At 62.9% G+C, this 114,143-nt stretch carries 104 protein-coding genes and 2 tRNA genes (1 of these 106 only partly in view); 51 read left to right on the plus strand and 55 right to left on the minus strand.

Features of this window, described 5'->3' with window-relative positions; genetic code table 11:
- Positions 1-377 carry the 5' portion of a glutathione S-transferase N-terminal domain-containing protein gene (locus JQ600_RS13370; RefSeq protein WP_212386895.1) on the minus strand. Its footprint begins 325 nt before the window's first position, so 377 of the gene's 702 nt are visible here — the first part of the coding sequence; its start codon is at positions 375-377; the stop codon falls past the left edge of the window.
- Between the two features lie 120 nt (positions 378-497).
- Between JQ600_RS13370 and JQ600_RS13375 the strand changes: the two genes are divergently transcribed.
- Positions 498-1,520: a methionine synthase gene (locus tag JQ600_RS13375; RefSeq protein WP_212386897.1), complete on the plus strand. Its 1,023-nt coding sequence runs from the start codon at positions 498-500 to the stop codon at positions 1,518-1,520.
- Positions 1,521-1,642: 122 nt separating this feature from the next.
- On the opposite strand, the gene JQ600_RS13380 is transcribed toward JQ600_RS13375, so the two are convergent.
- The 4 genes from JQ600_RS13380 to JQ600_RS13395 form a co-directional block, all read right to left on the minus strand.
- Positions 1,643-2,269: a hypothetical protein gene (locus JQ600_RS13380; RefSeq protein ID WP_212386899.1), complete on the minus strand. Its 627-nt coding sequence runs from the start codon at positions 2,267-2,269 to the stop codon at positions 1,643-1,645.
- Positions 2,270-2,399: 130 nt separating this feature from the next.
- Positions 2,400-2,912, minus strand: a complete 513-nt coding sequence (gpt, locus tag JQ600_RS13385) for a xanthine phosphoribosyltransferase (protein WP_212265872.1) — start codon at positions 2,910-2,912, stop codon at positions 2,400-2,402.
- Between the two features lie 41 nt (positions 2,913-2,953).
- Complete coding sequence (locus JQ600_RS13390; RefSeq protein WP_212489945.1) at positions 2,954-3,418, minus strand: GNAT family N-acetyltransferase; 465 nt, start codon at positions 3,416-3,418, stop codon at positions 2,954-2,956.
- Positions 3,419-3,423: 5 nt separating this feature from the next.
- A complete protein-coding gene (locus tag JQ600_RS13395) occupies positions 3,424-4,161 on the minus strand; it encodes a molybdopterin-binding protein (RefSeq protein ID WP_212386903.1) in 738 nt (245 codons plus the stop codon).
- A gap of 222 nt (positions 4,162-4,383) precedes the next feature.
- Here JQ600_RS13395 and JQ600_RS13400 point away from each other — a divergent pair, with 222 nt between their 5' ends.
- The 3 genes from JQ600_RS13400 to JQ600_RS13410 all read left to right on the plus strand — a co-directional run bounded on the left by JQ600_RS13400 (position 4,384) and on the right by JQ600_RS13410 (position 7,746).
- Positions 4,384-5,802, plus strand: a complete 1,419-nt coding sequence (locus JQ600_RS13400; protein ID WP_192734058.1) for a circularly permuted type 2 ATP-grasp protein — start codon at positions 4,384-4,386, stop codon at positions 5,800-5,802.
- A gap of 2 nt (positions 5,803-5,804) precedes the next feature.
- The gene (locus tag JQ600_RS13405; RefSeq protein ID WP_212265874.1) at positions 5,805-6,749 is read left to right on the plus strand and encodes an alpha-E domain-containing protein; all 945 of its coding nucleotides are present in this window, start codon (positions 5,805-5,807) and stop codon (positions 6,747-6,749) included.
- Positions 6,750-6,906: 157 nt separating this feature from the next.
- On the plus strand, positions 6,907-7,746 hold the full coding sequence (locus tag JQ600_RS13410; RefSeq protein ID WP_212386905.1) for a transglutaminase family protein: 840 nt from the start codon (positions 6,907-6,909) through the stop codon (positions 7,744-7,746).
- Between the two features lie 192 nt (positions 7,747-7,938).
- Here JQ600_RS13410 and JQ600_RS13415 read toward each other — a convergent pair whose 3' ends face one another.
- The gene (locus JQ600_RS13415) at positions 7,939-9,552 is read right to left on the minus strand and encodes an ABC transporter substrate-binding protein (RefSeq protein ID WP_312010910.1); all 1,614 of its coding nucleotides are present in this window, start codon (positions 9,550-9,552) and stop codon (positions 7,939-7,941) included.
- A 98-nt stretch (positions 9,553-9,650) separates the two neighbouring features.
- Here JQ600_RS13415 and JQ600_RS13420 point away from each other — a divergent pair, with 98 nt between their 5' ends.
- Complete coding sequence (locus JQ600_RS13420; RefSeq protein ID WP_212265876.1) at positions 9,651-10,655, plus strand: AI-2E family transporter; 1,005 nt, start codon at positions 9,651-9,653, stop codon at positions 10,653-10,655.
- A gap of 13 nt (positions 10,656-10,668) precedes the next feature.
- Here the strand turns inward: JQ600_RS13420 and JQ600_RS13425 are convergent, their stop codons facing one another.
- Positions 10,669-12,447 carry a metallophosphoesterase gene (locus JQ600_RS13425; RefSeq protein ID WP_212386910.1) on the minus strand — a complete coding sequence of 593 codons (1,779 nt, stop codon included), beginning with the start codon at positions 12,445-12,447 and terminating at the stop codon, positions 10,669-10,671.
- Positions 12,448-13,198: 751 nt separating this feature from the next.
- Between JQ600_RS13425 and JQ600_RS13430 the strand changes: the two genes are divergently transcribed.
- The 9 genes from JQ600_RS13430 (at position 13,199) to JQ600_RS13470 (ending at position 22,554) form a co-directional block, all read left to right on the plus strand.
- Complete coding sequence (locus JQ600_RS13430; protein WP_212386912.1) at positions 13,199-14,101, plus strand: transglutaminase family protein; 903 nt, start codon at positions 13,199-13,201, stop codon at positions 14,099-14,101.
- 256 nt (positions 14,102-14,357) lie between these two features.
- Positions 14,358-15,359, plus strand: a complete 1,002-nt coding sequence (gene glsA, locus JQ600_RS13435) for a glutaminase A (RefSeq protein WP_212265879.1) — start codon at positions 14,358-14,360, stop codon at positions 15,357-15,359.
- A gap of 72 nt (positions 15,360-15,431) precedes the next feature.
- On the plus strand, positions 15,432-17,084 hold the full coding sequence (locus tag JQ600_RS13440) for an MFS transporter (RefSeq protein WP_249135857.1): 1,653 nt from the start codon (positions 15,432-15,434) through the stop codon (positions 17,082-17,084).
- Between the two features lie 474 nt (positions 17,085-17,558).
- Complete coding sequence (locus tag JQ600_RS13445; protein WP_212265880.1) at positions 17,559-18,122, plus strand: HdeD family acid-resistance protein; 564 nt, start codon at positions 17,559-17,561, stop codon at positions 18,120-18,122.
- Between the two features lie 13 nt (positions 18,123-18,135).
- A complete protein-coding gene (locus tag JQ600_RS13450) occupies positions 18,136-18,345 on the plus strand; it encodes a hypothetical protein (RefSeq protein WP_212386915.1) in 210 nt (69 codons plus the stop codon).
- Between the two features lie 95 nt (positions 18,346-18,440).
- Positions 18,441-19,742: an amidohydrolase family protein gene (locus tag JQ600_RS13455; RefSeq protein WP_249135858.1), complete on the plus strand. Its 1,302-nt coding sequence runs from the start codon at positions 18,441-18,443 to the stop codon at positions 19,740-19,742.
- Positions 19,743-20,070: 328 nt separating this feature from the next.
- Positions 20,071-20,883 carry a class I SAM-dependent methyltransferase gene (locus JQ600_RS13460; protein WP_212386920.1) on the plus strand — a complete coding sequence of 271 codons (813 nt, stop codon included), beginning with the start codon at positions 20,071-20,073 and terminating at the stop codon, positions 20,881-20,883.
- Positions 20,884-21,017: 134 nt separating this feature from the next.
- On the plus strand, positions 21,018-21,776 hold the full coding sequence (locus JQ600_RS13465) for a proteasome-type protease (protein WP_212265884.1): 759 nt from the start codon (positions 21,018-21,020) through the stop codon (positions 21,774-21,776).
- Between the two features lie 13 nt (positions 21,777-21,789).
- Complete coding sequence (locus JQ600_RS13470) at positions 21,790-22,554, plus strand: SDR family oxidoreductase (protein WP_212265885.1); 765 nt, start codon at positions 21,790-21,792, stop codon at positions 22,552-22,554.
- Between the two features lie 177 nt (positions 22,555-22,731).
- Here the strand turns inward: JQ600_RS13470 and JQ600_RS13475 are convergent, their stop codons facing one another.
- The gene (locus JQ600_RS13475; protein WP_212465890.1) at positions 22,732-23,955 is read right to left on the minus strand and encodes an MFS transporter; all 1,224 of its coding nucleotides are present in this window, start codon (positions 23,953-23,955) and stop codon (positions 22,732-22,734) included.
- Between the two features lie 169 nt (positions 23,956-24,124).
- Between JQ600_RS13475 and JQ600_RS13480 the strand changes: the two genes are divergently transcribed.
- Together JQ600_RS13480 and JQ600_RS13485 are read left to right on the plus strand one after the other, a co-directional pair.
- Entirely contained in the window at positions 24,125-25,375 is a 1,251-nt protein-coding gene (locus tag JQ600_RS13480; RefSeq protein ID WP_212265887.1) for a NupC/NupG family nucleoside CNT transporter, read from the plus strand.
- Between the two features lie 587 nt (positions 25,376-25,962).
- The gene (locus JQ600_RS13485) at positions 25,963-26,781 is read left to right on the plus strand and encodes a phosphatase PAP2-related protein (RefSeq protein WP_212386922.1); all 819 of its coding nucleotides are present in this window, start codon (positions 25,963-25,965) and stop codon (positions 26,779-26,781) included.
- A 31-nt stretch (positions 26,782-26,812) separates the two neighbouring features.
- Here the strand turns inward: JQ600_RS13485 and JQ600_RS13490 are convergent, their stop codons facing one another.
- The gene (locus JQ600_RS13490) at positions 26,813-27,880 is read right to left on the minus strand and encodes a glycosyltransferase family 4 protein (RefSeq protein ID WP_212386924.1); all 1,068 of its coding nucleotides are present in this window, start codon (positions 27,878-27,880) and stop codon (positions 26,813-26,815) included.
- 300 nt (positions 27,881-28,180) lie between these two features.
- On the opposite strand from JQ600_RS13490, the gene JQ600_RS13495 reads away from it, so the two are divergent.
- The 4 genes from JQ600_RS13495 to JQ600_RS13510 all read left to right on the plus strand — a co-directional run bounded on the left by JQ600_RS13495 (position 28,181) and on the right by JQ600_RS13510 (position 34,281).
- Positions 28,181-29,944, plus strand: coding sequence for an ABC transporter ATP-binding protein (locus JQ600_RS13495; RefSeq protein ID WP_212386926.1), 1,764 nt, complete (start codon positions 28,181-28,183; stop codon positions 29,942-29,944).
- Between the two features lie 184 nt (positions 29,945-30,128).
- A complete protein-coding gene (locus JQ600_RS13500) occupies positions 30,129-32,330 on the plus strand; it encodes an amylo-alpha-1,6-glucosidase (RefSeq protein ID WP_212386928.1) in 2,202 nt (733 codons plus the stop codon).
- Positions 32,331-32,418: 88 nt separating this feature from the next.
- Positions 32,419-32,931, plus strand: coding sequence for a PRC-barrel domain-containing protein (locus tag JQ600_RS13505; RefSeq protein ID WP_212265893.1), 513 nt, complete (start codon positions 32,419-32,421; stop codon positions 32,929-32,931).
- Between the two features lie 12 nt (positions 32,932-32,943).
- Positions 32,944-34,281, plus strand: coding sequence for an MFS transporter (locus JQ600_RS13510; protein ID WP_212387305.1), 1,338 nt, complete (start codon positions 32,944-32,946; stop codon positions 34,279-34,281).
- A 139-nt stretch (positions 34,282-34,420) separates the two neighbouring features.
- On the opposite strand, the gene JQ600_RS13515 is transcribed toward JQ600_RS13510, so the two are convergent.
- Entirely contained in the window at positions 34,421-34,996 is a 576-nt protein-coding gene (locus JQ600_RS13515) for a cupin domain-containing protein (protein WP_212386931.1), read from the minus strand.
- Between the two features lie 147 nt (positions 34,997-35,143).
- Positions 35,144-35,431 carry an usg protein gene (locus tag JQ600_RS13520; protein WP_192734078.1) on the minus strand — a complete coding sequence of 96 codons (288 nt, stop codon included), beginning with the start codon at positions 35,429-35,431 and terminating at the stop codon, positions 35,144-35,146.
- 378 nt (positions 35,432-35,809) lie between these two features.
- On the opposite strand from JQ600_RS13520, the gene JQ600_RS13525 reads away from it, so the two are divergent.
- Both JQ600_RS13525 and groL read left to right on the plus strand, forming a co-directional pair.
- Positions 35,810-36,127, plus strand: a complete 318-nt coding sequence (locus JQ600_RS13525; RefSeq protein WP_027539690.1) for a co-chaperone GroES — start codon at positions 35,810-35,812, stop codon at positions 36,125-36,127.
- A 91-nt stretch (positions 36,128-36,218) separates the two neighbouring features.
- Positions 36,219-37,862: a chaperonin GroEL gene (groL, locus tag JQ600_RS13530; RefSeq protein ID WP_212386934.1), complete on the plus strand. Its 1,644-nt coding sequence runs from the start codon at positions 36,219-36,221 to the stop codon at positions 37,860-37,862.
- Between the two features lie 261 nt (positions 37,863-38,123).
- On the opposite strand, the gene JQ600_RS13535 is transcribed toward groL, so the two are convergent.
- Together JQ600_RS13535 and JQ600_RS13540 are read right to left on the minus strand one after the other, a co-directional pair.
- Entirely contained in the window at positions 38,124-38,675 is a 552-nt protein-coding gene (locus JQ600_RS13535; RefSeq protein WP_212386938.1) for a MarR family winged helix-turn-helix transcriptional regulator, read from the minus strand.
- Positions 38,676-38,684: 9 nt separating this feature from the next.
- The gene (locus JQ600_RS13540; RefSeq protein ID WP_212386941.1) at positions 38,685-39,644 is read right to left on the minus strand and encodes an alpha/beta hydrolase; all 960 of its coding nucleotides are present in this window, start codon (positions 39,642-39,644) and stop codon (positions 38,685-38,687) included.
- A 162-nt stretch (positions 39,645-39,806) separates the two neighbouring features.
- Between JQ600_RS13540 and JQ600_RS13545 the strand changes: the two genes are divergently transcribed.
- On the plus strand, positions 39,807-41,081 hold the full coding sequence (locus JQ600_RS13545; RefSeq protein ID WP_212265898.1) for a serine hydrolase: 1,275 nt from the start codon (positions 39,807-39,809) through the stop codon (positions 41,079-41,081).
- A 70-nt stretch (positions 41,082-41,151) separates the two neighbouring features.
- Here the strand turns inward: JQ600_RS13545 and JQ600_RS13550 are convergent, their stop codons facing one another.
- From JQ600_RS13550 to JQ600_RS13560, 3 genes are all read right to left on the minus strand, one after another.
- A complete protein-coding gene (locus tag JQ600_RS13550) occupies positions 41,152-42,303 on the minus strand; it encodes a slipin family protein (RefSeq protein ID WP_212386944.1) in 1,152 nt (383 codons plus the stop codon).
- A 335-nt stretch (positions 42,304-42,638) separates the two neighbouring features.
- Positions 42,639-42,702: transfer RNA gene (locus tag JQ600_RS13555), tRNA-His, on the minus strand.
- Between the two features lie 8 nt (positions 42,703-42,710).
- Positions 42,711-42,779: transfer RNA gene (locus tag JQ600_RS13560), tRNA-Ser, on the minus strand.
- A 716-nt stretch (positions 42,780-43,495) separates the two neighbouring features.
- Here JQ600_RS13560 and JQ600_RS13565 point away from each other — a divergent pair.
- Positions 43,496-43,687: a hypothetical protein gene (locus tag JQ600_RS13565; protein WP_212265901.1), complete on the plus strand. Its 192-nt coding sequence runs from the start codon at positions 43,496-43,498 to the stop codon at positions 43,685-43,687.
- Between the two features lie 113 nt (positions 43,688-43,800).
- Here the strand turns inward: JQ600_RS13565 and JQ600_RS13570 are convergent, their stop codons facing one another.
- The 14 genes from JQ600_RS13570 to JQ600_RS13635 form a co-directional block, all read right to left on the minus strand.
- Positions 43,801-43,962, minus strand: a complete 162-nt coding sequence (locus JQ600_RS13570; protein ID WP_212265902.1) for a hypothetical protein — start codon at positions 43,960-43,962, stop codon at positions 43,801-43,803.
- Between the two features lie 239 nt (positions 43,963-44,201).
- The gene (locus JQ600_RS13575; protein ID WP_212265903.1) at positions 44,202-45,350 is read right to left on the minus strand and encodes a DUF2778 domain-containing protein; all 1,149 of its coding nucleotides are present in this window, start codon (positions 45,348-45,350) and stop codon (positions 44,202-44,204) included.
- A 246-nt stretch (positions 45,351-45,596) separates the two neighbouring features.
- Positions 45,597-46,898, minus strand: a complete 1,302-nt coding sequence (locus JQ600_RS13580; protein ID WP_212489955.1) for an RtcB family protein — start codon at positions 46,896-46,898, stop codon at positions 45,597-45,599.
- A gap of 160 nt (positions 46,899-47,058) precedes the next feature.
- Positions 47,059-48,597: a glycosyltransferase family 39 protein gene (locus tag JQ600_RS13585; RefSeq protein WP_212386947.1), complete on the minus strand. Its 1,539-nt coding sequence runs from the start codon at positions 48,595-48,597 to the stop codon at positions 47,059-47,061.
- A gap of 109 nt (positions 48,598-48,706) precedes the next feature.
- Positions 48,707-49,840, minus strand: a complete 1,134-nt coding sequence (locus JQ600_RS13590; protein ID WP_212386950.1) for a glycosyltransferase family 2 protein — start codon at positions 49,838-49,840, stop codon at positions 48,707-48,709.
- Between the two features lie 338 nt (positions 49,841-50,178).
- A complete protein-coding gene (locus tag JQ600_RS13595) occupies positions 50,179-50,373 on the minus strand; it encodes a hypothetical protein (RefSeq protein ID WP_192734088.1) in 195 nt (64 codons plus the stop codon).
- An 81-nt stretch (positions 50,374-50,454) separates the two neighbouring features.
- Entirely contained in the window at positions 50,455-50,811 is a 357-nt protein-coding gene (locus JQ600_RS13600) for a hypothetical protein (RefSeq protein ID WP_212386952.1), read from the minus strand.
- A 324-nt stretch (positions 50,812-51,135) separates the two neighbouring features.
- Entirely contained in the window at positions 51,136-52,647 is a 1,512-nt protein-coding gene (locus JQ600_RS13605; protein ID WP_212265908.1) for a SulP family inorganic anion transporter, read from the minus strand.
- A 63-nt stretch (positions 52,648-52,710) separates the two neighbouring features.
- Positions 52,711-53,589 carry a formylglycine-generating enzyme family protein gene (locus JQ600_RS13610; protein ID WP_212387308.1) on the minus strand — a complete coding sequence of 293 codons (879 nt, stop codon included), beginning with the start codon at positions 53,587-53,589 and terminating at the stop codon, positions 52,711-52,713.
- 134 nt (positions 53,590-53,723) lie between these two features.
- Entirely contained in the window at positions 53,724-55,091 is a 1,368-nt protein-coding gene (locus JQ600_RS13615; RefSeq protein WP_249133195.1) for an arylsulfatase, read from the minus strand.
- Between the two features lie 128 nt (positions 55,092-55,219).
- Positions 55,220-56,092 (minus strand): ABC transporter ATP-binding protein, encoded by an 873-nt coding sequence (locus JQ600_RS13620; protein WP_409363275.1) that lies wholly within the window; start codon positions 56,090-56,092, stop codon positions 55,220-55,222.
- A gap of 2 nt (positions 56,093-56,094) precedes the next feature.
- Entirely contained in the window at positions 56,095-57,066 is a 972-nt protein-coding gene (locus JQ600_RS13625; RefSeq protein ID WP_249133196.1) for an ABC transporter permease, read from the minus strand.
- A 9-nt stretch (positions 57,067-57,075) separates the two neighbouring features.
- Positions 57,076-58,512, minus strand: coding sequence for an ABC transporter substrate-binding protein (locus JQ600_RS13630; protein WP_212386955.1), 1,437 nt, complete (start codon positions 58,510-58,512; stop codon positions 57,076-57,078).
- Between the two features lie 525 nt (positions 58,513-59,037).
- Positions 59,038-59,760: a Crp/Fnr family transcriptional regulator gene (locus JQ600_RS13635; RefSeq protein WP_249133207.1), complete on the minus strand. Its 723-nt coding sequence runs from the start codon at positions 59,758-59,760 to the stop codon at positions 59,038-59,040.
- A 344-nt stretch (positions 59,761-60,104) separates the two neighbouring features.
- Here JQ600_RS13635 and JQ600_RS13640 point away from each other — a divergent pair, with 344 nt between their 5' ends.
- Positions 60,105-60,929, plus strand: coding sequence for a DUF72 domain-containing protein (locus JQ600_RS13640; RefSeq protein ID WP_212265912.1), 825 nt, complete (start codon positions 60,105-60,107; stop codon positions 60,927-60,929).
- A gap of 94 nt (positions 60,930-61,023) precedes the next feature.
- On the opposite strand, the gene JQ600_RS13645 is transcribed toward JQ600_RS13640, so the two are convergent.
- A complete protein-coding gene (locus JQ600_RS13645; RefSeq protein ID WP_212265913.1) occupies positions 61,024-61,998 on the minus strand; it encodes a tripartite tricarboxylate transporter substrate binding protein in 975 nt (324 codons plus the stop codon).
- Between the two features lie 179 nt (positions 61,999-62,177).
- On the opposite strand from JQ600_RS13645, the gene JQ600_RS13650 reads away from it, so the two are divergent.
- Positions 62,178-62,639 (plus strand): DUF488 family protein, encoded by a 462-nt coding sequence (locus JQ600_RS13650; protein WP_212386960.1) that lies wholly within the window; start codon positions 62,178-62,180, stop codon positions 62,637-62,639.
- A 119-nt stretch (positions 62,640-62,758) separates the two neighbouring features.
- Here JQ600_RS13650 and JQ600_RS13655 read toward each other — a convergent pair whose 3' ends face one another.
- From JQ600_RS13655 to JQ600_RS13680, 6 genes are all read right to left on the minus strand, one after another.
- Positions 62,759-63,673 (minus strand): PhzF family phenazine biosynthesis protein, encoded by a 915-nt coding sequence (locus JQ600_RS13655; RefSeq protein ID WP_212386963.1) that lies wholly within the window; start codon positions 63,671-63,673, stop codon positions 62,759-62,761.
- A 10-nt stretch (positions 63,674-63,683) separates the two neighbouring features.
- Positions 63,684-64,994: an adenylate/guanylate cyclase domain-containing protein gene (locus JQ600_RS13660; RefSeq protein ID WP_212386966.1), complete on the minus strand. Its 1,311-nt coding sequence runs from the start codon at positions 64,992-64,994 to the stop codon at positions 63,684-63,686.
- 118 nt (positions 64,995-65,112) lie between these two features.
- Positions 65,113-66,279 (minus strand): ABC transporter permease, encoded by a 1,167-nt coding sequence (locus tag JQ600_RS13665; protein WP_212386970.1) that lies wholly within the window; start codon positions 66,277-66,279, stop codon positions 65,113-65,115.
- Complete coding sequence (locus JQ600_RS13670; protein WP_212386972.1) at positions 66,276-67,220, minus strand: ABC transporter ATP-binding protein; 945 nt, start codon at positions 67,218-67,220, stop codon at positions 66,276-66,278. The genes JQ600_RS13665 and JQ600_RS13670 overlap by 4 nt, the downstream gene beginning before the upstream one ends.
- Positions 67,217-68,017 (minus strand): HlyD family secretion protein, encoded by an 801-nt coding sequence (locus tag JQ600_RS13675; protein WP_212386975.1) that lies wholly within the window; start codon positions 68,015-68,017, stop codon positions 67,217-67,219. The genes JQ600_RS13670 and JQ600_RS13675 overlap by 4 nt, the downstream gene beginning before the upstream one ends.
- Positions 68,014-68,748, minus strand: a complete 735-nt coding sequence (locus JQ600_RS13680; protein WP_212386978.1) for a TetR/AcrR family transcriptional regulator — start codon at positions 68,746-68,748, stop codon at positions 68,014-68,016. Before JQ600_RS13680 ends, JQ600_RS13675 begins: the two co-directional genes overlap by 4 nt.
- A gap of 394 nt (positions 68,749-69,142) precedes the next feature.
- On the opposite strand from JQ600_RS13680, the gene JQ600_RS13685 reads away from it, so the two are divergent.
- Positions 69,143-70,132: a tripartite tricarboxylate transporter substrate binding protein gene (locus tag JQ600_RS13685; RefSeq protein ID WP_212386980.1), complete on the plus strand. Its 990-nt coding sequence runs from the start codon at positions 69,143-69,145 to the stop codon at positions 70,130-70,132.
- Between the two features lie 115 nt (positions 70,133-70,247).
- Positions 70,248-70,448 carry a hypothetical protein gene (locus tag JQ600_RS13690; RefSeq protein WP_212386982.1) on the plus strand — a complete coding sequence of 67 codons (201 nt, stop codon included), beginning with the start codon at positions 70,248-70,250 and terminating at the stop codon, positions 70,446-70,448.
- Between the two features lie 26 nt (positions 70,449-70,474).
- On the opposite strand, the gene JQ600_RS13695 is transcribed toward JQ600_RS13690, so the two are convergent.
- From JQ600_RS13695 to JQ600_RS13740, 10 genes are all read right to left on the minus strand, one after another.
- Entirely contained in the window at positions 70,475-70,885 is a 411-nt protein-coding gene (locus tag JQ600_RS13695) for a DUF2000 family protein (protein ID WP_212386984.1), read from the minus strand.
- 102 nt (positions 70,886-70,987) lie between these two features.
- Positions 70,988-71,377, minus strand: a complete 390-nt coding sequence (locus JQ600_RS13700) for a DUF4189 domain-containing protein (protein ID WP_409410657.1) — start codon at positions 71,375-71,377, stop codon at positions 70,988-70,990.
- A gap of 210 nt (positions 71,378-71,587) precedes the next feature.
- Positions 71,588-73,192 (minus strand): NTP transferase domain-containing protein, encoded by a 1,605-nt coding sequence (locus tag JQ600_RS13705; protein ID WP_212386996.1) that lies wholly within the window; start codon positions 73,190-73,192, stop codon positions 71,588-71,590.
- Positions 73,189-73,893, minus strand: a complete 705-nt coding sequence (locus JQ600_RS13710; RefSeq protein ID WP_212386998.1) for an XdhC family protein — start codon at positions 73,891-73,893, stop codon at positions 73,189-73,191. The genes JQ600_RS13705 and JQ600_RS13710 overlap by 4 nt, the downstream gene beginning before the upstream one ends.
- A complete protein-coding gene (locus tag JQ600_RS13715; RefSeq protein ID WP_212387000.1) occupies positions 73,890-74,219 on the minus strand; it encodes an XdhC family protein in 330 nt (109 codons plus the stop codon). Before JQ600_RS13715 ends, JQ600_RS13710 begins: the two co-directional genes overlap by 4 nt.
- 13 nt (positions 74,220-74,232) lie before the next feature.
- Positions 74,233-75,435 carry a VWA domain-containing protein gene (locus JQ600_RS13720; RefSeq protein ID WP_212265926.1) on the minus strand — a complete coding sequence of 401 codons (1,203 nt, stop codon included), beginning with the start codon at positions 75,433-75,435 and terminating at the stop codon, positions 74,233-74,235.
- A gap of 205 nt (positions 75,436-75,640) precedes the next feature.
- A complete protein-coding gene (locus JQ600_RS13725; protein WP_192734113.1) occupies positions 75,641-76,546 on the minus strand; it encodes a MoxR family ATPase in 906 nt (301 codons plus the stop codon).
- A gap of 37 nt (positions 76,547-76,583) precedes the next feature.
- The gene (locus JQ600_RS13730; RefSeq protein WP_211996304.1) at positions 76,584-77,387 is read right to left on the minus strand and encodes a xanthine dehydrogenase family protein subunit M; all 804 of its coding nucleotides are present in this window, start codon (positions 77,385-77,387) and stop codon (positions 76,584-76,586) included.
- A 65-nt stretch (positions 77,388-77,452) separates the two neighbouring features.
- Positions 77,453-77,938 (minus strand): (2Fe-2S)-binding protein, encoded by a 486-nt coding sequence (locus tag JQ600_RS13735; protein ID WP_212036960.1) that lies wholly within the window; start codon positions 77,936-77,938, stop codon positions 77,453-77,455.
- A 221-nt stretch (positions 77,939-78,159) separates the two neighbouring features.
- A complete protein-coding gene (locus JQ600_RS13740; protein ID WP_192734116.1) occupies positions 78,160-78,606 on the minus strand; it encodes a carbon monoxide dehydrogenase subunit G in 447 nt (148 codons plus the stop codon).
- A 258-nt stretch (positions 78,607-78,864) separates the two neighbouring features.
- Between JQ600_RS13740 and JQ600_RS13745 the strand changes: the two genes are divergently transcribed.
- The 3 genes from JQ600_RS13745 to JQ600_RS13755 all read left to right on the plus strand — a co-directional run bounded on the left by JQ600_RS13745 (position 78,865) and on the right by JQ600_RS13755 (position 81,546).
- The gene (locus tag JQ600_RS13745) at positions 78,865-80,217 is read left to right on the plus strand and encodes a 3-carboxy-cis,cis-muconate cycloisomerase (RefSeq protein ID WP_212265929.1); all 1,353 of its coding nucleotides are present in this window, start codon (positions 78,865-78,867) and stop codon (positions 80,215-80,217) included.
- Positions 80,218-80,234: 17 nt separating this feature from the next.
- Entirely contained in the window at positions 80,235-81,017 is a 783-nt protein-coding gene (pcaD, locus tag JQ600_RS13750) for a 3-oxoadipate enol-lactonase (RefSeq protein ID WP_212265930.1), read from the plus strand.
- Positions 81,018-81,153: 136 nt separating this feature from the next.
- Positions 81,154-81,546 carry a carboxymuconolactone decarboxylase family protein gene (locus tag JQ600_RS13755; RefSeq protein WP_212387002.1) on the plus strand — a complete coding sequence of 131 codons (393 nt, stop codon included), beginning with the start codon at positions 81,154-81,156 and terminating at the stop codon, positions 81,544-81,546.
- Here the strand turns inward: JQ600_RS13755 and JQ600_RS13760 are convergent.
- Both JQ600_RS13760 and JQ600_RS13765 read right to left on the minus strand, forming a co-directional pair.
- Positions 81,526-82,035 carry a hypothetical protein gene (locus tag JQ600_RS13760; protein ID WP_212387004.1) on the minus strand — a complete coding sequence of 170 codons (510 nt, stop codon included), beginning with the start codon at positions 82,033-82,035 and terminating at the stop codon, positions 81,526-81,528. The two genes, JQ600_RS13755 and JQ600_RS13760, sit on opposite strands and share 21 nt — an antisense overlap.
- A 199-nt stretch (positions 82,036-82,234) precedes the next feature.
- Positions 82,235-82,396 carry a hypothetical protein gene (locus tag JQ600_RS13765; RefSeq protein WP_192734121.1) on the minus strand — a complete coding sequence of 54 codons (162 nt, stop codon included), beginning with the start codon at positions 82,394-82,396 and terminating at the stop codon, positions 82,235-82,237.
- A 284-nt stretch (positions 82,397-82,680) separates the two neighbouring features.
- Here JQ600_RS13765 and JQ600_RS13770 point away from each other — a divergent pair, with 284 nt between their 5' ends.
- The 7 genes from JQ600_RS13770 to JQ600_RS13800 all read left to right on the plus strand — a co-directional run bounded on the left by JQ600_RS13770 (position 82,681) and on the right by JQ600_RS13800 (position 95,927).
- Positions 82,681-83,598 (plus strand): ABC transporter permease subunit, encoded by a 918-nt coding sequence (locus tag JQ600_RS13770; RefSeq protein WP_212265933.1) that lies wholly within the window; start codon positions 82,681-82,683, stop codon positions 83,596-83,598.
- Between the two features lie 32 nt (positions 83,599-83,630).
- Entirely contained in the window at positions 83,631-84,932 is a 1,302-nt protein-coding gene (livM, locus tag JQ600_RS13775) for a high-affinity branched-chain amino acid ABC transporter permease LivM (protein ID WP_212265966.1), read from the plus strand.
- Positions 84,929-85,774: an ABC transporter ATP-binding protein gene (locus JQ600_RS13780; protein WP_212265934.1), complete on the plus strand. Its 846-nt coding sequence runs from the start codon at positions 84,929-84,931 to the stop codon at positions 85,772-85,774. The genes livM and JQ600_RS13780 overlap by 4 nt, the downstream gene beginning before the upstream one ends.
- Positions 85,771-86,520, plus strand: coding sequence for an ABC transporter ATP-binding protein (locus JQ600_RS13785; RefSeq protein WP_212265935.1), 750 nt, complete (start codon positions 85,771-85,773; stop codon positions 86,518-86,520). The genes JQ600_RS13780 and JQ600_RS13785 overlap by 4 nt, the downstream gene beginning before the upstream one ends.
- Before the next feature lie 176 nt (positions 86,521-86,696).
- Positions 86,697-87,815 (plus strand): branched-chain amino acid ABC transporter substrate-binding protein, encoded by a 1,119-nt coding sequence (locus JQ600_RS13790; protein WP_212265936.1) that lies wholly within the window; start codon positions 86,697-86,699, stop codon positions 87,813-87,815.
- Positions 87,816-88,206: 391 nt separating this feature from the next.
- Positions 88,207-94,410, plus strand: a complete 6,204-nt coding sequence (locus JQ600_RS13795) for a HAMP domain-containing protein (RefSeq protein WP_249135889.1) — start codon at positions 88,207-88,209, stop codon at positions 94,408-94,410.
- A gap of 14 nt (positions 94,411-94,424) precedes the next feature.
- On the plus strand, positions 94,425-95,927 hold the full coding sequence (locus JQ600_RS13800) for an HWE histidine kinase domain-containing protein (protein WP_212387009.1): 1,503 nt from the start codon (positions 94,425-94,427) through the stop codon (positions 95,925-95,927).
- A 15-nt stretch (positions 95,928-95,942) separates the two neighbouring features.
- On the opposite strand, the gene JQ600_RS13805 is transcribed toward JQ600_RS13800, so the two are convergent.
- A complete protein-coding gene (locus JQ600_RS13805; RefSeq protein WP_212265939.1) occupies positions 95,943-96,344 on the minus strand; it encodes a response regulator in 402 nt (133 codons plus the stop codon).
- 362 nt (positions 96,345-96,706) lie between these two features.
- Between JQ600_RS13805 and JQ600_RS13810 the strand changes: the two genes are divergently transcribed.
- Both JQ600_RS13810 and JQ600_RS13815 read left to right on the plus strand, forming a co-directional pair.
- A complete protein-coding gene (locus JQ600_RS13810; protein WP_212387021.1) occupies positions 96,707-99,487 on the plus strand; it encodes a PAS domain S-box protein in 2,781 nt (926 codons plus the stop codon).
- A gap of 83 nt (positions 99,488-99,570) precedes the next feature.
- Positions 99,571-100,566 (plus strand): P1 family peptidase, encoded by a 996-nt coding sequence (locus JQ600_RS13815; RefSeq protein ID WP_212387023.1) that lies wholly within the window; start codon positions 99,571-99,573, stop codon positions 100,564-100,566.
- A 34-nt stretch (positions 100,567-100,600) separates the two neighbouring features.
- Here the strand turns inward: JQ600_RS13815 and JQ600_RS13820 are convergent, their stop codons facing one another.
- Positions 100,601-101,353, minus strand: a complete 753-nt coding sequence (locus tag JQ600_RS13820) for an EF-hand domain-containing protein (RefSeq protein ID WP_212387024.1) — start codon at positions 101,351-101,353, stop codon at positions 100,601-100,603.
- 263 nt (positions 101,354-101,616) lie between these two features.
- Here JQ600_RS13820 and rpe point away from each other — a divergent pair, with 263 nt between their 5' ends.
- From rpe to JQ600_RS13835, 3 genes are all read left to right on the plus strand, one after another.
- Positions 101,617-102,318: a ribulose-phosphate 3-epimerase gene (gene rpe / locus JQ600_RS13825; RefSeq protein WP_212387026.1), complete on the plus strand. Its 702-nt coding sequence runs from the start codon at positions 101,617-101,619 to the stop codon at positions 102,316-102,318.
- Positions 102,319-102,625: 307 nt separating this feature from the next.
- Positions 102,626-103,042, plus strand: a complete 417-nt coding sequence (locus tag JQ600_RS37385) for a hypothetical protein (protein WP_212489947.1) — start codon at positions 102,626-102,628, stop codon at positions 103,040-103,042.
- On the plus strand, positions 102,937-104,328 hold the full coding sequence (locus tag JQ600_RS13835) for a peptidase domain-containing ABC transporter (protein ID WP_212489948.1): 1,392 nt from the start codon (positions 102,937-102,939) through the stop codon (positions 104,326-104,328). Before JQ600_RS37385 ends, JQ600_RS13835 begins: the two co-directional genes overlap by 106 nt.
- An 86-nt stretch (positions 104,329-104,414) precedes the next feature.
- On the opposite strand, the gene JQ600_RS13840 is transcribed toward JQ600_RS13835, so the two are convergent.
- Complete coding sequence (locus JQ600_RS13840; RefSeq protein ID WP_192734137.1) at positions 104,415-104,708, minus strand: antibiotic biosynthesis monooxygenase; 294 nt, start codon at positions 104,706-104,708, stop codon at positions 104,415-104,417.
- A 123-nt stretch (positions 104,709-104,831) separates the two neighbouring features.
- Between JQ600_RS13840 and JQ600_RS13845 the strand changes: the two genes are divergently transcribed.
- The 5 genes from JQ600_RS13845 to JQ600_RS13865 all read left to right on the plus strand — a co-directional run bounded on the left by JQ600_RS13845 (position 104,832) and on the right by JQ600_RS13865 (position 107,465).
- Positions 104,832-105,425, plus strand: coding sequence for a hypothetical protein (locus JQ600_RS13845; RefSeq protein ID WP_212387037.1), 594 nt, complete (start codon positions 104,832-104,834; stop codon positions 105,423-105,425).
- A gap of 81 nt (positions 105,426-105,506) precedes the next feature.
- Positions 105,507-106,097 (plus strand): hypothetical protein, encoded by a 591-nt coding sequence (locus tag JQ600_RS13850; RefSeq protein ID WP_249135861.1) that lies wholly within the window; start codon positions 105,507-105,509, stop codon positions 106,095-106,097.
- 116 nt (positions 106,098-106,213) lie between these two features.
- On the plus strand, positions 106,214-106,666 hold the full coding sequence (locus JQ600_RS13855) for a hypothetical protein (protein ID WP_212387039.1): 453 nt from the start codon (positions 106,214-106,216) through the stop codon (positions 106,664-106,666).
- 332 nt (positions 106,667-106,998) lie between these two features.
- Positions 106,999-107,184, plus strand: a complete 186-nt coding sequence (locus JQ600_RS13860) for a hypothetical protein (RefSeq protein ID WP_212387041.1) — start codon at positions 106,999-107,001, stop codon at positions 107,182-107,184.
- Between the two features lie 104 nt (positions 107,185-107,288).
- Positions 107,289-107,465 carry a hypothetical protein gene (locus JQ600_RS13865; protein WP_212387356.1) on the plus strand — a complete coding sequence of 59 codons (177 nt, stop codon included), beginning with the start codon at positions 107,289-107,291 and terminating at the stop codon, positions 107,463-107,465.
- Here JQ600_RS13865 and JQ600_RS13870 read toward each other — a convergent pair.
- The 3 genes from JQ600_RS13870 to JQ600_RS13880 form a co-directional block, all read right to left on the minus strand.
- The gene (locus tag JQ600_RS13870) at positions 107,462-108,913 is read right to left on the minus strand and encodes a bifunctional serine/threonine-protein kinase/universal stress protein (protein WP_212387043.1); all 1,452 of its coding nucleotides are present in this window, start codon (positions 108,911-108,913) and stop codon (positions 107,462-107,464) included. The genes JQ600_RS13865 and JQ600_RS13870 overlap by 4 nt on opposite strands.
- 3 nt (positions 108,914-108,916) lie before the next feature.
- Positions 108,917-109,669, minus strand: a complete 753-nt coding sequence (locus JQ600_RS13875; protein WP_212387315.1) for a metallophosphoesterase — start codon at positions 109,667-109,669, stop codon at positions 108,917-108,919.
- Positions 109,670-109,790: 121 nt separating this feature from the next.
- Positions 109,791-110,387 carry a TetR family transcriptional regulator gene (locus tag JQ600_RS13880; protein WP_212387045.1) on the minus strand — a complete coding sequence of 199 codons (597 nt, stop codon included), beginning with the start codon at positions 110,385-110,387 and terminating at the stop codon, positions 109,791-109,793.
- A gap of 515 nt (positions 110,388-110,902) precedes the next feature.
- Here JQ600_RS13880 and purB point away from each other — a divergent pair.
- From purB to JQ600_RS13895, 3 genes are all read left to right on the plus strand, one after another.
- A complete protein-coding gene (gene purB / locus JQ600_RS13885) occupies positions 110,903-112,210 on the plus strand; it encodes an adenylosuccinate lyase (RefSeq protein ID WP_212387047.1) in 1,308 nt (435 codons plus the stop codon).
- Positions 112,211-112,301: 91 nt separating this feature from the next.
- Complete coding sequence (locus JQ600_RS13890) at positions 112,302-113,474, plus strand: M20 aminoacylase family protein (protein WP_212265951.1); 1,173 nt, start codon at positions 112,302-112,304, stop codon at positions 113,472-113,474.
- 127 nt (positions 113,475-113,601) lie between these two features.
- The gene (locus JQ600_RS13895; RefSeq protein WP_212387051.1) at positions 113,602-114,141 is read left to right on the plus strand and encodes an MOSC domain-containing protein; all 540 of its coding nucleotides are present in this window, start codon (positions 113,602-113,604) and stop codon (positions 114,139-114,141) included.
- Positions 114,142-114,143: the final 2 nt, after the last annotated feature.

A 114,143-nucleotide genomic window follows, 5' to 3' on the forward strand; every position in this document is an offset into this window, starting at 1 on the left:
ATCTTTTCCTGCGCATAGAGCGCGAAATGGCCGTGCTGGCCGAGCATCGGCCCGAGCCCACTCATTTGCCACATCACCCACTGCACCGCGTGGGAGCGGCCGCGCGCGTCTGTGGGCAAGAAGCGACCGGTCTTTTCCGCCAGATAGATCAGGATCGCGCCGGTCTCGAACACCGAGAACGGCGCGCCGCCGTCGGCCGGCGCATGGTCGACGATGGCCGGAATGCGGTTGTTGGGACTGATCGCGAGGAATTCCGGCTTGAATTGCTCGCCGGCGCGGATGTTGACCGGGATCACGGTATAGGGGAGCCCGAGTTCCTCCAGCATGATCGAGATTTTCCAGCCATTGGGCGTCGGCGCGTAATGCAGGTCGATCATGGTTTCCCCGGCTGCCGCACCTGCCGGATTATTCCCGGCGAGAACGACTTTTGTTGTTCTGTACTGACATCATAAGACATGGCAGACAGGCGCTCAATCAGAACCACCCGGGAGGCTCCCATGCTGTTTCCAACGACGATCGCAGGCTCACTTCCGAAGCCGGAATGGCTGGCCGAGCCGAACACGCTATGGGCGCCCTGGAAATCCAAGGGCGATGAACTCGCCCGCGCCAAGCGCGACGCCACCATGCTGGCCGTAAAACTGCAGGAGGATTCCGGCATCGATATCGTCACCGAGGGCGAGCAGGCCCGTCAGCATTTCGTCCACGGCTTTCTGGAAAAGGTCGACGGCATCGATTTCGCCCACAAGGTCGAAATGGGCATCCGCAAAGACCGCTACAAGGCGATGGTGCCGCAGGTGGTGGCGCCGCTGACGCTAAGGGGCCGCGTCCACGCCGATGAGGCCCGCGTCGCCCGCGCCCACACCAAACACAAGCTGAAATTCACTTTGCCTGGCCCGATGACCATCATCGACACCGTAGCCGACGGCCATTATGGCGACCGCGTCAAGATGGCGTTCGCATTTGCCGAACTGTTGAACGAGGAAGCCAAGGCCTTGCAGGCCGACGGCGTCGACATCATCCAGTTCGACGAGCCCGCCTTCAACGTGTTCATGGACGAGGTTTCGGACTGGGGGATCAAGGCGCTGGAGCGCGCCGCGCAGGGGCTGACCTGCGCCACCGCCGTGCACATCTGCTACGGCTACGGCATCAAGGCCAACACCGACTGGAAGGAAACCCTTGGCAAGGAGTGGCGGCAGTACGAGGAGATTTTCCCGGCGATCGCCAAAAGCTCGATCCAGCAGGTCGCGATCGAGTGCCGCAATTCCAAGGTGCCGCTGGACTTGCTGGCGCTGTTGACCGGCAAGATCGTCCAGGCCGGCGTGATCGACGTCGCCAGCGACACGGTCGAGACCGCAGAAGACGTCGTCAAGGTGATCGACGCGGTGTCGAAATTCGTGCCGAAGGCCAACATCGTCGCCACCACCAATTGCGGCATGGCGCCGATGCGCCGGGATATTGCCGAGGCGAAGCTTGCGGCGCTGGGGGCCGGCGCGAAACTGGCGCGGCAGCAGTTGGGGTGAGCAGCGCTCCCAACCACCGTCATGGCCGGGCTTGACCCGGCCATCCACGTCTTTCTTCGATGAGCACAGAAAGACGTGGATGCCCGGCACAAGGCCGGGCATGACGAAGGATAGAGTCCGGCTCAATCCGTCAATTCACCCGCACTCGGATGCAACACCGGCCGATACCCCGCGCCCAATGCACGCAGCGTCGACGGCGGCGTCAGCAGCATCGCATCCGCGATCGCATGGCCCGCCTGTCGATAGCCTGCCATCAACCATTGCAGCCCCCTGCCCTGCATGATCAGAAAACTCTCCGCCCCCGCCTGCACCATCGCGCCATCGGGCAGCTTCTCGACCGGCATCGGCAATGGATGCAGCCGCTTCTTGCCTTTCTCCAGCCGCTCCCGATGCAGCACAGCGTCAATATCTCGCGCGAGGACATCGGCGACGCCATTGCCCTCTTCCCACGCCGCGCGAAAACGGTTGGCGTCGTCGCGGCGGCAGAAGAAACAGGGGCGATGGCCGGCCGCGAACGCGGTCGCTTCATCGAGGAAGAACAGTTCGGTCCAGCTGCGCGTGCCCATCACCTGGCGCCGCCATCCCCTGAACTCGCAGACACAGGTGATCCACGCCGGGCTCGCCCAGCGCTTTTTCAGCAGCGTCTTCGTTGCGGGATCATGGATGATGCCGCGATTGCCGGTGAACAGGCCGCGGTTCGGATCGGCGACGATGTCGCCTGAGGGCGTGACGCGGTTTTGCAGCGGCATGGACGGCTCGATCGTTGGCCGCACCCCAAGCCGTGGGGCTCGTCATTCCGGGATGGTGCGCAGCACCAGACCCGGAATCTCGAGATTCCGGGTTCGCGCTTACGCACGCCCCGGAATGACGGCGAGAGTGTTACCCCGCGCCGTCGCGGATCGGCGGCTGGAACGACAGCGCGGTGTCCCAGGGAAAGTGAATCCAGGTGTCCTGCGACACTTCGGTAATGAAGGTATCCACCAGCGGCTTGCCCTGCGGCTTGGCGTAAACAGCCGCGAAATGCGCCTCCGGCATCATCGATCGCACCAGCCGCCCGGTCTTGCCGGTATCGACGAGGTCGTCGACGATCAACAGCCCCTTGCCGGTACCGCCGCCGAGTTTTGCCACGTCCGCCGAAACGCCCTTGAGAGCCTTCAGGTCGCCCTGTCTGGTGTGGTCATAGCTGGCAATGCAGACGGTATCGATGATACGAATGCCGAGTTCGCGCGCAACGATGGCGGCCGGCACCAGCCCACCACGGGTAATCGCAATGATGGCATGAAACGGCCCGACCTCGTTGAGTCGCCAGGTCAGCGCCCGGCAATCCCGGTGAAACTGATCCCACGACACGGGAAAGGCCTTCTCCGGCGGAGTGACTTTTTCACTGGTCATGACTTCGCTCCAAAACGATTGGCCACCTTTGATCTCCTCAACTATAGCGACTTTGCCATCTCGCTGGTCGCCGACCAGCCCAGTTGCGCGTACAGCGGCCGTCCCACCTTGGTGGCATGCAGTATCGCGAAAGCCACGCCTCGCCTGGCGAATTCCTGGTCCGCCCGGTCCATCAGCGCTTTGGCAATTCCCTGTTTGCGATGCGACGGCTCGACAAACACGTTGAGCACGTAGCCGCGCCTGTCCTGCGTCGGATGCGCCGGGCCCGGCGGCCACTCGATGGTCATCAGCCCGATTCCCGCGATGGGCTTGCCGTGCTCCTCGACGATATAGCCGAAATACGATCCGTCGCCGAGGTGCTTGGCCAGCCAGGGCCGAAAATGCGCGGTCTGACTCGCCAAAATCGCTTCGGTCCTGCCCGGCGCGTCGGATTCGCGGAACATCTGTTCGCGGTGCCGGCACACCAGTTCGAGATCGTCGGCGCGGATTGGCCTGGTCGAAATCATCGGTGCTATCGTGGCGTGTTCAAACCCGCCAGCATCTCCTTCACCGCAGCCATCGCGGCGGCGAGCTTGTCGGGATCGCGCGAGCGGACCACAAGATTGGTGTTCGGCTTCTTGTCTTCGTCCTGGAACGGATAGCTGCCGATGATGGTGTCGGGATGGGCACTCGCGATCACGCGCAAGGGGCCGCCGATGTCGCCTTCCCGCGCATTCGCCCGGACCGAATCCGACAGCATCCGCACGCCCGATTTCAGCTTCGGCGCGACGATATCCATCATCGCTTGCATGATGGTGGGAATACCGGCCATCACGATGACGTTGCCGAGCTTGAAGCCGGGGGCCAGGATGGTGGCGCTCTGGATCAGTTCGGCGCCATCGGGGACACGGGCCATGCGCAAGCGCGCCTCGTTCAGATCCTGTTCGGTCCAGCGCTCGCGGAATCGGGCCACCACTTCGGGGTGATGATCGATGCCGACGCCGAACGCCTTGGCGACGCTGTCGGCAGTGATGTCGTCATGGGTCGGCCCGATGCCACCGGTGGTAAAGACGTAATCGTAGCGCTTTCGCAGTGCATCAAGGGCGGCGATGATGTCGGCCTCCTCGTCGGCAACGACGCGGACTTCCTTGAGGTCGATCCCGATATTGGTCAGGTACTCGGCGATAAAGCCGATGTTCTTGTCCTTGGTCCGGCCGGACAGGATCTCGTCACCAATGACCAGAATACCCGCTGTGACGATCTCACTCATTTCCAATCCTCGTCTTATCCCCTGACCTTGCGCATCCAACGCATTGAAGTCACGGGGCTTTGCTGCCGAAATAAGCACCCGGAAGCCGATTTTTGAGGCAGCACGGGGAAACAACCCCATACCAAATGCTCCAGCCCATGCATATCGCGCTGGCCCGGCCCTTGCTACCATCCCGTGAAGTCATGCACTGTGTCGCATGGCTTCGAAAGATAGTCAGGATTTATGGCAGTCGCGTTTGATGAAATGAATGGCCCCGGCGGGGACCTCCGGCCCGCCTACCAGGAACTCTCCCGCTGGTTGAAGGAGACGCCTCCGGACGCCCTTGAATATCGCCGCCAGGAAGCGGAGCTGCTGTTCCGCCGGATCGGCATCACCTTTGCCGTCTATGGCGACGCCGAAGCCCAGGAACGGCTGATCCCCTTCGACGTGATCCCCCGGATCATGTCGGCCAAGGAATGGACGCTGCTGGAGAAGGGCCTGAAGCAGCGGGTCCGCGCCCTCAACATGTTCCTGCGCGACATCTATCACGGCCGCGACATCCTGCGCGCCAACATCATCCCCGACGACCTGATCTTCCAGAATCCGGTATTCCGTCCCGAAATGAACGGCCAGGACGTCCCCCATGACGTCTACGTCCATATCGCCGGGATCGATATCGTCCGGGTCGACGCCGACAATTTCATCGTACTGGAGGACAATGCGCGGACCCCGTCCGGCGTGTCCTACATGCTGGAAAACCGCGAAATCATGATGCGGCTGTTTCCGGACCTGTTCGCCCGCCACCGCGTCGCACCGGTGGAGAAGTACCCCGACGAACTGCTGTCGGCGCTGCGCTCGGTGGCGCCGCTCTCCGCTTCCGCCGAGCCTGTGGTCGCGCTGATGACGCCCGGCGTCTACAACTCGGCCTATTACGAGCACTCGTTCCTGGCCGACAAGCTCGGCATCGAGCTGGTCGAGGGCCGCGACCTCATCGTCAAGAACGACGAGGTGTTCATGCGCACCACCGAGGGCCTCAAGCGCGTCGACGTGATCTACCGCCGCGTCGACGACGACTTCCTGGATCCCCTGACCTTCCGCCCGGATTCCGCGCTCGGCGTGCCCGGGCTGATGTCGGCCTACGCGGCCGGCAACGTCACACTCGCCAACGCCGTCGGCACCGGCATCGCCGATGACAAGGCGGTCTATTCCTACATGCCGGACATCGTGAAATTCTATCTCGGCGAAGAGCCGATCCTGAAGAACGTGCCGACCTGGCGCTGCCGCGAGCCCAAGGACCTCGCCTACGTGCTCGACAATCTCGGCGATCTCGTGGTCAAGGAAGTGCATGGCTCCGGCGGCTACGGCATGCTGATCGGCCCCGCCGCCACCAAAGCGACGATCGAGGCGTTCCGCGACAAGCTCAAGCGCGAGCCGGAGGGTTTTATCGCGCAGCCGACGCTGGCGTTGTCGACCTGCCCAACCTGCACCGCGTCGGGCCTCGCGCCGCGCCATGTCGACCTCCGGCCGTTCGTGCTGACCGGGCGCGATCACGTCACCATCGTGCCGGGCGGGCTGACCCGCGTGGCGCTGAAGGAAGGCTCCCTGGTGGTCAATTCGAGCCAGGGCGGCGGCACCAAGGACACCTGGATTCTGGACGAATAGAGATGCTGTCGCGCACCGCCGAAAACCTGTACTGGCTGGCCCGCTATGTCGAGCGCGCGGAATATCTCGCGCGCACTATCGACGCGACCTTGCGCGTGACCGCCCTTCCCGCCGCCTATATCGGCAAGACCAATGAATGGGATTCCGCGCTGTTGACCGCCGGCGTCAGCGCCAGCTTCTACGAGGCCTATCAGGAAGCCAACGAACAGAACGTCGTCGAGTACCTGGCGTTCTCGCCGTCCAACCCCTCCTCGATCAAGAATTGCATCGAGGCCGCCCGGCTCAATTCCCGCTCGGTGCGCACGGCACTGACGAGTGAGATGTGGGACACCATCAACTCGGCCTGGATCGAGCTGCAGGAGGTCTGGGGTAAAGGCACGTCGAGCCGGGAAGAGCTGGCGAGATTCCTGCGCTTCGTGCAGGAGACTTCGCTGCGCTTCGACGGTTCCGCTTACCGGACCATGCTGCGCAACGACGCCTACTGGTTCTCGCGCCTCGGGCTGCATCTGGAGCGCGCCGACAACACCGCCCGCATTCTCGACGTGAAGTATCACGTGCTGCTGCCCGAGGAGGAACATGTCGGCGGTCCGCTGGATTATTACCAGTGGACCTCGATCCTGCGCTCGGTGTCTGCGCTGACGGCCTATCACTGGGTCTACCGCGAGACGCTGAAACCCTGGCTGATCGCTGATTTGCTGATCCTCAACGACACGCTGCCGCGCTCGCTGGCGAGCTGCTACAGCAATCTGGTGCGGAACCTCGACCAGATCGGCGTCGCCTATGGCCGCCAGGGCGCCTCCCAGCGCCACGCCCGCGGCGTCCGCAACCGGCTTGAACACAGCCATATGGACGATATCTTCCAGCATGGCGTCCATGAATTCATCCAGGAATTCATTGCGGACAACGCTCGGCTGGGTGAGATCATCACCAAGCAGTATCTGATTTGATACATTCAGCGTCATGGCCGGGCTTGACCCGGCCATCCACGTCTTGCTTTGGAGAGTGAGAAGGAAGAAAGACGTGGATGCCCGGGACGTCTAGCGCGAAGACGCGCTTCGCGCTAATGCCCGGGCATGACGATCTCAACCTCATCCCGGTCTACCCATGCGCCTGCGAATTGCCCATACCACCAGCTATCGTTATGAGCCCCCCGCCTCGGGCGTGATCCAGATCCTGCGGATGACGCCCGGCAGCCATGACGGGCAGTATGTCGCCGAGTGGCAGATCGACGTCTCTACCGATTCCCGGCTCGACATGCACCAGGACGCGTTCGGCAATGTCACGCATGTTCTGACTCACGGGCCGCTCGCCGACCTCACCATCAATGTCGAGGGCCTGATCGAGACCCACGACACCGGCGGCGTGCTGCGCGGCACCGACGAGCGTTTCCCGCCGAGCCTGTTCCTGCGCTCCACCGCGCTCACCGAAGTCAATCCGGCGATGGCGACTTTTGCCCGCGAGATGCGCTCCGAATCGGGCGACGACGTGCTCGGCTTCCTGCATGCGCTGATGGTGCAGATCAACGAGCACATGACGTTCGACGAGGATCCGACCAACAGCGGCACCTCGGCGGCGGAGGCCTTCGCTTTGAAGCGCGGCGTGTGCCAGGACTACGCGCATATCTTCATCGCCTGCGCGCGCTCGGGCGGCGTGCCGGCGCGGTTTGTCTCCGGGCATTTCCTGCGCTCCGACGGCACCGTCAACCAGCAGGCCGGCCATGCCTGGGCGGAAGCTTTCGTGCCTGATCTGGGCTGGGTCGGCTTCGACGCCGCCAACGGCATCTGCACGACGGACGCCCACGCCCGCATCGCCATCGGCCTGGATTATCTCGGCGCGGCCCCCGTCCGCGGCACCCGCTACGGCGGCGGCAACGAGACGCTGACGGTTGCGGTCAAGGTAGAACAGGCCGGCGGCCGGTCGGGGCAGTGGCAGAGCCAGTCGTGAGGGGCTCCGTCCTTTCGGGATGGTGCGCAAGCACCAGACCCGGAATCTCGAGATGGTTGCGCGAGATTCCGGGCTCGTCGCTTCGCGCCGCCCCGGAATGACGACTGAAGTTGTCGCTCGATATCCCGGGTTCGCGCTAAGCGCGCCCTCAGATGCGCAATTGCGCATCGGGGGATGACGGCCTTTCGGCCGTCACTTATCCAGCCACACATCCTCGAACCGCAGATTATTATACTGACTATTGTCGTGCGGCTTGAAGTTCTTCACATGGGGCTGCCAGCAATTGCCGGCCGATGAATGCAGGATGATCGGGCGCGCGGCGTCGTCGACCAGGATGCGCTCGATATCCCAAACGATCTTCCTGCGCTTTTCCTTGTCGAGTTCGCGCGACTGTGCCGCCAGCAACTTGTCGACCTCGGCATTGCAGTACTGGGTATAGTTGCGCTCGGACTTGCATGAATAGTTCTCGACGATGTTGCCGTCGGGATCGTCGACGCTGACGCCGGTGACGTTCAATCCGATCGTAAAATCCTTTTTCGCCAGCCGCGCATACCATCGCGGCGTATCGAGGATGTCGAGTTCGCCGACGATGTAAATCTTCTTGAGCTGGTCGGCCAGGATCACCGCGGGATCGCGGTAGGTCGGCAGGTTCCGGGTCTGGATCTTGATCGGCAGCGGTTTGGCGTCGCTGTAGCCGAGCTTCTGCATGATCGCCTGCGCTTCCGCGACGTTCCTGGCGATGTCAGGGCCATAGCCCATGAGCGATGACACCATTTCCGGAGACATGCCCCATTCGCCCTCGGGCTTTGCCAGCATCGCCCCGCCCAGCCGCGCGTTGCCTTCCATCAGGATGGTGTTGAAGGCCTTGCGATCGAGCGCCAGCGACATCGCCTTGCGAATGTCGGGATTGTCGAACGGCGGGTTGACGCGATTGACCAGCAAATTGATCTGGGTTCCGGTGCCGGTCATCTCGCAGATCGCGTTCGGCGCCCGCGCCTTGATGTCCTTCAGCAGGGGAACGCTGACATCGGAGGGAAAGGTGATGTCGTAGTCGCCGGTCGCGAATGCCAGCATCCGCGTGGCGCGGTTGTCGATCGTCCGCACCGTGATTTCATCGAGATAGGGCCGATCCTTCTTGAAGTAATCCGGATTGCGCACGACGTGCATGGATTCGCCGCGCTTGAATTCGACGAACTTGAATGGCCCGGTGCCGATCGGCTTGGTCCGCATCACAGCTTGCGGCACGTGGCAGGGATAGACAGCTGAAAACGCGCTCGCCAGCAGCACCGGCAGGCTCGGCTGCGGCTCGCTCAGTTCGAACGTCGCCTCATGGTCGCCATTGATGCTGACGTCCTGCAGCTTGGTGTACCAGACCTTGCGCGGGTTGCGCCTGAAATCCTGCGTTTCGGTCTTGCCGATCAGCATTCGCCAGGTGCACTGCACGTCTTTCGCCGTGAAGGGTTGGCCGTCGTGCCACTTCACGCCCTGCCGCAGCTTGAAGGTCAGCTTGGTGTTGGTCGCGTCCCAGGACCAGCTTTCGGCCAGATCAGGGATCACGGTCTCCATGCTCTCATGCGGTTTGGCCGGATCGAACACCACGAGATTATTGAACACCGCCGCAAACGGCAGCACCGAGGCGATGGTCGCTTCTTCCAGGAGTGACGTCGAGGGCGGATTGTCGTTGTGATAGAGCCGGAGCGTGCCGCCCTTCTTCTGGGCGATTGCGGGGCTTGCAGCGCACAGCGCGATGCAAAGCAGTGCCAGGGGAGCGAATTTCCATCTGACGGACAACCGGTTGGCGCGCACTTTGGCCTCCCAAAAGATTTTGTTTTTCTATAGAACTACCACCGGTCGAGCGCAACGTTACGCGGGTGATTATCCCAGAGTAAGGTAGCTGGCGTCGCATGAAGATCGCGGTCGGGATCATCGCAGCGGTTCTGTTGGCGGCCGCTGCCAAGGAAGCAAGCGCAGTGTTCGCGCCGCTGGCGCTGGCGCTCTTTATCATCGCAATCGTCTGGCCGCTGCAGAGCCGGCTGCAGGCGAAAATGCCGAAACTGCTGGCATTAGCCGTCACCATCGTCGTCACGATCGTGGTCTGTCTCGCTTTCGCCTCGCTCGCGGCCTGGGGATTCGGGCGGGTCGGACGATCACTGATGGCCGATACGGTGCGCTATCAGGCGCTTTATGGCGCCATGGTGACGTGGCTCGACGGCCATGGCGTCTCGGTCGCCGGCCTGTGGGCCGAGCATTTTAACGTCGCGTGGCTGATGCGCGCAACGCAACTCGTCACCGGCCGCGTCAACACCACACTCAGCTTCTGGGTGATTGCACTTGTCTATGTTGTGCTGGGACTTCTGGAGGTAGAGGACGCCAGACGAAGGATCGAGACGCTCGGCAAGCCTGAGGTTGCGCGCGTGCTGCTGGACGGCAGTGCGGCGACCGCGGCCAAATTCCGGAAATACCTCCTGGTTCGGACGCAGATGAGCGCCATCACCGGCCTGCTCGTCGGTCTGTTCGCCTGGATCACCGGACTGCCGTTCGCGCTCGAGTGGGGCGTGATCGCCTTTGCGCTCAATTACATCCCCTTCATCGGGCCCTTCATCGCAACGCTGTTTCCCACCTTGCTGGCGATGACACAATTCGAGAGCTGGCAAGCCGTTCTTGCCGTGTTCGTTTGCCTCAACATCATCCAGTTTGTGGTCGGCAGTTATATTGAGCCGCGCGTTGCCGGCAGCATGCTTTCGATCTCGCCTCTGGTTGTGTTGTTCGCGATCTTTTTCTGGACTTTTCAGTGGGGCTTGTTCGGAACTTTCATCGGCGTACCGATCGCGCTCGCTATCCTCACCTTCTGTGCCCAGCATCCGTCGAGCCGCTGGATAGCCGATCTGCTCGGCGGATCGAAGCAATAGGGGGTGACAAACGCTAGCTACCGCTCTCGCCGGCGATCTCGACGCACTGCGGCGGGAGCAAACAGAGCCGCCCGTTCGAACCGGCGGCCAGCGTATGGATCAGAAACTGCGTCGGTTCGGCGTCAGGGCCACCCATGACAGGCGACGGAGCAGAGATGATCTTCAGCGTACCGCAGGCGCCGATCCAGTCGATGTGGCGATGGCCGTGCATGACCACGGCCCGCTTCGCGAAAGGCCTGAGTTTGCGGACAAACCAGCTGCCGTTGACCAGCGCGGTTCCAATCCGTTCGGAAAAATTCGTAACCGGCATTGGATATTCTATCAGATGATGATGCAGCGCGACGATCCATTGCGCTTTCGGGAAACGACCCAGCGCCGCCGCGAGCCGGCGCATCTGTTCAACGGAGACCAATCCGAGCGCGTTGGTGAAGGAAAAATGCGTATCGGCGTTGGAATTCAGGATCAGGACGCCTAATCCGTCTTCCCGATCGGGTGGCAACAGCATCGGAAACAGGTCGTCGAACAGCCCGACCAGTCCGGCGGCGCGGCGCAAGCCGCCGCGTTCGGCGAATGCCGCGATCCGCTGGCGATACGGCGCCAGCGCCTCGTTGAGCGTCGCTGCCGGCTTTCCCGTGTCGTCGACGACATACACACGTTCCCCCTGCACGGTTGCGATGGCCGACAACGTCCGCATCTGCCGCAGCCGCTTGCCGGGGCTGAACGGCAAATCGAGCCGGGCCGGATTGGCACGGTCGACGATGTTCAGATCGTGATTGCCGGGCAACATGACCATGAGAGCCGCGAGATCACGATGCAGCGCCACGACGTCGAGGAATTCGGCCCATTCCGTCGCGCGGCCGGCATCGGTCATGTCGCCGGTCACAAGGATGAGATCGAGCGGGTCAGCGGCGTGGATCGCCGCAAGACGCGCCATGAGGCGCGTAAAGCGCTGGTTTCCGCGCGGGCCGCCACGTCCGCTCTCGATGCGGAAACCATATCGCTCGCCGATCACGTGAAGGTCCGAAAGATGCGCGACACGCCAGGTCCGGCAACCGGACGGCGCGTCGTCGAATCCGGGAAGATCGAGCGGCTGATCCATTCTGGCATCCGCAAAGCCCCAGACCAGCGACGCGAACGCGAGATAACCCGATACCAGTATGACCGCATTGGCCAAAGTCGGAACGATCAGCCGATGCAGAAGCACAAGGTCCGACACCGAACCGGTCCACCGCGAGAAGGGCCAAACGAAAATCGCGACTGCCGCCGCACACAGGCAGAGCACAATGCCAGCGCCAGCGGAGCTCGTCGCACGCAGCCGTGCCCGCCCTGCCGCGTCAGCGTTCCTGCCGAACACCAGTTCCACCAGGTGCCGCAGCGCTTCGCGCCCAAACGCATAGCCGGGCTGGACGGCGAGCGCATTGAGCGACCAGAAATTTGTCTCAGCGGCCCGAAACAATGGTCGCCATCCGAACCATCCAAGCGCGATGACCGTGACCAGCAGCAGCGCCGCGCCGATCCCGGTCAGTTCCAGAACATGTTCGGACAAGGATGAGAACCATGCCGTCGCGATCAGCGGCGCGAGCCCGAGCAGCACCGCCGGCAACAGCAGCGAGACGGTCCAGGCAAACAGCAGTTTCGGCAGGCTGATTTCAACCAGCAGACTGCCGGCGATCGCCAGCAGCGATCTCTGTCCGGGACTGGAGGCATCGTCCTCGATATCGCCCTGGCGCGGATCGACAAGCAACCGGCCTTGAGCGGCTGTTGAATCAGGCTCCGCGGTCGGCCTCCTCATGATCAGGGCCCGCATTTTACGTCCGCAGCAGGATCGATTGCTCTCCGACCGACGCTATCAGTCTTTCGGTGGAATGCCAGCAGCGCATCCGCTCACCCGGGGCCGCGACCTTGCTTCTGAACACACTCATTTTGTTCGCCAGCCTTCCTCTGCGCCAGCCTTCGGATATGCAATTCGTGCCACCGGATAGCGTAATTTGTCACAAACTTTTGTAGCAAAGCGCACAAGCCGCAAACCCTTTCATTCGGTTGCAGCGTTAACATTGAGCGATAGTAATCAAGTTCCGCATTACAAATTGCAAGGGAGGCTTGTTATGCGCACAAGGCTTATCGGCACTGTCGCGGTTGTTTCGACCGCTTGGCTGGTCACGTTGAGTGGAAATGCCCGTGCAGAAATATTGATCACGACTGCCGCGATATCGCGAGGCGAGTTGGTTGTCGTGGGACGGGTTCGGCGAGCGCGCGACCCCAACGTGGAGATCAAGATAAGCCCAACCAAAACGGTGCGTGTTGAGAGCACATCGACCGGAGGCTTTAGGTGGGTTGGATCGGAATTTCCCTCCACTTGTATCGTGAAGATCACGTCCGGGCCGGATACGAGAGACGTGGTGATACAGAACTGCGGCCTTCCCGGACCTGCTGGCCCGCCTGGCCCAGCAGGTCCTCCAGGCCCGGCCGGACCGAAGGGAAACTAGCGGCTTCGGTGCACATTGGACTTGGTCTTTAGGACATTTCGCTCAGAAGAGGCTCATATGGCGAGGGTCAGGATCGTGCACACGACCGAGTACACCTACCGCAACCCGGTGGGCTTGTTGCGCCACAAGCTGATGATCCGGCCGGATGAGAGTCACGATCTGCGACTTCATAGCGCGAAGCTAAAGGTCGAACCGGCGCCGTCCGATATCTACTGGAAGCATGACGTTTTCGACAATTCGATCTGCTTCCTGCATTGGCCGGAAGCGCTCAGAACCAGGCGGCTCGGCATTGTGTCAGAGCTTGACTTAACACATCACCCCGAGGGGCAGCCACTCCCGATTTATAGTCTCGACTCGGCTGCCGAGCAGTTTCCATACGCCTACGCCGCCCATGAGTTTCCCGATCTGGCTCGGTTCACTCAACTCCAAATGCCGGACTCCGATCGAAAGGTCGACGCATGGGCCCGCCGTGTCGTGTCAAGCGTGGATAGTAAGGAGACCCTGCGAGTACTGGACGCAATGACGCATGTAATCAAGGAAGAATTCCGTTATGTCGCGCGCCATGAGGAGGGTACGCAGACAGCCGCCGAGACCCTCGCACTTGGTTCCGGCACCTGCCGCGATTTTGCAGTGCTGATGATGGAAGCGCTGCGCTGCTTCGGGCTCGCCGCGCGTTTCGTCACCGGCTATTTGTATGACAATATCTCAGGTTCGGTTCGCGGGGGCGGCAGCACCCATGCCTGGTGCAGCGTCTACCTCCCCGGCGCAGGATGGGTTGAGTATGATCCCACGAATGGCTTGATTGCCGGCGAGAACCTGATCCGCGTGGGCGTAACCCGAGAGGCGGAACAAGCAATTCCAATTTCGGGCGGCTTCGTCGGCAACGCTGATGACCCGATCGCACTGCATGTGGATGTATCCGTCCATGCCATGCCGCAGCATGGATGCGGCGCAACATAATTAGCCCGTTCCCGGCATATGCAGTTTGTGCCATCGCGTTGCGCGATTTGTCACAAATTTTGTAACGAAACATACGTGCTGCAAACAGTGCTGTTCGGTTGCACCGTTGACTCGACGCTTCCTTGAGCGTTCACTTGTGCAACGATCTAAAAAGAGCTGACGCAATTCCTCGGGATGATTTGTCAGCGCGCAGCAGTGCTGCCGAAATACCTGACGATCCCTGAAGCGGATTGCTTGAGCCAGATGGAGGGGTCCAATGGACTCACCTTCGATCGCGGAACAAGCCGAGCGGCCATACGTCTCAACGGGGCATTTGCCCGAAGCCGAGACGGTGCAGAGGTTGGTGTCTGACGCACACCGGCAATTCAAGTCGAATACCGACGGCCAGAATTCCCAAGTCTATCCAGCCCTTGCCAGGATCCCCGGCGATTTGTTCGGCGTCTGTGTTGTCGGCACCAGCGGACGCGTCTACGCCGCCGGAGATACCGACTACGAGTTCTCGATCATGAGCGTGTCGAAGCCGTTCGTGTTCGCGCTGGTTTGCGAGACGATCGGACCGGAAGCAGCGCGCGACAAACTCGGTGCGAACGCCACGGGACTGGCCTTCAATTCGCTGGCCGCGATCGAGCAAGGCTCGAATGGTCGCACCAACCCGATGGTGAACGCCGGCGCCATTGCGACAACAAGCCTGACACCGGGTTCGACCGCGGAGGAAAAATGGCAATTCATCCATGACGGATTGTCGCGTTTCGCGGGCCGAAAGCTGCCGCTGAATGAAGAGGTCTACGCCTCGGCGTCGGATACCAACTTCCGCAACCGCAGCATCGCCCGCCTGCTGCAGAGTTTTGATCGGATCTACTGCGACGCAAGGGAAGCGACCGACCTCTACACCAGGCAGTGCTCGCTGAATGTCAGCGCCCGGGACCTCGCGGTCATGGGCGCTACGCTGGCTGATGGCGGCGTCAATCCGATCACCAGGGAACGCGTGGTCGATCCGGCAGTCTGTCACTACGCGCTGGCGGTGATGATCACCGCCGGACTGTACGAGACATCGGGCGACTGGCTTTACGACATCGGCTTGCCCGGAAAGAGCGGAATCGGTGGCGGCATCGTCGCCGTTGCCCCGGGTAAAGGCGGCTTCGGAACCTTCGCGCCCCCGCTCGACGCCGCAGGCAACAGCGTCAAGGGACAGCTCGCCGCTAAATTCCTGTCGCAGCGGCTGGGAATGGATCTGTTCGTGTCGCAACCGGAAGAATGAATCAGATGCCAAAGGGATTTTGAGGGGCCGTAAGACCCGACCGATCCGGACCCGAGCAGGCTGGAGGACGCCATGGCAACGCACTCGATTTCAATCGGTGACATCCGCGAAGACGCGCAGGCGTCATGGGTGCCGATGATCGCCATTGCGTTCGGCCAGATGATCATGTCCTTCAACGTCGCTTCGCTGCCGGTCGCGATGGGAGGCATGGTGCAGAGCTTCGGCGTCCCGCCGACGACCGTCGCGACCGGCATCGTGGCCTATTCGATGCTGGTTGCCGGCTTCGTGATGCTGGGCGCGAAACTCGCCCAGCGGTTCGGCGCCGCTCAGGTCTTCCGCGCCGCCGTCGTCCTGTTCTGTGCCGCGCAGATATTGATGACATTCAGCCCCACGGCGACCCTGATGATCACGGCCCAGGCGCTTTGCGGCGCGGCAGGGGCCGTGATCGTGCCGTCGCTGGTGGCGCTGATCGCCGAGAATTATTCAGGGCGCCAACAGGCGACCGCCGTCGGCGCGCTTGGTTCGGCGCGGGCGGCTGCCGGCGTGCTGGCGTTCATCATTGGCGGCGTCCTCGGTACATATATCGGCTGGCGTCCGGCGTTCGGAATCCTGATCGCCGCCTCCGCCATTGTTTTCGTTTTGAGCTTCCGCCTCAGGCCCGACCACGGACGGCCGGACGTGCAGATCGATGTCACAGGCGTTGTGCTGGCGGCAACAGCCATCATCCTCATCAGTTTCGGCTTCAATAATCTGAACGGCTGGGGCCTGGCGCTGGCAACCCCCAACGCGCCGTTCGACCTGCTTGGCCTCTCCCCCGCGCCGGTCATGATCGTTCTGGGTATCGTACTCGGCCAGGCCTTCCTGATGTGGACGCATCGGCGCCAGGCGGCCGGGAAGACGCCGCTGCTTGCCCTCGAGGTGATCGACTCGCCGCAGGAACGCGCGGCGGTCTACGGGCTGTTTGCCGTGGTCGCACTGGAGGCGGCGCTTAACTTTTCCGTGCCGTTGTACATTCAGATCGTACAGGGCCGCTCCCCTCTCGCGACCGCGATCGCGATGATGCCGTTCAATCTCACGGTGTTCTTCACGGCGATGCTTATCGTCAACGTCTACGACAAACTGACGCCCCGCCAGATCGGCCGCTATGGCTTCGCCCTTTGCACGATTGCACTGGTGTGGCTCGCGTTCGTGGTGCGGAACGACTGGAGCGAGATTCCCGTGCTGTTCGGCCTCGTCCTGTTCGGTATCGGCCAGGGTTCGCTGGTCACGCTGCTGTTCAACGTACTGGTCACCGCCTCGCCCAAGGCACTGGCAGGCGACGTCGGATCGGCGCGCGGCACCACGCAGAATCTCGCCGCGGCAGTCGGAACAGCCGTCGCCGGCGCGCTGCTTGTCGGCCTCTTGAGCACAATCGCCGTCAGCAGCATCGCCGCAAATCCGGTACTGCCGAAGGACCTGCAGAGCCAGGTCGATCTCAACAACATCACGTTCGTCAGCAACGAGCGCCTGCGGACCGTGATGGAGAAAACGACCGCTACGCCCCAGCAGGTGCAGGAAGCGGTGCGCGTGAACACGGAGGCGCGGCTGCGAGCGCTGAAGATCGGCCTGCTCATCATGGCCGGCCTCGCCTTGCTCGCGGTGTTTCCGGCCGGACAGCTCCCGAATTACCTGCCGGGAGAAATCCCAAGTGACGACCCCGCGGTCGAAGGCGCGAAATCGGCCTGATCCCGATTGCGAGACGTGTGTTCTCCGCGGTGAAAGTAACAAGGCGTCGATCAAAGGAGAGAACCCAATGGATGCAATCGAGCGTCGCAGCGTATTACGGGGCCTTCTGTGTGCGGCCGCAGCCGCGGGTTTTGCCGCAAGTTCGCTGCCGGCCGTGGTCGAGGCCATGCCCCTCGCGCCCCAGAAGGACCTTGGCAAAGATCTTGGCAGCAAAGATCCTGGCAGCAAGGCGGATGATCTCACCGTGCGGGTTCAGGCCGTAGCCCGCCGGCCGCCCCGGCGTCCTGTGGCTCGTCCGCCGCGACGACGCCCAATTCATCGTCACCGCCGGCGCCGTTGGGTCTGTTATTGGCACCGCGGGCGCCGCGTTTGCGGCTGGCGATGGCTATAGCCAATTTCAGTATGCTGATGAGACCCGAGCAGCCGGCGCTGCCGCTGATTTGATCGCACAGGCTCCGAACCGAGGAGGACAACATGACCACTTACGACGGTAGTTCACGGTTGCGCGCCGATGGTTTGTCCGCGCCGCCATTTTGGATCTGCGTTCTGCTTGGATTGGTGATGATTGCGGCAGGAGCCCTGGTGTTGGGTGACGTCGTGCTCGTGACTGTGATCAGCACGATGTTCATCGGCTGGATCTCGATCGCCACGGGCGCCTTCGAAGTGGTTCACGCGTTCTGGACCAAGGGATGGGGCGGATTCATATGGCAGGTGCTGCTGGGCATTCTGTACATCGCCTTCGGCGCGGCGCTGGTGAGCCAGCCCGTCGCCAGCGCCTTGATCCTCACCTATGTCCTCGGCCTGTTGCTGCTGATATCCGGCATCGTTCGAATTCTGCTGGGCTTCGGCCACTGGAGAGAAGCCGGCTGGATCATGCTGCTGTCGGGATTGTTCGGAGTCCTGGCTGGCCTCGTCATTCTGACGGGATTCCCGATGACCGGTCTGTGGGTGCTCGGATTTGTCCTCGGCGTCGACCTGATATCTCACGGCATCGCGTGGCTGGCTTATGCGTGGCGGCCGGCGGCGAAAACGGCATAAGGGAGTGGTCGCTATGGTTGCACGTGCTGACGAAGGGCCCGTTTTTCTCGCGAAAAAACTCGGCGGTCTGATTCTGATCGTGCTGGGATGCATGCTGCTGGTCGCAGGCATGAACCTCGAGTCAACGGCGTTATCGTTTCTTGGCGTCCTGTCCCTGATTGCCGGCGTGATCTTCTGGGTTCTCAAGATCATCAAGCGCAATGAGAACAGTCAGACCAGATAACCAGATCAGAGAACGGGGAACACGCGGCTATGAGAATGTCTTGCCTGAGAATATTCCCCGGCAGCTCCGTGCTGGCAGTTCTGGCTGCAATTGGAATGAGCTTCTCCGCCCCGCCCTCCGCGCAGGCTCAGCAAGCTGCATTATTTCAGAACGTCAGGATCTTCGACGGAAAGAGCGGCGCGCTTTCAGCGCCGTCCAACGTCCTGATCCGAGGCAACACGATAGAGAAGATTTCGACGGCGGCGATCGCGGTCGACGCTCAAACCGCAACGATCAATGGTGCCGGCCGCGTCCTGATGCCGGGCCTGATCGATGCGCATTGGCACGCGATGCTGATCCGCACGAACCCGGTAGAGGCGTTCGGTGACGTCGGCTTCAACAATCTGGTAGCTGGCGACGAAGCGACAGACACGTTGATGCGCGGCTTCACCACCATTCGCGATGTGGGCGGGCCGGTGTTCGGTCTCAAACGCGCCATCGATGAAGGCATCGTCAAGGGCCCGCGTATCTATCCGTCCGGCGCCATGATCACTGTCACGAGCGGGCATGGGGATTTCCGGCAGCTGACTGATTTGCCGCGGACGATCGGCGGCATGCTTACCCGCATGGAACAGATCGGCGGCGCCATCGTTGCTGACAGCCCTGACGAGGTGCGCGTACGCGTACGCGAACAGCTCATGCAGGGCGCCTCACAAGTCAAGTTGACGGCGGGCGGCGGAGTGTCGTCACCCTTCAGTCCGATCGACGTGAGCACCTTCACGGAGGCGGAAATGCGCGCCGCGGTCGAAGCGGCAGAAAATTGGGGGACCTACGTCGCCGCGCACGCCTTTACGCCGGCTGCGATCCGGAGCGCTATTGCGGCCGGCGCGAGGTGTATCGAGCACGGTTTCCTGATGGACGACGCAACCGCAAAACTGATCGCGGACAAGGGTGTTTGGCTGAGCATGCAGCCACTGCCGGAGGGAATGAGGCTGGGCCTTCCTGAGGGTTCTGTGCAGCGAGCCAAAGCGGAAGAGGTCTGGCCCGGGATAGCCCGCGCCTATGAGATGGCGAAGAAATACAAGATCAAGACGGCGTGGGGCACGGATGTGCTGTTCTCCCGCGAGCTGGCCCAACAACAAGGGGCAATTCTGGCCTCACTTACCCGTTGGTACACCCCTGCCGAAGCGCTGGTCATGGCGACATCGACAAACGCCGAACTGCTTGCCATGTCCGGGCTTCGCAATCCTTATCCCGGCAAGCTCGGCGTGGTGGAAGAAGGCGCGCTGGCCGACCTGTTGCTGGTGGACGGCAACCCCGTCGATAACATCAAGCTGATCGAAGACCCCGCCAAAAATTTCGTCGTCATCATGAAGGATGGGAAAATCTACAAAAACCTGCTTGGCGCGGGCAAATAGGACACCTCATCCATCGCAGTGCCATGTTCGTTTTGATCGATCAATATTCGCAACCGCGATAGTTCGAGGCCTCGCAGGCTTGCGCCATCGCACGTGCGGTGGAGATTGATGGTCCGCGACACATCGCACAGGCCGGCCCTGGCCCCGGCATCGCCGCGTTTCCCCGCAAGGCTGACCACATGAAGGCGCCGTTCGAATAGCGCGGAACGCTCTCGCGATTCCGCCTCCCAGCATGTTTTCATTTTTGCCTAAAGCTGCCAAAATCCATGGGGCTGCGAGGGATGACTGCCAGGCAAAACGACCGGATGCGGAATGCAGGAGACGCGCGATGTCGGAAACCGACAAGGTGTTCGCAGGCTCGATCCCGGAAAACTATGATCGCCATATGGTTCCGCTGATCTTCGAGAGCTACGCGCGGGACCTTTCACAACGCGTCGCCATGCTGGCGCCCAAGGCCGTGCTGGAAACCGCGGCCGGCAGCGGCGCGGTCACGCGCGCGCTGGCGCCAGTCCTTGCCGCTGATGCCTCCTATGTCGTCACCGACCTCAATCAGCCGATGCTGGATTATGCGAAATCAAGACAAGGCGCGGACAGCCGCATCATGTGGCAGAAGGCCGACGCCCAGGCATTGCCGTTCGAGGACGCCGCGTTCGACCTGGTCTGTTGCCAGTTCGGCGTCATGTTCTTTCCCGATCGCCCATCCGGCTACCGCGAGGCCCGGCGCGTTCTCAAGCCGGGCGGCTATTTCCTGTTCAATGCCTGGGATCGCATCGAGGAGAACGTGTTCGCGAGTGACGTCACCGACGCGCTTGCGACGTTCTTTCCGAACGACCCTCCCCGCTTCATGGCGCGCACGCCCCATGGCTATCACGACACGTCACTGATCCGCAGCGACCTGGCAAAGGCCGGCTTCACTGATGTGACGATCGAGACCCGGGAGGCGCAGAGCCGCGCCCCTTCTGCCCGCTATGTCGCGCTGGCCTATTGCCAGGGAACCCCGCTGCGCAACGAGATCGAAGCACGGGGGGCGGACCGGCTCGAGGCTGCGACCGACCATACGGCCTCGGTGATCGCCGGCCGGCACGGCAGCGGCGAGATATCGGCCAAGATCCAGGCCCATGTCATCCTCGCCCGGACCTAGCCCTGCCGAGCCGATTCAATGCGTCTTTTTACCCACCCGGCGCATGCCAAGTCCTGGGTAATTGGGGTTGGATGCCCTCCCGAAATTCGCTACTAGTTGCCCCGCCGGTAATTCGGACGGCTTGGGGACACGGAATGACCTATTGTTGCGGAGTGCTGGTACGGGACGGTCTGGTCATGATCGCGGATACCCGCACCAATGCCGGCCTCGATAACGTCTCGACCTTTCGCAAGCTCCACATTTTCTCCAAGCCGGGCGACCGCATCATGGCGATCGCCAGCGCCGGCAATCTGGCGATCAGCCAGTCGGTGCTCTCGACCCTGACCGAAGGCATCGAAGACCCGCATACCGGCGAGGTCGAAACCCTGATGAACGCGCCGACCATGTTCCAGGCCGCGCAGCGCATCGGCCGCGCCATCCGCAGCGTCCACGCCACCGAAGGCGACGCGCTGCGGTCGGAAGACGTTTCCTTCGACGTCTCGTTCCTGTTCGGCGGCCAGATCAAGGGCTCGCGGATGCGGCTGTTCATGGTCTACACCGCCGGCAATTTCATCGAATGCACCACGGACACACCCTATTTGCAGATCGGCGAGCACAAATACGGCAAGCCGGTGCTCGACCGCGCCATGCATTACGACGTCGAACTGTACGAGGCGCTGAAGACCAGCCTGATCTCGATGGATTCGACGATGCGCTCCAATCTCGGCGTCGGCCTGCCGATCGACGTGCTGGTGGTGCGCGCGGATGCCTGCGAGGCCGACCTCAACCACCGCATCGAGGCCGGCGAGCCCTATTTCCACGATTTGCGTTCGCGCTGGTCGGCCGCGCTCCGCGCGGCGCACCAGAATATTCCAAGACCACCCTACAAGTCAGAAACAGAAACAAAGAAGTAAAGGCGAGGAAACAATGGCCGAAGCAACAAACAAGATCGCAGTCGTCACCGGTGCGGGCACCGGCGTCGGACGCGCGGCATCGCTAGCGCTGATGAATGCCGGCTTCACCGTGGTGCTCGCCGGGCGCCGCATGGAAATGCTGGAAGAGACCAAGAAGCTCGGCGACAATATCGGCAAGAGCCTGTGCGTTTCCGCCGACATGACGAGCCCGGCCTCGATCGCCGCCCTGTTCGACAAGGTCAAGGAAACCTACGGCCGGCTCGACGTGCTGTTCAACAATGCCGGCATGGGCGCGCCGCCGGTGAACTTCGAAGATCTCACGCTTGAGCAGTGGCAGGCGGTGGTGAACACCAACCTCACTGGCCCCTTCCTGTGCACCCAGCACGCCTTCCGCATCATGAAGGACCAGAACCCGCGCGGCGGCCGCATCATCAACAACGGCTCGATCTCGGCGCATGCGCCGCGGCCGTTCTCGTCGGCCTACACCTCGACCAAGCACGCCATCACCGGTCTCACCAAGGCCACCAACCTCGACGGCCGCATGTACGACATCGCGGTCGGCCAGGTCGATATCGGCAATGCCGCAACCCCGATGACCGACCGCATGGTCGCCGGCCCCGGCGTGATGCAGCCCGACGGCACGATGAAACACGAGCCGCGCATGGACGCGAAAGCGGTCGGCGACGCGGTGGCCTACATGGCCGGCCTGCCGTTAGACGCCAACGTGCTGTTCATGACGGTCATGGCAACCAAGATGCCGTTCGTCGGGCGGGGCTAGCCAAATCCACCGTCGTCGTCCCGGCCTTGAGCTCAGATGCGCAATTGCGCATCGGGGGACCCATACTCCGCGGCGGTGATTGGGTAACGAGGCCTCTACCATTCGCGTTCTCATCGAGAATGCACGGCGTATGGGTCCCGGCTCAAGGCCGGGACGACGTGGTGATGGGTCGTCCGCCTACTCCAGCTTCTCCACATCGCGCAGCGTCGGAAACAGCTTCATCCACAATAGCGCGATCGCAATCGTGCCGACGCCGCCGAGCACGGCGGCCGGCATCGCGCCGAACAGTGCCGCGGTGACGCCGCTTTCGAACTGGCCGAGCTGGTTTGACGCGTTGATGAACAGGAAATTGACCGCGCCGACCCGGCCGCGCATGTCGTCGGGCGTTGCGAGCTGCACCAGCGAGAAGCGGATCACCACGCTGACGACGTCGGCGGCGCCCAGCACCACCAGTGCCAGCACCGACAGCCACATCCAGTGCGACAGCGCAAACACCACCGTCGCCACGCCGAACACGATCACGGCCTGAAACATCCGTATTCCGACGCGGTGGTTGATAGTGTGGTGCGCGAGGAACGCGGTCATCAGCAGCGCGCCGATCGCGGGCGCGGCGCGCAGGATGCCAAGACCGAGCGGGCCGGTCTGAAGGATATCGCGCGCATAGATCGGCAGCAGCGCCGTGGCGCCGCCGAGCAGCACCGCGAACAGATCGAGCGAGATCGTGCCGAGGATGGCCGGGTTGTTGCGGACGAATTTGACACCGGCAAAGATATCATCTGATGTCGCGGCATCCCGCACAACGGCCGGCTGTATCAGCCGGATCGCGCCCATGATTGCGGCCCCGAACAGCAAAAACGCCGCCATGACCCCGTAGGCCGCACTGGGTGCGAGGGCATAGGCCAGCCCACCCAGCGCGGGACCGGCGATGGTGGCGATCTGCCCCGCGCCGCTCGAAACCGCGGTGGCGCGCTGCAGCGAGCCTTTCGGCGCGATCAGCGGCAGCAGTGCAGCCAATGCCGGGCTTTCGAAGGCCCCGGCTATACCGAGCACAAAGGACGCAATGAAGATCTGCGTCACGTTAAGAATGCCCGCATAGGCGCCCCAGGCCAAAAACAGCGCCGTCAGCCCCTCGGCGATCTGGCAGAGTTGCACCACCCGTTTGCGTTCGTAGCGGTCGGCGGCATGGCCGGCCACGAACAGAAACAACGCCGTCGGCAGGAATTGAACCAGTCCGATCATGCCGAGATCGAATGCGCTGCCGGTCATATCGTAGACCTGCCAGCCGATGGCGACGGCCCCGATCTGGCTGGCGAAGCGCGACAGGCTGCGCGACAGCAGAAACGACAGGAAAGAGGGATGCCTGAGCAGATCGCCGGCGCCGACAGGCATCAGGGAAGACATGGTGAGGCCGGTATCCTGCTTCTCGAAGCGTGAGCCGTGGCCCCGCTTGCATCGTTGATTACGCCGTGAACGACCCTGGTCCCCCTGTCAATGGCCGGCGGCGAAGGGCTGCCCGGCATTGCGCTTGCAAGTCCCCCGCTGCCATAATCGACCGGGGGACTTTGAGATCATGCTGCAACTGCAATCGGCTTTCGGCGTGCTGGCGTTGCTGGCGATCGCGTGGGCGCTCGGCGAGAACCGCCGCGCGGTGTCATGGCGGCAGATGGCGATCGGGCTTGCGGTCACCGTGCTCACCGCGCTGGTGCTGCTCAAGCTGCCGCTGGTCGCAAAGGCGTTCGGCGCCATCAATGACGCGGTCAATACCATCGCCGCGGCGTCCCGCGCCGGCACCTCCTTCGTGTTCGGCTATCTCGGCGGCGGCACGCTTCCTTTCGACCTCAAGGCGCCGGGCGCCGATTTCATCCTGGCGTTTCAGGCGCTGCCGATCATCCTCGTCATGAGCGTCCTGACCACACTGCTGTTTTATTGGCGGGTGCTGCCGCCGATCGTGCGCGGCATGGCGTGGCTTTTGGAACGCACGCTCGGCGTCGGCGGTGCGGTCGGCCTTTCCGCCGCCGCCAACATCTTCCTCGGCATGGTCGAGGCGCCGCTGTTCATCCGCCCATACCTTTCGCAACTCACCCGTAGCGAATTGTTCATGGTCATGACCGGCGGCATGGCGGGAATCGCCGGCACCGTGCTGGTGCTCTACGCCACGTTTCTGGCGCCATTGATCCCGGACGCGGCCGCGCATTTCGTCATTGCCTCGGTCCTCGGCGCACCCGCGGCGATCCTGGTCAGCCTGATCATGGTGCCGGAGACGTCGGACAAGCGGACTGGCGGAATGCTGGCCGCTCCCGATACGGAGGTGAAGAGCACCATGGATGCGATCGTCAGGGGCACCACTTCCGGACTGGAGCTGCTGCTGAACATCATCGCGATGCTGCTGGTGCTGGTAGCATTGGTCTATCTCGCCAACGCCATCCTCGGCCTGTTGCCCGAGATCGGCGGCGCGAAGATTTCGCTGCAGCGGCTGCTCGGCTATCTGATGGCGCCGGTATGCTGGCTGTTGGGCCTGCCGTGGTCGCAGGCGATCACGGCGGGAAGCCTGATGGGCACCAAAACCGTGCTCAACGAGTTGATCGCCTATGTCGATTTATCGAAGCTCGGTCCTGATGCGCTCGATCCGCGGTCGCGGCTGATCATGCTCTATGCGATGTGCGGCTTTGCCAACTTCGCCAGCCTCGGCATCATGATCGGCGGCCTCGGCACCATGGCGCCCGACCGCCGCGAAGAAATCAACGCGCTCGGGCTGAAGTCGATCGTATCGGGCACGCTGGCCACTTGCCTGATGGGCGCGATCGTCGGGGTGATGAGCTAGGACGCGCACGCCGCTTCATCGTTGGAATTCGCTGTGTGAGGTTCGCTGTGTGAGGCTCCTCACAGCGACAACGAGCCGCACCGGCTACTCTGCGACAGTGACATGAGGGAACGCCTTCCCAAACGATTCCAGGAGAGTGACATGAACAATCAAATCCGGGACCTTGGTCCAACGAAGCCGAGCAACGAACGCGCCAAACGTTCGCTCATTGACGTCGAAATGGAACTTGGCGAAGAGGAATTGTCGAACGTATCCGGCGGCAGCTTGCATTTGACGTGCGCAAAGGGACAGCATTTTGCGACGGGCAGGATCACCTGTTGAATGCAGACGTCCCCATGCGCCATGCTGATGGCGCTATCGCGCCAAATCGATCGTGTCGAGCAACCCGACCACCTGCCTGATGGGTGCGATCGTGCGGTTGTGAGCTAGCGGGCAATGGCAAAAATCGACGAGGTGTGGCATACTTCACATGCAGATACTTCACCTCGCATTACGGTTACGCTGAAGTACAGGATATCCAGCAGCCCGAGCGACGAAGACCGCCGCACCTATCGTCGCCGACGACCGCGAACGGAGGCGCAGGGACAATGCAGGACACGATGCGGCTATACCGCACGCTGTTTGGTACGCGCGCGTATGTCCGCTCGCTATGCGAAGGCGCCGCCTTCCTCACTGCCAGCAGCATCGCGATCTTCGCCGCCGTCACCTATGCCACGGTCCATGCCAGCAACCACGTCACCGATTTTGTGCTGAGCCGCGTCGGGCCCTACAACGTCCGCTTTCTGTTCATCTACGGTACGTTCACGGCCTTCGTCATCACGGCGGGGCTGCTGGCCTGGCGGCCGAACCGGTTGCCGTTCGCGCTGAAGGCCACGGCGCTGTTCCTGGTGGTCCGCGCCGTCTTCGTGGCGCTTACCCACATGGCGCCGTCGCCGATCGACCCGCAGCAGCCGGCGCCGTTTTTCAATTCCATTTTTTACGGCAGCGATCTCTTCTTTTCCGGTCACACCGGAATGCCGTTCCTTGCGGCGCTGGCGTTCTGGCACATCGTGCAATGGCGGATATTCTTTCTCGCGCTGACCGCGTTCTTCGGCGCGATCGTGCTGCTCGGCCACTATCACTATTCGATAGACGTGCTCGCCGCACTGTTCATCACCCACGGCGTCTTTCAAACATCGCGCTGGCTATTCAGCCGCGACTACGCGTTGTTTCGCTCCACCGAAAACCAGGCGGTGCAACGGCCAAAGCGGGGAGTTCGCAAGCGTGTCGAAAAATGGGTCGAGGAGCACAGTCCAAAGCGCCCGACATTGGTCCCCGTCGACGGAACCGCACGTGCGTCTGAATCGTTCGCGCTGCACGCCGTCGGTGAAGACCCCGACGATGGCACAGGCCATCGTCGGAGATGATCAATGGGCGCCCTCACAGATACCGCCCTCTCTACTCCGCGCTGCTGACCAGTTTCATCCGCGGCTTCACCGCCTCGATCATGCCCTGATAGGTGTTGACATAGTCGAGCGCCATTCGGCGAGCCGTAAAGCGCGTCTCGAAATGCGTGCGAATGGCCTGGCGATCCAGTTCCCCGAGCCGCCCGACATCAGCGACCGCGCTGATTTCATCCTCGACGATGAAGCCGGTCTTTCCGTCGTCGATGATTTCAGGAACCGATCCACGGTTGTAGGCGATCACGGGCGTGCCGCAGGCCATGGCCTCGATCATCACGAGGCCGAACGGCTCCGGCCAGTCGATCGGCAGCAGCAGCCCGATTGCCCCGCTCAGGAAACCGGCTTTCTCGTGGTCCCCGATTTCGCCGATAAACTCGACCAGCGGATTAGCCATCATCGGCTTGATGATCGCATCGTAATATTCCTGGTCCGCGCGATCGACCTTCGCCGCGATCTTGAGCGGGATACCGCAGCGTATCGCGATCCTGATCGCCCGGTCCACGCCCTTCTCCGGCGCGATACGGCCGAGGACGGCAAGATAGCTCGGCTTCACGACTTGGGGCGTCAGCAGATTTTCCGGCAGGCCATGATGGATGGTGCGGATGAAATTCGCCTGCGGCACCGGACGCCGCTGCGCATTCGAGATCGAGACCAGAGGTATCGACGAAAACGTCTTGAACAACGGTTGATGTTCGGGAAGGTCCAGCCGCCCATGCAGGGTGGTCAGGAACGGCGTCGGTTGCCGTGCGAACAGCGAAAAAGGGTAGTAGTCGAGGTGGAAGTGAAGAAAGTCGAATTCTTCGTCGTCGCATTTCTGCCTTACTCGCTCGAGCATCAGCATGTGCAGCGCGTTGGCGTCGCGAACCGATCCATCCAGCCTCAGCGCCTTCGGCCATGCGGCCTCTAACTTTCCGGATGTTCGGGAATCGCCGCTGGCGAATAGCGTGACCTCGTGGCCCAGAGCGACCAGTTCCTCGGTCAGCCAATAGACGACACGTTCGGTGCCGCCATACAGCCTGGGCGGAACAGCCTCCGTCAACGGAGCAACCTGCGCGATGCGCATCCTAACAACCTCCTGATCTCTGACTCTGCTTTGAAAGCCCTCAGCCCCTCGTGGCGCGGCATCGCCAAGTCGGGAACGTTTACGCACCTGCGAAGTTCCAAGATGATGCGCACTTCGCGCACACTGTCGTCTTGCTCATGACATCACATGTGATCAGGCTCTTCGGACCGACCTTGCTGCGGAATTGTTGTGCAGATGAGGCGCAGCTGCGTCCTCGGGATGATCCTCATCAAGACCGGCTCCCGGCAATCGGCGATCCGCTAGGGATTCTCGTTTATCTCCAACAGGTTTAACAGGCACATGGACAATCTTTCGGGATATGCAAACCGCCCTTTCCACTTCGTCATGCGCTATCTGCGTCAGCGGCGCACGTCGCATCTGGTGATATTGGTCGCGGTTGTTGCCGCCGTTGCCTGCTCGGTCGGCACCCAATACGGCGTGAAGTATCTCGTCGACGCCCTCGCCGCCGGACCGGCGCATAGCGCCGGTGTATGGCTGGCATTCGTTTTTCTCATAGCGCTGATTGGTTCCGACGTTTTGCTGTGGCGGATCGCGAGTTGGACAGCGAGCTTCACCTTTGTCGGCGTCACCGGCGATCTGCGCCGCGACATGTTCCGCCATTTGACCGGGCATGCCCCGAGCTATTTCATCGATCGGCTGCCGGGCATGCTGACAAGCCGGATCACCGCCACTTCGAATGCCGTCTTCACGGTGGAGAACATGTTCGTATGGAACGTGTTGCCGCCCTGCATCGCCACAATTGTGGCAATTGCTCTGATTGGAACCGTCAGCCTGCCGATGGCCGCCGGCATGGTCGTGATCGCAAGCGTGGTCCTCATCGCCATGTTCCGGATCGCGGCCGCTGGCAAGCCGTTACATGACGACTACGCCCACAAGGCCGCCGCCGTTGACGGCGAAATGGTCGACGTCATCAACAACATGCCGCTGGTGCGAGCCTTCTGCGGGCTCGACCATGAGCACAACCGTTTCGACAACACCGTCGACCGCGAATTGACCGCGCGAGGCCGAAGCCTGCGCTATCTGGAAAAGCTGCGGCTCATCCATGCGGTGATCACGCTGGCGTTGACGGTGGCCCTTTTGTACTGGGCGGTCACGCTATGGCAGAGCGGCAAGGCCACGACCGGCGACGTGGTGCTGGTCTGTACGCTCGGCCTCTCCATCCTGCACGCGACCCGCGATCTTGCGGTAGCGCTTGTCGATGTCACCCAGCACACGGCACGGCTCTCGGAGGCGATCGCAACGCTGCTGCAGCCGCATGAACTGCGCGACCATCCCGAGGCCGAACCGCTGATCAAGAGCGGTGCGGCCATCACCTTCAGGAACATCTCGTTCGGATATCCCGGCGGTGTCCAGGTGTTCGACAAATTCAACCTGAATCTCAACCCCGGACAGCGCGTCGGCCTGGTCGGCCAGTCCGGCGGCGGCAAGTCCAGCCTGTTCGTGCTGCTGCAGCGCTTCTACGACGTGGACAAAGGCAGTATCACCATCGACGGCCAGGATATCTCGCGCGTCACCCAGCAAAGCCTGCGCGAGGCGATCTCGGTGGTGCCGCAGGACATCTCGATGTTCCACCGCTCCATCATGGAGAACATCCGCTATGGCCGCCCAACGGCGACCGACGACGAGGTTTTACGCGCGGCGATCGCGGCGCGGTGTGACTTCGTCGAAAATCTGCCCGACGGCCTTGCTACCATGGTCGGCGATCGCGGCGTCAAGCTCTCCGGCGGCCAGCGACAACGCATCGCGATCGCGCGCGCGTTTCTAAAGGACGCGCCGATCCTGCTGCTCGACGAGGCAACTGCCGCGCTTGACGGCGAATCCGAAGAGGCCATCCGCGATGCGCTCGGCCGCCTGATGCGCGGCCGCACCGTGATCGCGATTGCGCACCGTCTCGCGACGCTGCGCAATTTTGACCGCGTCGTGATGCTCAAGGATGGCAAGGTCATCGAGGATGGTCCGCCCGACCGCCTGATGCGTGAAACCGGCCCGTACCGGCAGCTAGTGACCCAGGAAATGAACCGTCTCGCGATCCACGCAGCCTGAATCGCGGCTCGAATTGAGACACAGTCAGATCGGCGTCGCGGCATGCGGAGCGGTATCCGCTAGAGCGTTTTCCAGCGAATTGGATACCGGTTGGCGTCAATGAAACGCGTCAAATCAAGAATCTAGCCCGTTCCGATTTAATCGGAACGGAAAAGGCTCTAGAGTTACAGGACAGAGGTTACGCATGGCCACCAAAGCCAACGTCCAGCGGGCGGATGCTCCGCTCGCGGAGCAGATCACGGAATCGCCGTTCTACATTCCCATGACCGGCCAGGCGGCACGGCCGCGCCGGACCCTCAAGCACGACGATACGTTCATCGTCCTCGACAGCCATGGCGACATCGGTGCCTCGGCCGGTGGACCCGATGGATTGTTCAATGCCGATACCCGCTATCTGGCGCGGCTCGAGCTCTTGCTGAACCAGACTCAGCCATTGCTGCTCGGCTCCAACCTGCGCGACGACAATTCCGCACTGACGATCGACCTCACCAACCCCGACATCTATGACGGCGACCGGATCGTCCTGCAGAAGGACCTGATCCACATCGTGCGCACCATCTTCCTGTGGCGCGGCACCGCCTATCAGCGGATCGCCGTCCAGAACCATGGCGACCGGGCGGCACACATTGATCTGACCTTCCTGTTCGACAATGATTTCGCCGATCTGTTCGAGGTGCGCGGCGCTAGGCGCCCGCGCCGCGGCACCGGCACCAGCGAACTGCTCAGCCCCGCCGATGTCAGGTTCGAATATCACGGCCTCGACGGCGAGGCGCGAACGACCAATCTGCATTTCGACCCGCGCCCGACCCTGCTGGCGGTGAACAGCGGCAGCTATCATTTCGTGCTCGAGCCGCAACAGCTTACGTCGGTGTTCGTGGCGGTGACCTGCAACTATGCCGCGGAGCACCGGCCGGCGCCGTTCATGCGTGGCCTGCTCGCACATCGCCGCGAAATGCGCCGTTCGACCGCGGGCGCCGCCAGCGTCGAAACCTCGAACAGCATCTTCAATGAGGTGCTGTGCCAGTCGATGGCCGATCTCAACATGCTGATGACCGACACCGCGCATGGCCGCTATCCCTATGCCGGCATTCCCTGGTATTCGACCACGTTCGGCCGCGACGGCCTGATATCAGCGCTGCAGATGCTGTGGATCGACCCGCGCGTGGCCTGCGGCGTGCTCAAACGGCTGGCTGCCTATCAGGCCAAGGCCGTCGATGCCCTGAACGACGCCGAACCCGGCAAGATCCTGCATGAAATGCGCGGCGGCGAAATGGCGGCGCTACGCGAAGTGCCGTTCGCGCAATATTACGGCAGCGTCGATTCCACGCCGCTGTTCGTGCTGCTGGCGGGATTCTATTTCGAGCGCACCGGCGACGAGGACACGCTGCGCGAGCTGTGGCCCGCGATCGAGGCCGCGCTGGCCTGGATCGACGGTCCCGGCGACCCTGATCGTGACGGCTTTGTCGAATATCAGCGCGCGTCCGAACAGGGCCTCGCCAACCAGGGCTGGAAGGATTCCTTCGACGCGATCTTTCATGCCGATGGCCAGTTGGCCGAGGGCCACATCGCCCTGTGCGAGGTTCAGGGTTACGTCTTCGCTGGCAAACGGCTGGCAGCGCGTTGCGCGCGCCAGCTTGGCTTTGCCGAGAAGGCGCGCAGGCTCGACGAGGAGGCAACCCAACTTGCCGCGCGCTTTGAGGAGGCGTTCTGGTGTCCTGACATGGGCACCTACGCGCTCGCGCTCGATGGCGCCAAGCGGCCGTGCAAGGTGCGGACATCCAATGCCGGCCAGCTTCTATTCACGGGCATCATTGGCGAGGACCGTGCGCGCATGGTCGCCGCCGACCTGATGCGGCCGCGCTTCTTCACCGGATGGGGCATTCGAACCGTGGCATCAGGCGAGTCCCGCTACAATCCGATGTCCTACCACAACGGCTCGATCTGGCCGCACGACAACGCGCTGATAGCGCTGGGCCTTGCCCGCTACGGCCTGAAACATTCCGTCGAACATCTGTTCAAGGGGTTGTTCAGCGCGGCGAGTTACATGGATCTCAGGCGGTTACCGGAATTGTTCTGCGGCTTCCACCGCGAGCGGCGGTTTGGCCCGACGCTCTATCCCGTGGCGTGCTCGCCGCAGGCATGGGCGAGCGCGACGCCGTTCACGCTGCTGGAAGCTTCGCTCGGCCTGGAATTCGATGCGCGGGCCGGCGAAATCCGCCTGCGTAATCCGCGTCTGCCGGAATTCCTGAACGAGGTCGTGCTGCGTGACTTGCGGCTTGGCGATTGCAGCGTGGATCTTCGCCTGCGCCGTCACGGCGACGATGTATCGCTCGAAATGATGCGGACGCGCGGCCGCGTTCAGGTCTCGATCGTGTTGTCGCGCTGACGGCGATCGTACTCGGGGAAATGGTGACGAAACCGGCTGCGGCCGGTTCGTCACCTCTGCGCAACAGCGAAGAGCTTCAGGAGACCGCATGCGTTCAGGGCAAAAGATCACGGCAGCCGTTCTGGTGTGGAGCGCGATATCCCTCGGCGCATTGGCGGTCGCACAGGAGCCAGACAAGGGCCCGCCGGCCCCCGCCGCACCAAGTCCGGCGGCAAAGGCCTCGCCGGATGCGCCGAAAGAACCGGTGCCCCCGCCTTCCGTCACGGTCATCCGCGCGGCGGACGCACGCGGGATTCTCGGACGCGATGTCCGCAGCACGGCTGGCGAGAACATGGGGCGCATCGTCGACGTGATCGTCGATCGCTCCGGAACCGTGCGCGCCGCGGTGATCGATTTCGGCGGCTTTCTCGGCGTCGGCAGCCGAAAGATCGTCGTCGACTGGAACGCACTCCACTTCGGACAAGTTACCAACAAGAAGGAAAGCATGACGCTCGAATTGACGTTGGAACAGGTCAAGGCCGCGCCCGAATACAAGGAAGATACGCCGATCGTGGTGCTCGGCGCCACCGGCAGTCTGCAACCCCTGCAATTCGACCACTGACGGAGGAGGAGAATTCCACTGTCCGCGCGCCCGAACCCATATCCCAAAGATCCTGCCAAGGATTTTGCCGGTGAGACGCGGGGTGCGCCGTCCGTCGATGAACGCGGCGACACGTCACCGCCGCCGGCATCGCCCGAGCCCCACCCTTCGGCGCAAAGCCAGCGCGGCCTCGACTGGTTCATCTTCTTTCTCGCCGACGTCCAGACCGGCTTTGGTCCGTTCGTCGCGGTCTATCTGACGACGCAGAAATGGACCCAGGTCGAGATCGGGCTGGTGCTGTCGATCGGCGGCATTGTCGGGTTGATCGGCCAGATGCCGGGCGGCGCCATCATCGACGCCGCCCGGAGAGAACGGCTGGTCGCCGGTTTCGCGGTCGCAGCGATTGGAGTCGCAGCGCTGGCCTATGCGGCATGGCCGATCTTTCCCGTCATCGCAGCGGCGGCGACATTGCACGCCATGGCGAGTTGCGTGCTCGGCCCGGCGATCGCCGCGATCAGTCTCGGATTGGTCGGACCGTCCGCGATCGGCGAACGGCTCGGGCGCAATGCCCGGTTCGCGTCAATTGGCAACGGCGTCGCCGCGGCGCTGATGGGTGCCTGCGGCTATTTCATCTCCAGCCGCTCGGTGTTTCTCGCCACCTTTGTTCTGGTGATCTTCACCATCATAGCGCTATCCCGGATCAGGGATCGCGAAATCGATCCGGAGCAGGCCCATGGCGCGATCGTCCGCGCCAAGCCGGATCCCGAAGCCACCAGCGTGCTGCATCTGTTGCGCCAGCGCCCGCTCCTGATCTTTGCCGGTGCCGTGATGTTGCTGCAGCTCGCCAACGCCGCGATGCTGCCCTTGATGGCCGGCATCGTGACGACGCGTTCGACCCAGTGGGCGCCGGTGCTGATCGCGGCGTGCATCATCCTGCCGCAAGCGATCGTGGCGCTGACCTCGCCATCGGTCGGCCGTAAGGCGCAACAATGGGGCCGCCGGCCGCTGCTGCTGATCGGCTTCACCGCTCTCGCCATCCGCGGCGTGCTGTTCGCAACCGTCACCGATCCCTATCTGCTGGTCGCCGTGCAATTCTTTGACGGCGTTACCGCCGCGGTGTTTGGCGTTCTCATCCCGTTGACTGTCGCCGACATCGCCTTCGGCAGCGGCCATTTCAACCTCGCCCAGGGCGTGGTGGGGACGGCGGTCGGCATCGGCGCTTCCTGCAGCAATATCCTGGCAGGCTATGTCAGCGACCATTTCGGACATAGCGTAGCCTTCCTCGGCCTGTCCGCCATTGCCTGCGTCGGGCTTTGTCTGATTGCGTTTGTGATGCCGGAAACGAAGCCGCCCCGTCATGCCCGGGCATAGCCGTCTGGAGGACGGCGTCGCTTACGCTCGCCTACGCCCCGGGCATCCACGACTTACTTCCTTTGCGTGAGACAAGACGTAGATGGCCGGGACTACAAGCCCGGCCATGACGAACACTAACATTCGCGCTCGCGCGGACTTACGACGATAATTCCACCGTCTTGAATTCCGCCGGCAAAATCACTTCCAGCAATTCGACGTCGTCAGAATAGTCCAGGATCAGATGCCTGATGCGCGGCGGCTGGGTCCAGCAGCCGCCCTGTTTCATCAAGGTCTCTCCCTGGCCTTCCATGTAGGTCTTCACCCACCCCTTGAGCACATAGACCATCTGGAATTCGACGTCGTGATAATGCAGTTTTGAAACTTCCTCCGGATTGCAGGGTCCGATCAGCCGGATCACATGCGCTTGCGCGAGGCCATGGGTCGCCGCGGCAATGCCGAGATCGCGGTACTGCGCATAGGTGCGCAGGCCGTCGGCCTTAAAATCCTCATCCCGATGATGGCTGATGGCGATGCGCTGTTTCGGCCGCGCCTTCGGCTTTGCTACGGCCTTGGCCGTTGGCTTGGCTGCCGCCTTCGATTTGGCTGTGGCGACGCGGCCTTTTGATTCGATGGTCTTGCGGGCTGAAGATTTGGCTGCCGTACCGAGGCCCGTCCATTTCTTCTTCACCGCGGTTTTGGCTGCGGCTTTCGATGTCGCTTTTTGCTTGGCCATTGGCGCCCTCCCGTTTGTTTGATGGCGGGAGGCTAACACAAAATGAAATTCGTAGGGTGGGTTAGGCGAAGCCGTAACCCACCGCCGTCGTGGCGACGAAGATGGTGGGTTTCGCTACGCTCTACCCACCCTACGAATCCTGTCCGCTCAATGCAGCCTGAACACGCCGTCCACAGCGCGAAGTTCTGCCGGCTTGATCAGCTTGGAATGCGCGACCGTGACCGAATACAGCGGGCCGTCGAGCTTTTCCTGCCAGAAGGCCAGAAAATCTTTCAGCGCCGGAAATTTCGGAAACAGATCATAATTCTGCCAGACGTAGGTTTGCAGCAGCGAGGGATGATCCGGCAGCCGATAGAGAATTTCCGCCGTCGTCAGCCCATAACCCAGCACCTGCTTCCGGAAATCGTCGGAAACAACCCCAACCCGCGAGACCATGCCAACCTCCATTGGTGGAAGCGCATTTCACGTGGTGGCCACACCGAGCCACCCCGGCGGAGATGCGCTCACATGAGAGAAATGTGACGCACGATACCCACCCATCACAAGCCTAAATGTTTAATGAACTGTTGAAAAATCACGCGTTAGCAGCAGCTTACCGCACGTGCTAATACGGGGTCGGCAGGCCGTTTACCTCGATTAATCATGATGAATGAAATTGGCAGCCGTCATATTTGAGTGCCAATTTTTCTGCTAGAAGCCCTTGTCCCCCGAACAAGACTGGCTTAAATCAGCCGCAGCCGAGCTAGCACTCGCCTGCTCGGACTGCCAAAATCCCAGAATTCGACAACAGTTGCAAAAACTTAGGAGGACTGCATGAAATTCCGTCCGCTTCACGACCGCGTCGTGGTCAAGCGCATCGACGCCGAAGAGAAGACTGCTGGCGGCATTATCATTCCGGACAGTGCCAAGGAAAAGCCCTCCCAGGGCGAAATCACCGCCGTCGGCCCCGGTGGCCGTGACGAAGCTGGCAAGCTGATCCCGATCGACCTCAAGGTCGGCGACCGCGTCCTGTTCGGCAAGTGGTCCGGCACCGAGGTCAAACTCGATGGCCAGGAACTGCTGATCATGAAGGAAAGCGACATCATGGGCGTCCTCACCGACGTTCCCGCGACCAAGAAGAAGGCCGCCTAAGCCAAACCCGCACACGCTCACCCCTGAGGAGCGCCTGCGAGGCGCTCCGCGACAAGGGTGAGACACCAAGTTCAACTCAGGGAAATCAAATATGTCAGCTAAAGAAGTCAAATTCGGCGTTGATGCCCGCGACCGCATGCTGCGCGGCGTCGACATTCTCGCCAATGCCGTGAAGGTCACGCTCGGCCCGAAGGGCCGCAACGTCGTGCTCGACAAGTCGTTCGGCGCTCCCCGCATCACCAAGGACGGCGTCACCGTCGCCAAGGAAATCGAACTCGAAGACAAGTTCGAGAACATGGGCGCGCAGATGGTGCGCGAAGTCGCCTCCAAGTCCGCAGATGCTGCCGGCGACGGCACCACCACCGCAACCGTGCTCGCGGCTGCGATCGTCCGTGAAGGCGCCAAGTCGGTTGCTGCCGGCATGAACCCGATGGACCTGAAGCGCGGTATAGACCTGGCTGTGGAAGCCGTGGTCGCCGACCTCGTCAAGAACTCCAAGAAGGTCACCTCGAACGAGGAAATCGCCCAGGTCGGCACCATCTCCGCCAACGGCGACGCCGAAATCGGCAAGTTCCTCGCCGACGCCATGAAGAAGGTCGGCAACGAGGGCGTCATCACGGTTGAAGAAGCCAAGTCGCTCGAGACCGAACTCGACGTCGTCGAAGGCATGCAGTTCGACCGCGGCTATATCTCACCCTACTTCGTCACCAACGCCGACAAGATGCGCGTTGAAATGGACGACGCCTACATCCTGATCAACGAGAAGAAGCTCTCCTCGCTGAACGAGCTGCTGCCGCTGCTCGAAGCCGTGGTGCAGACTGGCAAGCCGCTGGTCATCGTCGCGGAAGACGTCGAAGGCGAAGCTCTCGCCACCCTCGTCGTCAACCGTCTGCGTGGCGGCCTCAAGGTCGCTGCCGTCAAGGCTCCGGGCTTCGGCGATCGCCGCAAGGCCATGCTGCAGGACATCGCGGTTCTGACCGGTGGTCAGGCGATCTCGGAAGATCTCGGCATCAAGCTCGAGAACGTCACGCTGCAGATGCTCGGTCGCGCCAAGAAGGTGATGATCGACAAGGAAAACACCACCATCGTCAACGGCGCCGGCAAGAAGGCCGACATCGAGGCGCGCGTTCAGCAGATCAAGGCGCAGATCGAGGAAACCACCTCGGACTACGACCGTGAGAAGCTGCAGGAGCGTCTGGCCAAGCTCGCAGGCGGCGTCGCGGTGATCCGCGTCGGCGGCGCGACCGAAGTCGAAGTCAAGGAGCGCAAGGATCGCGTGGATGACGCGATGCATGCGACCCGTGCGGCGGTTGAAGAAGGCATCGTGCCGGGCGGCGGCGTCGCCCTGCTGCGCGCCTCCGAGCAGCTCAAGCGCATCAAGACCGCGAACGACGACCAGAAGACCGGCGTCGAGATCGTGCGCAAGGCGCTGTCCGCGCCGGCCCGCCAGATCGCGATCAACGCTGGTGAAGACGGCTCGGTCATCGTCGGCAAGATCCTCGAGAAGGACCAGTACAACTACGGCTTCGACTCGCAGACCGGCGAATACGGCAACCTGGTCTCCAAGGGCATCATCGACCCGACCAAGGTGGTTCGTGCGGCGATCCAGAACGCAGCGTCGGTTGCGGCTCTCCTGATCACGACCGAAGCCATGATCGCCGAACTGCCGAAGAAAAACGCGGGCGGCGGCGGTATGCCCCCCGGCGGCGGCGGCATGGGTGGCATGGACTTCTAAGTCCAGCCATCCAGGCGAACATCAAAGAATGCAAAACCCCGGCAGCGATGCCGGGGTTTTTGTTTGTTGGGGTTTTCGAAGGCCAGCAATCCCTCTCCGGGACGCGCCGCTTGGCGCTGGCCGCAGATGCGCAATTGCGTATCGGGGAATCCATACGCGCGATCGTGGTTATGACGGAGGATAATTTGTGGTCGCTTATCGTTCAACACGAACCCGCCGCAAGTTCATCCGCTCGCCCCGCCACCGCCCCGAAACGTCCCGTCAATACGGCTTCGCCCACGCATCGGCGGCGGCGATGATCTTGCCGAACAGTCGGCCGAGCTCGCGCCGCTCCGCAGGATCGAGCGTTTCCAGCATGGCTTTTTCGCGCTCGATAAAGCTGCCTATGATCGCGGTGTAGATGCGCTGCCCGGAATCGCTAAGATGCAGCACCCGCGCGCGGCTGTCGGCGATGTCGGTCTTCCGGGTAATCAGTCCTTTTTTCTGCAGCAGCTTCACCGCACCTGCAATGCTGGTCTTGGGCCGGCCGGTCACGATGCTGATCTGCTGGGCGTTCAGCCGCGGTTGCCGCGTCAGGCAGAACAATACGATCCATTCGGATCGCGTCAGCTTGAAAGACTTCTCCATCATCGCCACCAGCGGGCCGACGTAGAAATTGGCGATGTAATTCATCCGATACGCCAGCGGTATCGGATTGTCCTTCAGGATGGCGTCGAGCAGCAATCCGTGAAGCACGCGCTCTCCGGGCTGCCAACCGACATTCAACTCTTCCGTCGTTCCGGACTTGCGCTTTGCCGCCGCCTTGACCGCCATCGCCGCCACTCAATCCATCGTCAGATAGGTATTTATCGCCCGGTATAGGCTCATGTGATTCTTCTCGATACAGAGGAAGTGCGAGCCATCAGGTATTTCCAGTGAGGATTTTTCCACCGATCCGATCGCCGCTTCCAGCCGCTGCATGTCCGACGCCGTCGAGGTGGTGTCGCATGCGCCCCGCACCAGCAGGACCGGCGCCTCGATCGTTCCGGGTTCGTACAGGGGCCGGCCGTTGAACACCTCGACCAGATCCGCGAACGCGCCGTTCGGACACCGAAACGCTGGCGGATGACGCGATCCGGCGAGGACATCATTGCTGGCTGCCGCCTCAAACAACGCCTCCACCACCCCGTCCGCGCGAACGTCCGCGGGGTCACCGGGCCCATCGCTGTTCCAGCGCGCGATGACATCGGCCTCGGCGACGAGCCGATAGGCGCCGAAATGACCGGCCAGTTTGCTGCGGTCGGCGGCATCGCCGATGCGATGCAGCCACAGCGCGTTCTTCTCCGCAAACAGCGGCGCATACAGCACCAGCCTGCGGACCTCAGCGGCATGCCTGCTCGCGTACCAGCCTGCAACGATGCTGCCCCACGAAAACCCGATCAGGTCGATCGACAGGACTTTTCGCCTCCGCCGGATTTCGGTTATCGCCGCACCGACATCCTCGATCGCGTGCCGGGCGCGGCAAAACGGCGGATGCGCGGCCATGGGCGCATTCATCACACCGGTCTCGACCGATGCGCCATACCCCCTGACATCGATAGCATAGACGAAGCGGCCGCGCGCGAGCTCCTGCATCAGCGAGTAGCCCGCCACGGGCAGATCGAACAGCCCCGATCCGAACGTGGCGCCGTGCACCAGCAGCACCGGCGGAAGGATCGCCGGCCCAACGGGCTGCATCTCCCACAAGCCAAGCGCCGTCTCGCCGTCCTTGGCTGCGATCCGTAACAATCGTTTTGTCGTCATCGGCTTACCGCACATGCGAGAATCTGAATCATCCGACTGTCAGGCTATTCCAAGGTATATAGTGCGTCATCGTACTAAATAGTCCAAAATCGCTCTATAAAGTGAAGCCAGCGCCGGTTGGCGCCGCATTAAGCAGGCTTCAAAACAGGGGGAGATGCAACCATGCGCAACATCGCACTAGCACTTTTGATGGCGGCGGGCACCGCCCTCGCCGCGCCTGCACCCGGCTTGGCACGCGACACGGCGACGGCTTCATCCCGCGCAGGATTCGATACCGCGAAGCTGAAGGCCATCACCGGATGGCTGCAGGCCGATGTCGACAAGGGCCGAACGCCGGGCGCGGTGGTCCTGATCGCCCGCGACGGCCAGGTGCTGCTTCACGAGGCCGTGGGATGGCAGGACAAGGACAAGAAGGTCCCGATGGCGCGCAATTCCATTCATGCGATCGCCTCATCGACCAAACTGATCACCACCGTGGCGGCGCTTCGCCTGTTCGAGCAGAACAAATTGCAGATCATGGCGCCGATCGCACTCTACCTTCCCGAACTGAAAGACCTCAAGATTTCGGTCGAGAAGAAAGACGCCAGCGGCAATGCGACGTCCGAGCTCACCGCGCCAACGCGCCAGCCGACGGTTCACGATCTGATGACCCACCGCGCCGGATTCACCTACTTCTTCTTCCCGCCCAATCCGCTCCGCGCCAAATACCGAGAGCTCGGCATCGATCGCGTCGACAACATGTCCGCCGACGAAATGCTGAAGAAGCTCGCGACGCTGCCGCTGGCGTTTTCACCGGGCACCTCTTTCGAATATTCGATCGCGACCGACCTGCTCGGCCATATCATCGAGCGCGTCACCAAGAAACCTCTCGACGTCGCTCTGAAGGAGCTGGTGCTGGATCCGCTCAAGATGGGTGACACGACGTTTCACGTCCAGGGAAATGCGCTTGCGCGCTATGCGCGACCCTTGCCGACGGACCCTGACATGTGGGTGTTCGAATGGCTCGATGTGACGCGGGCGCCCAAGCGGTTCTCCGGCGGCGCGGGAATGGCATCCACCGCCGCTGATTACTTCCGGCTGCTGCAACTTCTCGCCAACGGCGGAGCGCTCGACGGCACCCGCCTGCTATCGCCGATGACCGTTCGATGGGCGCTAGCCGACCAGATCGGAACGATGCGCGGCGTGGCGCATCCTGGCGACGGTTATTCCTGGAGCCTGGTCAATCCGGTCCGGGTCAGCGTCGGCGGCGCGCCGTTCCAGGGCAATGTCGGCGATCTGTTCTGGGGCGGCATCACGGGACCGCGCTACTTCATCGACACCAAGGAGAATCTCGTCGGCATCGTCTTCGTCCAGGGGCCGTCGATCCGTGCCGCCTATCATGCCGAACTGAGAGCAATGGTTTACGGCGCGATGATTGCGAGCAAGAACGAGAAGTAACGCGCCCGCTATTTCCGCGGACGCCGACCCTGCACCGAGATGAAGGGCCGCCCGTAGGCGACCCTTCCTGTTACGCGCTTTCCGCCGGCTTCAGGCGAACCAGCTTGTTGAGCAGGGCATCGAAGCCCTGCCCGTCGCCGGCGTGAAGGTCGATGCGGCCGACCTTCTCCACCAACCGCTCGAGGGACTCCAGTTCCTTGAGCCGCAGCAGCAGCGGGTTCTCTTCCATCAGCTTGGCGGTGTTCAGAAGCGAGCGCGTCGCCGCGGTCTCTTCCTGCCGGCGGATCAAATTGGCCTTCGCCACTCGCTCCGCCTCCACCACCTTGTTCACCAGCTCGCGGATCTCGCCGGGCAGGATCACATCCTTGACGCCGAGCTCCGTCACCTCGACACCGCTGTCCGCGATACGCCCGCGGACATAGTCCCGAAGCTCCGCATCGAGAGCTGCCTTTGCGGACAGCACCTCGTCGAGCGTGCGGCCGGCAACCGCCTCGCGGATCGCGAACTGCACCAGCCGGTACAGCCACGCATCCACGTCAGGCACCACGGCGACGACCCGCTCTGGATCGACGATCCGGCGGAACGCCGTCAAGGTCACCCGCAGCGCGATGCGGTCCTTGGTCAGCATCTCCTGCGCGGTGATCTCGACCGCCTGGGGACGCAGATCGAGGCGCTTGACCTCGACCTTGCGGCCGACGATCCAGAACGCGTGCCGGCCGGGCGCGAGCCGCTCCACCAGCCGGCCCTCGACATAGAGCAGACCGGCTTCGTGGTTCTCGACCACCGCTTCCGTCACGACCACCGAACGGTTGCGATCGATCATCGCCAGATGACGCGCCGTCACCCTGGGATCGCTGGTCACGTCGATGCGCTCGACATCGATCGTGGTCGCGACCTTCCAGTAGACGCGCGCCTGCCAGGGCGTCATCAGCTGCATCGGACGGCCGTCGAGGTTGACGATGGCGACTTCATCCGCCCTGGTCTCGACCGCCTCGAACAGCTCGGCCGCCAGATCAGGCCGTGCAGCCTTCAGCACCAGGTAACGCTCCACCGGAAATTCGGCGCGAACCACCTTGAACACTTCGGCCGCCAATTCGTTGCGCGGATCGAACAGCCGATGCCGGCCGGGTCCGAGCACGCGCTCGAGCCTGCCGCTCCGCGTCAGCAACGCTCGCTCGCCATCCTTCACCGTCACATGCGTCATCAGGAAATGCCAGTTCATGGCACGCCTCCATCATTGGCCTTCCGGCCAGAGGTCGGAAGGCTGGTTTCGTTTTGAAGGAACGGAGGACCGAACGGCGCTTCCTGAAGGTCCGGCGGGCCGTGGTTTGAGCTTGCATGACGACAGGCGCACGCGCGCAATCGCCCGACAATGTCGGGCGTTTTGAGCGGTGTTCCCGGCGTCAGCGCAAGCGGTATCCACCGCGGCGCAGAGCCGTTCGTACAGTGTCTAGGTTCGGACGAAGAGCCTTGCGGCAATGCGGCCGGACTGCGACTGAAGCGCGCGTCCGGTCCCCTTCAATGGGAAATTCAGTTTTTTAGACTGAACCGGAGCGTTGGAACGGGATTCGAACCCGCGTCACGATGATTCATAGTCATCTGCTCTACCACTGAGCTATCCTTCGGTTGCGCAAGAGATCGGAATCGAACCGACGCCTTCGGGTTTCACCCCGACGCTCTCCATGAGCTACACCTCGCGTCTTCATTCGGCGGAACACGAAACCGGACACCGGCTCGCGCCAGTCGGGATCTCAGAGAGCCCGAACCCATGGCCTAGCGAAGGAGCGGGCTAATAAACGAAACATCTTTCAGTTGCAAGCGTGTTTTTCAAATTCGGCAAGTGCTGTGACTTCCCGTCACAGCCATTCAACGAACCAAGTGCCCATTCGTCGCAATTCGATGACGTGATGCCGTCCGCTATCGGTCGCCTGTCCGCGCCGCGACGCTGACGCACTCGCGTCGATGATGCTGCCTTCCATCCCGGAAGCCTACCCACGTCGTGCCGCGCCTCGTCGATGCGCGCGACGGCTGGCGATGTGACCCGCCGTCACTTCGCGACGAGAGGGTCGACGCTAAACGTGGCCGCACCAGCGTTGGATGATCGCGTCGGCTAAATCAAAGGAGAACTGTGATGACCTGTTGGCGCGGGACCGTCGAACGATGGCGGTCGTCCGCAATCGCAAGCAGACTTTGTGCGGGGACCACGTGACGGTGATGTTTGAAGATAATTGCACTCGCGCATTTCCGGTTTAATTTTCTGTACGATCAGTACACAAAGGCGGTGCGCGATGTGGCGCCTGTTATCCGGAAACAATGATCTTCATGGGGTGGAACGCCCGGAGCCCGTACGAGGTTAGATAGAATGCGCACCATCGCGGCGGCGCTGATCGGCGGCCTTGGATTGGAGGCGGCACATGAAAATCATCGTGGACGAAGACGGAGAAATCATCGCCAAAACAACGGATGACCATATTCTGATCGGCGGCCACCACCGCCTCGCGGTGGCAGCCAGCCTCGGTCGAAAACTGTTCTGGCGAGATACCGGCGAACCTGTAAAGCTTGACCTGTTCTTCAAGCATCATGGAACTCTTCGACATACAGCCTGAGGAGGCTGCACATCGCAGGGATGAGCCTCTGTTACGTTGTGGCCCGGATGACAAGGGGCGCAGAAAGCCCCGCGCAAACGGGGCCTCCGCTCGCTTCTTTCAGACGGACTGCGTTATTTCGACATGTCCTGTGCAAATCTGACCGCCCCGTACCCGGCGAAAAAGCCGGTGCTGAACGCCGCCGCACCCACCAATATGAAGATAAAGCCGCCATTGACCTCATCGAGTTCCGCATCAGTCACGGTATCCGACGCAGCGATTTCGATTGCATCCATAGTTACGCCTCCTACCTTGGGTTGGTTGATACCGATGCACCAGTGCCTCGGCGATCGGAACGATGACTGATCGGCGGCGGTCGCACTGTTACGAAGATCACATTCTTCGGTGGCCTAAGGCCGAACCCGGTGACCCATACGCCGCGGCCGATCGGTTAGGATCGCTCGCGCTAGATACCTTCTGCAACAATGATTGCTACGCGTATGAGTCCCTGCGTTCGCAGGGACGACGAGCGGCGTCACTGAACCCTGGCCAGCACCGCAAGGCGCCGGATGCCCTGGTTCCGGTACGCGTTCAGGAACGCGTAATAGTCCTTGAAGGAAACGCAGCCATTGGAATCGCCGCGGCTGCCGAGCATGTAGGTATGCGCCAGAAGGCCGTCACGGTTGAAGATCTTGTCCTGCCCGCCGATCGGCGTCAGCCGCAGCGCCGGCACGCCGTGGAACAGCGCCTCGCGCGGCTTCAGGTCATAGATATGCGGCGGCGTCACGCCCTGCATCCGCACATGCGCATAGCGCACATCGTCCATCTTGGCGCCGAGGCCTGAATGCGCTTCGAGTTTGGTGCCGTCGGGCAGATAGACCATCTTCGCCGAAATGTCGTAGACCGCGGTCTGCTTGTCGTAAGGCGGCGATCCGCCCAGCATCGGGTTTTGCGCGCGGGTATCGGGTAGGCTTCCGGTGACGCTGGCGTCGGCGGAAGCGTACGACAACAGCCCGCCATGCGAGGGCTGCTTGCCCCACAATTTCTCGACCATGCTCGGCTTGTCGTTGGACGCAATCGACATCACCGCCGCCTTGGCGCGCTGCGCCATGTCGCGGACGGAAGCCCCGGATTCCTTCGCGGCGGGTTTGGCTTCAGCCTGCTTGGGCGCCGGGGCCGGAACGTTCAACGCGACCTGGGTCGGTGCCTGCGAAGCGGCTTCCTTCGGCTTCGGCGCTTCGCCAGGTTTTGGCGCTTCAGTCTTCTTCACACCGACCGGCAGCGAGACCTCCGCCACTTGCGTGGCTTCGATCGCCCTGGATGCTTCGCCTTGCGGCGCCGAGGCTGCAAACCTTTCGTTAAACATAATCGAAGGAGCGACGGTCACGGGCGCGGAAATTTTCGGGGCCGGCTGGGGCAGCGACGCGAACACTTCGTTGAAGGCGGGCCGCGCCGGACGCGACGCGACAATCGAGGAGCTCTTGACGACCGGCGGATCGAACGCCGCGCTGTTGACCGAGGGATAGATGCCGGCTGCGAAAATATTGCTGTAGACGGTCCAGGCGCAGCCCAGCACCACGGCTGCGATCGCGACGCCGCCGAGGAAATGCTGAGGAATGACTTTCCGGGAAGATTTCTTGCGGTTGTGGGCCGCAAGGCCAAACGCACCGGTACTCGTACTCATTCGCCTTGCGTCCACAACAACTCTACTAAGTCCCCGCTTGATGCCGCGCCCGAAAAGTTCCCGGGCAGCATCTCGCAAAGACACGGAGCGTCATTAAGGCGAGTTTTAGTTAAATGCAGATTAAACGCGGGCAGATGTAAGGCATGCGCAAATCATTGGAAGTTATGCGCAAATCAGCCCGTAAACATGCGGGGTTGCCCTGCGATCGGGACATCCGGCCGTTGGCCGGCTGTCCCATTTTGGCAATCAATCCTTGAACGGATCGAATTCGTTCTCGCCCGCCATGACGACGGCGAACGGACGCAGCGTGTGCTGCACCTTGATCGAGCCGGCATGCTCGGCAAGCACCTCCGGCAACCTTCGATAGGCCATCGGGCTTTCGTCGAGATCGGCGCCGATCAACGTCACGCCGCGCGACTGCAGCCACGCATCCATCTCGACGCGCGTAAACCTCCGTTTGGCCTCCCTGCGACCGAACCTCCGGCCCGCGCCGTGAACCGTCGAGTAGAGCGACGCCTTCGCTTCAAGGCTATCGACGCCTTCGACGATGACGGCGTCATCTCCCATCGACCCGCCGATGAAGCCGCGCTGTCCCGGAAATGCCGGCGTCGCGCCCTTGCGCACCACCCACAAATCCTTACCCGCATGATTTTCGCGCCAGGCGTAATTGTGATGGTTGTGGACCATGTCGGTGACGTTGCCGCCGATGATCTTGCGCACGCGCTCAATCACCCACTCCCGGCCGGCATAGGAATAGCGGCCGGCCAGTTGCATCGCCGCGATGTAGCGTCGCCCGATCTCGCTGTCCTCGTCGATGACAGCCGGCGGCACATTCATGCCATCCTTGCCGCCCGCAGCCTTGAGGTAGCGGGTGGCACTGGTGTGGCCGAGACCGCGGCTGCCGAAGTGAACGCCGATCCAGACAAGGCCGGCTTCGTCGCGCATCAAGTCGACATAGTGGTTGCCCGATCCGACGGTGCCGAGCTGCGACACGGCCTTCTGCCGATACGCGCCCATGTCGGATTCTCTCCAGGCATCGCCGTCGTCGAACAGTTCGTGCTCGACGCGCTCCTCATTGGTCCGCCCGACGCCAAAGGAAATCGCCCTGTGCACGTCCTTGATGATCGTGCCGACATTGCTTTCGATCCGGCTGAACGGCGTATCGAGACGCACCGCCATGTTGCCGCAGCCGATGTCGAAGCCGACGCCGGAGATGCTGATCTGCTTCTCATAGGCGATCACGCCGCCGACCGGCTGGGCATATCCCAGATGACCGTCCGCGCAGATCACGCCGGCCACGGCGTTGCCGACCGCCATGCAGTTGCGCATCTGCGCGATCGTGGCTTCCTCGTGCTGGCCGAAGATCTTGAGTGGGCTGTTCTGGTATTGCGCAGCCTGCGCCGTGAACTGTTCGTTGCGCGCAGCGTCGCGGAACGTGCACCAGACGGGGATCGGCCGCTGACCGGGGCGATCGATCTTCGCATCGGGCTCGAGCCCGGCTTCGACCGCCAGGGCTCTTGCACGCTCCTGATAGGGATCGAGCCGCATTACATCTTCCTCTTCCACGATTACCGAGACGTCGCCGGCCATGTCTTACACCGAGCATAGGTCGTCGCACCAAAACCCGCTTAGGTTCATAGGCAGCGATGCTTTCGCCGGACACAGCCTGCCGTCAGCGTGGCGCTCATTCATCCGATCGGTCGTCGGATTATTGCCGGCGCAGCCACGTCGGCAAAACGCTGTTTTCCAGCGCCAGTTCCGGCGGCGGGGAGCGATCGAATACCCCGCCCTTCGGCCCCTCCAGCAGATCGAGTGCGTAAGTCTCGACGACAAGCGGGCCGCGCTTGCGCGTGACCTCGCCGACCTTCTCGACGCGGGCAAATTCGTCCTTCAACGGATGAGCGCCGGGCAAGGCCTCGCGAACATACAGCTGTTTGTCGCCGAGCTGGGCCGCCGTCGGCTCGGGCATGTTGACCCAGCGGATGCGCTGGCTTTGCTGAGCAACGCAAGTGCCCTTCGGCAGATAGAACGCAAGCCAGCCGGTGGTGCCGTAATCCGGCGCGAGTACGCAGGATGCGCCCGCGCGCGCCCGCACGGCCTCGATCTCACCTGCGATTTCGCGCCAGCCGACGCCGACACTGCGCACGGTGGCGTCGCGGCGATAACCCGAGAGCGCGCCGGTGTTGGCTTGCACGATCAGGATCGCAAACATCACAATGCCTGTTGGCGCCGCCCAGCGCAGGCAGAAATTGACGGTGCGCTGCTCGCGCTTCTCCCATGGCACCAGATGGGCTGCATACGCCGCCGCGACCACAAACGCCGGGTAGACCGGTGCGAACCAGTTCGCCTCGACGCGGGCGTGCAGCGAATGCCAGACGAAATAGACGACGATGGTCCAGAACATGGTGCTGACCAGCACGCGCGCCGGCAGCGCACCGGCGCGACGCTGAAACAAAGCATAGAGACCCATCGCGCCGAGAATCCATACCAGCGGCGTTGCGAACGCGATCTGCGTCGGGATCAGTTCGGCGATGAAGGCCGGCTTGAAATCCTCGATCCGCGCCCGGCCCATCTGCTTGATGAAAGACACCCAATGATGATCGGCGTTCCACAGAATGACCGGCGAAAACATCAAGAGCGCGACGAGGCCGCCGAGATAAGGCCATGGTGAAATCAGCCAGCGCCGCAGTTTCGGAACCACCACCAGCCAGATCAGGATCGCGGGGCCGAAGAACAGCGCGGTGTATTTCGACAACAGCGCAGCGCCCGTGGCGAGACCTACCGCCAGCCACCACGCACCGCGTCCGGTCTCGAGCACCTTGGACAGCGAAAACAGCACGAAGCTCGACGCTACCAGGAGCGGCGCATCCGGCGTGACGATCATGGTGCCGACCGCGGCCATCAGCGTGACGTTGAGCAGGATCGCCGACGTCGTCGCCACCCGCCTGCCGCCGAACAACACGGCCGCGGTCTGGTACACCGCCCAGCTCATCGGCAGCGCCAGCAGGATAGAGACCAGACGCACGCCGAGTTCGGTGTCACCCGCAATCATGGTGCCGAGGCGGATCACGAATGCCACCATAGGCGGATGGTCGTAATAGCCGCCGGCCAGATTCTTCGACCACATCCAGTAATAGGCTTCGTCGAAGGTGATGGGCGTGTAGGCGGCGGCTACCAGCCGTACCGCGACCAGCGCCAGGATCGTCAGAACCGTGTTGAGGACAAGCCGCGCCTCGTTCGGATTCATTTTGGAGCCCCACCGGTCCTGTTTGAATCAGGACCGGGCTCCAGTTCATCGTTTCGACGCGTTTTCTTCACGCGAACCGGGTATCCACTTCGCTTGAAAACGCCGTCGATCATCGCTTGCGCCAGACGAACAGTCCGGACATCGCGTAATTCCAGACCACGCCCATCAGCGCGCCCGCCGCTCCCGCCAGCCACCAGATCGGCTCCTGGTCGTAGACCGAGAACGCGACGCCGACATTGGCGAACAGGCCGACGCTGCAGACGAGGTAAAACAGCAGCAGGCCGCGCAGGATGGCAAAACCCTTCAGGCGTTGATCGCGATAGGTGAGAAAATTGTTCAGGATGAAATTGCTGGTCATCGCCACCAGTGCGCCGACGGCCTGCGACTCCGGGAATGGCATGTTGAAGAGTTGGTTCGCGATGAACAGCGCCGCGAGATGCACGATGAGGCCGATCGAGCCGACCATCGCAAACAACAGAAAGCGCAGCGAGACCACGTCGTGAGTGAACTTGGCCAGCACCAGACCCAGGAAATCCAGCGCCACCATCGAATCGAGCTTGCTCTCGCCGTGCTGGCGCGAGCCGAAGGTAAAGGGAACCTCGACCGTGCGCAGCTTGCCTTGCGCGGTCGCGACGATATCGAGCAGGATCTTGAAGCCCTGGATTGAAAGCTGCGGCGCCAGTTGCTCGAAGCGGTCGCGGCGGATCATGAAGAAGCCGCTCATGGGATCGGCGATCTCGACCTTGAGCACGCGTCTTGCAACTTCGGTCGCGAGCGCGCTGATGCCGGCGCGTCCCTTGTTGAAACTGTCGGCGCTGCCGCCCTCGACATAGCGGCTGCCGACCACGAGTTCGGCCTCGCCACGTTGCAAGAGGCCCACCATCTTCGGCAGCTGGGTCTCGTCGTGCTGTAGATCGGCGTCGATGACAGCCGCATAGGGCGCGCTGGCGGCGAGAATGCCCTCGATGCACGCCCCGGACAGGCCGCGCCGCCCGATCCGGCGGATGCAGCGGACGCGGGGATCCTTCTGCGCCAGGCCGCGCACCACTTCCCAGGTGCCGTCAGGGGAATTGTCGTCGACGAACACGACTTCCCAGGGGATGTCCTTGAGGGTCGCGTCCAGCCGCCGGTAGAGGACGGTGACGTTGTCGCGTTCGTTAAAGGTAGGGACGACGACCGAAAGCTGAGGCAAACCCGCGGCCTGCGGCGGGTTTTCGGGGCCCGGTTTGATGGCTTGATTCATGGGCCAGCGTATATCCGCAGCCGCTGGGGATGCCAAGGCGCCGCCAGGACTACCAATGGCGCCGCCAGCGCTACGAAAGACGCCGCCAGCAATCGAAGCCGCCGCTAAGATTACCAAAGCAGGGGCGCGGGAACGGGTTTCAGGTGGGGAAACTGGGCCAAAAAGGCCCCCAAAATGCCAACGACCACGAACAGAGGGCGCGCGTACATCCGGCGCAGCCAAACTATTCATGGTCGTCCCGGCGCCGGAGCTGCTAAAGCATCGACGTCGCCGTTAGGAGCAAGATAGGGATGCCAGGGGCCTTCCGCAAGGGTGGCCTGACCCCTGCCCTGCGTCGACTAATTCGGCACTTCCCGGATCACCGGTCCCCGTGGTGCGGGCGCCGCGGGCGCCATCTGGGACGGTTGCTGGACAGCGGCCGGCTTCGGCGCCGGCTTGCCAAACTGCCCGATCGGCCCATAGGCGATCGCGACCACCAGCACGATCGAGGCGACAATGGCACCCAAGATACCGGCTATCGACTCAGAATTCATACCCGACAATCCCCCGTCTGATCGGGAATCAATATCACGGAAGGCCGGAATGGTCGAACAGGCTGACGAAAACCGAGTTGGCTACTTCGACGCGGCTTTGCGCCTTGCGAACGCCGTCACGATGTCCTTCTGGGCGAAGGCGATGGCATCGTTGGCCGTCGTCAGGTTCGCGCCCGCATCCTTGTCCGGGGACTGGATCCCGAGAAAGCCCACCAGCGCCACCCGGAAATTCTGCCGCTCCGACGCACAGGCAGCCGCGATCAACGCGCCAAATTCCTGTTCCGGCATGTTCCTGTTGCTCTCGCGCGGATACTCGCGGGCCAGGCAGTTCCAGTAGGCGTCACGCCCCGAAACCGCCAATTTGCGCGCGTCACCGACCTCGTCGGCGAGAACTGGGAAAGTGGTCATCACGACCAATGCGGCGATCAGGATGCGCATCCTTTTCTCCATCCTTGTTTTGCGTAGCCCGACCCGCGATCGAGACAAGAGTGCACAGCACGGTTTCAGCGAGTTGGCCAATCACGATTGATTGGGCTGCTGGAGTACGCGCTGTCGGAGAAGGCCCCGGCTCCGCGATCAACGCCGCATCTCAGGAGCTTGTGCTGTGGCGCGCGCTTCGCTTTGACGCCGGCCCGGCCCCGCGCATGTAATGCCGCTCCGGCCGATAGCGGCCGGACCAGTTTCGCATCATCCTGCGGGCGAATGTCGACAGCCATTGGAAGATTGCCATCGGAAGCTCCTTCTCGTTCCGCGTTCCGAAATTCAGGCGCCGAGTTGGCCGGTCAGCCGCTCGTGGAACGAGGAGCTGCGCTGGTCGAGCCCGACGAACGTGACTGACGCGCCATGGTCGCGGTATTTGGTTTCAATCGAATCCAGCGCCGCGACGCTCGAAGCGTCCCAGATCTGGGAATGGGTGAGATCGATCAGGACGCGCTTGGGATCCGCGCCGTAGGAGAAGCGCTCGACGAGGTCGTTGCTGCTGCCGAAGAACAGCGGCCCATGGACGTGATAGCGAACCGAAAGGCCGTCTTCGCTGAGCGTGCGGTCCGCACGGATGACATGGGCGACCCGGCGCGCGAACAACACCATCGCCAGCAACACCCCGACGGCGATCCCGATCGCGAGATTGCTGGTGGCAACCGTGACGGCAACGGTCAGGACCATCACCAGCGTTTCCGGGATCGGCATGCGCCTCAGCGTCGCCGGCGTGATGCTGTGCCAATCGATGGTCTTGAGGGCTGCGATCATCATGACGGCGGCGAGCGCCACCATCGGAATTTGCGCCATCAGGTCGCTCAGCGCGGTCACCAGCACCAGCAGCACGATTGCGGCGACCACCGTCGATATCCTGGTGCGGCCCTGCCCGATCTTCACGTTGACGACGGTCTGGGCGATCATCGCGCATCCGCCGATGCCGCCATAGAATGCGGCCGCGATATTGGCGACGCCGAGCGCCCAGGACTCCTTGCCCTTGTGCGAGCGGGTATCGGTCAGGTCGTCGACCAGCTTCGCCGTCAGCAGCGTCTCCAGCAGGCCGACAAAGGCGACGCTGAGCGCGGTCGGCCAGATGATGCTGAGCGTTTGAAGGTTGAGCGGGACGATGAACGCAGTAAAGCCAGGAAGCCCCGGCGCCATGGCGCCCTCGCCACCGACATTGGGCACGGTCAGATGCCCCACCATCACGATCGCGGTCACGACGATGATCGCGACCAGCGGCGCCGGCACGGCCGTCGTGAAACGGGGCATGATGAGGACAACCGCGATCGTCAGCGCGAACAGCGGATAGACCAGCCACGGTACGTTGAAAATGTGGGGCACCTGCGCCGCAAAGATCAGAATGCCGAGCGCATTCACAAAACCGATCATCACCGAACGCGGAACGAAGCGCATCACCCGCGCCAGTCCGGCGAGTCCGAAGACGATCTGGATGACACCGGCAAAAAGGATGGTCGGCAGGATGTAGCCGACGCCATGCACCTTCACCATCGGCCCGATCACCAGCGCGATCGAGCCCGCCGCCGCGGTGACCATCGCAGGCCGGCCACCGAGCGCCGACATCACCAGGCACAGCACGATGGAGGAGACCAGCGCCACCTTGGGGTCGACGCCCGAGACAAAGGAGAACGAGATCACCTCCGGAATCAGCGCCAGCGCGGTGACTATGCCGGCCAGGGACTCGCGGACGAAAAGGTTGGGCGCACGCAGCACCGCGCCGATCGACGGCGAGTCTTCAAACTGGAGTTGCGCGTTGGTCGTGGTGCTGGCGACTTGCATGGGAAACTTCCAAAAGATGTTGGGCGATGCTCCGGCCTCGCGGGTTGCGAAAAGGGATACTCGTCAGGTGCCCGGTGGTTGACGCACGACGCAGCGGAAGCCGATATGACAGGTGGAAGAATCCACGGTTTCGCCCTGGCGCGCCGACGGCCGGTAGCGCAGGCAATAATTCGGCGCGCACAGATGCGAACCGCCCTTCACCACGCGGCGCACGGATTTGTCGTCGCCGGGCTTCGGATGACAGCACGATTGCTGTTGCTGCTCCTGCGCGGCGCCATAGGGGCTCGACGTCCATTCCCAGGTGTTGCCGACCATGTCGAACAGGCCGTAGCCGTTGGCCGGGAACGCATCGACCGGCGATGTGCCCTCGTAGCCGTCATCGGCCGAATTCTGGTAAGGAAAATGGCCCTGCCAGGTATTGGCCATGAACTGCCCGTCCGGATTGGAGGCGTCGCCCCAGGGATAGGCCTTGCCTTCCAGACCACCGCGCGCCGCAAACTCCCACTCTGCTTCAGTCGGAAGCTCCTTGCCGGCCCACGCCGCGTAAGCGAGCGCGTCCTCATAAGCCACATGCACGACAGGATGATTTTCGCATCCTGCGATCGAACTCTCCGGCCCCAGCGGATGCCGCCAGTCGGCGCCGGGTCTGTATTCCCACCAGGCGAGATTGTTGCGCAGGTTGACCGGACGATCGGGCTTCTTGAACACCAGCGAGCCCGGCACCAGCATTTCCGGATCGGCGTCGGGATACATCGACGGGTTCGGCGGGCGCTCGGAATAGGTGACGTATCCGGTCGCCTCAACGAATTTTTGAAACTCGGCGTTGGTGACGGGATAGGTGTCGATCCAGAAGCCGTCGACGGAGGCGGGACGCACCGGGCGTTCCTCCCGATAGAAGCTGTTGGAGCCCATCAGGAAAGAGCCGCCCGGGATCCAGACCATGGTATCGCGGTTGATTGTGCCTGATGTCACGCCCGTGTTTGGTTGGCCAGGGAGCGAGCAGCAGCCCGCTCCCCGGCGATTGCCGGCTGCACCCTGCGCGGCGTCAGCCGCTATCGTCGGTGCAGACATCGTCGTCAAGCCTTCTGGCGCTGCTTCGGCACGAAATCGAGTGCCGCGCCCGGCGGAATCAGTTCCTCCTTCTTGGCGCTCTCCTCGAAGTCGCGGATGATGCGCTGGGCGTGTTGCATCACCCACCAGCGAACGTAGCGCTGGTTGACGGCGTCACGCTCCTTCGGGTCTTCCTTCAGATGCGTGATGCGGGCAAATCCGAGCGCCAGCTCCGGATCGTGGAAGTGCTGCTGCCGCTTGAAGTTGATCTTGAAGTCCTTCCACTTCACGGCGTGCAGCTCGTCCTTGAGCCAGACGATGCAGGACTCGCGGTTGGACGTTTCCTTCTTGCCGAGGAAGAACTCGCTCTGGTCGACGCCGTCGATCAGCCGATCCTTGGGCGCTTCGCAACCGGTCATGGACAGCAGCGTCGTGAACATGTCGGTGACATGAACCATCTCGTTGCTTTCGGTGCCCGGCTTGATGTGGTTCGGCCAGCGGATCAAGAGCGGCGTACGAATGCCGCCTTCCGCCGAACTGAAATACGAGCCGTCGAAGAAGCCGCCGGTGCCGCGTCCGGCGAGATGGTCCTCGGCGCCGTTGTCACCGCACATCACGACGATAGTGTTGTCGCGAACGCCGAGTTCGTCGAGCTTGTCGAGCAGCACGCCGAAATCATGGTCCAACATCAGCAGGCAATCGCCCCAGTCGCCATTGGTGCTCTTGCCGACGAATTCGTCGCGCGGGCTCATCGGGAAGTGCATCAGCGAGTGGTTGAAGTAGCAGTAGAACGGCTTGTCCGCCTTGACGGACTTTTCCATGAACTTGATGGCGCGCTTCTGGTATTCGAGGTCGCAGGTCTTCTTGGTCTCCATGGTGAGCTGCTCATCGAGCAGCGGCCAGGCCCCCTTGCCCTTGACGCCTTCATGCATGTGCGAGAAGCCGTCGCGCTCCGCGACATAATGCGGGTCGGTCAGCCACATGCATTCGTCATAGGTGCGCAAGGGGCCGTACCATTCGTCGAACCCGTGGTCGGTCGGGAAGCGGCCGTCCTCGGCGCCGATGTGCCATTTGCCGTAGATCGAGGTCGCATAGCCCGCATCCGACAGGATGGTGCCGATGGTGCGCTCCCACTTGACAATGCCGCCGCCATTGCCGCCGAGCGCGATGGTGTGGTTGCCCGAACGGATCGGGAAACGGCCGGTCATCAGCGCCGAACGCGTCGGCGTGCACTGCGGCTCGACGACGTAGTGCGTCAGCTTGGCGCCTTCCTTTGCGAACTGATCCATGCGCTTGGTATCGGCGCCGCGCAGAATGCCGCCGCCGTAGCAACCGAGTTCGCCCATGCCCAGATTGTCGACATGGAAAAACAGAATGTTTGGTTTCTTTGCCATTGAATGCTCCGATTTGATGGACGCCAGGCGTGAGTCATCGTTGACGCGCGCGCCTGTTTGCGGCCGTGCTTGATTGCTGTGATCGATTTTTGGGTTCGCGCCTGTCAGGCCGCGACGTTCAAGTTACGTCAGAAGATTTCGCCTACTCCTTTCGGTCCCACTTTCATTCCAAAGCCAGATAGGCCTCGATCCTTGATCTCCGGCGCCATGGCGGCGAGCGACTCTTCCCGGATCAGACCCTTGAGCTCCTGCACCAGGTTCATGAACTCCGGCGTGTCGGTCATCTCGGCCGTTCGCGGACGCGGCAGCGGCACCTTGATGACGGCCTTGATGCGGCCCGGGCGCGCGGTCATGACGTAGATGCGGTCGGAGAGGAAAATCGATTCCTCGATATCGTGCGTGATGAACAGCACCGAGATGCGGAACTGCTGCCAGATGTTGGTGAGGATCTCCTGCATCACGACGCGTGTCTGCGTGTCCAGCGCGCCGAACGGCTCATCCATCAGCAGGACTTGAGGGCTGGTCGCCAGTGCACGGACGATGCCGATGCGCTGCTTCATGCCGCCGGACAGTTGATCCGGATAATGGTTTTCGAACGACAGCAGCCCCGCCAGATCAAGCAGCGCCCGCGCCGTGGTGTTGCGCTTGCTTTGCTCGACGCCGGCCATCTTGAGGCCGAACTCGACGTTCTTGCGAACCGACAGCCACGGAAACAGCGAGTATTGTTGGAACACGACGCCGCGGTCCGAACCGGGCTTGGTGATCGCCTTGCCATCGAGCAACGCCTCGCCGCGGGTCGGCTTGACGAAGCCGGCGACGATGCTGAGCAAGGTCGACTTGCCGCAGCCGGAAGGTCCGATCAGCGAGACGAACTCGCCCGGCTGCACGTTGAGCGAGACATTATCGACGGCGACGACCTTGTTGTCGTTGGCGCCGAACGTCACGCCCATGTCGCGAACGTCGATGAAGCCCTTGCTGACTTCGGTTTCCGCCATGGTCATGCTCATCGCCGGCCTCCGGGTGCGAATGCGAGCCAGGGCATCAGGAGGACGCCAACCATCCGGATGATGCCGCTGCACGCCAGTCCAAGGACACCGATCGTGATCATGCCGAGCACGATCGCGGGATAGTCCACCAGTGAGTAGGCTTCCCAGGTGAAGTAGCCGACGCCGAATTGACCCGAGATCATCTCGGCGGCGATCAGCGAGACCCAGGCCACGCCCATGCCGACGGCAAGACCCGTGAAGATGTGCGGCAGCGAGCCAGGCAGGATCACGTTCATGAACAGACGGATTTCGCTGGCGCCGAGACAGCGAGCCGCCCGTACCAGCACGCCATCCAGTGAATGAACCCCGTGAATGGTGTTGAGCAGGATCGGAAAGAAAGCGCCGATAAAGGTAATGAAGACGATGCTGGCCTCGTTGTTCGGCCACAGCATGATCGACATCGGCACCCAGGCGATCGCCGGAATGGGCCGCATGATCTCGACAACAGGCATGAAGAAGTCACGCACGCGCTCGTACTTGCCGATCGCAAGCCCGAGCGGCACGCCGATGATGGTCGCGATCATGAAGCCGAACAGAATGCGTCGAACACTCATGGCGATATTGAACAGGTATTTGTTCGACAGCCCGACCTGCGTCAGCTGCTGATACACCTCATAGGGCGTCGGAACATTCTTGAAGCGGATGTAGAATTCGAACTTGTACTTGGTGCCGAGATACCAAAACAGGAACAGCGCCCCGATCGAGATGCAGGCAAGCAATGCCGTGATGATCCGCTCGCGGGTCACGTATCCGAGCAGGCCCAGAAACACCTTGGTCAGCGAGACCGTGGGGATCGGCTCCGGTTCCGGCACCGGAATTTCCGATGCGGACATTTGGGCTGCGGAGGCTTTCACCGCCACCGGCTCGGGATCGGCGTGCTTGTCGACCATAGGGAGCGCCACAATCTTGGCTGTTGCCGTGCTGCCCATCGGATTCCCCTATTGCCCCAGGTTGATGGCGCCGAGGACTTCGGCATAGGTGGCAAGCTTGCCGCCATTCTTGGCCGCATAGGCTTCCGCATCCTTCTTGAGCAGGAACGGCACGACATCCGGCTTCTTCGGATCCTGGCCTCCGACCGAATAGAACGCAGCGTCGGCGAACACCTTGATGCCGAGCTCGCGGTCGACCAGATAGACGGCGTTGAACTTCTTGCCTTCGGAGCCGTACTTCTTCACGCCGAGCAGCGTGCAGACCGGTGAGCTGAACGGCACGATGTCGCCGCCCTGGATCCAGATCTCGCCGGTTTGCAGGGGATTGTTGACCGGCGTGTTGCAGACCGGATCGGTGCCGGTGACGTTATAGGTGTCATACGCAGCAAGCTGCTTGTCGTAGTCGAGCCCGAGTTCCTTGTAGGCGGTCCGTACATAGCCGTCGTTGACCCAGGCGCCGACGTTCAGTTCCTTGATCATGTTGAGCTTCTGCAGGATCGCGTAATTGGCCCCGACAGCTTCCACCCATTTCGGCTTGATGGTCGCATCGAGCGTGTGCACGCCGCCGGGACCCAGGAAGATGTAGATCACTTCCTTGTTGATCTTGGTCCACTCCTCGATCTTCTCGGCCGCAAACTTCGGGTTCTTGCGCATCCAGTCGTTCGCCTCCATCAACGCCTTGATGTAGGCCACCACGATCTCCGGATATTTCTCGCCGAAGTCCTTGCGCACGACGACGCCGTGGAAGGTCGGCACCTTGGTTTCGGCGCCGTCATAGATCTTGCGGGCAAAGCCCTTGAACGGCAGCAGCTCGGCGAACGGAACGAAATCGCCATGCGCGTCGATACGTTTTTCCTGCAGATTGGTAGTGCCGACTTCCGGCGATTGCGAAACCAGGCTCCAGAAATCGGGCGGCAGGCCGCGCTTCTGCAGCGAGGTGAGCATCATGCCGTGCGCTGCGGAGCCGAACGGCACCGACACGTTCTTGCCCTTGAGATCGGCGAGTTCGTAGAACGGCGAGTCCTTGTGGACGACGATGCCATTGCCGCCGCCAAATGCGTTGTAGGCGATGATCGCGACGAGCTGCGTTTCGTTCTTGGTCGCCTGCCCGGTGGCGCCATTCACCATCAGCGGGTAGTCGCCCATCATGCCGATCTGGATATTGTTGGCCATCATGCCGTTGGTGATCGGCGGACCGGAAGTAGCGTTCTGCCAGCTCAGCTTGTACTGGATGTCCTTGTACTTGCCGGTCTTCGGCAGGTGCTTCTCCAAGAGTCCAAGCTCTTTCAGCACGACGCCGCCGGTCACGGTGTTGGTCGTCGTATTCTGTGTGCCGATCCCGATCTCGAGAGTCTGCGCGCTCGCCTGTCCGGGCGCCAATGCGATGGCTGCCGCAGCGATCAAAGGAAGGAAGCCAGAGAGTTTAGACGCAGGGCCGATGCTCATGAGACAAATCCTTTCGAACCAAACTGTGCGGTGTGACTTGCATGGCCCATGCGCAATCCCCCGGCCGCTGCGAAGGGCGGCAGGGTTACTCGGCGCTGAGCTGACTGACTGGCTTGATGACCTTGATGGTGCAAACCACATGCCATCAGACCAATCCTGACGGCGCGGACGGCTTTCGGTTCGCGAAGGCCCGGTTCGCGAAGGGCGTGGCTAACGAAGGGAGTGGTAGGCGTCATTTGCCGCAAACTCGCTTGCTTCCATCACGGACGTGATCACGTCCGGTCAGCAAGTTCTGAACGGCCTCCTCAGAATCCGAAACGACGAACGCCTCCAACCAGCAACCTATTGCTAAGAAATTTGCGGATGCTCAATTAATGAACAGATTTTGCGCCCGTCTTGGTTATCCGGCGGGCTAAATGTCTATAAATTAGTCATTGCGATCAGACAGGACTCAGCCCGCAAAGGTCTGGAAGCCCGCCGTCATCAGCGGCGGTTTGACGCGGGACTCACTGCTAGGCGCTCGCTTCAGATGTCGTCAGAGGCCGCGGCCTTGGCGAGCTTGCCGTCGCGGATATCGCTTAGCCTGTCCGCGTCCTTGATGACGAGGTTGGAGCCGTGCGCGTGCAGGATTCCCAGCTCGGTAAATCGCTTCAGGCTGATGGTGACGGATTGGCGCGTCACGCCGGTCATGTGCGCGAGATCGGCATGCGTGAATGAGGCGGCAATCAGCGACCCCTCGCGTTCTTCAACGCCATACAGGTTCATCAGATGCAGCAGCAGCTGCGCCAGCCTTTCGGTCGGCGAGCGCGTTCCGAGCATCTGGGCGAGTGCCGAATAGCACTGTCCCTTGAAAGTCAGGCCCTCGATGATTCCGATCGCGAGCGCGGGGATCGTGAGCACCATCCGGCGCAGGATATCGCCCGGCAAATGCAGCACGGTGCTGTTGACGGCGGCGACCCCCGACCAGATGTGCAGGCCTTGCTTGAAGACCTCGGGGCCGCCGACGAAATTGCCGGAGTGCCAATAGGCGAGCGTGATCTCGCGGCCCGATGGGGCGATGTAGAACACCTTGATGCGGCCGCTCTCGATCAGGAAGATGCCGTCTTGCGGACTACCCTGGCTGAACAGCTGGGCGCCGCGGTAGAGCACTTTGCGTTTTCCGGAGCCCAACACCTGCGCGATTTCAGACTCGGTGAGGCCATGGAACAGCGACGGCGGCCCGCTCCGTTGCGTTCCACCATCGGTCATCAGCAAGGCCCCGAACTGGGCTTGCCCGCCGCCCTTGGTCTCTCGTTGCCATGGTTGATGTTTGCTTGTCATGTATCCGCTCGTAGCCAACTCCGAACCTGCGTCGATATGAACGGAAAAGTTCCTGGGCCTACGGCCTGCTACGTTGCAAAGGTTTGCAATTGGCGCGCCAAGTTCTGCGTGTATTGTCGGCCGAACCGGCGTCTGTGTCCATATATCGCGCCGCAGCGCCCGGCTTCTATCCCGCACTTCCGACGCATCTTTGCCTGCGGCAATCTGGCCAATTAGGTCCGATCTGGATTAAGATCGGTCCGCAATCATCCCTCCTTCGTAACGAGCCCCCGGTGAGCAAACCTGCAAAATCGTCCGCAAAAACCAGCGGCAACATTTTCATAGGCATCGGCGGCTGGACCTTCGAGCCGTGGCGCGGTGTATTTTACCCAGAGAAGCTGACGCAGGCGAAGGAGTTGTCCTACGCCGCGTCGAAGCTGACCTCGATCGAGATCAACGGCACCTATTACGGCTCGCAGAAGCCGGAGAGTTTTCGCAAATGGGCGCGTGAAGTGCCCGACGGTTTCGTGTTCTCGTTGAAGGGACCGCGCTTCGCCACCAACAGGCGCGTACTGGCGGAAGCCGGCGACTCCGTGAAGCGGTTCTATGATTCAGGCGTGCTGGAACTCGGCGACCGGCTGGGCCCCGTGCTGTGGCAATTCGCGCCGACCAAGAAATTCGACGAAGCCGACTTCGGCAAGTTCCTCGAACTGCTGCCGCGAAAACTCGAGGGCCGCGCGCTGCGTCACGTGGTCGAGGTCCGCCACGACAGTTTTTGCGTGCCCGATTTCATCGCGCTGCTGCGAAAGTTCGAAACGCCCGTCGTGTTCGCCGAGCACGGCAAATATCCGGCGATTGCCGATATCGCGAGCGACTTCGTCTATGCGCGGCTGCAGAAGGGCAATGACGAGCTCAAGACCTGCTACCCGCCAAAACAGCTCGACGCCTGGGCGAAGCGGTTTCAGGCCTGGGCTTCGGGAAGCGAGCCCGACGACCTGCCGCGCGTCGATGCGGCCAAGCCGAAGAAGGCGCCGCGCGACGTCTTCGCTTACGTGATCCACGAGGGCAAGGTACGCGCGCCCGCGGGCGCAATGGAATTGATCGAGCGGGTGAAGTAAGCATAGCGTTTTCGAGCGAAAGCCTGCCCCGGACTTGATCCGGGGTGGATTGCCGGTTCGCGTAAAGAAAACGCGTCAAGAGAATACCTCCCCGTCAGTCGAGCTTGATGCCGGCCTCGCGGATCAGCTTGGTCCAGGTCTCGTATTCGGACGCGACAAAGGCATTGAGCTTGTCGTCCGGCAGGTCCCAGACTTCGCCGCCGCTCTTCTCGAAACGCTCCTTGAGGTCGGGCAACGAGGCGCGGATATCGCGGCGCAGTTTTGCGATCACTTCCGGCGGAGTCTTGGCGGGCGCAAAGATTCCGAGCCAGGAATCGACATCGAGCCCGGGAACGCCGGCTTCCGACATCGTCGGCACGTCGGGCGCCAGCGGGCTGCGTTTGGACGCCAGCACGGCGATGCCCTTTGCCTGCCCGGACTGCACGTGAGGTAGGCCTGCCGCCATCGAGTCAAAGAACAGATCGATGCGGCCCGCCAGCAGATCGGTGAACGCCGGCGGCGAGCCCTTGTAGGGCACTTCCAGCAGCTTCACGCCCGCAGCTTTCATGAAGGCCGCCGCCACCAGTTGCTGGCCGGTGCCGACGCCGGCGGTCGCCACCGAGATCGAGCCCGGGCTGGCTTTCGCCGCGGCAACGATATCCACCAGCTTGGGCTGCGGCAGATCCTTGCGGCCGACCATCACATAGCCGAACTTGTAGACCAGCGCGACCGGCACAAAATCCTTCAGTGGGTCGTAGCCGAGCTTGGAATACAGCGCCGAATTGAAGGCCATGTTGGAGAGCCCGCCGACCACCAGCGTATAGCCGTCCGGTTCGCTCTGGCTCGCGGCCTGCGTCCCCACGACGGTGCCGGCGCCGGGCTTGTTCTCGACCACGAAGCCCTGCCCCATACGCTTGGAAAGCACGTCGGCAAGCTGCCGCCCGACCAGATCGTAGCTGCCGCCGGGACCGATCGGGACGATGATTTTAACGGGCCGGTCGGGATAGGTGCCCTGCGCCCGCGCCGCGCCGCCGCAAACCAGCAGCGCTACTGCGACCATCCACGTCAGCGAGCGGCAAAATCCATGCATCGTATTTCCCCCGATATAACCGGCCATCGACAGGCGCTGTTTTCGCGACTATGCGACATGGCGCACCCGGCGGCAACGCATCTGGCGGCCGGGCAGCTGCGGCATAACCTCCGCGGTTATGGAAATCCGTTGCGGGGTGACCTAGCCTGACGTCGGGACAACGGCGCCGGGACACCGACATGGCACGCAGGAATCGCCTCTTCACCATCGGTTATGAGCAGACGCCGGCCAAGGCCGTGCTCGATGAACTGGAAAGCGCCGGCGTAAAGCTGCTGGTCGACGTGCGCGCGGTGGCCGCGTCACGGCGGCCGGGCTTTTCCAAGAACCAGCTCGCGGCCGGCCTTGACGAGCGCGGCATTTCCTATCTGCATCTGAAGGGCCTGGGTACGCCGAAGACCGGCCGCGAGGCGGCGCGCAGCGGCAAGTTCGATCTGCTGCACAAGATCTATTCGGCGCATCTGAAGACAACGCAGGCCAAGGAGGAACTCGACGAATTGTCGGCGCTGGTGAAGAAGTCCGGTCCGGTCTGCATTCTCTGCTACGAGCGCGACCATCAGCAGTGCCACCGGCAATGGATCGCCGAAATCATCGAAGACCGCGATGGCGTGAAGGTGGAGAATCTGGCGGCGCGGCAGGTGTGACTCGTCATTCCGGGGCGCGCGGAGCGCGAGCCCGGAATCTCGAGATTCCCCGATGCGCAATTGCGCATCTGTGGTCTGGTGCTAACGCACCATCCCGGAACGACGAACGAAATGGTTTCTCACCCCTCGCCGGCCAGCCGGAACGTGCCCTCCATCATCTGCACGCTGGCGCCGCCGACATGGATGGAGGCGACCGCGCCGTCTTGCTTGCGGACGCGCGTCAGCAACAGGCTCGGCCGCCCCATGTCGACACCCTGGCCGATCCGCAATTTCAGTTCGCCATCTTTCAACGGATCGATGTCCGCGAGCAGCGCCGCGCAAGCGGCGGTGGCACTGCCGGTGGCGGGATCTTCGGAAAGCCCGCTGGCGCCGGGATGAAACATCCGCGCCTGCAACTCGCAGGGTTTTTCGCCTGCCGGCACGTCGCGCGTATAGAAATAGACCGCATCGCTGCCGTCGCACGGGAAGGTTTTTGCGAATCCCTCCGCATTCGGCCTCGCCCGGCGCAGCGCCTCGCGTGAGGTGAGTTCGACGGCGAGGAACGCCAGCCCGACCGAGACGATCTGCGGCGGATGCCGATCAACCTTCACGTCGCTCGCCGACAGCGACAGGCAGGAAGCCGCCTGTTCGGCGCCAAGATGCGACATCCGCTTCAGCGGCTGCGGCGCCGTGAATTCGGTGCTGACGACCCTGCCCTGTTCGGTCGCAATTTCGACCGGGACGAGGCCCGCGCCCTCCTCGAACAGCAGTCGCACCGGTGGTTTAGCAGCCTGCGTCGCCAGCACGTAGGCGGTGCCGACATTGGGATGGCCGGCAAACGGAAGCTCGCGGTTCACGGTGAAGATACGAACCTGTGCGTCATTGGCGCGGTCGGCCGGCGGCAGCACGAAGGTCGTCTCGGAATAATTGAACTCGGTGGCGATCGCCTGCATCTGCGCCGTGGACAACCCGCCGGCATCGAGCACCACGGCGAGCGGATTGCCGCCGAAGGCCCGATCGGTGAACACGTCGACGGTGATGTAACGCCGTTGCATTGCCATTCTCCTATCCCAACTGCCACACGGTCATCGGCCGCTCATAGCCTCTGACCGGAACCTCACCTAGCGCGACCGCATCGCGACATTCCTCTCCGAGCGCGTCGTGAACCGCTTCGGAGATCAGGAACTGCGAATTGAAATCCTTATTGAGCGCCTCGAGCCGGCTGGCGAAATTCACGGTGTCACCGATCACGGTGTATTCCTTGCGCCGCGGCGAGCCGATATTGCCGGCGACGACCTCGCCGACGTGAATGCCGATGCCGATGCGCAGCGGCCAGCTGGACGCCTGGTTGGCGCGCTCGTTCGCCTCGAGCATTTCGCGCGCAGCGGCCACCGCGCGGTGCGCGGCGTTACCTGCGTCGAACGGGGCGCCGAACAGCGCCAGGAAGCCGTCGCCCAGAAACTTGTTCACGATCCCGCCGTGGCGGTCGAGGATGTCGACCAGCACGGCGAATGCACCATCGAGGCGGTCCACCACTTCCTGCGGGGTGCGGGTGCTGGCGCCCGCGGTAAAACTGCGAAAATCGACGAACATGACGGCGACACGCCGGATTTCGCTGCCGGTCGCCGCCCCCTCGGCCATCAGACGCTCGACCACCTGCGGCGAGACGTGCTGGCCGAACAGGTTGGTGATGCGGTCACGCGCGGTCGCGGCGAGAATGCTGGCTTCGAACTGCCGGCGCAATTGAACGCCGACCGCGCCCGCCAGCATCCCGCAAATCAGGATGATGACGCTGCGCACCGAGTGATAATACAGGTCCGGCGGCGGATCGGCGCTGCCGGCGCGACGATAGAGCATTGCCATGGCGAGCAGCTGGGCCGCGGCAACGAATCCGGTGAAGGTCGAGAGCCAGAAATCCAGCCGCAGCGTCGACAGAATGACGAAGATGAAATAGGTCAGCGGCACCGCGAAGCCGAGCGCGTCCACCGGACCCATGCTGTCGATATGCATCGCCAAAGCGAGCGTCGGCATCGAGGTTTCGACCAGCACACCGACATAGCGCCGGTAAACCGGCAGGTCCTGGTCCTTGCCGAGGTGCCGGGTGATGACGGAGTGGACCCAGAGTTCGAACAGAACGAACGGGACCAGGACGATGTAGAGCTCGCTCGGATCGAAGCGGCCGTGCCAGAGCTTCTGGATCGCATTGGGATCGAGCACATGGACGATGAGGATCAGTGACCCGATCAGGACGGTGGTCCCGATCAGCGCCTTGATCCGGATCAGCTCGGTCCGCAGGATTTGCTGCGTCAGCGCGTGCTGAAAGTCAGCGGATAACACCACAGGCTTCTCACTTCTATTGCCCCATAGCCCCAGCATCCGACCATTCCCCACCCTGTCATTCCGGGGCGATGCGCAGCATCGAACCCGGAATCCTTGGATTCCGGGTTCGCCTCTTCGAGGCGCCCCGGAATGACGTCGCGTATCATATTCTGCATCAATCGAGCGTGCGACGGAAGCGGGTCACGGCGATCGTCATCGCCAAAAGCATCAGTGCAATGAGAGCAATGGTGTCGTACTGCAAATTCTGGATGGTCGCGCCCTTCAGCATGATGGCGCGGACGATGCGAACGAAATGCGTCAGCGGCAGGCACTCGCCGATATATTGCGCCCATCTCGGCATGCCGGCGAACGGAAACATGAAGCCGGACAACAGAATGCTGGGCAGGAAGAACATCATCGACAGCTGCATCGCCTGCAACTGGTTCTGCACGATGGTCGAGAAGGTGTAGCCGATCGCAAGATTGGTGGTGATGAACAGCGTCGTCAGCAGCGCCAGCGTGGCCAGGCTGCCGAGAATGGGCACGCCAAACAACAACACGCCGATGCCGATGATCAGCGTTGCCTGAACGAAGCCGACGATCACGTAAGGTATGATCTTGCCGAACATCACCTCGACCGGCTTGATCGGCATCGACAACAGGCTTTCCATGGTGCCGCGCTCGATCTCACGGGTCACCGATAGCGCCGTGAAGATCAGCATGGTCATGGTCAGGATGGTGCCGACCAGGCCCGGCACGATGTTGAGCCGCGAGGACGCCGCCGGATTGTAGCGCGAATGGGCGCGGATCTCGAACGGCGTCGATGGCGGATCGCCCGCCTGCAGATCGTGCGCCAATGCGGTCTGCACGATGCCGTTGAGCGTGCCCAGGGCCGAGCCCGCCGCCACCGGATCGGTCGCATCGGCGGCGACCAGCAGCGCCGGATGATCGCCGCGCCGCACCGCGCGCTCAAAACCGCGCGGGATTTCGACGCCGAACAGCACCTTGCCGGATTGCAGGAGATCGTCGAACTCGGCGACGCTGTGGACTTCATGGGTAAAGCGGAAATAGGCAGTATTCTCCATCGCCTTCAGAATCGAACGCGCCAGGTCGCTGTCTTCCTGCAGCAACACCGCGGTCGGCAAATGGCGCGGCGTGGTGTTGATCGCAAAGCCGAACAGCACGAGTTGCATCACCGGCAGCATCACGATCATCGCGAACGAGACCCGGTCGCGGCGGAGCTGGATGAATTCCTTCACCAGCATCGCATAGCTGCGCCAGCAGAAGCCGAATGACGGCTCCCGGACATTGCGGCGCCCGCTGCTTGTGTCGGTCGTACTCATTGGAAATTGTCCTTTGAGCGGCTCATCAGATCGATGAACACGTCTTCCAGCGACGGATCTCCATGCTGCCAGTTCCACCCCCTGTTATCCCTGTAGGGCGCGACGCTGGATTCGAGCGCGGCCTTGTCGCGGCCGGAGACGTGCAGGCTGGTGCCGAACGGCGCCACCATGTCGACGCCGGGCTTGCCGGACAGTTCAGCGGCAAGACCATTGAGATCGTCGCCCGTGACCGTCCAGGTCGACAACGCCGATTGCGCGATCACCTCATCGACCGTGCCATGCGCCAGCAGATTGCCGTAGGCGATATAGGCGATCTCGTGACAGCGCTCCGCCTCGTCCATGTAATGGGTGGAAACCAGCACGGTCAGGCCGTCGGCTGCGAGCGCATGGATCTCGTTCCAGAAATCGCGTCGCGCCTTGGGGTCGACGCCGGCGGTCGGCTCGTCCAGCAGCAGCAATTGCGGGTTGGGCAGCGTGCAGGCGCCGAGCGCCAGCCGCTGCTTCCAGCCGCCGGAAAGCTCGCCCGCGAGTTGTTCCTCGCGGCCGTTGAGGCCGATGCGCTGGATCATGTCGCGCGCCGCTTGCCGCGCGTTGGGCAGGCCGTAGAGCCGCGCCACGAACTCCAGGTTTTCGCGCACCGAGAGGTCCTGGTACAGGCTGAAGCGCTGCGTCATGTAGCCGACCTGGCGCTTGATCTTGTCTGCCTCGCGGCGGATGTCGTAGCCGAGGCAGGTGCCCTCGCCGGAATCCGGCGTCAGCAGGCCGCAGAGCATGCGGATGGTGGTGGTCTTGCCGGAGCCGTTGGGACCGAGGAAGCCGTAGATCGAGCCGCGCTTGACCTGCATCGAGAGGTTTTGCACGACCGCCCGGCCGCCAAACGATTTCGACAGACCCTCGACATTGATCGCAATATCAGGCGCGGTTGACGGTGCTGTGTTCATCGCTTGTCCGCCACCGGTATCGGCGCATTGACGAACACGCTGATCGGCTGGCCGACGCGCAGACTGGCCGGCTTGTTCGGTCGCGCCTGGATCAAATAGACGAGCTTGCTGCGCTCATCGAGGCTGTAGATAACCGGCGGGGTATATTCCGCCGTCGTCGCGATGAAGTAGATTTTTGCGGTAAGATCGCCCGCGCAATTGTCGCAGGTCACCTTGACCTCGTCGCCGATCGCAAGCTTCGGCAATTGCGTCTCCGGCACGAAGAAGCGCAGCTTCATGTTGCCGGGCGGCATGATCGACAACACCGGCCGCTGCGCCGGCACCATCTCGCCTTCGCGGAAATAGATCTGCTGAATGGTGCCGGCGACCGGCGCGAAACCGTTGCGCCGGGCCAGCCGCGTCTGCGAAGTGTTGACGCGCGCCTCCGCCACCCGCAGCGCCGAGACCGCGGAGTCGAGATTGGCCTGGGTGCCCGAACCGGTCTTGGACAAAGACGCCGCACGGTCATAGGTCTGCTGGGCATTGGCCAGCGTCGCATTGTGCTGGTTGAGATCGGCCTTCTGCAGTTCGTCATCGACCGAATAGATCTGCATGCCGGGCTTCACTTCGTCGCCCTCCCGCACGCTGAGCTTGGTCACGCGCCCGGATTCGTCGGGGCTGACGAAGATCATGTCGGCTTCGACCCAGCCCTGAAAGCCGGGATCCTTGCGCTCCTTGCAGCCGGTCAGCACGGCGGCGAGCGCGAGCGCGGCAAAAATGACCGTCGCTTTCGAAAAGGGCTTCCGCGACGAAGTCATGTCGTCCTCCGTTCGCCAAAAATCAGATCGAGATGAACGCGAAACATCTCGTTCGCATCGAGTGGCGCATGTTTGCTGAACAGGCTTTGCCAGATGATCGCGACGATGGCCGGCGCCACGAGGATCTGCGGAAAGCGCGCCAGATTCTTCTGCTGGATTTCGCCGCTGATAACGCCGAGTTCGATCAGCGCGCGCATGCCGGCGATCCCTTTCGAGACCACTTCGCGGTAGTAGAAATCGGCGATATCGGGAAATCGCGGCCCTTCGGCAACGATCAGGCGCACGATGTCGCCACGCCGCGTCGTCACCACGTCATGGATGAAGGCCCGGGCAAAGTTCTCCACCATGTCGCGGATCGAGACGCCAGCCGGCGGCGGCCCCGCCGCGGCAAGACGGTTGACCAGCGGAACGATCGCGGTCCGGATCAATTCCTCGAACAGCGCTTCCTTGTCCTTGAAGTGCAGATAGATCGTGCCCTTGGCGACGCCTGCCCGCTTGGCGACGTCGTCGAGCCTTGTGGCCGCAAAGCCGCGCGCGATGAATTCATCCATCGCTGCCTCGATAATGGCCCCGCGCCGCTCGGCGGCGCGTTCGGCCCGGTTTGAGGCGGGCTTTGCGGGCTCAACCTTCGCCGAGACCACTTTCGGGCTCTTGGCGGCGGCAGCCCTGCTCACAACACGGCTTTTGGCCGGTTTGGACGGACGTCGGGTGCTGTGGTGTGTTTTGCTCATGATCCATATATGACTGACCGGTCAGTCATTGTCAATATCGGACTGAAATTGCCGTTTTCACGTCCCCGTGAGGATTTGGTCGTGCAGCCGTCATTGCGAGCGCAGCGAAGCAATCCATCTCGCCACGCACTCGCGCGCCCCGAACACGGGCTCGCCTTCCGCGGCGCGACACGCCCCGAGTCCTTGAACAGATTGCCCTCGATTAGAACGCAGAGATGCCGGATGCGGGCTGCATCCGCGGTCTAACGTGCAATCGAACAAAGAAGCGCACGCGAGCATGCATATTCACCGGCGACACTCCGGTATTCGCTGCGCTGCGCCAATCTGTCCCGCCTTTCACACGTGGCGGAAGCCGGACGATGCGATACCCTCCCCGCCAATTCAGGGAGGAATCATGTTAACGAAATTCAATCGCCGTCACTTCATCGCTGCCGGTACCGCCGCTGCCGCGTCGCCATTCCTGTTGCGCGGAGCCTCGGCGCAAGGCGCGTGGCCGTCGCGGCAAATCCGGATGGTCTGCAGCTACCCGGCGGGTGGGCAGACCGACCTGTTGGCGCGCGGCTTCGGCGATTACATCTCCAGACAGGTGGGAAAGACCGTCGTCGTCGAAAACAAGGCGGGCGCCTCCGGTTCGATTGGTGCTCAGGAAGTCGCACGCGCTGAGCCGGATGGCCACACCATCCTGTGCTCGATCTCGACGACTTTTGTGATGAACCGGGTCATGATGAAGAACCCCGGCTATGACATGGACAAGGACCTGGCACTCGTCAGCATCATCCCGGGCGCCGGGCTGCTGCTGGTCGCAAGCACGAAATCAGGCATCAAGACATTCGACGACTTCGTCGCTTTCGCGCGCAAGAGCGGCAAGATGAACTTCGGCACCTACAGCGCCGGCTCCTCCCCGCACATCACCATCAATGAACTCAACAAGCAGTATGGTCTCAACATCGAGCCGATCCACTACCGGGGTGAAGCGCCGATGTGGACGGGCATCGCGGACGGCACCCTCGACGTCGCAATGGGCAGCTACACGGCCGCGCAATCCGTCCTGCAAAGCAACGCCGGCGTCGTATTCGCGGTGCATTCCAAGAAGGTCGACGCGATTCCTAACGTGAAAACCCTGCCTGAACTCGGCGCGTCCTCGAAATTCTTCACCGTGAGCGGCTTTTCGGGCTGGGCGGTGCCGAAGGCGACGCCGCAGCCGATCGTCGACCGGTTGTCCGAACTCTGCGTGGCGGCCAACAACGATCCGAAGGTGAAGGAAATTCTGTCGACCTTCGTGCTCGAACCGGCAATCGGCTTCAAGGAAAGCAACGCCTTGTATCAGCGCGAATTGCCGGTCTGGATCGAAGCCGGACAGGCGCTCGGCTTGCCGCCGGCCTGATTTGGCCGCAGCCATCTTGCCGGAACCAGCGTGACGTCAGGCACAGATGGCCGGCCTTGATTGGCGTACCCTGGCGGCCTGAGGTGAATCTCACCGAAGGCCGCAGGGGTGAAACATGACCACATCGAACCGTGAAGTTCGTGAACTTGGTATCGACGATCTCGATCACGTCGCAGGCGGAATGCTCTCGCTGGGCGTGATCCGCGCGTATTTCTGCGCCCAGGCCTCCAGCGTTTTTCTTGGTCCAGTGATTGGCACCTCGATCGGGTCGGGAATCGGCGCGGGCGCTGCGGGCGGCGGCGGCGATTCCGCCTGACGGCAAAGCGCCAGGCTCGACACGAGCTAGCTGTGAAACTTCAACCCATCGACGATCTTGTCGATCACCTTGCGCTCGGCGCGCATGGCGAGCCCCGCCAGATTGAGTTCGGCGCGGATCACCGCTTTCACCACCTCGCGATTGGCGGCGTCATGCGTGGTCTTGAACATGTCCTCGGTATAGACCGCAGGCGTCACGTCCCGCGCCAGCGCGCGTTCCAGCGCCCGCGACAGCGCGGCGCGATCGGCGCCGTAGATCAGGATCGGCTGACCGATCAGCGACAGATACTTCGTGCCGGAGCCGTCGCCATAGGGCTCGCCGATACATTCGGGAAACGAAGCGGCAATGCCACCGGCCAGAAACGAAGCCACGTTGAGCTTCTGCCACGGTTCAAGATCGGTCCGGATCACGACCGCGATTTTAGTGTCGAATTGCATGGGGTTTTTCCGCTGTCATTCCGGGGCGCCGCGCAGCGGCGAACCCGGAAGCTCGAGATTCCGGGTTCGCGTCTACGACGCGCCCCGGAATGACGCAAGAGGTCACCCCTTGGCGTCGCAGGCCCAGGCGCGGATCACGCATTCCTTGCCGCCGAATTCGTAGCACTTCTTGGTCGCGGCGTTGAGCGAGCTCGATATCTTCGGCTTCACCGCATAGCCATGGGCGCCGCAGGGCTTGGCCATGTCGATCGCGAACGCGGCGCAGGCGCGCTTCATGGTCACGGCGGTGCAGTCGCCCTTGCATTGCCTCAGGGCGGCGGCGCGCGCGGTCGCTTCGGCGGGATAGTCATAGGCCTGGCCATAGGCGCCGCATTTGCCGACCGCCAACGCGCCGGCCGCCCAGCTTTCGGTGACGAAGCGCGACGCGCCGATCACCAAAGTGAGCGCGAGAATGAACAGCGCGCGGCGTTGCGCGGCAGCGGTCGAAACGATCAAGATCCCCATCCCCCAAGACAGCGGGCGGAATCTAGCCCTGGGGAGTTGAGACTTGGTGAATGGAAGGTTGAAAAAGGGTGTTAACGAACCAATAACGCCCTTAGTTCGTAGGGTGGGCAAAGGCGCAATTGCGCCGTGCCCACCATCTCTCCGAAACCGTCGTCGTGAAGGTGGGCACGCTTCGCTTTGCCCACCCTACGAAGCCGCCTACCCCCGCCGTGCCGCTTCCAGCGCCTGTGGCGTGTCGATATCGAGAAACGCGCTTTCGCCCTCGACCGGGACTTCGGCCACGGCTTCGGCATGCTTGGCGATGAGGTGGCGGGCGCCGACGTCGCCATCCAGCGTCATCAATTCGCGGAAGAAGCGCCGCGACCACAGCACCGGATTGCCGCGCCGCCCGTCGCTGACCGGGACCGCGATCAGATGGCCGCGATCCGGTTCGAACGCCTCGATTAGCCGGTCGATCAATTTGGCATCGATCAGCGGCATGTCGCCGAGGCACACCAGCGCACCGTCGGCATTCGCGGGCACCGCCCCGATACCGGCCTTGACGGAGCTTGCGAGCCCGCCGGCGAAATCCGGGTTACGGACGAATTTCACTCTCAAGCCGGCCAATGCCTGCTCGACCAGGTCGGCCTGATGGCCGGTGACGACGATCACCTCCATCGCCTTCGAGGCCAGCGCGTGCTCGGTCACGGTCCGCACCAGCTTGTTGCCGTCGAGCTCGGCGAGCAGCTTGTTCGGACCGCCCATCCGGGTCGAACGGCCAGCCGCGAGCACGATGGCCGCGACGTTGCGGCTGGCTTCGATGTCGGCAACGGTGCGCGGCTGTGGCCTCGTCACTATTTCCATCAGCAGACCGCCGACGCCCATGCCGGTGAGTTCGGCGCGCGTCACCTTCAGGCCTGCGAGCAGGCGCATCAGCACCCAGTCAAAGCCGTTTTCGACCGGCGAACGCGCGCAGCCCGGTGCACCCAATACAGGCACGCCGCCAGCGCTGCCGATCAGCAGCAGATTGCCAGGATCGACCGGCATGCCGAAATGCTCGATCGCGCCGCCGATTTCAGTGATCGCAGCCGGGATCACGTCACGGCGGTCGGCAATTGCGGACGCGCCGAACACGATGACGAGCTCCGCGCCGAGGCCGAGCAATTCCTTGATCGAGGCGGCGAGCACGGTCTCGTCATGCGGCACGCGTCGCTCGGCGATGATGGTCGCACCCGCCGGCGCCAGGCGCTCGGCGGTGACGCGCAGGGTTTTCTCGATGACCTTCGGCGCCAGGCCCGGCAGCAGGGTCGAGACCACGCCGACGCGCTTGGTGGTATAGGGAGCAATCCGCAGGGCGCCCTTGCCCGCAACGGCAACGGCGGCGTCGCGCAGTTTCGCTTCGACGCCGAACGGAATGAGCTTGACGGTCGCGATCATCTCGCCCTCGACCACCGGCTTGAAGGCGGCAAGGGTCGCAAAGGTAATGGCTTCATCGACGCCGTTGATGCGGTCGACCGCGGCGCGATCGACCACCAGCACGCCGGCCTGCGCGGCGAACAGGTTGGAACGACCGGTAAAGGCGCGCTCGACATTGACGCCGTCGCCCGCCACCGCCTGCGCGATGCTGGCGGCGGCGACGTCTTCGGAGACATCGCCGTCTTCCAGGCGCACCACGACGATTTCCTTGACGCCGGCCTTGGTCAGCGCCTCGACCTCACCGGGACCAATGGACGTGCCCTTCTTGAGCACCAAGGCACCCTGGCGCAGCGTATGCACGGTGACGCCGCCAATCGCGTCGGCCGGACTGGCGGGGCCGAACTTCATGCCGCCTGCTCTTTCGCAGTTTCCTTCGGCAGCCGCAGCTCCGCCGTGATCTCGGCCATGATCGAGACCGCGATCTCCGACGGCGACACCGCGCCGATGTTGAGGCCGATCGGCGCATGGATGCGCGCGATGTCGGCGTCCGATGCGCCCTGCGCCTTCAGCCGCTCGGCACGCTTGGCGTGGGTTTTTCGCGAACCGAGCGCGCCGATATAGAAGCAGTCGCGCGCAAAGGCATGCAGCAGCGCCGGATCGTCGATCTTGGGATCATGCGTGACCGCAACGAACGCGGTGTAATGATCGACATTGAGCGGCGGCAACGCCACGTCGGGCCATTCGGCGATCAGCGGCACATCCGGAAAACGCTCGGGGCTCGCGAACGCGGTGCGCGGATCGACCACCGTGACGTCGTAATCCAGCGAGCGCGCCAGCGGCGCGAGCGCCTGGCTGATATGGACAGCGCCGACGATCACGAGCCGCGCGGTCGGCGCATAGACATTGAGGAACAGTTTCTTGCCGCCGGCCTCGATCATGCCGCTCTTGCCCATGCGCAACTGCTTTGAAAGCTCAGCCCGCAGGGGATCGGTCGCGATGTCCTTTGCCTTGACGAGGCGCTGGTCGCCATTGGCGGTATCGGTGATCACGACCACCGGCCGCCGCGCGGCGCGCTCGATGTTCACTTCAGAGAGTGTTTGCAGTTTCACGACTGGCCCACCTTCTCGACGAAGACGCGGATGGTGCCGCCGCAGCTTAGGCCAACATTCCAGGCGGTCTCGTCCGCCACGCCGAATTCGAGCATTTTGGGCTGGCCGCTTGCGATCACGTCGAGCGCTTCGGTGACGACAGCGCCCTCGACACAGCCGCCGGACACCGAGCCCAGGAAGGTGCCGTTGTCATTGATGACGAGGCTGGAGCCGGCCGGGCGCGGCGCCGAGCCCCAGGTTTCGACCACGGTCGCCAGCGCAACCCCATGGCCGGCCTTCTGCCAGGCCTCGGCGGCCTGCAGGATGTCTTCGTCGCGATTGAGCATAGCGGGCCTCTTTTCAAGCTGCCGATCGGATCACGCTGCGATGATGGGGCGGAGGCGGCGACGAAAGCGCCGCAATCAGCCCTTCCATTGAACTCAAATTATGCACCGGACGGAATTCGTCAACGTGCGGCAGCATCATTTTGATGCCCTGCGCCTTGGCCTCGAAGCCGCCATAGCGCAATAGCGGGTTGAGCCAGATCAGACGGCGGCAAGACCTATGCAGCCGGTCCATCTCGAACGCCAGTTTGTCGTCGGCCTCGCGCTCCAGCCCGTCTGAGATCAGCAGCACGATGGCGCCCTGCCCGAGCACGCGCCGGCCCCACAATTTGTTGAACGAGTGCAGCGAGGTAGCAATCCGGGTGCCGCCGGCCCAGTCCTCGACCGAGGACGAGCAGCGCGCCAGCGCTTCGTCGGGATCGCGCGCCCGTAAGGAACGCGTCACGTTGGTGAGGCGGGTGCCGAACAGGAACACCGAGACGCGCTTGCGGGCGTCGGTGATGGCATGGAGGAAATGCAGGAACAGGCGGGTGTATTCGCTCATCGACCCGGAGATATCGAGCAGCGCCACGATCGGCGCTGGCTTATCGATCCGCCCCAGCTTTCGGATGTCGATGATCTCGCCGCCGGTGCGCAAGGACCCGCGCAGCGTCCGGCGCATATCGAGCTTGAGCCCGCGCGCGTCCGGCTGGTAACGGCGGGTGCGCAGCTCGGCTTGCGGCAATCGCATGTCCGCAATCGCGCGCGTCACTTCGGCGATCTCGGCCGCGCTCATCTGCGCAAAATCTTTCTTCTGCAGGATCTCCTTGTCGGAGACGGAGAGCCGCAGTTCCTGCTCCTGGGCCTGCGGGGCTTCCTCGCGCATCGAGGGTTGCGCCAAAGCCTCCTGCACACGCCGCGAGGCCGGCGGCGGTTTTTTCTTGGCGTGGTCCGGCAGCGGCACCGAATCCAGCATCGACTTCCACTCTTCGGCGGCGCGGAAGAACAGGTCGAAAGCCTGCTTGAAAATCAGCGCATGTTCGTGACGCTTGACGAAGATCGCTTCCAGCGTGGCGTAGACGTCGGCGCGGTTGCCGATCTCGATCACCTGCAGCGCGTTGAGCGCATCGATGACCGCGCCCGGCCCGACCGGAATCCCGGCGGCACGCAACGCGCGGGCAAAGCCGACGACGTTGTCGGCCATCTGGCCCGTCGGGGGATTGAGGTGGTCAATCGACATCGTGCACTTACTCTCTCAAGCGGGCGGTGCGCCCCCTCTCCCGCTTGCGGGGGAGGGTTGGGGTGGGGGCTGCCTCAACAAGCACACTGTTCAACTTGCATTCGCTGTTTCCGCCAATGCCAAACTTCGTCGCCTGAGCATTCGGAGAGAGCCCCCACCCCAACCCTCCCCCGCAAGCGCGGGAGAGGGAGCGCACAGCCCTCGCCTAGTCGCTCGTCGCTTCCTTCAAAACCTTCTGCAGCGTGTCGCCCTGCATCCGCGCTATGTCGTCCTGGTATTTCAGGAGCGCGCCCAGCGTGTCGCCGACGACTTGCGGCGTCAGCGAGCGGGCGTCGAGTTCGGTCAGCGCGGTGGCCCAGTCGATGGTCTCGGCAACGCCCGGCGACTTGTAGAAATCCTGATCGCGCAACGCCTGCACGAAGCGCACCACCTGCTGCGACAGTTTTGCGGAGATATCCGGCACGCGCGATTTGACGATCGCAAGCTCGCGCTCGGCATTGGGATAATCCACCCAGTGATAGAGGCAGCGGCGCTTCAGCGCGTCGTGGATTTCGCGGGTGCGGTTCGAGGTGATGATGACGATCGGCGCTTGCGGCGCCTTCACGGTGCCGAATTCGGGGATGGTGACCTGGAAGTCCGAGAGGATTTCCAGAAGATACGCCTCGAACGCCTCGTCGGCGCGGTCGAGTTCGTCGATCAGCAGCACCGGCGCGCCGGCCACATCGGGCTCCAGCGCCTGCAGCAGCGGGCGCTTGATCAGGAAACGCTCGGCGAAAATATCGCTGGAAAGCTGGTCGCGGTCAGTGTCGCCGCCGGCTTCCGCCAGCCGGATCGCGATCATCTGCGCGGCGCTGTTCCATTCGTAGACCGCGGAGGCAACGTCGAGGCCTTCGTAGCACTGCAGACGGATCAGTTTCCGGCCCAGGGCGGCCGACAGCACTTTTGCGATTTCGGTCTTGCCGACACCGGCCTCGCCTTCGAGGAACAGCGGTCGTCCCATCCGCAGCGACAGATAGGTCACCGTCGCCAGCGATCGCTCGGCGAGATAGCCGCGCGAGGTCAGCAATTCCTGCATCGCATCGACGGATTTCGGTAGCGCCGATGCACTCATGACAAAGCCAATCTTGCTGAGCCGGGAAACGGCAAACTTACTTCGCCGTCGCGGCTTCGACGGCGCGGCGCGTCAGCACGCCGATCAGATGCGCGCGATATTCGGCGCTGCCGTGCAGGTCGCTGTTCAGCCCTTCGGCCGGAACGGAAACGCCGTCGAGCACCTTGTGCGAGAAGCGCTTCTTCAACGCCTCTTCGAACGGTTCGGCGCGGAACACGCCGTCCGAGCCGGCGCCGGTGACGGCGACGCGGACATCCGACGGACGCTTGGCGACGAACACGCCGACCAGCGCGTAGCGCGAGGCCTGGTTGCGGAATTTGATATAGGCCGCCTTCTTCGGCACCGGGAACATCACCTTGGTGATGATCTCGTCGCTTTCGAGCGCCGTCGTGAACAGGCCCTGGAAGAATTCTTCGGCCTTCAGCCGGCGCTTGTTGGTGACGATGGTGGCGCCGAGCGCCAGCACCGCGGCGGGATAATCCGCAGTCGGATCGTTGTTGGCGAGCGAGCCGCCGATGGTGCCTTTGTGGCGCACCGCAGGATCGCCGATCATGCCGGCGAGTTCGGCCAGCGCCGGAATGGCTTCGCCGACGACGGCCGAGGTCGCGACCGCGGCGTGCTTGGCGGTGGCGCCGATCACCAGAGAACGGCCCTTCATCTCGATGCCGTCGAGGCCTTCGATATGGGAGAGATCGACCAGATGCGGCGGGCTCGCGAGCCGCTGCTTCATGACCGGCACCAGCGTGTGGCCGCCGGCGATCACCTTGGCGTCCTCGTTCTTCACCAGGAGATTGGCGGCCTGACGCACGGTCGCGGGGCGATGATATTTGAATTCGTACATGAGAACTTCCTGATCGCGGTCGCGATGAATTCGATGATGCGAGGCGGACTTAAGCCAGGTCGGATTTAAGCAAGGTCGGATTTGGCCATCGCCTTGGCGCCGGCGGCGATCGAGGTCACGATGTTCTGATAGCCGGTGCAGCGGCACAGATTGCCTTCGAGCTCTTCGCGAATGACGTGGTCCGAGAGGTCGTTGCCCTTGCGGTGCACCAAGTCGACCGCGGTCATGATCATGCCGGGGGTGCAGAAGCCGCATTGCAGGCCGTGGTGCTCACGGAAGGCTTCCTGCATCGGATGCAGCGGCGCGCCGTCGGCGGCCAGGCCCTCGATCGTGCGGACTTCGTGGCCGTCGGCCATGACAGCCAGCGTGGTACAGGATTTGACCGCCTTGCCGTCAAGATGGACGACGCAGGCGCCGCACTGCGAGGTATCGCAGCCGACATGGGTGCCCGTCAGCCGCAGGTTTTCGCGGAGAAACTGGACCAGGAGGGTACGGGAGTCGACATTGGCGTTTACGGGATTGCCGTTCACGATCAGGGAAATCTTGGCCATCAGCACTCTCTTGAGCTGCACTGCCGCATATCGGCTGCGCAGGCGTTTAAAATCGTTCCAAGGCCATAATATGGGCCATCCCGGCAATGAGCAACCTTGGCAGTCACTCACTTCCGGCATGGCCAGATACCGCTTAGCGGGACTCTTGACGGGGTATTCGGGCTGGACTTGAGGCGGGAATCTTGGGCGGAGCCAAGAGGCAGCCAAGCTTCAACCCGGGATCAACCCTGCACCGCCTTGGCGAAATTGGCGAAGAACTCGTCGGCCAGTTTCTTGGCAGAGCCGTTGATCAGGCGCTGTCCGAGCTGGGCCAGCTTGCCGCCGATCTGGGCCTCGACATTATAGCTGAGCAAGGTGCCGCCATCCTTTTCGGCCAGCGCCACCGTGGCACCGCCCTTGGCGAAACCGGCAACGCCGCCCTCACCTTCGCCCGAGATCTTGTAGCCGTTGGGCGGGTCGAGATCGCTCAGCGTGACCTTGCCCTTGAAGCGGGCGGAGACCGGGCCGACCTTCATTTTGGCGGTGGCGCGGAAGCCATTGTCCTCGGTCTTCTCGAGCTCCTCGCAGCCGGGGATGCAGACCTTCAGCACCTCCGGATCGTTCAATTTGGCCCACACGGCCTCGCGCGGCGCCGCAAGCTGGACTTCGCCGGTCATCGTCATAGCCATGGGTGGTGCCTCCGGTAACGCTTCAAAACTGTTCTCCCAAGTAATGCACACGCGCGCATAAGGAAAGGCCGCCCTGGGACGACGAGCGATGCATATTCGCAAAGCCCAACAGGGATCGCCGCAATGCCGCAAATTTTGGCTCCCGGTGTTGTGACCGGGATACCGCCAGAAAATCAGGAGCACCCGGCATTACTCAACGGGGTTGGTATTACCAACCGGGTTGGCAGAGCCAACGGGGGATGGTTAGGTCCGGCACAGATGAGTACGTCCCTGTCCCCATTGCTTGCCCCGATGCTGTCGAGCGCCGCGATGCGCGCGGTGTGCGACGATGCCGCATGCCTCCAGAATATGCTGGATTTCGAGGCCGCGCTGGCCCGCGCCGAAGCCGCGACAGGCGTCATTCCCGGCAGCGCGGCGGGCCCGATCACCAGCGCCTGCACAGCCGAATCATTCGACCTCGCCGCACTGGCCGAGGCCGCGACACGCTCCGGCAATCTCGCGATCCCGCTGGTCAAGGCGCTGACGGCGAACGTGGCGAAGCTGGACGCCGACGCCGCGCGCTACGTGCATTGGGGCGCGACCAGCCAGGACGTGATCGATACCGGCGCGATGCTCGGCCTGCGCGCCGGCATCGATGCGCTGCTCGCTGACACCGCCCGCGCCATCGCGGGCTTTGCCAAACTGGCGCGCCAGCACCGCAACACCGCCGTGGTCGGCCGGACCTGGCTGCAGCATGCGCTGCCGATGCCGTTCGGCCTCAAGCTTGCCGAATATGCCGCGGCCCTGCACCGCTCGCAGGCTCGGCTGCGGCGATTGCGCAGCGAGACGCTGGCGCTGCAGTTCGGCGGCGCCGCCGGCACCCTCGCCGCGCTCGGCGACCAGGGATTGCTGGTCGCAGAACAACTGGCGCAGGAGCTGAAACTGCCGCTGCCCGAGGCGCCCTGGCACACCCACCGCGACCGCATCGCGGAGGCCGCATCCGTGCTCGCCATTCTCGCCGGCAGCTGCGGCAAGATCGCCCGCGATGTTTCCTTGATGATGCAGACCGACGTCGGCGAAGCCTTTGAGCCATCGGGCGAAGGCCGCGGCGGCTCCTCCACCATGCCGCACAAGCGCAACCCGGTGGCGGCCGCGACCGCGCTCGCCGCCGCCACCATGGCGCCCAATCTGGCGGCGACGATTTTTGCCGCCCAGGTGCAGGACCACGAACGCAGCGCCGGCCCCTGGCACGCGGAGTGGCCGACCCTGCCGACCTTGCTGCTGGTCACTTCGGGAGCGCTTGCGGCCATCGTCGACATCGCCGAAGGACTGGAAGTCGATGCCATCAGGATGCGCGCCAATCTCGACGCTACCGACGGACTGATCATGGCGGAAGCGGTGACGTTCGCGCTGGCTGAAAAAATCGGCAAGAGCGACGCGCATCATCTGATCGAGGCGGCCAGCAAGAAAGCGGTCGCCGGCAAGAAACATCTGCGCGACGTGCTGACGTCGGATGCAAAAGTCACCGCGCAGCTCAGCGCCGAGACAATCGCAAAACTGTTCGAGCCGATGGCCTATCAGGGCGCCTCGCAAGCCCTGATCGACCGCCTGCTCGCTTCACTGGAAACCTAAGAGACCGGAGACATTCCATGCCGATGATCGACGCCGACGGGTGCCTGCTCAACGTATCCGTCGAAGGCCGCGACGGCGGGCCGACGCTGATGCTGTCGAACTCGCTGGGCTCGACCATGCAGATGTGGGAGCCGCAGATGAAGGCGCTCACGGAGGTGTTTCGCGTCATCCGCTACGACCGCCGCGGCCACGGCAAGTCCAGCGTGCCGCCGGGCCCCTATTCGATGGAACGGTTCGGCCGCGACGTGCTCGCGATCCTCGACGATCTCAATATCGCCAAGACGCACTGGTGCGGGCTGTCGATGGGCGGCATGGTCGGGCAATGGCTGGGCGCCAATGCGCCTGATAGATTCGGCAAACTCATCCTCGCCAATACCGCTTGCCACTATCCCGACCCGACCAACTGGCACAACCGCATCAAGGCGGTGAAGGAAGGCGGCATCGCCGCCGTCGCGGACACCGTGATCGGCGGCTGGCTGACGGCGGATTTTCGCGAGCGCGAGCCGCAGATCACCGCCAACATGAAGGCGATGATGCTGTCGACCCCGGTCGAGGGCTACCTCGCCTGCTGCGAGGCGCTGTCGACGCTGGATAACCGCGAGATGCTGCCGAAGATAAAAAGCCCGACCCTGGTGATTGCCGGACGCCACGACATGTCGACGCCGGTTGCAGCCGGTGAATTCATCCGCAGCCAGATTCCCGGCGCCAGCATGACGATTTTGGACGCCGCGCATATTTCCAATGTCGAGCAACCGCACGCCTTCACCGACGCGGTGGTCGGCTTCCTGACGCAACGCTAACTCTAACAGCCGTCATTGCGAGCCAACGGGTCGCGCGAATGCGCGCCCGATGATAAACTCAGCGAAGCAATCCATACTTCCTTCGTTGTACGATGGATTGCTTCGCTTCGCTCGCAATGACGAAAGGAGAAAACCCATGGACGACGACAAGCGCCGCGACAACGGCATGACCCAACGCCGAAAAGTGCTCGGCAATGAATGGGTCGACAAATCGATCGCGGGCCGCAACGCGTTCAACACCGATTTCCAGGACCTGATCACCCGCTATGCCTGGGGCGATATCTGGACCCGGCCACATTTCGATCATCGCACCCGCCGCGTGCTCGTGATCGGCACGATGGTCGCGCTCGGCCAATGGGATGAATTCCGCCTGCACGTGCGCGCGGCCCTCGCCGAGGGCGGCTTCACGCCCGATGATATCAAGGAAATCATCCTGCAGCAGGCGATCTATTGCGGCGTGCCCGCGGCCAACCACGCCGTCAAGGAAGCCGCAGGGATCGTCGCCGAACTAGGTCTGCTGAAGGGATAGCTCGCCCGAGCCGGCGCTGGCATCCGCCGGCCTCTGCGCCGGCGCCTCGACCAGCATCACGATCACGGTGCCGAGCATCATCAACAGTTCGGCCGCATGCATCCGAAGGGCAGCGGTCTCACCGGCCTGCGACGCCATCAGCACGCCCGCAAAGCTGATGACGCTGCCTATCGCCAGCGCCATGCCGAGCGCTTCGTTGCAGCCGCCACTCTTGCGGATCGCGGCGCGGGTCACGAATACCAGAAAGACCGCAAAGAACGCCACGACCGTCATCCGCCCGAGCGCCAATAGCCAGGCGAAACGGACGGTCGCCGTGCCCGCCAGTTGCAGATGATCGCTGACGAACAAAGCGAACGAAATGTTGGGCCGGTCGTAGAGGCCATGGACCGGCGAAACCATGATCTTGAACGCGATCAGGGTCCAGGCCGGAATGAAATACGCCGCCAGCAGCGCGCCGCTGAGTGAACTGATCCGCCAGTGTTTGGCCATGCCGCTTCCCGTTGGTTCCGCCGCTCTTCGAGGCGGCGGGCTGACGGCGACGTAACTCCCTTAAACGGCGAGCGGCAATTTAAACCCTTTGTTTACCTTAATTGGCCGGCGGCCGGCCTCCCCGCATACAGGAAAAGCCCCGCCTTTCGGCGGGGCCTTGCTTAACTCTCGCTTACGTTCGAACCAGCGGTCCTGAGAACTAGCGGTCCTGATCAGGCATCTCGCCGGGTCGCTCGCCCTGACGGCGGCTCGGATCCTGCTGCTGCTGACCGGGCTTTTGACCGCCGCCCTGCTGCTGCTGGCCGGGCTTCTGACCCGGGTTCTGGTTCTGCTGGCCCGGCTTTTGGGTCGGCTTGCTCATTGGGGATCTCCCTTGTTGAACACAGTTGGGGGCAACGGAAAGTCCGGGCTTTGGTTGCGAGGGAACACCGGTTCCGACGCGATGATTGCGCGGCAAAGCCGTGTTGGCATTGTGACCCACGGAACTCCCCGGGAACCGGCAGCTCAAAACTAGCTCTGTACAAGCCCTCCGGGCCGTAGCCAGCGCTGTTGCCGCCCCCGGTTCCAAACTGTAAGAAAACGACACGATGCGTCGATCAAGGCTGCCGGGGGCCTCGGCGCGTTGACCTCTAGATACGGCAGCGCATGGATTATTTCGCCCAGCAACTGATCAACGGCCTCGTGCTCGGCTCGATCTACGGCCTGATCGCCATCGGCTACACTATGGTCTATGGCATTGTCGGCATGATCAATTTCGCCCATGGCGATATTTTCATGATCGGCGGCTTCATTGCCCTGATCACGTTCCTGATCCTGGTTTCGTTCGGCCTGACCGCGATCCCCCTGATCCTGCTGGTCGTGCTGTTGGTATCGATGGCGATCACCGCGCTGTATGGCTGGACCGTGGAGCGCATCGCCTACCGGCCGCTGCGGCATTCGTTCCGCCTCGCCCCGATGCTGTCGGCCATCGGTATGTCATTCGTGCTGACCAATTATTCCCAGGTCGCCCAGGGTGCGCGCGTCAAGCCGGTGCCGCCGATCATCACCGGCGGCTACACGCTGCATGAGGGCTCCGGCGGCTTCGTGGTGCAATTGTCCAACATCCAGATCATCGTGGTGATCACGACCGTCGTGTTGCTCGCGCTGTTCACCTGGCTGGTATCGAGCACGCGGCTCGGCCGCGACATGCGCGCCTGCGAGCAGGACCAGACCATGGCCTCGCTGCTCGGCGTCGATGTCGACCGCACCATCTCGATGACCTTCGTGATCGGCGCGGCGCTCGCTGCTGTCGCCGGCATGATGTACCTGCTCTATTACGGCCTCGTCGATTTCTTCATGGGCTTCGTCGCCGGCATCAAGGCGTTCACCGCCGCCGTGCTCGGCGGCATCGGCTCGCTGCCCGGCGCGATGCTGGGCGGACTTCTGATCGGGCTGATCGAGACGCTGTGGTCGGCCTACTTCTCGGTCGAGTACAAGGACGTCGCGGCGTTTTCGATCCTGATCGTCGTGCTGATCTTCCTTCCGACCGGCCTGCTCGGCCGGCCTGAAGTCGAAAAAGTCTGACGGGCGCCCGCGTGAACGCGCCCCCCGCCGCCATGCAAACCTCGCGCGCTCCCGGCGTCGCCTTCATCTTCAAGAAAGCCCTGATCAGCGCGCTGGTCGCGCTGGTGCTGTTCTCGCTGATGATCGGCGTGCGTACCGAAGCAGGATCCGACGGGCAACTGACCTACTGGACCCGCTTCGGCGACCTCGCCATGATGGTCGCAACCGTGTTCGGCGGCAGCATCGTCGTCGAGTTGCTGCGGCAATGGTGGGGACCGGTCGGCACCGTGCGCGTCGTGCCGCCGCAGGTAACATCGGCGCTTTCGTTCGCGGGTCGTCTCGTCGCGCCGGTGCTCTTGATCTTCACCTTCCTGGTGCCGGTGATCTTCTACAACGAACGCTACATTCTCGACCTCGGTATCCTCGTGCTGACTTACGTCATGCTCGGATGGGGATTGAACGTGGTGGTCGGCCTCGCCGGCCTGCTCGACCTCGGCTATGTCGCGTTCTATGCGGTGGGCGCCTATTCCTACGCGCTGCTGGCGACCAATTTCGGACTGTCGTTCTGGATCTGCCTGCCGCTGGCCGGCATCCTCGCCGCGTTCTGGGGCGTGCTGCTCGGTTTTCCCGTGCTGCGACTGCGCGGCGACTATCTCGCCATCGTCACCCTCGCCTTCGGCGAGATCATCCGCCTCGTCCTGCTCAACTGGCAAAGCCTGACCGGCGGTCCGAACGGCGTCACCGGCATTCCCCGGCCGACCATGTTCGGCATTCCGCTCTCGCCAGGCGACGACGGGCTTGCCGCCAAACTCGGCATCGAATTCTCGCCGACCCACCGCATCGTGTTTCTGTTCTACTTGATCCTGGCGCTCGCGCTGCTCACCAACTGGGTCACGATCCGGCTGCGCCGGCTACCGATCGGCCGCGCCTGGGAAGCCTTGCGCGAGGACGAAGTCGCCTGCCGCGCGCTCGGCATCAACACGACAACGACAAAACTGACGGCGTTTGCGACCGGTGCGATGTTCGGCGGTCTCGCCGGCGCGTTCTTCGCGACCAGACAAGGCTTCATCAGCCCGGAATCCTTCACCTTCCATGAATCGGCGCTGGTGCTGGCGATCGTGGTGCTGGGCGGCATGGGCTCGCAGCTTGGCGTGGCGCTGGCGGCGCTTGCCATGATCGGCGGCTTCGAACTGTTCCGCGGGCTCGACCAATACCGCATGCTGGTGTTCGGCATGGCGATGGTGCTGTTGATGATCTGGCGCCCGCGCGGCCTGATCGGTCACCGTGCGCCGACCGTGTTCCTGGAACGCAACCAGGCGATCTCGTCCGACCTCGTCAAGGAGGGGCACGGATGAGCGCCGATCAGATTCTTGACCACATCCTTTCCGTCGATCACCTGTCGATGCGCTTCGGCGGCATCGTCGCCGTCAACGACCTCTCCTTCGGCGCCGAACGGCGCAAGATCACCGCCCTGATCGGACCGAACGGCGCCGGCAAGACCACCGTCTTCAACTGCATCACCGGATTCTACAAGCCGACCAGCGGCAGCATGCGGCTGGCGCATGATGACGGCCACAACATCCAGCTCGAACGGCTGAACGATTTCCGGATTTCCAAGCAGGCGAAAGTCGCGCGCACCTTCCAGAACATCCGTCTCTTCCCCGGCATGACGGCGCTGGAGAATTTGATGGTGGCGCAGCACAATGCGCTGATGCGCGCCTCCGGCCTTACCCTGCTCGGACTGATCGGCGCGCCGTCCTGGCGCGTCGCGGAGAAAGCGGCGATCGATCTGGCGCGAACGTGGCTGGAGCGCATTGATCTTTTGGACCGCGCCGACGATGCCGCCGGCAACCTGCCCTATGGCGATCAGCGCCGCCTCGAAATCGCGCGCGCCATGTGCACTGAACCGGCGCTACTCTGCCTCGACGAGCCGGCCGCCGGCCTCAACGCGCGGGAGAGTGCAAGCCTGAGCGAGCTGCTGCTCTCGATCCGCGCGAATCAGGGCACCTCGATCCTCCTGATCGAGCACGACATGTCGGTGGTGATGGAAATCTCCGACCACGTCGTCGTGATGGACTACGGCGTCAAGATCGCCGAGGGCACGCCGCAACATGTCCGCGACGACCCCAGGGTGATCGCCGCCTATCTCGGCGCCGACGAGGAGGAAGCCATCGCGGTGATGGAGAGCGGAACGTGACCGCATCATCCCCAACAACGCCGCTGCTGGCGATCCGCGGCTTGCGCGCGGCCTATGGCAAGATCGAGGCGCTGAAAGGCGTCGATCTCGAGGTCGGCGCGGGCGAGATCGTCGCCCTGATCGGCGCCAACGGCGCCGGCAAATCGACTTTGATGATGACGGTGTTCGGCAGGCCCCGCGCCCGCGCCGGCCGGATCGAATATGACGGCCAGGATATCACCGGCGTGCCGACGCACGAGATCGCGCGGCTGCGCATCGCCCAATCCCCGGAAGGCCGCCGGATTTTCCCGCGCATGAGCGTGGCGGAAAACCTGCAGATGGGCGCCGACGCGACCGACTCCAGCGACGCCGACCGCGCCAGCGGCCTGGAGCGCATTTTTACGCTGTTCCCGCGGCTCAAGGAACGCATGACCCAGCGCGGCGGAACCTTGTCGGGCGGCGAGCAGCAGATGCTGGCGATCGGCCGCGCCCTGATGAGCCGGCCACGCCTGCTGATGCTCGATGAGCCGTCGCTCGGCCTTGCCCCCCTGATCGCGCGGCAGATTTTCGACGCCATCCGGACCCTGAACCGGCAGGACGGCCTGACCGTGCTGATCGTCGAACAAAACGCCAATCACGCGTTGAAACTCGCCCATCGCGGCTATGTCATGGTCAACGGCCTGATCACGCTCTCCGGCACCGGCAGTGAATTGTTACAGCGCCCGGAAATCCGCGCCGCCTATCTGGAAGGCGGCCGGCGGGGCTAGCGTTGCCCAAGCCGGCGGCGAAAACCGCCCGCTGCGGCAAGATGCTGCGAACGGACGGTGGATTTGCCCGAAATTTGCCGATGACTTCGCGGTAAAATCAGCCGACAATGGCCGCGGTTTTCGCGCCCGGCCCGCCGGGTGCATCCCGAAAATCGAACAACCCGCGAGGATAACTCATGAAATCATTGAAACTCATCGGCCTGGCATTGGGCGCAACATTGGCGCTTTCGACCACCGCGCTGGCGCAGGACATCAATATCGCAGTGGCGGGCCCGATGACGGGCGGCGAATCCGCGTTCGGCCGGCAGATGAAAAACGGTGCCGAACAGGCGGTGGCCGACATCAACGCCGCCGGCGGTGTGCTCGGCAAGAAGCTGGCGCTGCAGGTCGGCGACGATGCCTGCGATCCCAAGCAGGCGCGCTCGGTGGCGGAAAAGTTCGCCAGCGCGAAGATCCCGTTCGTCGCCGGTCACTTCTGCTCGTCCTCGTCGATCCCGGCGTCGGAAGCCTATGCCGACGGCAACGTGCTGCAGATTACGCCGGCCTCGACCAACCCGCTGTTCACCGAGCGCAAGCTCTGGAACGTGGCGCGCGTCTGCGGCCGCGACGATCAGCAGGGCCTGATTGCCGCCGATTACATCGTCAAGAACTACAAGGGCAAGAACGTCGCCATCCTCAACGACAAGACCACCTACGGCAAAGGCCTCGCCGACGAAACCAAGAAGGCGCTCAACAAGGCCGGCGTCACCGAGAAGATGTTCGAATCCTACAACAAGGGCGACAAGGATTTTAACGCGATCGTGTCGCGGCTGAAGCGCGACAATATCGATCTGGTCTTTGTCGGCGGTTACCATCAGGAATCCGGCCTGATCCTGCGCCAGATGCGCGACCAGGGCCTGAAGACGGTGTTGATGGCGGGCGACGCCTTGAACGACAAGGAGTTCGCCTCGATCGCAGGTCCCGCCGCCGAAGGCACGCTGTTCACCTTCGGCCCCGACCCGCGCAACAAGCCGACCGCCAAGGAGATCGTCGCGAAGTTCAAGGCCAAGAACATCGATCCCGAAGGCTACACCCTCTACACCTACGCCGCGATGCAGGTCTGGACGAAGGCGGTGGCGAAGGTCGGCTCGACCGATCCGAAGAAGGTGATGGAAGCCATCAAGGCCGGCGAGTGGGATACCGTGCTCGGCAAGATGGGATTCGATGCCAAGGGCGACATCAAGGCGATCGACTATGTCGTCTACAAGTGGGATGCCAAGGGTAACTACACCGAGATCAATCCGAAGGGTTCTTAAGACCCCTCACCGCTTTTGTTAGCAACGAACGCCCCGGCTTGCCGGGGCGTTTTTTGTTTGCGGCGCGTTCATCAAGGAAAGCCGAGCCTGCAAAGGTTAACGGCCTTTCACGCTATGGAACTTTTTTGCCGGGGTGGTGGAACCAAAGGCATCCGAGCGGTTTTAAACAGTTCGGGCTGGGTTCCATGTCATTGATTTTGCTGCATCACCTGCTGTTCCACCTTGATCTCCGATCGGGCGGCACGTCTTATGGCGCAAATCGCATACCAGCGGCCAGATTCGCGCGACATCGCCTCGAGGAGACACCATGAGTGATCTTTCCCCTGGAGCATCATCTCCGGTCCGCCGCGTCTCCAAAGCCAAAGCCCAGGCCAACGGCACGCCCGACCCGATGCAGGACCTGTTGCACGCGCTGCAGGCGATGCGCTCCGGCGATTTCTCGGTGCGGATGACCGGCGATCATCTCGGCATCGAGGGCAAGATCGCCGACACCTTCAATGAGATCGTCGCCGCCAATCAACGAATGGCGCAGCAACTGGAGCGGGTCGGACAGGTCGTCGGCCGCGAGGGCAAAACCCGGCAGCGTGTCAAATTCGATCTTTCGAGCGGCTCGTGGGCGGACATGGAAGGGTCGGTCAACACCCTGATCGACGATCTGCTATGGCCGACGCGCGAGGTGACCCGCGCGGTCGCCGCCGTGGCGCAGGGAGACCTGCTGCAGACCGTGCAACTCGATGTCGATGGCCGCCCGCTGGGCGGCGAATTTTTGCAGTCCGCCAACATCGTCAACACGATGATCAAACAGCTCAGCGTGTTCACCTCGGAAGTGACGCGCGTGGCGCGCGAGGTCGGCACCGAGGGCAAGCTCGGCGGCCAGGCGCAGGTGCCGGAAGTCACCGGCGTCTGGAAGGATTTGACCGAGAGCGTCAACTCCATGGCCAACAACCTCACCGGCCAGGTCCGCAACATCGCCGAAGTCACCATCGCGGTCGCCAATGGCGACTTGTCGAAAAAGATCACGGTCGACGTGCGCGGCGAGATCCTGCAGCTGAAGGAAGCCATCAATACGATGGTGGACCAGCTGCGTTCGTTCGCTTCCGAAGTGACACGCGTGGCCCGCGAAGTCGGCACCGACGGCAAGCTCGGCGGTCAGGCGATCGTGCCCGGCGTCGCCGGCACCTGGAAGGATCTCACCGACTCCGTCAACGCGATGTGCGGCAACCTCACCGCGCAGGTCCGCAACATCGCCAACGTCACCACCGCCGTCGCCCGCGGCGACCTCTCGCGCAAGATCACGGTGGACGTCCGCGGCGAAATTCTGGAATTGAAAGACACCATCAACACGATGGTGGACCAGCTCAACTCCTTCGCCTCGGAAGTGACGCGCGTCGCGCGCGAGGTCGGCACCGAAGGAAAGCTGGGCGGTCAGGCCCAGGTGCCCGGCGTCGCCGGTACCTGGAAGGACCTCACCGACAACGTCAACTTCATGGCTTCCAACCTGACCGCGCAGGTCCGCAACATTGCCGACGTCGCAACCGCGATCGCGGGCGGCGACCTTTCCAAGAAGATCACCGTCAACGTATCCGGTGAAATCCTTCAGCTGAAGGAAACGCTCAATACGATGGTCGACCAGCTCAACGCGTTTGCTGGCGAAGTGACGCGCGTCGCGCGCGAAGTCGGTACCGACGGGCGGCTCGGCGGTCAGGCCAACGTGCTCGGCGTCGCCGGCACCTGGAAGGATCTCACCGAGAGCGTCAACTCGATGGCGAGCAACCTGACGGCTCAGGTCCGCAACATCGCCGAAGTGACGACGGCGGTCGCCAATGGCGACTTGTCGAAGAAGATCACGGTGGACGTGCGTGGCGAAATTCTGGAGCTGAAGGACACCGTCAACACGATGGTCGACCAGCTCAACGCGTTTGCCGGCGAAGTGACGCGCGTCGCGCGCGAGGTCGGCACCGAAGGCAAGCTCGGCGGCCAGGCGCTGGTGCGCGGCGTCGCCGGCACCTGGAAGGATCTCACCGACAGCGTCAACTCGATGGCCAGCAACCTCACCGGCCAGGTGCGAAACATCGCCGAAGTCGCCACCGCCGTCGCCAAGGGCGACTTGTCGAAGAAGATCACGGTGAACGTGTCAGGCGAAATCCTTCAGCTCAAGGAAACGCTGAACACGATGGTCGACCAGCTCAACGCCTTTGCCGGCGAAGTGACGCGCGTGGCGCGCGAGGTCGGCACCGACGGCAAGCTCGGCGGCCAGGCCGAAGTGCCCGGCGTCGCCGGCACCTGGAAGGACTTGACGGACAGCGTCAACTCGATGGCCGGCAATCTGACGGCGCAGGTCCGCAACATCGCCGAAGTGGCGACCGCCATCGCCGGCGGCGACCTGTCGCGCAAGATCACCGTGGACGTGCGCGGCGAGATCCTGCAGCTGAAGGAAACGCTCAACACGATGGTCGACCAGCTCAACCGCTTCGCGGGCGAAGTGACCCGCGTGGCGCGCGAGGTCGGCACCGAAGGCCGGCTCGGCGGCCAGGCCAACGTGCCCGGTGTGGCCGGCACCTGGAAGGATCTTACCGACAACGTCAACTCGATGGCCGGCAACCTCACCGGCCAGGTCCGCAACATCGCCGAAGTGACCACGGCGGTGGCGAAGGGCGACCTGTCCAAGAAGATCACGGTGGACGTCAAGGGCGAGATTCTCGAACTGAAAAACACCGTAAACACGATGGTCGACCAGCTCAACGCCTTCGCCTCCGAGGTGACGCGCGTGGCGCGCGAAGTCGGCACCGAAGGCAAGCTCGGCGGCCAGGCGCAAGTGCCCGAAGTCGCCGGCACCTGGAAGGACCTCACCGACAACGTCAACTTCATGGCCTCCAACCTGACGGCGCAGGTCCGCAACATCGCCGAGGTCGCAACCGCGATCGCCGGCGGCGACCTGTCCAAGAAGATCACGGTGGACGTGCGCGGCGAAATCCTGCTGCTCAAGGACACCTTGAACACGATGGTCGAACAGCTGCGCTCGTTCGCGGCCGAAGTGACCCGCGTCGCGCGCGAGGTCGGTACCGAGGGACGGCTCGGCGGCCAGGCGGTGGTGCCCGGCGTCGGTGGCACGTTCAAGGACCTGACGGACAACGTCAACCTGCTGGCGGCCAACCTGACGACGCAAGTCCGAAACATCGCCGAGGTCACCACGGCGGTGGCGCGCGGCGACTTGTCGCGCAAGATCACGGTCGACGTGAAGGGCGAAATCCTCGAACTGAAGAACACCATCAACACGATGGTCGATCAGCTGAACGCCTTCGCCGGCGAAGTCACCCGCGTCGCGCGCGAGGTCGGCACCGAGGGCAAGCTCGGCGGACAGGCGCAGGTGCCCGGCGTCGCCGGCACCTGGAAGGACCTTACCGACACCGTCAACTTCATGGCGGCAAACCTCACCGAACAGGTCCGCGGCATCGTCAAGGTGGTGACCGCGGTCGCCAACGGCGATTTGAAGCAGGACCTGACGGTGAAATCGAAGGGCGAAGTCGCCGCTCTCGCCGATACCATCAACAACATGACCGAGACGCTGGCGACGTTCGCCGATCAGGTCACCTCAGTGGCGCGCGAAGTCGGCGTCGAAGGACGGCTCGGCGGTCAGGCCAACGTGCCCGGCGCCGCCGGCACCTGGAAGGACCTCACCGGCAACGTCAACCTGCTGGCCGCCAATCTGACCTCGCAGGTGCGCGCCATTGCCGAAGTCGCGACCGCGGTGACAAAGGGCGACCTCACCCGGTCGATCCAGGTCGATGCGCGCGGTGAAGTCGCCGAGCTCAAAGACAACATCAACACGATGATCGGCAATCTTCGCCTGACCACGGACGTGAACTCGGAACAGGACTGGCTCAAGACCAACCTCGCCAAATTCACCAACATGCTGCAGGGCCAGCGCGATCTCACCACGGTCGGCCGGCTGCTGCTCACCGAACTGACGCCGCTGGTGAACGCGCATATGGGCGTCATCTACCGCGTCGAAAGCGAAGACAACCGGCAACTGCGCCTGCTGTCGGCTTACGCCGGCGACGGCAACCACCCTCACCCGCAATTCGTGCAGTTCGGCGAGGGACTGATCGGGCAATCCGCGTTGGACAAGCGCCAGCGCGTGATCTCGGACATCCCGGCCGACACCGTGCCGATCAATTCGGCGCTGCTCCGCGTGATTCCGAAAAACCTCGTCGTGCTGCCCGTGCTGTTCGAAAACCAGGTCAAGGCGGTGATCGAGCTCTCCTCCGTCAGTTCGTTCACGACCTCACAGATGACCTTCCTCGAACAGCTCACCGATAGTATCGGCATCGTGCTCAACAGCATCGAGGCCACGATGCAGACCGAAGGCCTGCTGAAGCAGTCGCAGCAGCTCGCCGGCGAATTGCAGACCCAGCAGAAGGAGCTGCAACAGACCAACGAACAGCTTGAGCAGAAGGCCCAGCAGCTCGCCGAACGCAACGTCGAGGTGGAAAGAAAGAACCAGGAAATCGAACAGGCGCGGCGCGCGCTCGAGGAGAAGGCGACCGAGCTTTCGCTGACGTCGAAGTACAAGTCCGAGTTCCTCGCCAACATGTCGCACGAGCTGCGCACGCCGCTCAACAGCATCCTGATCCTCGGCCAGCAGCTCACCGAAAACCCCGACGGCAATCTGTCGGCCAAGCAGGTCGAATTCGCCCGCACCATCCACGGCGCCGGCACCGACCTGCTCAACCTGATCAGCGACATTCTCGACCTGTCGAAGATCGAATCCGGAACGGTAACGGTCGATGCCGAGGAAATCCTCACCTCGAACCTTTTGGAAACCGTCGGCCGGCCGTTCAGGCACGAAGCCGACAACCGCCAGCTCTCGTTCAACATCAGCGTCGACGAGAACCTCGCCCGCAGCATGGTGACCGACTCCAAACGCCTGCAGCAGGTGCTGAAGAACCTGCTGTCGAACGCGTTCAAGTTCACCGCCGAGGGCGGCGTGCGGCTGACCGTGTCCGCCGCCCTCGGCGGATGGAGCGCGGAGCACCCGATCCTGAACCACGCTCCCGCCGTCGTGGCCTTCGAGGTCACCGACACCGGCATCGGCATTCCGCCGGAGAAACAGAAGCTGATCTTCGAAGCGTTCCAGCAGGCGGATGCCGGCACCAGCCGAAAATATGGCGGCACCGGCCTTGGCCTCGCCATCAGCCGCGAACTCGCGAGCCTGCTCGGCGGCGAGATTCATCTGCGCAGCGCCCCGGGCAAGGGCAGCACTTTCATCCTGTATCTGCCCTTGAAATATTCCGGGCCCACCGTCGCGCCGCGCACCCCGGCCCCGTCATCCTATCTGACCGCGCCGGCGCTGCAGGTTGCCGCGACCCAGGAGCGGGTGATCGAGCAGCTGCCGGATGACCGGCTCAACCTGGAGGCCGGCGACACCATCCTCCTGATCGTCGAGGATGATCCGCACTACGCGCGGGTGCTGATCGATCTCGCCCGCGACAAGGGCTTCAAGGTCCTGGTCGCCAATCGCGGCGCCGAAGCGCTCGAACTCGCCAAGCAGTTCCAGCCCACGGCGGTGTCGCTCGATGTGTTCCTGCCGGACATGCTGGGCTGGACCGTGCTCAGCCAGCTCAAGCACAATCCGCTGACCCGGCACATTCCGGTGCAGATCATCACGCTCGACGAGGATCGCCAGCACGCGCTGGCACGCGGCGCATTCTCGTTCGTCAACAAGCCGACCACGACCGAAGGCGTCAGCGCCGCACTGTCCCAGATCAAGGAATACGCCAAGCCGCGGCGCAAGCGTCTTCTGATCGTGGAAGACAACGCCGCCGAGCAGATGAGCATCAAGGCCCTGCTCGATCACGTGGATATCGAGATCCTCACCACCGATACCGGCGCCGGCGCACTCTCGACCCTGCGCGACAACCCCTGCGACTGCGTCGTGCTGGACCTGCGGTTGCCGGACATGAGCGGTTTCGAGGTGCTCGACCAGATCCGCAACGACGAGGCGCTTTCGAACGTGCCGGTGGTCGTGTTCACCGGGCGGGAACTTTCCGCCGAGGAAGACGCGGAACTCCACACCATGGCCCGCAGCATCGTGGTCAAGGGCGTGGAATCGCCGGAACGCCTGCTCGACGAAACGTCGCTGTTTTTGCACCGTGTGATCACGGAATTGCCGGTCGAGAAGCAGAGGATGCTGGAGAAGCTCAATAGTTCCGATGAGGATCTCGTTGGCAAGACCGCGCTTCTGGTGGACGACGACGCCCGTAACATCTTCGCGCTGTCGAGCGTGCTGGAACGGCGCGGCATGAAGGTGCTGACGGCGACCACCGGCCATGAGGCCATTGCGCTGGTCGAATCCAATCCCAAGATAGCGATCGTGCTGATGGATATCATGATGCCGCAGATGGACGGCTACCAGACCATCGGGGTCATCAGGCAGAACCCGTCGTTTGGCCGCCTCCCCATCATCGCGCTGACCGCCAAGGCGATGAAGGGCGACCGCGAGAAGTGCCTCGAGGCCGGAGCGTCGGACTATCTGGCAAAACCCGTCAACACCGAGCAGTTGCTCCTTGCCATCCGTATGTGGCTCCACCGCTGATCGGCGCGCAGATGATGGACCAAGAGAAAGTAAACATACTTCTGGTGGACGATCAGCCGGCAAAGCTGCTCGCCTATGAGGTCATCCTGAAGGAGCTTGGAGAGAACCTGGTCTCGGCCGCCTCGGGGCGCGAGGCGCTCGAGTTCCTGCTGAAGAACGACGTCGCCATCATCCTGGTCGACGTTTGCATGCCGGAACTGGACGGTTTCGAGCTCGCCGCGATGATCCGTGAACATCCCCGTTTCCAGAAGACGGCGATGATCTTCATCTCGGCAATCCAGGTCAGCGATCTGGACCGGCTGCGCGGCTACGAGATGGGCGCGGTCGACTACGTTCCGGTGCCGGTGGTGCCTGAAGTGTTGCGCGCCAAGATCAAGGTGTTCGCCGAACTCTATCGCAAGACCCGTCAGCTGGAGCGGCTCAATGTCGAACTCGAGGACCGGGTTCGCGCCCGCACCGCCGAACTGGAAGAATCCCATGCACGGCTTTTGGAAAGCGAGCAACGCCGGAGTCTCGCGATCGCCGCGGGAAAGATGGGGTCGTGGGACTGGGACTGGGTCAATGGCGACTGGATGTGGGACGAGGGCCAGTATCAAATTCTCGGCGTCGATCCCGGCAGCATTGAGCTGACGCCAGCCAATATTCAGGCCCTGATCCATCCGGACGACGTCCCGGAACTGCACGATGCGTGGGCGAGCTTCGCCCGAGGCGAGAAATCATACGAAGCGGAGTTTCGCGTCATCCGCCCCGATGGCGAAGTGCGCTGGTGCGCGGGAACGGCCGCGGCGAGCACCGACAAGGACGGCCGCGTCATCCGCGTCAGCGGCGTGACGGTCGACATCACCGAACGCAAACAGGCCGAAGAACGCCAAAACCTGCTGGCGCGCGAAGTCGATCACCGCGCCAAGAACGCGCTTGCGCTCGCGCAGTCGATCGTTCGGCTGACGCGCGGCGAAAACGTCAAGAGCTACATCCGCTCGGTGGAAGGACGCATCACCGCGCTCGCGCGGGTGCACACCGTGCTTTCGCTGTCGAGCTGGCAAGGCGCTGAAATAGGCAAGCTGATCGACGAAGAGCTGGCGCCATATTCGATGGGCGATCAGATCGCATTGCGCGGCGCCGAGGTGCAGCTGCAACCGGCGACCGCACAGACGGTGGCTTTGGCGCTGCACGAGCTCGTCACCAATTCGGCCAAGTATGGCGCCCTGTCGGCGTTGACCGGCCGGCTATCGGTGAAGTGGGAGCTCGAGTCGGGCCTTCTCGAACTCGTCTGGATGGAGACCGGCGGGCCTGTGGTCGAAAAACCGGTATCAAGGGGATTTGGCACACGGAGCGTTATCGCCAGCATCGAGTCGCAACTCGGCGGAAAGGCCGAATTCGATTGGCGCCCCGAAGGTCTCGTTTGCCGGCTCTTGGTCCCGCTGGCGCGCCAGACCGCGCCCGATCCGACTCCGCCTCGGAAAACCGTGCCGGATGAAGCCGGCAGCAGACGCGTTGGAAAGTCGGCCCGGCCGTAACGGCTGAAGGGCGGATTACCGCGCCGCCGCCCCGGCAACGGCGCCCGCCGATGGCCGCATCGCCTGCCGGGCCGCGTCGATCGCGCGGATCAGGTCGGTCGGACGAAACGGCTTTTGCAGGCAGACCACGTCAGCCAGTTCAGGTGATTTGGACAGGAAGTCGAGCGCCGTCATGCCGGATATCGCGACAACAGGCAGGTCGGGCACCCGTTCGCGCATCGTCGCGATAACATCGGAGCCGTTCGAACCCTGCAGGAAGATATCGACGATCGCGAGGTCGAAATCCTCAGCTTCGAATGCCTTCAATCCCGCTTCGGCGGTGGCGGCTTCGACGATTTCGAATTGGTTGATCCGCAGCACGATCGAGATCATCGTGCGCACGTCGGGTTGGTCGTCAATCACAAGAACGCGGGGCATTAAAAAAAATTCCGGATCGGCCGTGCAACAGCTTATGATGAAAGTCCGACGGACGGCGCAACGCCGCCGGCATTATTCGACCGTTCGGTAAAGGGACGGTTACCCCGGACACGTCTTTCCGGCACACCGCTTACGGGTAATATGTAACCTTGGGTTGATTCCATTCCACGTCAACGCGCTATAGTCTTTTGCCACCCGGCGCCTGAGTGAGTCCCCCGCTTCCCTGGTCCGCTTGTGTCCGCTACTCCTGCGGGTCGATATCCGCATATCGGCCTGATCTGTCGCCTCTGTGGATAGGTCAATGTGCGCGCGTTTGAAGCTGGTCCGATGGCGCGTTCGATGCCAGTTTGCCGGAGACGACGATGCAGACGGGTGACGAGCGCAACATCTTTCTATCGACCCTGCCGGCCACGAAAAGTGACCGCATGCGGGCGCTCGCTGTCGTCGGCGTCTCGACGGTTCTGTTTGTCATCGCGGCAGTTTATGCCAGAGTGCCGCTTGCCCCCGTTCCGGCCTTCATTCCAAGTTATCAATCCGCGCTCGCGATCAACGATCTCATCACCGCGATCCTGCTGTTCTCGCAGTTCGCGATTTTGCGCTCGCGGGCGCTGCTGGTGCTCGCGAGCGGATATTTGTTCACCGCGGCCGCTGCGATCGTTCACGCCCTGAGCTTTCCGGGTGTCTTTGCTCCGACCGGGCTGCTCAATGCCGGCCCGCAGACAACCGCCTGGCTCTACCAGATCTGGCACATCGTATTTCCGGTTCTCGTGCTCGGCTATGCGTTCCTGAAAGACAAGGATGGCGGCCCGAAAATACCGGGATCCGAGGTACGGGCGATCCTGGGCAGCATCATTGCGGTTGCGGCTGCCATATCCTTTGCCGCCTGGTTCGTCACCGCCAGACATGACCTGCTGCCTGTCATGATCAGCGGCGGACATTTCACCTACACGCTGATCGGTACCCTGTCGGCGGAAGTGCTTCTCAGCTTCGCAGCGCTGCTGATCCTGTGGCACCGGCGACCGCATTCCGTGCTCGACGTCTGGCTGATGGTCGTGATGTGCGCCTGGATGTACGACATCGCGCTGTCCGGAATTCTCAACGCGGCCCGCTTCGATCTGGGGTTTTACGCCGGCCGGATCTACGGACTTTGTGCCGCCAGTTTCGTCCTCGCAGTGCTCCTGATCGACAATGTCGCCCTGCAAGGCCAGTTGGCGCGGTTGCTCGACAAGCTGCGCCGCCAGGCCGCTTCCGAGCGGACCCTGCACACCGAACGCGAACGTCTTTTCAGCGCGGTCGTGGAATCGTCCAACGACGCCATCATCACCAAATCGCTCGACGGCACCATCACCGCCTGGAATCGCGCCGCGGAACGCCTGTTCGGATTCATTTCGATCGAAGCTGTGGGCCGGCACGTCGACCTCATTGTCCCGACCGACCGGCGCGCCGAGGTACGCAACATCCTCGAACAGGTCGGCCGTGGCGAGAGGATCGAAGACCTCGAAACGGTGCGTATCCACAAGGACGGGCGAACGGTGGATGTCCTGCTGACCATCTCGCCGATCCGCTCTGCCGCCGGCGAAATTATCGGCGCATCGAAGATCGCGCGCGACATTACTGAAAGCAAGCGAACGCAAAAGGCGCTCAATCAGGAAATCGAGGAACGGCAGCGCATCTTCGAGACCTCGCACGACCTCATCTTGGTCACCGACAGCAGCGGGAATTTCATCCAGGTCAGCCCAAGCGCCAAGGTCATCCTCGGTTACGATCCGGCCGAAATGATCGGCAACAGCGCCATCCACTTCATCCACCCCGACGATCTGGAAAGCACCCGCAATGAGATGCGCGCGGCGCGGCGCGGAAACCAACTGCGAAATTTCGAGACCCGCTACGTCCACAAGGACGGGCAGTCCGTCACGCTGAACTGGACCGGCACGTGGTCAGAGCCGGTGAAACGGCATTTCTTCATCGGCCGCGACCTCACCGAGAAGCAGGCGGCGGAAGCCCAGTTGCGGCACATCCAGAAGATGGACGCGATCGGCCAGCTGACCGGCGGCGTCGCGCACGACTTCAACAACATCCTGACCGTGATCACCGGGACCATCGGAATCCTGGAGGAATCGGTTGCCGACAAGCCCGAACTCGTCGCCATTACCAAATTGATCGACGAAGCCGCCGAACGCGGCGCCAACCTGACCAAGCATCTGCTGGCCTTTGCCCGCAAGCAGCCGCTGCAGCCCGTTGAAGTCGACGTCAATGGGCTGGTGCTGGAGGCCGCCAAACTGCTGCACCCAACGCTCGGCGAAAACGTCGAGATCACGCCGCTGCTGGCCGAGGATGCATGGACGGCCCTGGTCGATCCGAACCAGCTATCGACGGCGGTGCTCAACCTTGCCCTCAACGCGCGCGACGCCATGCCCAATGGCGGCAAGCTCGCGCTCGAGACCGGCAACATCTATCTCGACGAGAACTACGCCGGCATGCACAGCGAGGTCGTGCCCGGCCATTATGTGATGGTCGCGGTGAGCGATACCGGCACCGGAATCCCCGCAGCGCTGATCGAGCGGGTGTTCGATCCCTTCTTCACCACCAAGGAGGTCGGCAAGGGCACCGGCCTCGGGCTCAGCATGGTGTTCGGTTTCGTCAAGCAGTCAGGCGGCCATATCAAGATCTACAGCGAGGAAGGCCACGGCACGTCGGTCAAGATGTACCTGCCGCGCGCCACGGGATTGAACCAGACCGCCGCCGAAGCCGCGATATCAGCCAATGTCGAGGGCGGCACCGAGACCGTTCTCGTCGTCGAGGACGATTCGCTGGTGCGCCGTTACGTGATGACGCAGATCGAAAGCCTCGGCTACACCACGCTCGAGGCGGCCAATGCCAGCGAGGCCTTGCAGATCATCGATACCGCCCCGACGCTGCATTTGCTCTTCACCGACGTCATCATGCCCGGCATGATGAATGGCCGCCAGCTGGTCGACGAAGCGCTGAAACGTCGCCCGTCGCTGAAGACCCTGTACACATCGGGGTATACCGAAAACGCCATCGTTCACCACGGCCGCCTCGATTCCGGCGTGCTGCTGCTCGCCAAGCCGTACCGCAAGTCCGAACTCGCCAGGATGTTCAGATTGGCGCTAGGCAGTTGAAGCCTTGTTGACGGCCGATATATCGGCGAGGATGACCAGATATCGATGGCCGCAATCGGTGCGGACTTGAACGGACCGGCATCTTGAAAAACCTTCTCACCGACATCTCCGGCGTTCGCGTCGGCCACGCCGACGACGCTTCCGTCGCATCCGGCGTTACCGCGATCATTTTCGATACTCCCGCGACCGCATCGATCGATGTCCGCGGCGGCGGCCCCGGCACCCGCGATGAAGCCCTGCTCAAGCCTGAAGCCACGGTCGAGGCCGTCGACGCGATTACGCTCTCCGGCGGTTCCGCGCTTGGGCTGGATGCTGCGGGCGGCGTGCAGGCATGGCTCGCCGAACAGGGGCGCGGCCTGCGGATCCGTGAAGCGGTTATTCCGATCGTGCCCGGCGCGATCTGCTTCGATCTTCTCAACGGCGGCAACAAGGCCTGGGGACGTTTCCCGCCCTATCGCGATCTCGGCTACGCCGCCGCCTGCGCGGCGGGCACCGATTTCGCGCTCGGCAGCGTCGGCGCCGGTCTTGGCGCCACCACCGCCAATTTCAAGGGCGGCCTCGGTTCGGCCTCCGCGCAAACCGAAGGCGGCGTCATGGTGGCGGCGCTTGCAGTGGTCAATGCCGTCGGCAGCGTGACGGTCGGCGACGGGCCGTGGTTCTGGGCGGCGCCGTTCGAGGTCGGCGACGAGTATGGCGGACGCGGACTGCCGCCGTCATTCACAAAGGACATGCTGAAGGCGCGGCTCAAGGGTGGCCCGGAACCGATCTCCGGCGAAAACACCACGCTGGTCGTTGTCGTTACCGACGCCGTGCTGACGAAAGCACAGGCCAAGCGCCTCGCGATGATCGCCCAAACCGGCATGGCGCGTGCGATCTACCCGGTGCATGCGCCGACCGATGGCGACGTCGTGTTTGCGGCTGCGACCGGCAGGAAGCCGGTCGATCCGCGGCACGGCCTCACCGAACTTGGGATGGTGGCGGCCAACGTGGTCGCCCGCGCGATTGCGCGCGGCGTCCACCAGGCGACCGCGCTGCCCTTTCTGGGCGCGCTACCGGCGTGGGGGGATCGCTTCGGCTAGGTCGCGATTACCGAAGCGTCGCCGGGTCTCTTGTTCAGGCGGTGACCGACAGCGACGCCGATGCTGTGGCCGAAGCCGAAATCGCCTGCGCCTGACGCTGGATCATCTTCTCGATGATATTATACGACGATGTTGCGGCGCTCGAAGCGCTCGCCGATGCGGCCGACGTCATCGTGACCTTGGAACCATCGGCATAGGTCAGCGATGTCGTCACCGAACCGTCGCTGTTGGTGACGGACGTACTGGATGCGCCCTGCAGCGCCTGCATCAGGGGATCGGAGTTCGATGCGTTCTCGCCCGAACCGCCGGCGCGATGGTGGCGGCCCTTGCCGCCCTTCAGTGCCGACGCCAGTTCGCCAAGACTGACCGAGCCGTCGCCGTCCTTGTCGAGCTTGCCGAAGACGCTGTCGGCATTATCGGAATTGGTGCCGCCGGCGCCCAGCGCATCGTTGAATTCCGATTTGGTGATCTTGCCGTCGCCATTGCCATCGATCTGCGAGAACAGGCTTTTGAGCGCGTCCGAGCGGCTCGTGGGCTCCTGAGACGTCGATCCCGTGGTGGACTGGCTTTGCGCAGCCAGCAGCGCGCTCATGGTTGCCGGCGAGATCTGCGAACCGCCGTTGCCTCCAGCGCTGCTGCTCGAACCGGTCGAGGCCGAGGCACTCGCGAACGAGTCGAACAGGCTTGTCTTGGCAGTTCCGGTGGCTTTTGCGGACGACGACTTCGAGGAAGTCAGCGCCTGCAGGGCATCGATCGCTGATGACGCGGCACCAAGAGCAAGCAACATGACAGAACCCCAACAACGCCGCTCAGAGCGGCCCCTCGTTCATGCCGGTTCCTCAGCAAGCGCCGTGCCACGGCGAGAAACCCAACAAGACCGCGGTTTTCCTGATCCCGCCCGGCCGCCAGGACGGGAACAGGATCGGCAATAGCTGCCCGCCGCGGCACATTTTTCCGCCCGACCGGAGTCATTTGCGGCCGCATTGCCCCCGGCCGCCCTGCATGTTACGCGGGGCCAATCTGTCCCTTGGAAGTGCACCGGGAGCGCACATGTCCCAGCAATTTGCGTCGCGTCCGCTCGTCATCGCCCCGTCGATCCTGGCTTCGGATTTCGCCAAACTGGGCGAGGAAGTCCGCGCGGTGGACACAGCCGGCGCCGACTGGATCCATCTCGACGTGATGGACGGGCACTTCGTGCCTAACATTTCCTACGGCCCCGACGTCATCAGGGCGATGCGCCCGCATACCAAGAAAATCTTCGACGCGCATTTGATGATCGCGCCGTGCGATCCCTATCTCGAAGCCTTCGCCAAGGCCGGCTGCGACCAGATCACCGTCCACGCCGAGGCCGGTCCGCATCTGCATCGCTCGCTGCAGGCGATCCGCGCGCTCGGCAAGAAGGCCGGCGTCTCCCTCAATCCGGGCACGCCGGTAAGCGCGATCGAATATGTGATCGACCTGATCGACCTCGTGCTTGTCATGTCGGTCAATCCCGGCTTCGGCGGCCAGGCCTTCATCCGCTCGGCGCTCGGCAAGATCAGCGACATCAGGGCGATGACCGCGGGCCGTCCGATCGATATCGAGGTCGACGGCGGCGTCGGTCCTGACGTCGCGGGTGAACTCGCCGCCGCCGGCGCCAACGCGCTGGTGGCGGGCTCCGCGGTGTTCAAGGGCGGCACCATGGAAGCCTACAAGACCAACATTTCCGCAATCCGCAATGCGGCGGCGATGGCGCGCGGCGAAGCGATCTAGAGCGCCGCCGGCCGCCGCGCGCTGCCAATCGCCACGCCAGCGTGTAGGATGGGTGGAGCGAAGCGATACCCATCAACTCTGCCCCGGATGAAAGATGGGTTTCGCGAAGAGCTCAACCCATCCTACACGCTTGAACCGTTGAGACCCGTGGTTCCAGCATGGATTCGGGCCCTCCAATGCCGCGTCGGCCATAATATTGCCGAGCGAAGCTGTTCTGCTCGGCATTCCCCCGGGGACTTCATCCATGCACGATCGGCTTCAACCAGCGGGCCAGCCGTTGCCTTTTGGCTGGCGCTGGATCAGGCACATGCTGCTGCTGCGCCGCGGCCAGGTCGCATCGATCCTTACGATGACGGGCGTGGTGTACGCCACGGGTCTGGTTTTTCCGATCAGTACGCAAAAGGCGGTTGACGCGATCGTGGCGGGGCGGGCGGACTGGGCGCTCGCGGGCCTCGCGCTGACCGCGATTGCCGCTGTCGGACTTGAGGCGTCGATAGCGTCCTGGCGTCAGAAGCTGGTGATCCGGCTTGTCGTCTTCATCGACCGGCGCGTATCGCGCAAGGTTTTCGCGCACCTCATGCGAGCGCGCATCGACGGGGCGGATTTCGCTCCGGCGACGTGCTCAATCATTTTCAGCAGGCGACGAAGGTCCGCGATTTCGTCCTTTATCAACTGCCGCACGTCGTCTTCGATGCCGGCGGCGCCATCGTCGCGCTGGGCCTGATATTCTATTACGACCTCGTCGTCGGGCTAACCTTGCTGGTTGTCACCCCGCTGCTGGCCGTCCTCACACGCGAACATCTGGGCGCGTTCCGTCTCGCCGCGGACGACTATTACGCCAGCATCGGCGTGCGACAGAATGTTCTGTCCGAGAGTGTCAACGGCATTTCGACCATCAAGGCGCTTGCGCTCGAAGGCGGCCGTATGCGGCGATGGGACCGCATCACCGGCACGATGCTCGACAAGCTGCGTCTTCTGATGGACTTGAACCGCGCTTTCATCGTCAGGTCGCAGATCGTCTCGCGCGGCCTGACATTGCTTGTGGTCGGCCTCGGCTGCTGGCGCATGTTTCAGGGGCATCTCTCCGTCGGCGAATTGCTGGCGTTGCAGTTGCTCGCCGGCCGGATCACCGGACCGATCCTCGCCGCCGGAGACATCTACAGAACCTATCAGGAGGCCGACGTGGCTGTCCGTCGGATCGCCCATTTCGTCTCCGAGCCGCGGGAGGAGGCAACGGTCGCTCCTCCCGTCCGCGCATTTGCAGCCGGAGGCATCGTGCTGTCGAACGTGTCGTTGACTTATTCCGGAGCGAGCCGGCCGGCGCTGCATGATGTCAGCGTCGCGCTGCCGTCGCACGGTGTCGTCGCTCTTGTCGGCCGCAACGGCTCGGGCAAGTCGACGCTGATCCGGATCCTGCTCGGATTGCTCGGCGATTATACCGGCCGGGTTGAGGTGTTTGGTCACGATCTCAGGCATTACGACCCGCGCTGGCTGCGCGGCCGGTTCGGCGTGGTCGATCAGGATACGGCGCTGTTCTCGGGGACGGTGCGGGACAATCTTGCGGCCGGCCGAGATGCCGACGATGGCGCGTTGCGTAAGGCCCTGGTCTTCTCGGATGCGCTGGTTTTTGTCGAGGCCTTGCCGGACGGGCTTAACGCCGAGCTGAGCGAGGGTGGCCGCTCGCTGTCCGGCGGGCAGCGTCAGCGGCTGTGCATCGCCAGGGCTGTCGTGCGCGATCCGAAGCTTGCACTGTTCGATGAGCCGACCGCCTTCCTTGATGCCGAAGCCGCAGTGGCGCTGGAGAAACGGCTGGCCGTCTGGGGGCGAGACCGGCTGCTGATCCTCGTCTCGCACCATCTCGCCGCGACGCGCAGCGCCGATCGCATCCTGGTGCTCGAGGCGGGCCGTCTCGTCGGCGACGGCCCGCACGAGCAACTCGTTAAGACCGTGCCGGAGTACGCCTCCCTGTGGTTCGACTATGCACGTTCCATGGAAGGTGCCTCGTCGTGATCGAAGCCGAAGTACGGCGTGCTCGCTTTCATTGCTCTGCGAGCTACGCCTTACCAGTCGGGCCAATCCACACTGCAACCTGCCAATTATGCCAGCGTATGAACGATCACCGGTCCGGCAACGGCGGTGGCTGGTCCGGTGAGCAGCGGCGTCAGGTTCTGCTCGATCCACGCGATCCCGCGCCGGTTCGACTCCTCCGCGCCTGCGTAATTGTTGAAGATGCTGATCGCCGTCACGGTGTCGTCGGGCGCATAGACCACGTAGTAGGCCATGAAACCTTCGACATCACTGATGATCGGGATGGCGCCTTCCTTGATCCTGCGTGCCAGTTCTTCGGCCATGCCGGTCTTTGCCTTGCCCTGACGAATGGCGGCATACATGGAAATCCTCCTTCACCGGTAGCAGAAGCCCCACGCCGCATATTACGCCATCCCCAGCAACCGCGCCATCCAACGTTGCGATCCGAACTATTCTTGCACCGCAAGCGACCAACGGGCATGAGCATGGATGAAATTCGATCGACGCTGTTTTCCGCGAAGCTGCAGCGGCTGCTTGCCCGGGCACTGCAGCGCGGCGAACGCGTGCTCTGGCAGGGCCAGCCCGACGCCGTCGCCGACATGATGATGTGGCGGTTTCTGTGGTGGATCGGATTCCCGTGGCTGACGCTCGCCGTCGTCGCTACCGCCAAAGGCTGGATCGATCAATCGGCGATGTTCTTTCTGCTGTCCGGCGCCATGATGATCGCGGCACCCCTGGTGATGCTGCTGTACGATTGGCAGACGCTATGCGTGATCACCAATCGCCGCGCGCTCATTTTGCGCACGGCCTGGGGCAAGTCGACCGTCAAGGGCACCTCGTTCGAGGACATGGACGCGACATTCGAAATCCTCGACATTGGCCGCGGCGCAGGCCACCTGAATTTCGCGTCCGGTGTTTCGACCCGGTCGCCCGATACCGACTACACCGGCCGCTACGGGTTTCGTTGCATTCGAAATCCCTCCGCTGTGCGGGATATTCTCGAGCGCGCACGTAGCGGAAACATACAGCGCCTATGTTTGGCGGCGGACGCGCGAGGCAGAAACAGGTCCCGCGACTAGGGTTTCCGCCACGCAACCGCGCCATCCAACGTTGTGGCGGCGCGGACCGAACCATTCCTGCACTGCAAGCGACCAATGGGCATGAGCATGGATGAAATTCGATCGACGCTGTTTACCGCGAAGCTGCGATGGCTGCTGGCGCAGGCGCTGCAACGCGGCGAGCGCGTGCTGTGGCAGGGGCAGCCCGATGGCGTTGCCCGCATGATGTTTTGGCGATTTCTGTGGTGGATCGGAATTCCCTGGCTGGCTCTCGTCGCTATTGCGCTCACCAGGGGCTGGATCGCCGAATCGGCCATGGTCCTCCTGGTGCTCGGGGTGGCGATGGTGGGCACACCTTTGCTGGTGCTGCTGCGCGACCTGCAGACGCTGTACGTGATCACCAATCGCCGCGCGCTGATCGTGCGCACCTTCGGCAGCAAGCCAACCGTGACCGACACTTTGTTCAGCGATATGGACGCGACCTTCGAGATTCTCGACATTGGCCGCGGACGCCCCTGCACCCTGTTTTTCACGTCCGGCATTTCGTCCCGTGCTTCCGATACCGCTTACACCGGCCATTACGGGTTTCACTGCATTCGAGACGCCGTAGCGGTGCGCGATATCCTCGAGCGTGCACGTCGCGAAGACGCGGCCCGGTCGGCTGGCACTCGCCAGGGTTCCGCTCGCGGCTGATGGAACCCGAAGTGTCATCGTCTTGACCATGAAGCTTCATCGTCTGGCCACGAAGCTTCATGGTCTGGCCATAAAGCCGTAACACCGTCGCGGCTCATTCTCGACGGAACCAGCCCATGACCAAAGCCCTCACCGCAGCCGCCATGATCCTGCTGCTTGCGCCCTCCGTAGCCTTTGCGCAGCACCGGGCTGGCGACGCCGCGTTGGGTGCGGTGTCGGGCGCTGTGGTGCTGGGGCCGATTGGCGCGGTCGCAGGCGCCTTCATCGGCTATTCGGCAGGACCGGCGATCGCACGGTCCTGGGGCATTGATCGATCCGGATCGCAGCGTCCGCGCCGGCAGGCCTCGAAAGAGCGCGTGCGTGGCGCGCGAGCGGAAGTTGCCCGCGAAACCAGGCCCGCCGCCGCTCGCGTCGAAAGAGATGCGCGTGTCGCGACGACCAGGAACGAAGCCAGCAATGCAGCGCCGAGCGCGAGGCCACCGGCGCCTTCGGCAACGACATCGCCGCCTGCGGCAACGACAGCAGCGCCAGCGGCAACGTCAACACCGCCTGTGCAGACGCTCGAGTGAGTCCGGCGCGTAGCTGACATCGACAACCCGCAGGCTCGCGAATAATGCCGTGACGCATGTTACGCACCGCACCTGCAGCAATTCATATTGCGCCGCCGCATGCACAAACTTCGTGCGGCCTACCGTAGAAGTCCGGTCTTCACGGATTCAGGCAAATCGCGCACAACGCGCTTCCGAATTTCGCGGAGGGCGGCATCATGACGATGACATTTGTCTGGACCGGCGTGGCGTTGTGGCTGGCCCTGAATGCAGCCGTCACCGTTTGCCTGGTAGCGGCAGAGCCCGGCAACAAGAGGCGCACAAACAATCGCGCTCCCCGCTGGATGTGAACCATGGGCGTGATCGCCAAGCGATCGGTGAGGCGCAAGCGCCTGATCGCGCGGCGCCCGCGTCCCGATCTCGAATTCTTCTTCAGCCGGTATGAGCGGCGGCGGCCGGCGCTGGACCGGCTCGACAGTGGTTCCCGGTCCGATCTTTACGAATTGGAAAGCCGGACACGGTTACAGGATCGCCGCTAAACCGTTCCCCCAAGTCGAAGCCGGCCTGTTCGCATTTTTGCGCCGAGCGTGGGAACTGTTCGCTCAACCTGAGAATTTTACAGCCATAGAATTTCGAGAGAGCCATGAATCCGCTTTGCCCAAACTGTCTGAACGAGATGTCGAAGACGGCGTCGTCGCGTAACATGTTCCGTTGCGAACCCTGCCGCGAGATCATCCAGTTCTTCGATGTCTGGCAGGATCGCGACACCAAGCCGCCACGCGACGTGAAGCGCCCGATCGATCGGGTTCGCGCCGCCTAGCTCGCCTCGATCGCCTTCGGCTTGCGGCCATCTTGCCGCACCAGTGCCATGGCCGAGCGCGGCGGCCGCACCACGGTCACCGTGCAGGCAGCCTCAGTCGCCACCTTGGCCGAGACGCTGCCCAGAAACATGCGCATCATCGAATTCTGCCGCGCGCCGATGACGATATGGTCGACCTGATTGACCCCGGTGAATTCCAGGATCGCGGATGCCGGATCGATCGCTTCCAGCACATGCACCGTGAGCCGGCTCTCATCGAGTTTTAACGGCGAGGCCCAGTGGCGGAGCGCGACCAGCCGGTCGATGTGCTTGTTGTTGCCCTCCTCGTCGAGCGTCCGGTCGATGGTGATGCGGCCGAGTTTCAGGACATTGATGCAGGCGAGCCGCGCCGACGGCAGCGTCGCCAGCAATTGCTCGGCGGTGACGCGCAGGCATTCATTGAGCGGTCCCGAACCTTCTTCGGTATCGATGGCAACGGCCACGATCGGCCCCGACGCCAGTTGCGCTGCCACATCCGATTTGGGTTTCGGCAGCGTCAGCCCGCGATTGAAGCGGCGGCGCCATACCGTGGTGATCGGATCGCGCTGCAATCGCTCCGACCGCGCGGTGAGTTTGACCTGATCCGGATGCGCCAGCGCGAACGCCAGTTGCGACGCCGTCGGGTGACGCCACACCGGTTCGATTTCCAGGCACCGCAGCACGATTTCCTGCAGCCAGGGCGGATAATCCGGCCGCAATTGGCGCGGCGGATAGGGATCGCGCCACAGCCGCCGCTTCATGCCGCGCAGGGTTTCGCTTTCGCCGAACGGCCGCACGCCCGTCGTGAAGAAGTACAGCAGCACGCCGAGTGAAAATAAATCGCTGCGCGGGTCGTCGCGCACGCCGAGCAGACGCTCCGGCGCCATGTAGGGCGCGGTGCCGTAGGGCAAGCGGAATTCCTCCTGCAAAAGATCAGGCAGTTGATTGTGATGCGACAGCCCGAAATCGATCAGCACGGCTTCGCCGCTGTCGCGAAACATGATGCTGCTCGGCTTGATGTCGTGATGGATGACGTTCTGCCGGTGCAGATCAGCCAGAGCGGTGGCAATCTTGCCGGCGATCACCCTCGCCTCTTCATACGGGATCGGCAGGTCGCCGAGCCGGTCATAGAGTGTTTTGCCGGGGATGCGCTCGATCACCACATAAGGCTGCCGGTCGAAATCGCCGGAGCCGAAACAAAGCGGCACGTGCGGGCCGGCGAGCCGCGGCACGATCATCTGCTCCATCTCGAAAGAGACGATCGCCGCCGGATCCTCGCCCTCGGCAATCCGCGGGATCTTCATCAGCAGGGGAACATTGATGCCGGGATGGGTCACGCTCCACAGCGTCGCCATGCCGCCCTGATGGACGCGCTCGCCGATCGCAAAACCGTCGAGCTCTGCGCCCGGCTCAATCGAAGGCTTCGCCATCGCTCAGCGCCCCTCGAGCAGGCGATCGGCCAGCCAGCGCGGCAGGCCGTTGGCGCGGATCCGGTCCGCCGCGGTCTCGACGTCATACGGCACGCGGCAATAGGTGATCTCGCGCGTCGCGGTATCGAGCATGGCAAACGCCGCCGCCGGATTGCCGTCACGCGGCTGCCCGACCGAGCCGATAACGGCCAGCCAGCGCCGGCCACCGAGCAACTGCACCGGGACATCCGAGGTCGGCACGAAGCTCGTCATCTTCGCCGCCGATGACATCGAATAAAGCGCAGGCTGATGGATGTGCCCGCAGAAGGTAACGTGGACATGGGGCTGTGCGTCCGTCGCTTCGATGCTACGGGCGGCATCCGAGGTGCCCTCGACGTAGCGCCACCGCGCAGGATTACTTGCTTCGGAATGCACGTAGAGGCGATCGTCCTCCTGTTGCGTCAGCGGCAATTCGGCGAGGAACCGCCGCTGCGGTGCGCTCAGCCGCCCGCGCGTCCATTCGATCGCCGCCTGGGCCGCGCCATTCATGGTCTCGGACGGCGTGCCGATGGCGTTGTCGTGGTTGCCGCGCACGGCGATGGCGCCGTCATGGACAAGGTCCATCACGGTCTCGACCGCCCATTCGGGATCGGCGCCATAGCCGACGATGTCGCCGAGGCAGATGATCCGCTCGGCGCCGCGCGCGCGCGCCGCCGCAAGGCAGGCGCTGAACGCCTGCCGGTTGGCATGGATATCCGCAAACACCGCAAGACGCACATCTTCCTCCGCATCCATGATCGCACCGCTGCCGGCACGCGTCTTGATGGATATCAAACTACGGGACGCATGCGGCCCGCAATGATGCGGAAGACTGGGATAGGCAGGGGCCCGCGCGCGATCAGCGCTTCTTTGGCGCTTCCAGGCCCTTGATCACCAGCGCCAGCAGCGCGTCGATCCGAGCAGCCGTTTCCGGATTGCTCCATTCGTCCGAATGCGCGGGATGGTGGTAACGGATGGTGGCGTCGAACACCGCGCGCGCTGAAACCTTGACGTCGGTGACCTGGAAGACCCCCTGTTTCACGCCGTCGGACAGAATATCCGCGACCTGACCGATCAGGCGCTCCTTGTGCGCGTGCACGACCTCGCAGGCCTCCTGCGCCAGCGTCAGGTAAGTCTGGAACATCTCGGGATCTTCGGAGACCTTCTTGTACTTGATCTCGAACATCGTGCGCAGCCACTTCTCGAGCCTGGCGGGCGCGGGTCCGGAGGATTCCGCGATCTTCTGCAGCGGCGCGTTGGCGCGGTCGAGCCAGCGTTTTGCAACCGCCTGGCGCAGCGACGCCTTGCTGGGGAAATGGCGGTAGACGCTGCCGTGGCTGACATCCAGCGCACGGGCAACGTCCACAACCGTGGCCTTGGCCAGCCCGTAGCGGCGCAATACGTCCTCGGTAACCTCGAGAATCCGCTCAGGGGTCAAAACCACGACTTCGTTCATGCGCACACCTGCGAAATGATGGAACGGGTGGTCATTTAATCCCCTTTAGAGCGATTTCGAAGAAACGCGTCAAAACAGGAAGCTAGAGCATCAATGCTCTAGCGCTTGGAAGGTTCAGCTTTTCAGCGGTCCCAAACGGGTGGCCTGGGCTTCCAGATGACGAGCCACCTTGGCGTTCAGCCAGCGGGTGATTTGTGTGGTCAGATTAATGATTTCGATTGTCATGGCTTAAATCCTCTTCAAGTACCCGGGCTCAGTGCCAGCGACCCCGGATGACGCCCCTATCCGCGGCGTCGAAGAAGGATATAGCATGTCTCGCTGACAGATTTCAATATCTGTCAGTCAGTTTTTCGTGATTGAAACCCCTACCGGCCACCCGCATCCGCCGGGCACTCGGCCCAGGCCTGGCCCGGAATTATTCCAGCCGTTTTCCCGGCCGCTTGTCTCGCTTTGTTTGTCTCATTTGGGCGGCCCTGCTAAAGCACGGCGTAAAAAACAATTCGCCGGAGTCGTCGATGATCCCCCGCTACACCCGCCCGGAAATGGCCTCCATCTGGGAGCCGCAGACCCGCTTCAAGATCTGGTTCGAGATCGAGGCGCATGCGGCCGACGCGCAGGCGGAACTCGGCGTCATCCCCAGGGAAGCCGCCAAAACCGTCTGGGCCAAGGCGCGTAACGTCACCTTCGACATCGCCCGCATCGACGAGATCGAACGCGAGACCAAGCACGACGTCCTCGCCTTCACGACCCATCTGGCCGAGATCGTCGGCCCCGAGGCGCGCTTCATTCATCAGGGCATGACCTCCTCCGACGTGCTCGACACCTGCTTCAACGTGCAGCTCACCCGCGCCGCCGACCTGCTGCTTACCGATATCGACAAGGTTCTGGCCGCGCTGAAGAAGCGCGCCTTCGAACACAAGATGACGCCGACCATCGGCCGCTCCCATGGCATCCATGCCGAGCCCGTGACGTTCGGCCTCAAGCTGGCTTATGCCTATGCGGAATTTTCCCGCGCCCGCGAACGCCTGATTGCCGCCCGCAAGGAAGTCTCGACCTGCGCGATCTCGGGCGCCGTCGGCACCTTTGCGCAGATCGATCCGCGCGTCGAAGAACATGTCGCCAAGGCGATGGGACTGACGCCGGAGCCGATCTCGACGCAAGTGATCCCGCGCGACCGCCACGCGATGTATTTTGCAACGCTTGGGGTCATCGCCTCCTCGGTTGAACGTCTCGCCACCGAAATTCGCCACCTGCAGCGCACCGAAGTGCTGGAAGCCGAAGAGTTCTTCTCCGAGGGCCAGAAGGGTTCTTCGGCGATGCCGCACAAGCGCAACCCGGTGCTGTCGGAAAATCTCACCGGTCTGTCGCGCATGGTGCGCGCCTATGCGATGCCGGCGATGGAGAACATCGTGCTCTGGCACGAGCGCGACATCTCGCACTCATCCGCCGAACGCATGATCGGCCCCGATGCCACCGTGACGCTCGATTTCGCGCTGATGCGCCTCGCCGGCCTGGTCGAGAAGCTCTTGGTTTACCCCGAGAACATGCAGAAGAACCTCGACCGCCTCGGCGGCCTCGTGCATTCGCAGCGAATCCTGCTCGCGCTGACGCAAAAGGGCGCCAGCCGCGAGGACGCCTACAAACTCGTGCAGCGCAACGCCATGCCGGTATGGCGCGGCGAAGGCGACTTCCTGACGCTTCTGAAAAAAGACCCCGACGTGAAGAAGCACCTGAGCGACGCCGAGATCGAGGACCAGTTCGACCTCGGCTATCACTTCAAGCACGTCGATACGATTTTCAGGCGGGTGTTCGGGGCAGCGTAGAATTGCAAGGGGGCGCGCCTTTTTGTCGGTGACATCGCGGCAGAATACCTTACGCTAGCCGCAAACGAACAACACAAGAAACGGATCTCCCATGCCCATCGTCAACCGCATCGCCGCTTTGTCAGATGAAATGGCCGCCTGGCGCCATGACTTCCACGAGAATCCGGAATTGCTCTACGAAGTCCACCGTACCGCCGGCATCGTAGCCGACCGCTTGCGCGAATTCGGCTGCGACGAGGTGGTGACGGGCATCGGCCGCACGGGCGTCGTCGGCGTGATCCGCGGCCGCAAGAGCACGTCCGGCAAGACCATCGGCCTGCGCGCCGACATGGATGCGCTGCCGATCGAGGAGACTTCGGGTGTATCCTACGCCTCCAAGATTCCCGGCAAGATGCACGCCTGCGGCCATGACGGGCACACCGCGATGCTGCTTGGCGCGGCCAAATATCTCGCCGAGACGCGCAATTTCGACGGTACGGCTGTCGTCATCTTCCAGCCCGCCGAAGAAGGCGGCGCCGGCGGCAAGGCGATGGTCGACGATGGATTGATGACTCGCTGGGGCATTCAGGAGGTCTATGGCCTGCACAACATGCCGGGCTTGCCCGAAGGCCACTTCCACACCACGCCGGGCGCAATGCTCGCTTCAGCGGATAAGATCGAGATCACGGTGCACGGCAAGGGCGGCCATGCGGGCTCCGGTCCGCACCGCGCGGTCGACAGCGTGTTGGTCGGCTCGCAGATCGTCAACGCGTTGCAGTCGATCGTATCGCGCAACGTCGATCCGCTCAAATCGGCCGTGATCTCGATCACCATGTTCCAGGCCGGCACCGCCTTCAACATCATCCCGGAGACCGCCAAGCTCGGTGGAACGGTGCGCACGCTCGATCCTGCAATCCGCGATCTCGTCGAGCGCCGCATCAGCGAGGTTGCCGACAGCGTGGCGCGGGCTTACGGCGGATCGGCCGAGATCAAATACACACGTTCGTATCCGGTGACGGTGAATCACGCGCGAGAGGCCGGCATCGCCGCAGAAGTGGCCCGCGATGTCGTCGGCGCCGACCGCGTCAACGAGCGCGCGTTGCCGCTGATGGGTTCGGAAGATTTCGCATTCATGCTGGAAGCGCGCCCCGGCGCTTTCATCTTTCTCGGCATGGGCGACGGCAATGAATGCCACCACCCCGGCTACAAGTTCAACGACAATATCCTCGGCCACGGCGCATCGTACTGGGTGCGGCTGATCGAGAAGTCGATGCCGGCGGGTTGACGACGCGCCACGGCGTTCGGCGTCTCGCCGTCAAGGTCGACTAGCTCTTGATCTGTCCCGATAACATGTCACTTCAAGCACATCGACACGAACTTCAAGCGGGTTTTTGGGGAGAGCTGAAGCGCAAATGAGCAGCGTGATTGCGGTCAGTGCGCGTGCCGGCCACCATTTCAGCAAGACGCCCGGTCTCAGCATCCGCTTGCTGAAAGGCCTCGGCGTTGCCGGCGACGCGCACATGGGCGAGACGGTCAAGCACCGCTCGCGCGTCCGCCGCGATCCGACGCAGCCCAATCTGCGTCAGGTGCATTTGATCCATGCCGAACTTTTCGACGAGCTGCGCGCAAAAGGCTTTATCGTCCAGCCCGCCGACCTCGGCGAAAACATCACCACATCAGGCATCGACCTGCTGGCGTTGCCGACCGGTGCACGGCTTCATCTTGGTGCCAGCGCCGTCGTCGAAATCACCGGCCTGCGCAATCCCTGCATCCAGATCGATGATTTCCAGAAGGGCTTGATGGCGGCCACGCTGGATCGCGATGCCGACGGCAATCTCATCCGCAAGGCCGGGGTCATGAGCATCGTGATATCAGAAGGCGACGTGCGGCCCGGTGACCCGGTTCGCATCGAGATGCCGGCGGAACCGCACCGGCCGCTGTTGCCGGTCTGACC

It is taken from the genome of Bradyrhizobium sp. AUGA SZCCT0176, from assembly GCF_018130145.1.
Classification (GTDB): Bacteria; Pseudomonadota; Alphaproteobacteria; order Rhizobiales; family Xanthobacteraceae; genus Bradyrhizobium.

Excerpts from the sequence above, each read along its gene's own strand:
- JQ600_RS13845 (WP_212387037.1), top strand. The coding sequence starts at position 104,832 with ATGGATGAAATTCGATCGACGCTGTTTTCCGCGAAGCTGCAGCGGCTG.
- JQ600_RS13380 (WP_212386899.1), bottom strand. The coding sequence starts at position 2,269 with ATGCCGCTGCAAAACCGCGTCACGCCCTCAGGCGACATCGTCGCCGAT.
- JQ600_RS13690 (WP_212386982.1), top strand. The coding sequence starts at position 70,248 with ATGACCACATCGAACCGTGAAGTTCGTGAACTTGGTATCGACGATCTC.
- JQ600_RS13585 (WP_212386947.1), bottom strand. The coding sequence starts at position 48,597 with ATGAATCCGAACGAGGCGCGGCTTGTCCTCAACACGGTTCTGACGATC.
- JQ600_RS13800 (WP_212387009.1), top strand. The coding sequence starts at position 94,425 with ATGGACCAAGAGAAAGTAAACATACTTCTGGTGGACGATCAGCCGGCA.
- JQ600_RS13410 (WP_212386905.1), top strand. The coding sequence starts at position 6,907 with ATGCGCCTGCGAATTGCCCATACCACCAGCTATCGTTATGAGCCCCCC.
- JQ600_RS13445 (WP_212265880.1), top strand. The coding sequence starts at position 17,559 with ATGACCACTTACGACGGTAGTTCACGGTTGCGCGCCGATGGTTTGTCC.
- groL (WP_212386934.1), top strand. The coding sequence starts at position 36,219 with ATGTCAGCTAAAGAAGTCAAATTCGGCGTTGATGCCCGCGACCGCATG.
- JQ600_RS13650 (WP_212386960.1), top strand. The coding sequence starts at position 62,178 with ATGGCACGCAGGAATCGCCTCTTCACCATCGGTTATGAGCAGACGCCG.
- JQ600_RS13765 (WP_192734121.1), bottom strand. The coding sequence starts at position 82,396 with ATGAGCAAGCCGACCCAAAAGCCGGGCCAGCAGAACCAGAACCCGGGT.
- JQ600_RS13375 (WP_212386897.1), top strand. The coding sequence starts at position 498 with ATGCTGTTTCCAACGACGATCGCAGGCTCACTTCCGAAGCCGGAATGG.
- JQ600_RS13485 (WP_212386922.1), top strand. The coding sequence starts at position 25,963 with ATGCAGGACACGATGCGGCTATACCGCACGCTGTTTGGTACGCGCGCG.
- JQ600_RS13515 (WP_212386931.1), bottom strand. The coding sequence starts at position 34,996 with ATGGCCAAGCAAAAAGCGACATCGAAAGCCGCAGCCAAAACCGCGGTG.
- JQ600_RS13630 (WP_212386955.1), bottom strand. The coding sequence starts at position 58,512 with ATGAGCATCGGCCCTGCGTCTAAACTCTCTGGCTTCCTTCCTTTGATC.
- JQ600_RS13795 (WP_249135889.1), top strand. The coding sequence starts at position 88,207 with ATGCAGGACCTGTTGCACGCGCTGCAGGCGATGCGCTCCGGCGATTTC.
- JQ600_RS13880 (WP_212387045.1), bottom strand. The coding sequence starts at position 110,387 with ATGAACGAAGTCGTGGTTTTGACCCCTGAGCGGATTCTCGAGGTTACC.
- JQ600_RS13735 (WP_212036960.1), bottom strand. The coding sequence starts at position 77,938 with ATGGCCAAGATTTCCCTGATCGTGAACGGCAATCCCGTAAACGCCAAT.
- JQ600_RS13725 (WP_192734113.1), bottom strand. The coding sequence starts at position 76,546 with ATGAGTGCATCGGCGCTACCGAAATCCGTCGATGCGATGCAGGAATTG.
- JQ600_RS13625 (WP_249133196.1), bottom strand. The coding sequence starts at position 57,066 with ATGGGCAGCACGGCAACAGCCAAGATTGTGGCGCTCCCTATGGTCGAC.
- JQ600_RS13550 (WP_212386944.1), bottom strand. The coding sequence starts at position 42,303 with ATGAACTGGCATTTCCTGATGACGCATGTGACGGTGAAGGATGGCGAG.
- JQ600_RS13660 (WP_212386966.1), bottom strand. The coding sequence starts at position 64,994 with ATGCTGGGGCTATGGGGCAATAGAAGTGAGAAGCCTGTGGTGTTATCC.
- JQ600_RS13500 (WP_212386928.1), top strand. The coding sequence starts at position 30,129 with ATGGCCACCAAAGCCAACGTCCAGCGGGCGGATGCTCCGCTCGCGGAG.
- JQ600_RS13770 (WP_212265933.1), top strand. The coding sequence starts at position 82,681 with ATGGATTATTTCGCCCAGCAACTGATCAACGGCCTCGTGCTCGGCTCG.
- JQ600_RS13655 (WP_212386963.1), bottom strand. The coding sequence starts at position 63,673 with ATGCAACGGCGTTACATCACCGTCGACGTGTTCACCGATCGGGCCTTC.
- JQ600_RS13540 (WP_212386941.1), bottom strand. The coding sequence starts at position 39,644 with ATGACGACAAAACGATTGTTACGGATCGCAGCCAAGGACGGCGAGACG.
- JQ600_RS13505 (WP_212265893.1), top strand. The coding sequence starts at position 32,419 with ATGCGTTCAGGGCAAAAGATCACGGCAGCCGTTCTGGTGTGGAGCGCG.
- JQ600_RS13590 (WP_212386950.1), bottom strand. The coding sequence starts at position 49,840 with ATGAATCAAGCCATCAAACCGGGCCCCGAAAACCCGCCGCAGGCCGCG.
- JQ600_RS13475 (WP_212465890.1), bottom strand. The coding sequence starts at position 23,955 with ATGTCTTCCCTGATGCCTGTCGGCGCCGGCGATCTGCTCAGGCATCCC.
- JQ600_RS13850 (WP_249135861.1), top strand. The coding sequence starts at position 105,507 with ATGAGCATGGATGAAATTCGATCGACGCTGTTTACCGCGAAGCTGCGA.
- JQ600_RS13605 (WP_212265908.1), bottom strand. The coding sequence starts at position 52,647 with ATGCAAGTCGCCAGCACCACGACCAACGCGCAACTCCAGTTTGAAGAC.
- JQ600_RS13545 (WP_212265898.1), top strand. The coding sequence starts at position 39,807 with ATGCGCAACATCGCACTAGCACTTTTGATGGCGGCGGGCACCGCCCTC.
- gpt (WP_212265872.1), bottom strand. The coding sequence starts at position 2,912 with ATGACCAGTGAAAAAGTCACTCCGCCGGAGAAGGCCTTTCCCGTGTCG.
- JQ600_RS13645 (WP_212265913.1), bottom strand. The coding sequence starts at position 61,998 with ATGCATGGATTTTGCCGCTCGCTGACGTGGATGGTCGCAGTAGCGCTG.
- JQ600_RS13460 (WP_212386920.1), top strand. The coding sequence starts at position 20,071 with ATGTCGGAAACCGACAAGGTGTTCGCAGGCTCGATCCCGGAAAACTAT.
- JQ600_RS13620 (WP_409363275.1), bottom strand. The coding sequence starts at position 56,092 with ATGACCATGGCGGAAACCGAAGTCAGCAAGGGCTTCATCGACGTTCGC.
- JQ600_RS13720 (WP_212265926.1), bottom strand. The coding sequence starts at position 75,435 with ATGTCGATTGACCACCTCAATCCCCCGACGGGCCAGATGGCCGACAAC.
- JQ600_RS13470 (WP_212265885.1), top strand. The coding sequence starts at position 21,790 with ATGGCCGAAGCAACAAACAAGATCGCAGTCGTCACCGGTGCGGGCACC.
- JQ600_RS13525 (WP_027539690.1), top strand. The coding sequence starts at position 35,810 with ATGAAATTCCGTCCGCTTCACGACCGCGTCGTGGTCAAGCGCATCGAC.
- JQ600_RS13490 (WP_212386924.1), bottom strand. The coding sequence starts at position 27,880 with ATGCGCATCGCGCAGGTTGCTCCGTTGACGGAGGCTGTTCCGCCCAGG.
- livM (WP_212265966.1), top strand. The coding sequence starts at position 83,631 with ATGCAAACCTCGCGCGCTCCCGGCGTCGCCTTCATCTTCAAGAAAGCC.
- JQ600_RS13450 (WP_212386915.1), top strand. The coding sequence starts at position 18,136 with ATGGTTGCACGTGCTGACGAAGGGCCCGTTTTTCTCGCGAAAAAACTC.
- JQ600_RS13400 (WP_192734058.1), top strand. The coding sequence starts at position 4,384 with ATGGCAGTCGCGTTTGATGAAATGAATGGCCCCGGCGGGGACCTCCGG.
- JQ600_RS13755 (WP_212387002.1), top strand. The coding sequence starts at position 81,154 with ATGGACGACGACAAGCGCCGCGACAACGGCATGACCCAACGCCGAAAA.
- JQ600_RS13715 (WP_212387000.1), bottom strand. The coding sequence starts at position 74,219 with ATGCTCAATCGCGACGAAGACATCCTGCAGGCCGCCGAGGCCTGGCAG.
- JQ600_RS13865 (WP_212387356.1), top strand. The coding sequence starts at position 107,289 with ATGAATCCGCTTTGCCCAAACTGTCTGAACGAGATGTCGAAGACGGCG.
- JQ600_RS13495 (WP_212386926.1), top strand. The coding sequence starts at position 28,181 with ATGGACAATCTTTCGGGATATGCAAACCGCCCTTTCCACTTCGTCATG.
- JQ600_RS13465 (WP_212265884.1), top strand. The coding sequence starts at position 21,018 with ATGACCTATTGTTGCGGAGTGCTGGTACGGGACGGTCTGGTCATGATC.
- JQ600_RS13405 (WP_212265874.1), top strand. The coding sequence starts at position 5,805 with ATGCTGTCGCGCACCGCCGAAAACCTGTACTGGCTGGCCCGCTATGTC.
- JQ600_RS13420 (WP_212265876.1), top strand. The coding sequence starts at position 9,651 with ATGAAGATCGCGGTCGGGATCATCGCAGCGGTTCTGTTGGCGGCCGCT.
- JQ600_RS13615 (WP_249133195.1), bottom strand. The coding sequence starts at position 55,091 with ATGGCAAAGAAACCAAACATTCTGTTTTTCCATGTCGACAATCTGGGC.
- JQ600_RS13670 (WP_212386972.1), bottom strand. The coding sequence starts at position 67,220 with ATGAACACAGCACCGTCAACCGCGCCTGATATTGCGATCAATGTCGAG.
- JQ600_RS13685 (WP_212386980.1), top strand. The coding sequence starts at position 69,143 with ATGTTAACGAAATTCAATCGCCGTCACTTCATCGCTGCCGGTACCGCC.
- glsA (WP_212265879.1), top strand. The coding sequence starts at position 14,358 with ATGGACTCACCTTCGATCGCGGAACAAGCCGAGCGGCCATACGTCTCA.
- JQ600_RS13760 (WP_212387004.1), bottom strand. The coding sequence starts at position 82,035 with ATGGCCAAACACTGGCGGATCAGTTCACTCAGCGGCGCGCTGCTGGCG.
- JQ600_RS13455 (WP_249135858.1), top strand. The coding sequence starts at position 18,441 with ATGAGCTTCTCCGCCCCGCCCTCCGCGCAGGCTCAGCAAGCTGCATTA.
- rpe (WP_212387026.1), top strand. The coding sequence starts at position 101,617 with ATGTCCCAGCAATTTGCGTCGCGTCCGCTCGTCATCGCCCCGTCGATC.
- JQ600_RS13565 (WP_212265901.1), top strand. The coding sequence starts at position 43,496 with ATGAAAATCATCGTGGACGAAGACGGAGAAATCATCGCCAAAACAACG.
- JQ600_RS13390 (WP_212489945.1), bottom strand. The coding sequence starts at position 3,418 with ATGATTTCGACCAGGCCAATCCGCGCCGACGATCTCGAACTGGTGTGC.
- JQ600_RS13675 (WP_212386975.1), bottom strand. The coding sequence starts at position 68,017 with ATGACTTCGTCGCGGAAGCCCTTTTCGAAAGCGACGGTCATTTTTGCC.
- JQ600_RS13575 (WP_212265903.1), bottom strand. The coding sequence starts at position 45,350 with ATGAGTACGAGTACCGGTGCGTTTGGCCTTGCGGCCCACAACCGCAAG.
- JQ600_RS13730 (WP_211996304.1), bottom strand. The coding sequence starts at position 77,387 with ATGTACGAATTCAAATATCATCGCCCCGCGACCGTGCGTCAGGCCGCC.
- JQ600_RS13820 (WP_212387024.1), bottom strand. The coding sequence starts at position 101,353 with ATGTTGCTTGCTCTTGGTGCCGCGTCATCAGCGATCGATGCCCTGCAG.
- pcaD (WP_212265930.1), top strand. The coding sequence starts at position 80,235 with ATGCCGATGATCGACGCCGACGGGTGCCTGCTCAACGTATCCGTCGAA.
- JQ600_RS13740 (WP_192734116.1), bottom strand. The coding sequence starts at position 78,606 with ATGGCTATGACGATGACCGGCGAAGTCCAGCTTGCGGCGCCGCGCGAG.
- JQ600_RS13855 (WP_212387039.1), top strand. The coding sequence starts at position 106,214 with ATGACCAAAGCCCTCACCGCAGCCGCCATGATCCTGCTGCTTGCGCCC.
- JQ600_RS13535 (WP_212386938.1), bottom strand. The coding sequence starts at position 38,675 with ATGGCGGTCAAGGCGGCGGCAAAGCGCAAGTCCGGAACGACGGAAGAG.
- JQ600_RS13520 (WP_192734078.1), bottom strand. The coding sequence starts at position 35,431 with ATGGTCTCGCGGGTTGGGGTTGTTTCCGACGATTTCCGGAAGCAGGTG.
- JQ600_RS13570 (WP_212265902.1), bottom strand. The coding sequence starts at position 43,962 with ATGGATGCAATCGAAATCGCTGCGTCGGATACCGTGACTGATGCGGAA.
- JQ600_RS13665 (WP_212386970.1), bottom strand. The coding sequence starts at position 66,279 with ATGAGTACGACCGACACAAGCAGCGGGCGCCGCAATGTCCGGGAGCCG.
- JQ600_RS13780 (WP_212265934.1), top strand. The coding sequence starts at position 84,929 with ATGAGCGCCGATCAGATTCTTGACCACATCCTTTCCGTCGATCACCTG.
- JQ600_RS37385 (WP_212489947.1), top strand. The coding sequence starts at position 102,626 with ATGCTGCTGCTGCGCCGCGGCCAGGTCGCATCGATCCTTACGATGACG.
- JQ600_RS13870 (WP_212387043.1), bottom strand. The coding sequence starts at position 108,913 with ATGGCGAAGCCTTCGATTGAGCCGGGCGCAGAGCTCGACGGTTTTGCG.
- JQ600_RS13610 (WP_212387308.1), bottom strand. The coding sequence starts at position 53,589 with ATGGTCTGGATCCCGGGCGGCTCTTTCCTGATGGGCTCCAACAGCTTC.
- JQ600_RS13480 (WP_212265887.1), top strand. The coding sequence starts at position 24,125 with ATGCTGCAACTGCAATCGGCTTTCGGCGTGCTGGCGTTGCTGGCGATC.
- purB (WP_212387047.1), top strand. The coding sequence starts at position 110,903 with ATGATCCCCCGCTACACCCGCCCGGAAATGGCCTCCATCTGGGAGCCG.
- JQ600_RS13425 (WP_212386910.1), bottom strand. The coding sequence starts at position 12,447 with ATGAGGAGGCCGACCGCGGAGCCTGATTCAACAGCCGCTCAAGGCCGG.
- JQ600_RS13805 (WP_212265939.1), bottom strand. The coding sequence starts at position 96,344 with ATGCCCCGCGTTCTTGTGATTGACGACCAACCCGACGTGCGCACGATG.
- JQ600_RS13580 (WP_212489955.1), bottom strand. The coding sequence starts at position 46,898 with ATGCGGCTCGATCCCTATCAGGAGCGTGCAAGAGCCCTGGCGGTCGAA.
- JQ600_RS13895 (WP_212387051.1), top strand. The coding sequence starts at position 113,602 with ATGAGCAGCGTGATTGCGGTCAGTGCGCGTGCCGGCCACCATTTCAGC.
- JQ600_RS13395 (WP_212386903.1), bottom strand. The coding sequence starts at position 4,161 with ATGAGTGAGATCGTCACAGCGGGTATTCTGGTCATTGGTGACGAGATC.
- JQ600_RS13790 (WP_212265936.1), top strand. The coding sequence starts at position 86,697 with ATGAAATCATTGAAACTCATCGGCCTGGCATTGGGCGCAACATTGGCG.
- JQ600_RS13745 (WP_212265929.1), top strand. The coding sequence starts at position 78,865 with ATGAGTACGTCCCTGTCCCCATTGCTTGCCCCGATGCTGTCGAGCGCC.
- JQ600_RS13840 (WP_192734137.1), bottom strand. The coding sequence starts at position 104,708 with ATGTATGCCGCCATTCGTCAGGGCAAGGCAAAGACCGGCATGGCCGAA.
- JQ600_RS13680 (WP_212386978.1), bottom strand. The coding sequence starts at position 68,748 with ATGAGCAAAACACACCACAGCACCCGACGTCCGTCCAAACCGGCCAAA.
- JQ600_RS13595 (WP_192734088.1), bottom strand. The coding sequence starts at position 50,373 with ATGAATTCTGAGTCGATAGCCGGTATCTTGGGTGCCATTGTCGCCTCG.
- JQ600_RS13440 (WP_249135857.1), top strand. The coding sequence starts at position 15,432 with ATGGCAACGCACTCGATTTCAATCGGTGACATCCGCGAAGACGCGCAG.
- JQ600_RS13430 (WP_212386912.1), top strand. The coding sequence starts at position 13,199 with ATGGCGAGGGTCAGGATCGTGCACACGACCGAGTACACCTACCGCAAC.
- JQ600_RS13860 (WP_212387041.1), top strand. The coding sequence starts at position 106,999 with ATGGGCGTGATCGCCAAGCGATCGGTGAGGCGCAAGCGCCTGATCGCG.
- JQ600_RS13600 (WP_212386952.1), bottom strand. The coding sequence starts at position 50,811 with ATGCGCATCCTGATCGCCGCATTGGTCGTGATGACCACTTTCCCAGTT.
- JQ600_RS13810 (WP_212387021.1), top strand. The coding sequence starts at position 96,707 with ATGCAGACGGGTGACGAGCGCAACATCTTTCTATCGACCCTGCCGGCC.
- JQ600_RS13635 (WP_249133207.1), bottom strand. The coding sequence starts at position 59,760 with ATGACCGATGGTGGAACGCAACGGAGCGGGCCGCCGTCGCTGTTCCAT.
- JQ600_RS13695 (WP_212386984.1), bottom strand. The coding sequence starts at position 70,885 with ATGCAATTCGACACTAAAATCGCGGTCGTGATCCGGACCGATCTTGAA.
- JQ600_RS13890 (WP_212265951.1), top strand. The coding sequence starts at position 112,302 with ATGCCCATCGTCAACCGCATCGCCGCTTTGTCAGATGAAATGGCCGCC.
- JQ600_RS13705 (WP_212386996.1), bottom strand. The coding sequence starts at position 73,192 with ATGAAGTTCGGCCCCGCCAGTCCGGCCGACGCGATTGGCGGCGTCACC.